This window comes from Caballeronia arationis, assembly GCF_001544975.2.
Lineage (GTDB): Bacteria > Pseudomonadota > Gammaproteobacteria > Burkholderiales > Burkholderiaceae > Caballeronia > Caballeronia arationis.
Map to the genome: position 1 here is coordinate 1 of NZ_FCOG02000020.1, position 112500 is coordinate 112500.

The following is a 112500-nucleotide window of genomic DNA, read 5'->3' on the forward strand; positions in this document are numbered from 1 at the left end:
CGACGGGCGGCCGCGACGCGTCGAGCGTGACGCGCGACGTGCGCGCGAACGCCGCATGCTTCACGCCGGCGACGGCGGCGAGTTGCGCCTGCTGGCCCGGCGCGAGGCCGCCGGTGTCGCCGCTTGCTGCGACACGCACGTAGAGATCGGCGGCGAGCAGATGCGCGAGCCAGTCCTCGACCGAGATGCGAAAGCTCGACACCATGATCGCCATCGCGACGATCAGCGTGAAGCTCGACAGCACGCCGCCCATCGCGATCGATGCCTGTCCCGGCGCGTTGGCGAGGCGCGCGAGCGCGAGCGTCGCGACGGCGCCCGTCCGGCTTTCGGCGCGGCGCCGTCCGAGCGCGCGGAACACAAGCGCGGTGAGGCGCGGCATCAGCGCGATTCCGCCGAAGAGCAGGAGCGCGACGGCCGCATAGCCGGCGATGGGCGCATCGAAGACGGGCGGCGCCTGCGTCAGCACCGCGCCGGCCGCGAGGCAGACGAGCGCGGGCCACGGCGTCGCGAGCGGCGTGAGCGCGGCCTCTTCGCTGCCGGCTTTCAGCGCTGGCGCGGGGCGCGCGCGCGCCGCTTCGAGCGCGGGAATCAGCGTGCCGAAGAGCGCCACGCCGATCCCGAGCGCGAGAAACACGAGGCTCGCGACCGGTTCGAACTCGACGCGCGGCTCCACGCCCGGAAAATAGCCGCCGCCGAGATCGCTGCCGAAGAAGCGCAGCGCGAGCGCCGCGACCGCGTAACCCAGCGCGAGCCCGAGCACCGCGCCCGACACGCCGAGGATCGCGCCTTCGAGCATGATCTGCCGCACGAGCAGCGCACGCGTCATGCCGAGCACGCGCAGCATCGCGAACTGCGCGCGGCGTCGCACGACACCGGCGGCCTGCGTCGAGAACACGAGGAACGCCCCGGTGAAGAGCGCGACCAGCGCGAGCACGTTCATGTTGATGCGATACGCGCGCGAGAGCCGGTCGGTGCGGCTTTCGACGTCGCGCGTCTCGCCGACGACGAAGTCCGCGCCCAGTTCGTCCTGCAGCGCGCGCCGGAACGCTTCCCGGTCGACGCCGCGCGCGAGCTGCACATCGACGCGCGACAGCCGGCCGACCATCCCGAAGCGCCATTGCGCGGCGGCGATGTCCATCACCGCGATGCGCTGGCCGGGCCGCGCCCGCGCGATGCCGCCCGCGACGCGCAATCGCATGTCCGACGTGCCGCTGCGCAGCGCGACGTCCCCGCCGACGCCAGCGCCGAGCCACTGCTGCGCGGCGGGCGAGAGAAAGAGGGCGTCGTCGGCGAGGGCGTCGAACGGTGCCTGCGACGACGGCACGCCCGTCAGGTCCGGCGCGATGCGCTTCGCCTTGAACACGTCGATGCCGAGCACCTTGAGCGGCGCGTTCTGCTGCGGCACGGCGACATCGAGTTCAAGGACAGGACTCGCGATCGCCACGCCAGCACGCGTGGCGAGCCGCGCATAGAGGCTTTCGTCGAAGAATGGCTGCGCGCCGCGTATCTGCAGGTCCGCTTGTCCCGAGAGACTGCGCGCCGCAGCGGAGAACTCGTTGAACGCGGCACCGTTGATCAGTTGCACCGCGTAGCCGAGACCGACGCCGAGCGCGATCGTCGCAATGGCGACGAGCGCGCGTCCGCGATGACTGTGCCATTGCGCGGCAAGCAGCCAGCGAGTGAGCGTGCGGTGAGCGCGGGCGAGCGGCGCGGCGTGGCTGGTCGGCGCGCTCATGCGCGGCGCGGCTCGTGCGCGTGCATGTCCGTGAGCGCGGGCAGTGCGCGTGCATGCAGCGCGCCGTCGGCGAGGATCAGCACGCGGTCCGCGAATGCCGCCGCCGCTTCGGAATGCGTGACCATCATGGTCGCGGCGCCGGTCGCCTTCGTTTCGGCGACGAGCAGCGCGAGCACTTCGTGCGCGGTTTGCGGATCGAGGTTGCCGGTAGGTTCGTCGGCGAGAATCAGGCGCGGGCGGTGCACGAGCGCACGCGCAATCGCGACGCGCTGCAGCTCGCCGCCCGACAACTGGCGCGGCAGGTCTTCGCCGCGGCCTTCGAGTCCGACCGCCGCGAGCATGTCGAGCGCGGGCGCGGGCGACATGCCGTTCAGGAGCAGCGGCACCGCGACGTTCTGCGCGAGCGTCAGATGCGGCAGCACATGGAACGCCTGGAACACGAAGCCGAGTTTCTGCCGGCGCAGGCGCGTGGCGGCGTCGTCGTTCAGGCGCGAGATGGAGGCGCCGTCGATCAGCACTTCGCCGCTGTCGGCGCTGTCGAGCCCGGCGATCAGGTTGAGGAGCGTCGACTTGCCGACGCCCGAGTCGCCCATGATCGCGACGAACTCGCCCGCGCCGAGCGCGAAGTCGAGATTCGCGAGCACGACGCGCCCGCCGCCGTAGGCCTTGCAGACGGCGCGGCATTCGAGGGCGGGGGAAACGTCGAGGTCGGCAGGGCGCATGGTTCGGGTGTTCGGGACAGGCCGCGCGTGAGACTGGATGCGGTAGCCGCAATGAGGACGCGGGTGAGGGACGCAACCATTGTGCCCAAGCGCTGCGCGGGTGGGAAGCGCGCGGGCCGCCGCGCCCGCTGCGCTTGCCCGCTCCGGCGGCGCTCGCTATGCTCGGCCAGTGCCTGTCGCCGAAATCCGCGGCGGGCCGTCTTCCGACCATCAGGACGTGCAATGCCGCTTCGCCTTCCACCGCTTTCGTCGCTGCGATTTTTCGAGGCGGCCGGCCGTCACTGCAGTTTCAAGCTCGCCGCCGCCGAACTCTCCGTGACGCCGAGCGCGGTCAGCCACGGGATCGTCGGGCTGGAGCAGGCGCTCGGCGTCGAACTGTTCGTGCGCGAGCCGGGCCGGCTCGCGCTTACCCCCGCCGGCGCCGACTATCTCGTCTACGTGTCCGAGGCGTTTTCGCTGATCGCGATCGGCACCCAGCGGCTGCCCGACAAGCGCGCCCGCCGCCCGATCGCTGTGAGCTGCGCGCCGACGCTTGCCTCGCGCTGGCTCCTGCCGCGCCTCGCCGGATTCCGCGAGTGCTGGCCCGCCATCGACGTGACCGTCGATACTTCGCGCCGGCAAGTCGGCTTTCCCGTCGACGGTTTCGATTTCGCGATCCGTCTCTCTCGCGCGCCGGTCGCGGGCGAAGGCTGGGCGCGGCTTTTCGGCGAGCGGCATGTGCCCGTGTGCAGCGCCGCGTACCGCGAGCGACTGCTGGACGAACAGGGCCGCCCCGACCTGCGCCGCGCGACGCTGATCCACGTCGATACCGCGAGCGAGGACTGGCAGGCCTGGCTCGATGCGACAGGCATCGCGGGCGTCCCGACGACGGGCGGCCTGCGTTTCGACACGATCCAGCTTGCGTTCGAAGCGGCTGCGGCGGGACTCGGCGTGGTGCTCGGACGGCGGCCGCTGGTGGATCGCGAGATCGAATCGGGCGCGCTGGTCGAGGCCGGTGCGCCTTCGATCGATTCGCACGGCGCCTATTGGCTCGTGAGTTCGGAAGGCGTCGATCAGCGGCCCGACCTCGCCAGCTTCCGGAACTGGCTGCTGGAAGAAGCGGAGCAACCCGCGCGCGAGCACGCCGGCAGTTGAAAATCCTTCATCCGGCGTCGAAGACTTTTCGTTTGCCGCGCGCTTTGCCCGCTGCGAGGATGTCCGCAAGGAGGACATCTCGATGTCGACAGCCAGCCGCAGCAGCTTCGTTTTTTCACAGCGCCATGTCACGCTGGCGATCGTCGCGGGCGCGCTCGTCCTGAGCGCCGCGATGGGCGTGAGGCAGACATTCGGCCTGTTCATCAACCCGTTTTCGTTCGACCGCGGATTGCCCGTCACGCTGATCGCCTTCGCGATCGCGCTGCACAACCTCGTCTGGGGTTTCACGCAGCCGTTTGCGGGCGCGGCGGCGGACCGCTACGGCGCGGCGCCCGTCGTCGCGTTCGGTGGCGCGACCTACGCGGCGGGACTCGCGCTCACGGCGTTCGCGCCGGCCGGCTGGGTGATGGTGCTTGGGCTCGGCGTGTTCGTCGGCGTCGGCATCAGTTGCACGACCTTCGGCGTGGTGCTGACGGCGGTGTCGCGTGCGGTGTCGGAGGAGCGGCGCAGCATGGCGATGGGCCTCGTGAGCGCGGGCGGATCGCTCGGGCAGGTGCTCATGATTCCGCTCGCGCAGACGATCCGCGAATCGTCCGGCGTTTCCGCCTCGCTCCTGGCGCTCGCGCTCGTGCTGCTGGCGGTGGCGCCGCTCGGGATCGTGCTCGACCGCCAGCGCGCCGTCGCGCCGACGGCGCACGATCCGGCGATGTCGCTCGCGGACACGCTCGGGCAGGCGCGGCGGCATCGCGGCTACCGGCTCCTGACGATCGGCTTTTTCACCTGCGGCTTCCAGCTCGCGTTCATCGCGACGCATCTGCCGGGCTACCTGCTGCTCTGCCACATGCCGGCAGGGCTCGGCGCCACGGCGCTCGCGCTGATCGGCCTCTTCAACATGGCGGGAAGCTGGGGCTGCGGCTGGCTCGGCGGGCGCTTCCGGCAGCAGCACGTGCTCGGCTGGCTCTATCTGATCAGAAGCGCGGCGATCGGCGCGTTCTTCGTGCTGCCGAAAACCACGGCTTCCGTGACGATCTTCGCAGCGGTGATGGGACTGACCTGGCTCGGGACGGTGCCGCTGACGAGCGGGCTTGTCGCGAAGGTGTTCGGCACGCGGCATCTCGGCACGCTGTTCGGCGTGTGTTTCATGAGCCACCAGGTCGGCTCGTTTCTCGGCGCGTGGCTCGGCGGCTTCGTCTTCGATGTCACCGGTTCCTACTCGCTGATCTGGGAAGCAACGGTCGTCGCGGGCGTGGCGGCGGCGCTCCTGCACTTCCCGATCGACGATACGTCGGTCAGCATGCCGCTGCGCGTCGCGGCGCCGGGCGAAGCGTGATCCTGCTTACGCGGGCGCGGCCCGCGCGGCGCGCTCGACGAGATGCTCGACCATCCGCTGCGCGGCGGGCTGCAGCGCGTCGAAGTCCCGGAAGCACACGACGAAGCGCCGTTCCGCCCAGGCATCGGTGAGCGGCACGACGCGGATTCCCAGCACCGGCCGATACGTCTCGGCCACCTCCACCGGCACGACGCTGATCCCGAGCCCTGCCGCGACGACGCGAAACGCAGCGTCGAAACTCGACACGATCACGCGATACGACACCGTCTTGCCGACCCGCGCGGCGGCGCGCTGGAGCATCGTGTGGACGGCGGTCGCGGGCGGCAGGCCGACGTGCTCGTGCGCGAGCGCCTGCTCGAACGAAACCGAGGCCTCCGCCGCGAGCGGATGATCCGCGTGCACGGCGAGCGCGAGCCGGTCCTGGCGATACGGCCGGTGCGCGAGACCCTGCAGGTCCACGTTGTCCCAGCACACGCCGACGCTCGCCGCGCCCTCGCGCAACTGACGCACGAGTTCGAGCGAGAGCCGCTCCTCGACGTCCACGCGGATGTTCTGATGCGCCGGCGCGCGCATGAACGAAGCGATGTCGTCGAGCAGCGCCTCCGCAATCGCCGATGCCGATGCGCACACACTCACACGCCCCTTCAGCCCGCCGCCGAACGCGGCGACGTCGCTCGCGATGCGCTCCATCGTAAACAGGACGTTGCGCGCGTGTTCCAGCAGCGCGATGCCCGCCGCCGTGGGCTCGACGCCGCGCCGCGAGCGCGACAGGAGCGGCACGCCCAGATCGCTTTCGAGCTGCGCAATGCGCTTGCTGATAGCGGAAGGCTCGATGTGAGCCTCCTCCGCCGCGCGAGCGATATTGCGGTGATCGCAGACCGCGACGAGCAATCGCAGCGTTTTCAGATCGATGTCGCGCATGGCCGTTTCCTGTCGGCCCGAGTTAGCGCTTTAGCGCTTACTCGGGTCCCATGCAACATGGTTACGGGCGGATTTAGACATTCCGGTTCGGAATCTTAGCGGTTCCAAAATACCGCTTTAAGGTTTGGATGGAATGTCTAAAGTTAGCACAACGCCGGCACCAATGACCGGCAACCGTAACGGAGACAGCGCATGCCCCCATTTCCCCAGCGCGTTGCGATTCGCGAAGTCGGCTTGCGTGACGGCCTGCAGAGTATCCAGAGCGTCCTGCCGACCGAGCGCAAGATCGAATGGATCGCCGATGCCTACGCCGCCGGCCAGCGCGAGATCGAAGTCGGCTCGTTGGTGCCGGCGCGCCTCCTGCCGCAACTCGCCGACACCGCCGAACTCGTCGCCTACGCCAAAACGCTGCCGGGACTCGTCGTTTCGGTGCTCGTGCCGAACCTGAAGGGCGCCGAGCGCGCGATCGAAACCAAAGCCGATTTGATGCTCGTACCGCTCTCGGCGAGTCATGAACACAGCCTCGCCAACCTGCGCAAGACGCCGGACGAAGTCGTCGCCGAAGTGGCGCGCATCCGTGCCGCGCGCGACGCGGCCGGGTCGAAGACGCTGATAGAGGGCGGTATCGGCACGGCGTTCGGCTGCACGATCCAGGGCCGCGTCGAACAGGACGAAGTGCTGCGCTGCATGCAGGCGCTGCTCGATGCGGGCGCGGACCGCGTGAGCATCGCCGATACCGTCGGCTACGCGGGCCCCGCCGCCGTGCGTGATCTCTTCGAGAAGGCCCGCGCGATCGCTGGCACGCGCTTCTGGTGCGGCCACTTCCACGACACGCGCGGCCTCGCCCTTGCCAATGTCTACGCCGCGCTCGAAACCGGTGTCGCGCGCTTCGACGCGACGCTCGCCGGCATTGGCGGGTGCCCGCACGCGCCGGGCGCGAGCGGCAATGCGTCGAGCGAAGACCTCGCGTTCATGCTCGCCGACATGGGCATCGAAACTGGCATCGACATTCCCGCCTTGCTGGCGCTGCGCGCGAAGGTCGCGCAGTGGCTCGAAGGCGAAACGCTTCACGGCGCGCTATGGCTTGCCGGGCTGCCCAGAACATACGCTTGCGCTGCACTGACCGCCTGAGGACACCATGAGCACCAACGATACGAAGCTTCCCCTCGACGGCGTACGCGTCATCGAATTCACGCACATGGTCATGGGGCCGACGTGCGGGATGATCCTCGCCGACCTCGGCGCCGAAGTGATCAAGATCGAGCCGCCCGGCGGCGACAAGACGCGCAAGCTGCCGGGCCTCGGCATAGGCTTCTTTCGCTCGTTCAACCGCAACAAGAAGAGCGTCGTGCTCGACATCACCACGGCCGAAGGCCGCGAAGCCGCGGTCGAACTGATCGGCACCTGCGACGTGATGCTCGAAAACTTCCGCCCCGGGCTGATGACGAAGCTAGGCCTCGACTACGACACGCTCTCGCAGCAGTATCCCGGCCTCATCTACGTGTCGCACAAGGGTTTTCTGCCCGGACCCTACGAGAAGCGCCTCGCACTCGACGAAGTCGTGCAGATGATGGGCGGCCTCTCCTACATGACGGGACCGGTCGGCCGGCCGCTGCGCGCGGGGACGTCGGTGAACGACATCATGGGTGGCATGTTCGGCGCGATCGGCGTGCTGGCCGCGCTGCGCGAGCGCGAGCGCACCGGCCGCGGTCAGGAAGTGCAGAGCGCGCTCTTCGAGAACTGCGTGTTCCTCTCGTCGCAGCACATGCAGCAGTACGCGATGACGAAGGAACCACCGCCGCCGATGCCCGCGCGCGTGTCGGCGTGGAGCGTCTACGACGTGTTCACGCTGGCGGACGGCGAGCAGCTGTTCATCGGCGCGGTGAGCGACAAGCAGTTCATCACGCTGTGCGATGTGCTGCAGCGCGCCGATCTCCCGGCCGAGCCGCGCTTCGCGAACAATGCGCTGCGCGTCGCGGTCCGCCCCGAGCTGCTCCACGTGCTCGGCGCGATCCTGAAGGACCATCGCGTGGAGGAACTCGCACCGAAGCTGGAAGCGGCGGGCATTCCGTACGCGCCGATCGTACGCCCGGAGCAACTGCTCGACGACCCCCATCTGAAAGCGAGCGGCGGCCTCGTGCCGATGGAAACCGACGACGGCACCATGACCGAGGTCGTGCTTCTGCCGCTCACGATGGGCGGGCGACGTCCCGGCGTGCGGCAGGCGCTGGCGAAGGTCGGCGAGCATACGCAGGAAGTGCTGTCGCGGCTGAAGAGCAGGATTGCCGCTTGAGTGCATAACGCGCGTCCGTCAGATCATTCAGTACCATCACGTCGGCAGGCACGTATCGATAAAACTGCCGCCGACATAAAAGGAGACAAACATGCAGCCTTCCGTCGTCGCGGGCAATGCCCCGCTTGCAACGCCGAACGTGCGCGTCGGCATCAACCCGGGTGCGGAAATCTCCGCGCGGATGGACCGCCTGCCGATCACGCGGCACCTGTGGGTGCTCGTGTTCCTCATCTCGCTCGGCGGCTTCTTCGAAATCTACGACCTGATCTTCACCGGCTATATCGCGCCGGGCATGGCGAAGAGCGGCATGCTCGCGACCACGACGACGTCGTTCTTCGGCTTCACCGGCATCGCGGGATTCATCGCGGCGACGTTCGCCGGCCTGTTCGTCGGCACGCTCGGTTTCGGCTGGCTGCCGGACCGCTTCGGCCGTCGCGCGGTCTTTACGTATTCGCTGCTGTGGTATTCGGTCGGCTCGGCGATCATGGCCTTCCAGACGACGCCTGAAGGCGTGATCCTGTGGCGCTTCATCACGGGCATCGGCGTGGGCGTCGAAATCATCACGATCGACAGCTATGTGACGGAACTCGTGCCGCAGCACATGCGCGGCCGCGCGATGGCGTTCAACCAGTTCGTGATGTTCGCGGCGGCGCCGGTTGCCGCGATCCTCTCGTACTGGCTCGTGCCGACGACGCTGTTCGGCATCGATGGCTGGCGCATCGTCGTGCTGGCGGGATCGGCGGGCGCGGTGATCGTTTGGTTCATCCGCCGCGCCGTGCCGGAGAGTCCGCGCTGGCTCGCGACGCATGATCACGTCGCGAAGGGCGAAGCGGTCGTGCAGCGGATCGAGGAAATCGTCGCGCGCCAGTCGGGCAAGCCGCTGCCGCCGCCGCTGCCCGCGATCGAACAGCCGATGCACCGGCGCGCCTCGTTCGCCGAACTGCTGCAGCCGCCGTACCGCTCGCGCTTCATCATGCTGATCGTCTTCAACTTCTGCCAGGCGATCGGCTATTACGGCTTCGCGAACTGGGTGCCGACGCTCCTGATCGGGCAGGGCATCACCGTGACGAAGAGCCTGCTGTATTCGTTCATCATCGCGTTCGCGCTGCCAGTCGGACCGCTCCTCGCGATGCTCTACGCCGACAGGATCCAGCGCAAGTGGCTGATCGTGGGCGCGGCGCTCGCGGTGATCGTGTTCGGGATTGCGTTCGGGCAGATGAGGTCGGTGGGGCCGCTGATCGTCTTCGGCGTGCTCATCAGCCTTGCCGGACAGACGATCTCGGTGTGCTATCACGCCTACCAGTCCGAGCTTTTTCCGACCTCGGTGCGTTGCCGTGCGAACGGCATCGTGTATTCGGCGAGCCGCATGGGCGCGATGATGTCGGGATTCATCATTGCGGCGCTGTTGCGCGATTTCGGCGTGGAGGGCGTGTTCGTCGGCATTACGGTCTGCATGCTGGTGGTGGTGGTGTCGATCGGCGGGTTCGGTCCGAAAACCAACGGCAAGCGGCTCGAGGAGTTGTGTCACTGAAGCGAGGGGTCCGCGAGGACCGGCGCCGCCGCCGTCATCGCCGTCCCGGCAGTCCGGTGCGCGCCTGACGTCTCGCTTCCGCCGCGTTGCTCACTTCCCAGAACGACAGGATCTGCACGGCGAGCCGGCAGCGGTGCCAGTACATGCCGTGCAGCCGGCGGCGGATGTTGTTCATCATCGTCCAGTTGCCGTCCTTGATCTCGACCAGCGCCGCCGGATGATGGTCGCCTTCGCCGATCATCTGGATGCCCCGGCATGCTGCGTGCGAATAGCGGAACACGAGCGCGCAGGTCGTCGAGAGTCGTCTGGGGTGGCAGTCCGCTGATCAGCAGTTTCATGTGCGCGACACGGCCGGGGCTATTCAGCCATTCATGATGCTGACGCCGCCATCGACGAAGATCGTGTTGCCCGTCATGCGCCGGGCGTACGGCGTCGCGAGAAACGCGCAGGTGTAGCCGACGTCCATGATGTCCACGAGTTCGCCGATCGGCGCACGTGCGGCCGCTTCGTTGAGCAGCAGGTCGAAGTCCTTGAGCCCCGACGCGGCGCGCGTCTTCAACGGCCCCGGCGAGATCGGGTGCACGCGGATGCGCTTCGGTCCGAGTTCATGCGCGAGATAGCGGCACGACGCTTCGAGCGCCGCCTTCACCGGCCCCATCAGATCGTAATTGGGCACGACGCGCGAGGCGCCCAGATAGCTCATTGCGAACATCGAACCGCCGTCGTCCATCAGCGGAGCGGCGAGCCGCGCCATGCGGATGAACGAATGGCACGAGATGTCCATCGCCAGCGAGAAGCCTTCGGCGGAACTGTTGAGAAGGCCGCCTTGCAGGTCGATTTTCGGCGCGAAGGCGATCGAATGCACGGCGACGTCGAGCCTCCCCCAGCGCTCGCGAATCGTATCGAACACCGCTTCGAGTTCGCCGGGCTTCGAGACGTCGAGCGGCAGCAGCATCGATGCGCCGAGTTCTTCCGCGAGCGGTTCGACGTAGCTTTTTGCCTTGTCGTTGAGATAGGTCACGGCGAGTTCCGCGCCGAGTTCGCGGAATGCGCGCGCGCAGCCGTAGGCGATCGAATACTCGTTGGCGATGCCGACGATCAGTACCTTGCGTTGCGAGAACGGCTGCGCGGTAAGCGGGTCCATGCTCATGCCTCCAGTCGGTCGAGCGTGTGGCGGGCGATCATCAGTTCCTCGTTGGTCGGAATGACCCAGGCTTCGACGGCGCTTTCGGCTGTGCTGATGAGCGGTCCGTGTTTCGCGTTCGCGTCCGCGTCTAGCGATACGCCGAGCCACGCCGCCGCGCGGCACACGCGCTCGCGCACCGGCGCCGCATATTCGCCGATGCCCGCCGTGAACACGATTGCATCGAGCCCGCCGAGCGCGGCCGTCAGGGAACCGAGTTCGCGCGAGATCCGGTAGCAGAACAGGTCGACGGCTTCTGCCGCGGCGGCTTCGTCGCTCGCGAGCAGCGCGCGCATGTCGCTCGATATCCCGGAGACGCCGAGCAGGCCCGAGCGCTTGTACAGCAGCGTCTCGATTGCATGGGCATCCATGTGCGCCTGCTGCATCATCCACAGCACGACGCCGGGATCGAGGGTGCCCGAGCGCGTGCCCATGACGAGCCCTTCGACGGCGGTGAAACCCATCGTGCTCGCGATGCTCTTGCTGCTGTCGAGCGCCGTCATGCTCGCGCCGTTGCCGAGATGCAGCACGACCGTCTTGCCGCGTGCGGCGCGCTCGCTGTATTGCGGCAACGCGCTCGCGATGAACTCGTAAGAGAGTCCGTGAAAGCCGTAGCGCCGCACACCCTGGCTGGTGATGTCGGGTGGCAGCGCATAGCGTGTCGCGACGGCCGGCTGCGTGTGGTGGAACGCGGTATCGAAGCAGGCGATCTGCGGCACATCCGGTTTGCGCGCCTCGATCGAGCGGATCGCCGCGAGGTTGTGCGGCTGATGCAGCGGCGCAAGCGGAATGAACGCTTCGAGTTCGCTCATCACCTTCGCATCGATGCGAACCGGCGCGGAATAGCGGTCACCGCCATGCACCACGCGATGTCCGACGGCAAGCAGCTTCGCTTCGCCCGCATGCGCGCGCAGCCAGTCGAGCAGGAACGCGATCGCGTTGTCGTGGCCGAGATTTTCATCGGCTGGCCAGCCCCTGTCTTCGATGACTTCGCCGTTCTGCCGCTTCGCCTGAAAGTGCGGCTTCGTGTACAGCTCTTCGAGCTTGCCGCCCGCGATCGGATCGAGCGTGCCGCCGCTCACCGAGAACGCATGAAACTTGATGCTGGACGAGCCGGAGTTGATGACCATGATGACGTCCATGCGATTCTCCCTACACGATGCCGGCGGCAGTTTTCTCGCGCCGCGCGAGCGCGACGAGCGAAGCGACCGCGCACGATGCGAGCCGCGCGAGCACCGAATCGGCGCGGCTCGTCAGGATGATCGGCACTTTCGCGCCGAGCACGATGCCTGCGGCGTCCGCGTGCGCGAGGAACGACAGGCTCTTCGCGAGCAGATTGCCGGCTTCGAGGTCCGGCACCACGAGCACGTTCGCGTGTCCCGCGACCGGCGACGAAATGCCCTTGATCTTGGCGGCTTCCTCGCTGATCGCGTTGTCGAGGGCGAGCGGGCCGTCCAGAATGCCGCCCGTGATCTGCCGCCGGTCGGCCATCTTGCAGAGCGCCGCGGCGTCGAGCGTCGAAGGGACTTTCGAATTGACCGTTTCCATCGCCGAGAGGATCGCGACCCGCGCTTCGGGGAAACGCAATGCGTGCGCGAGGTCGATGGCGTTCTGCACGATGTCGCGCTTCTCGTCGAGCGTCGGCGAGATGTTGACGGCCGCGTCGGTGATGATGAGCGCGTCCTCGCGGCCGGGCACGTCCATCACGAAGCAGTGGCTCACGCGGCGCTCGGTGCGCAGGCCCGTGGACCGCGAGACGACTGCGCCCATCAGTTCGTCGGTATGCAGCGAGCCTTTCATCAGCGCCTCGGCACGTCCTTCGTGCACGAGTTGCACGGCGGCGGCCGCGGCCGCGTGACTGTGCGGTGCGTCGACGATGACAAGGTCGCCGAGATCGAGGTTGCCTTCCCTTGCGGCCGCTTCGATCTTCTCGCGCGGCCCGACGAGGATCGGCGCGATCAGCCCGAGGCGCGCCGCCTCGATCACCGCAGACAGCGAATCGTGATCGCATGGATGCGCGACGGCGGTCGGCGTCGGCGGCAGTGTCGCGGCGAACGCGACGAGGCGCTCGTACTTCTCACGCTTGTGTTCCATGTATGTGCCCTCGATTTACAGTGTTGCCCGCGCGGGGCGGGGCACGTCACTCGACCTGCTGACGGGTCTCGGAACGCCGCGTCGGCTTCGTCTTCGCTTTCGATGCCGACTCGAAAATCGACAGCACGCGCGCAAGGTCAGCGCGTTCTTGGTCATCGAGCGGGAGTGTCGTGGTGAGCTCGTCGATGCGGCGCGCGGCGTTGCGGATGTCGGCCGGCGCGGCGTTCGCCAGCATGCCGGGCAGCGCGTCGATGGCGGCGTCGGTGTCGAGCCGCAGCAGCGCCACCTGTTCGCGCACGACATCCTTGAACGCCAGGATGCCGCGATCGGAGAGCGTGCCGAGCATCTCGCGCGCGAGATTGAAACGGCGCTCGTCCGCCTCGCCATGCGTGCGCCGCATGAACAGCAACGCGCGCACGCTCGCTTCGAGGAGGCCGCCCTTCGTCATGTCCTCGCGCAGGTGTTCGTGCACGGCGGCGATCGATGCGCTGCGTTCTTCCGAATCGCCCGGCTCGGTCAATGGGGCGGCGGCTTCGTCGTCGCCTCGCGGAGGAAGACCCGCCATCGCCTGCAGCCACGGCATGCCGTAGACCGCTTCGAACATCTGTTCGACGGCTGTATCGCGCGTATCGCGGTAGAAGTCGAGCGACGCTTCGATCGCGTCCGACATCGCTTTCTGCATCTGCCAGAACGGATTGTCCGTGGCGACGCTCGTGCGCGCTTGCTTCACGTCCTCGGCGAGACGCGCGACGCTCGATGCGAACGGATTGCGGTCCGACCACGATTCATAGGGCACGCGCAGCGAATGAAAACGGCTCGCGAGGTCGGCGGCCCACGGCGTCACGGACGCATGCACCCACGGCTGCATGAAGCTGCGGTACAGCCCGAGATTGAAGTTGGACACGTAAGCCGCTGTCGCGAAGCGGCGGTCGCTTTCCGGGTCGGGCTGCACGATCGCGCGTACGTCGTCGATACTGCGCCGCGAAATCGACAGCACGTGCTCGCCCTCGACCAGTTCGGCGTGCGGCGTGGCGTCGGTCCGCTTTCCCATATGCGCTTCATACAGGCCCGAGGGCAGCAGGTCGATGAGGTCGACGTTGCTCACGAACTCGCGATGCTCCTTCTTGCCCGTGCTGCTCGACACGAAGATGCCGAGATGCCCGATGCTGTCGTGCGTCGCATAGACGATGGTCTGGTCGTGGCCGAAGAGATCGGCGTCGTCGCGATACAGGTCGGTGATCCAGCCGAGCGCCTGTGGCGGCGGCGTAATGTTGTCGCCATAGGAACAGAACACGACGATCGGCGAGCGGATATTGCGCAGATCCAGGCGGATACCGTCCGACGTGACGATCTCGCCCTTGACGAGCCGGTTGCCGACGAACAGGTTGTCGACGATGAACTGCATTTCGGCCGCGTTGAGGAACACGTGGCCGCCCCAGTACTTTTCGAAGCCGAGATAGCGCGATGCCTCGGTGTCGACGTTCGCGTAGAGGTTGTATTGCTTCTGCCAGAGCGTGTTGGCCGGGTTCAGGTTCTCGAAGTTCTGCACGAGCCAGGCGCCGTCAAAGCGGCCGTCGCCGAGATCGCCCGTGAGCGCGGTGAGCCACGAGCCGCCGAGCGTGCCGCCGGAGTAGCGCATCGGATTCTTGCCGCGCCAGCCCGCCCAGTACGACACCGGCGCACCCGCGACGATGATCGGCCCGAACAGCTCGGGGCGCATCGCGGCCGTCATCAGCACCTGCCAGCCGGCCTGGCAGTTGCCGATCACGGCGGGCTTGCCGGGGCTGTCCGGATGCAGCTCGATCACTTTTTCGAGGAAGGTGGCTTCGGCGCGCATCACGTCTTCGACGGTCTGGCCGGGCATGGGATCGGGCAGGAAGCCGACGAAGTAGCACGGATGGCCCGCCCGCAAGGCGGCGCCGATTTCGCTGTCGCGCTTGAAGCCGCCGATGCCCGGGCCGTGCCCGGCGCGCGGGTCGAAGACGATGAACGGACGCAGGCGGCCCGGATCGTGCGCGCCGGTGGCCTCGTGGTCGGGCTTGAGGTCGTCGGGGGCGGCGATGCGCACGAGGCCGTAGTTGACGGGGCGCGGCAGCGTGCGCCCGTCGACGACCAGCTCGGTGCCGAAATCGAGCACGTTCGGTGCGCGTTCCAGCAAGTGGGCCTGATACTGGTTGCCGCGCTCGCGCATCACGTCGGAGAAGAGGATGCCTCGCTGCCAGGCGTCGACGATGTAATCGATGGCGGCCTGCGCCGGGGCGAATCCGCTGGGCACGGGCGTCGCGGGAGGATTGACGGGAACGGATGCCGGACTGGACTGATTCATGGTCGCTTCGAACTCCATCGGAGAGTCGGCGCCGCCGTCGGTATCGCACGGTTTCGTGCGGAAGGACAGTCGGCGTGAAACCAGGGCGAGGCGCATCGCGCCTTGCGAGAGACGCGGTGTCGATCAAGATCAGCGATAAATATGGCAATAGCGTGACGCGGCGTGTGGGGCGCGGCGAACTCGCCAACAATATCGCGAAAGCGACCCGGCGTGGTTCTTGTTGCATTGCATCAGCCGAACCAGTGTAGACGGAGTCGATTGCCGAGGCAAATCGAAAAGGCCTAATGATCGCTGACGTGGAGTGAATCGCCGCGGAACAAGGTCGTCAGGACGCGGCGCGGCAAGCTTCTTGCTGATGGTCGCGGCCGTCCACCGGACCGCTTTCACTTACTTCAAGAACGGCGCACGCATGACGCGCAGACTTCGCGCGCCCACGCTTCAGGATCTCGCAGTGACGTCGATATTTCTCTGCTGGGGCATCGCGGCCACGGCGACGGCCGGCCTGATCGCGCGGCGTTCAAATGGGATTCTGCTGGCGGGATGAGCGGGGCGTTGCGCGCGCGGTCATCAAGTCAGCAATTGGTGAGCGCTCGGGGCCGCCGCTGCCTCGTGAGCCTGGAACGTGGCCGCTTCGCGCTGCACGAAGCGCGAGGCCGGAGCGACGCCCGCAAGCGCGGCGGCAAGAACGATGGCTAGGAGGGAAATGGTGATCGCGTTCATGATGCTTCTCCGTTCAGGTCGATTCGATGCGTGCATGATCTGCGCAAAAAATGAGGCGGGAATGAGCGTGGCGTTTCTGGGCGCTGCCCTCAGGTCCCGTTGCTGCCCGTAGCCGGCGCGTCGTGTCCGGTCAAAGCGGAATAGCTCGACACGACAGGCTCGGCGAACGCGGTCGGCGGCGCTTCGGGCGGCAGCGGCGCGGGACCGGCATCGGTCGACGCTGCGAAGACGGGCAGCGGCGGCGCAACCTGCGCGGACGATCCGACCGGAAACACCGGGCCGCCCACGATTCCCACGCCAACGAACATATGCGCCTGCGCTGCCGTCACGAGACCGGCGCTCAATGCGGCGGCAACGATGATTTTCCTGATCGCTTTCATGATGTTCTCCTGATGTGTCCTGTCCGGCTCTGGTCGATGCGGGCGTCCTGCCTCGCTGACCGACTGAAGTGTGCTTGCCGAAAGTGAGGGAAGAATGAGGACGGCCGGCGTGATCGCGCCGATCCGGCATCGCGCTTCAGTGGTCCCGGCGATGCCCGTGCTGGAATCCTTCGCTTGCCGGCCAGCTATCGAAGGGGTCGGTTTCGAGGCGGCGCATGCGGTGCTCGAGCTCGGCGAGATCGCTCGATGCCGCCAGATAGTCGTCGCGCTGACGATTGCGGGCATGGAGCATGGAGTCGTGAAGAACATGGTAGAGACGCGCAAACATGATGACCTCCGTCGTGGTTTGCGACGAACGCGGTGCTCGTTGTTGGCACTGCGCGTTGCGTCGACGGAAGTAAAGGTAGGCGCCGAGAATGAGCGGCAAATGAGGGCGCTCGGGCGCGAGCTTTGGAAACGCGCGGACCACGGACCGACGTGTCAAGTCAAAACGCTTGACACGCGTCAACATCGCACGGAATATTGTCCATAATACGGTTCATTATCCACAATATGGACAAGGAGACGCGATGACCGCGCCAAATCCCACGGCGGAAGCACTCACGCCTTATCAACTTCCTTTTCCCGCCGAGGCGTCGAAGGAAATCGTAGTCGAATCGGCGATTCCGAAGGACGAGCGGCTCTGGGTGCCGCAAGCCGAGAATGTCTGGTTCCGGCCGCTGTGCCTCAACGCGTCGACGGGCTACTGGATGAACCTGCTGCGCGTGCGCAAGTCCGGCGTCCTGTCGCGTCACCGGCATCCGCAAGCCGTGCACGGCATGGTGCTCAAGGGCAGGTGGCGCTATCTGGAGCACGACTGGGTCGCAACGGAAGGCAGCTACGTATTCGAGCCGCCCGGCGAGACGCACACGCTCTACGTGCCCGAAGACGTCGAGGAAATGATCACGTACTTCCAGGTGAACGGCGTCATGTACTACTGCGATCCGTACGGCAATCACACCGGCTACGAAGACGTCTTCACCAAGATCGACATGTGCCGCAAGCACTTCACCGAGGTCGGCCTCGGCGCGGACTACGTCGACCAGTTCATCCGCTGACATCCTGCCGGCCGGCCGCGCCGCGCGCGGTCATCGCAGACAACACAAATCGAACTCGAAAGAGCGCCCGTCAGAGCGCCAAAGGAGACATCATGCAGGCAAAGTCACCGCGCTTGAAGCGCATCCAGTGGGTCGCACTCACGTTTCTCACGCTGGCGGGAATCGTCAATTATCTCGATCGCAGCACGCTGTCGATCGCCAATCATTCGGTGAGCCAGGAACTGGGGCTGTCGGCCTCGCAGATGGGCTTGCTGCTGTCGGCGTTCTCGTTTGCGTACGCGTTCTCGCAATTGCCGATCGGCGTGATGCTCGACCGTTTCGGCGCGCGCATCATGCTCGGCCTCGGGATGTTCGTGTGGTCGGTCGCGCAGCTGTTCGGCGGCCTCGTGACGAGCCTGCAGCAGTTCCTGTTTGCGCGCATCGCGCTCGGCATCGGCGAGGCGCCGCAGTTTCCGGCCGGCGCGAAGGTCGTGAGCGAATGGTTCGCGCTGCGCGAGCGCGGCAAGCCGACGGGCATCTTCGTGACCTCGTCGACCATCGGCCCGGCGCTCGCGCCGCCGATCCTGACGGCGCTCCTGCTCGTGTTCGGCTGGCGCTACATGTTCGTGATCACGGGTGTGCTGGGGATCGCGGTGGCGATCGGCTGGTACATCGTCTATCGCAACCGCCGCGACGTCGCGCTCGAACCGCAGGAGATCGCGCATCTGACCGAAGGCGAGGCGCAGCAGCGCGCGGAACGCAGCATGAGCTTCGCGGAATGGCGCGGCCTGTTCGGCAAGGCGACGACCTGGGGCATGATCTTCGGCTTCATGGGCGTGATCTACATGGTGTGGCTGTACCTCACGTGGCTGCCCGCGTACCTCGAACACGAGCGCCATCTGACCATCGCGAAGACCGGCTGGATCGTGTCGATTCCCTATCTCTTCGGCACGCTCGGCATGCTGTCCAGCGGCTTCGTCGCCGATGGTTTGATGGCACGCGGCGTCGCGCCGATCCGCAGCCGCAAATGGCCGATCTGCACGGGGCTCATCGGCGCGGCGCTCTTTACGGTGCCCGCCGCGTTCACGCCGAACCTGACGCTCGCGATCGTGTACCTGTCGGCGGCGATGTTCTTCGTCAACATGGCGAGCGGTGCGGCCTGGGCGCTCGTCAGCGTGGCGGCGCCGCGTCACATGGTGGCGTCGCTCGGCAGTATCCAGAACTTCGGCGGCTACTTCGGCGGATCGTTTGCGCCGTTCATCACCGGACTTGTCGTCGACAAGACGCATTCGTTCGTGAACGCGTTCCTGATCAGCGCGGGCGTGGCGTTCGCGGCGGCGCTCGTCTACATGTTCGTCGTCCGAGTGCCGATCCAGGATTCGGAACAGGACGCGCAGGCCGTGGCCGCGGTTTAAAACTTCACATTCGATATGACTTTCCAAAGAGATCTGTTCAAGGGCAAGACCGTCGTCGTGAGCGGCGGCACGCAAGGCATCGGCGCGGGCATTGCGGAAGAGTTCGCGATGCTCGGGGCACGCGTGATCGCGGCGGGCATCGCGCCCACGGCGGAGCAGCGCGAAGCGCTCGAACCGCGCATCGAGGTCGCGCCGCTCGATGTTGCCGACGACGCGAGCGTCGCCGCTCTCTTCGAACGCCTCGATACGCTCGACGTGCTCGTGAACTGCGCCGGCATGATCCGGCGTGGCGACGAACATGACATCGGCGTGTTCGAGCGTGTGATCGCGGTGAACCTTGGCGGCACGATGCGCATGTGCGCCGCCGCGCGCGAGCGCCTGAAGGCGAGCGGCGGATCGATCGTGAACACGGCGTCGATGCTGAGCTTCTTCGGTGGCGGCCTCGTGCCTGCGTATAGCGCGAGCAAGGGCGGCGTCGCGCAACTGACGAAGTCGCTCGCGATCGCTTACGCCGCCGACGGCATCCGCGTGAACGCCGTGGCGCCTGGCTGGATCGCGACGCCGCTCACGCAGGCCTTGCAGGACGACGACGGCCGCTCGCAGGGCATACTCGACCGCACGCCGATGAAGCGCTGGGGACAGCCCGAGGATGTGGCGCGCGTGGTCGCGTTCTTGTGCTCGCCGGCGGCGTCCTTCATGACCGGCACGATCGTTCCCGTCGATGGCGGGTACATGGTCGCGTAGCGAGCAGGCGGCGCCGGACCGCTCGCTATAATCGAGCATCCTCCGCGCCGCTCTCTCGACGTTCATGCCAGCACCCTCCGAATCCGCTTCGCTCGACGCGGGAAAAGCCACCGGCACCGCCGCCTTCTCGAAGTTCATGGCGGTCCTGCAACTGATCGCCGACGCCAGCGAGGCGCCGGGCGTCGCCGAACTCGCCGCGCTGACGGGCTATCCGCGGCCGACGGTGTATCGGATCGTCGGTGCGCTCCTGGCAGAAGGGCTCGTGGTCGAGTCGCGGCGGGGCGCGTGCTTCGAACTCGGTCCGCGATTGATTTCGCTTGCGAGCCGCAGCTGGGACCGCTCCGATTTGCGCATCGCGGCCGCCGAGGCCCTGCAGACGCTGCGCGACGTCACGCACGAGACCGTGCATCTCGCCGTGCGCAGCGGCTCGGAAATGGTCTACATCGAGAAGCTGGAGAGCCCGCACGCAGTGCGCATGGCGTCGCGCATTGGCACGCGTGTCACGCTGTATTCGAGTTCGGTCGGCAAGGCTTATCTCTCGGCGCTCGCGCCAGCGGAGCGGGATGCGCTTCTGCGCGGCCTGTCGTTCGAGCGCTTCACGCCCAATACGATCGTCGAGCGGGCCGCGCTCGATGCCGAACTCGATGCCACGCGCGCGCGCGGCTACGCGGAAGACCGCGAGGAAAACGAAGCGCAGATCTTCTGCTATGGCTGCGCGATCCTCGACTCGAACGGACGCCCGATGGCATGCGTCAGTATCAGCATTCCGCTGTTCAGGAAGTGCACGACGCCGCTCGAAACCTATGTCGGGCCGCTCAGGGGAGCCTGCCGGGCGATTTCGCAACAGGCTGGGCCGGGGGCACGGTGAGCGGTTGGGGCATCATCCCCGCTTCTTGCAGGCCGCGATGTCCTCGCTCTTTCGCGTGCCCCTTTCCCCATATCTGGGGATAATCGACCCAGAGGCGCTGCCTCGCGCCCCCGACAATCCCCATCCATCGCCAATCGCCATGACCGACACTCCCGACCAACCGTCCCCGTCCGACGACGCTCCCACGGGCCTGCGCAAATCGCTCACGAGTTACGGCGACAACGGCTTCTCGCTCTTCCTGCGCAAGGCGTTCATCAAGGGCGCGGGCTACACCGACAGCGCGCTCGACCGCCCGGTGATCGGCATCGTCGATACCGGCAGCGCGTACAACCCGTGCCACGGCAACTCGCCTCAACTGATTGAAGCCGTGAAGCGCGGCGTGATGCTCGCCGGCGGACTGCCGATGGAATTCCCGACCATCTCCATCGCCGAATCGTTCTCGCAGCCGACGAGCATGTACCTGCGCAACCTCATGTCGATGGACACCGAGGAAATGCTGCGCGCCCAGCCGATGGACGCCGTCGTGCTCATCGGCGGCTGCGACAAGACCGTCCCCGCTCAACTGATGGGCGCGGCGTCGGCGGGCATTCCCGCGATCCAGCTCATCACCGGTTCGATGCTGACGGGCTCGCATCGCTCGGAGCGCGTCGGCGCGTGCACGGACTGTCGCCGTTACTGGGCGCGCTTTCGCGCCGAGGAGATCGACGAGGCGGAGATTGCGGCGGTCAACGACCAGCTCGTCGCAAGCGTGGGCACCTGCTCCGTGATGGGGACGGCGAGCACGATGGCGTGCATCGCGGAGGCCCTCGGCATGACGGTGCCGGGCGGCGCGTCGCCGCCCGCCGTCACGGCGCAGCGCATGCGCATCGCGGAGCTGACCGGCAAGGAGGCCGTGCAGATGGCCCGAGACGGCCTCACGATCGACAAGATTCTCACAGCAGAGGCCTTCGAGAACGCGATGCGCGTGCTGCTCGCGATCGGCGGCTCGACCAACGGCATCGTGCACCTGACGGCGATCGCGGGACGCATGGGTTTCGACGTCGACCTGAAGGCGCTCGACCGCATGGGCCGCGAAACGCCGGTGCTGCTCGACCTGAAGCCGTCCGGGCAGCACTACATGGAGGACTTCGACAAGGCGGGCGGCATGGCGACGCTCCTGCGCGAACTCAAGCCGCTGCTGCATCTGGATGCGCTGACGGTGACCGGCCGCACGCTCGGCGAAGAGATCGACGCAGCCGGGCCCGCGTTCGCGCAAAAAGTCGTGCGTCCGTTCGCCGATCCGATCTATCCGCAGGGCGGCATTGCGGTGCTGCAGGGGAATCTCGCGCCGGGCGGGGCGATCATCAAGCAGTCGGCCGCCGATGCGCGCCTGATGGAGCACGAAGGCCGCGCGGTCGTGTTCGAGAACGCGGCGGACGTCGCAGGGCGCATCGACTCAGACGACCTCGACGTGAACGCCGACGACATCCTCGTGCTCAGGAACATCGGTCCGAAAGGCGCGCCCGGCATGCCCGAAGCGGGCTACATCCCGATTCCGAAGAAGCTCGCGATGGCAGGCGTCAAGGACATGGTGCGCATCTCCGATGGCCGCATGAGCGGCACGGCATTCGGGACCATCGTGCTGCACGTGACGCCCGAGTCCGCGATCGGCGGGCCGCTCGCGCATGTGCGAAGCGGTGACCGCATCCGGCTTTCCGTATCGAGGCGGGGGATCGATCTGCTCGTTTCAGATGAAGAGTTGGCGCGCCGCGCGAAGGAGAAGCCGGTGGTCGAGCCGAGCGGCGACCGCGGCTATCGGAAGCTCTTTTTGCAGAGCGTGACGCAAGCCGACAAGGGTGTCGATTTCGACTTCCTGCGTGCTGTGGAGACGCGGGGAACGACACCGCGGGCATGAACGAAATAGAGGGCGTGGCCCGCGCCACGCCCGATGCAGCTTACTGCGGCTGGATGTTCGCAGCCTGCAGGCCCTTAGGTCCTTGTCTTACTTCGAACGACACCTTCTGATTCTCCTGAAGGCTCTTGAAGCCGTTCGCCTGGATTTCCGAAAAGTGCGCGAAAACGTCAGGGCTGCCGTCGTCCGGCGTGATGAAGCCGAAGCCCTTTGCATCGTTGAACCACTTCACTGTTCCTGTTGCCATCGTTTCCTCGTTGCAGCATTGAGCGAGCCCTTGCTCGCGGATAAAAAAATCGTCGCGATGTTCAGGCCATCGCGGGCGCCGGCTGGCTTTCGAGCATTTCATCGAGGCGCGATTCGACGCCGCTGCCTTCGTCGGCGCGCTGACTGAACTCGCGCAGCGTCGCCAGCAGGATTCGCCATGAAGCCGGCCACCGGACTTCGCGCAGACACACGCCAGCGGCGTTGCAGATGCGCAGGAGATGCGTGTCGGGGAAAAAAGTCAGGATGACGGGCGCGCCATCGAGGACGCATGTAGCGGTGCAAGGTTTGGTCGTGAACATGATTAATGTTGTCGTGTTGGGCGGCCTGGGTCTGTCGGTTGCCTAACAGATGGACACAAGCGGGCGAAAGCGTAGAGCAAGGGCCATGCCCGGGTCCGCGCGACGGTGACAGCCATTACACGTGCGGCATATGGCAATTGCGTGAAATGGAGCCCTCCGGCGGCATGGGGTATCCACGGATGGCCAACCACCTGCCGGCCTGCGCGACCGCTTCCGTACGAACTTTTCGGGAACTTCGACGGATCGTGTGCTGTCCACGGACCTCGCGGCCTTTTAGCGGGCCAGCGGGCAACACGAACCGCGAGGAGGAGTATCGATGGAGAAAGGACGCGTTGCCGCGCTCGACGCAGGTCGGGCGCTCGCGATCGTCGGAGTTGTCGCCGTACACCTGTCGTTTCAGTTTCCCAATCTGCCGGACGGCGTGACGCTGCTTGCGCGCATGGGCCAATACGGCGTGCAGCTGTTCTTCGTGATCAGCGCGATCACGATCTTCATGACGCTCGAAGTGGACCACGCGCGCTGCGCCGACGCTCGTCATGTCACGTTGCGTTTCTATATCAAGCGCTTCTTCCGCATCGCCCCGATGTACTACGCGGCGATCGCCGTCTACGGCCTCATCAGCTACGGTGCGACGCGTTCGGGCTACGAGCGCGCGTGGGTGCTCGGCGCGCACGGACCGATCGATATCCTGCTCAACGTGCTGTTCCTGCATGCGTTGTCGCCGACGGCCATCAACAACGTCGTGCCGGGAGGATGGTCGATTGGCGTCGAGATGCTGTTCTATCTGATTGCGCCGCTCCTGTTCTTCGTTGCGATGAACCGCACGCGCCTGCTCGTGGCGACGGTATTGCTGCTTGCGTCGTCCGTCATTGCCGTTTGGGTCGGCGAGTGCAGCGGGGTGCTGGAGTGTCACGTCAGCAACAACTCGTTCGCTTATTTCTGGCCGCCGGTGCAGGGGCCGTGTTTCATCGTCGGGATGTGGGCGTGGTACGTGTTCCGCTCCCGTCTCCTGGGTGACTCCGCCGCGACGCGGCAAGCGACATGGCTCTATTTCTCCCTCGCGCTGGTCCTGACGTTCGCGACCGGAGCGCTCGGCGTGTGGTTCGCGAAGGCGCATGAGCTTGCGCCACTGGTCGCGGCGTGCGGCGCGGTCGCCTTCCTGTTGTTCGTGAGTTCGCGCAGGGCTGCCGCCCGACGCAGAGCGCCGAGCAACACGTTCGTCCGACGTTGCGCCGATGCGCTCGGTCGCGAAAGCTACGGCATCTATCTCTGGCACTTCATCTGCGTCTACGCGACGTTTCACTTCTTCGAGCGTGACTTCAGGCAAACGGACAGCGATGTCTCGCTCGCGCTATTCAGTGCGACGCTGCTCGCGGTGCTTTGCACGTCGTATGCGCTCTCGCGCGCGTCGGAGTGGCTGATTCAGGGACGCGCGACGCGTCTGTCACGCAGCCTGCTCGCGCGCGTCGACCGGCGCTTTCATCCGGGTCGCCGCACGTGACGGCGATGTCTCGACGCAATGATCGTCACTGAGTCTCGAGTTGCCAGCGCAAAACCGGATGCTGCTCGCCCGCGGGAATGACCCACGTGCCGGTCGGGCCGAAGTCCCAGCTGGAGTCGAAGCTCGATGCCGTGCGCATCTGCACGGTGCTCAGTCCGTTCGCGGCAGGCAACGGCGTGCCGCCGTAGACCGAGTTGGTCGCCCCGGTCATCCCCACATCCCAGTACACGTTGTTCGCGATCGTCCCGGCATTGGAGAACGCCACGCCGCCCTTCAGTGCGGGATCGAATTGCGGAACGATGTGGGTGGTCGCGAACGACTCGCTGATCGTGCCGGTGCGGGTGTTGTCGAGGACCAGGCCACCGTTGTAATACATCTGCGCAGAGCCGGACGCATACGATTGCGTGATCGATCCGTTGTTCTGCGAGACCAGACCGCCGCCCTCCGCATGCGATCCGCCATAGACCGCTCCGGTCGCGAACGACTGGATGATCTTGCCGTTGTTCACGCCGACAAGGCCGCTATAGTCTCCCTGGCCGCCGACGGTCGCGCTGCTCCACGAGCGCTCGATGGTGCCTTCGTTGCGTGCGACGAGGCCGCCGCCACCGCGCCCGGTCACTTCGGGCGAACCGGTCGAGCCGGTGGTATATACGTTCGAGATCAGCCCGCTGTTGACCGCGGTTAGGATGCCAGCCGGCGTGTTGTAAGAGCCGGAAGCGCTCGAATCGATCACGCCCAGATTGCGCACGACACCGCCCGTGTAGATCGCGCCGAAGAGGCCGACGAAAGTCGGCTCGGTCCCGACCTGATATCCGTTGAAATGGCTGATGGTGTGGCCCATGCCGTCGAACTGGCCGGAGAGCGCGATGCCCCCGCCGATGACGTTGATCTTGCCTACGTCCGGCGCCAGATCGAGATCGCGGCCAAGCGCATAGTTGGCGGCGAGGTTGTCTCCCATCTTCGCCAGATCCGCGTTCGAATTGACGAGCTGATAAACGGTGTACTGCGTCTTGAGGCCGCTGTATGGCGCCGGGTTCCACGATTCATTCTGCCGCACCGTTGCGCGCGTATAGGTGCCGTTCATGTCGTAAAACGCCGAGATGATGCCCGTTCCCTGCGACCAGTCGAGGGTGCCGCTGCTCAGGATGCTGCCGCCATTGTCGCTGGCGTGCGAATCGGCGCGCAGCGTCAGGTTGCCAGCGCCGGTGTTCGCGAGCGTCACCAGCGGGCCGAGCGTCACGTTATGGACCGCGCTCAGCGTGAGCGACGCATCGCCGGTCCATCGCACGGCCGCGCCGAGGTTGATGTCGCCGCTTCCATTGGTGCCGCCGGTCGCGTTCACCGTGACCGACGTGCCGCTCGACAGGTTGCGCGCGAGTGTCGCCGAGTTCAGCGGGCCGGCGTTGAACTCGGGCGCGCTGATGTCCCATAACGCTGCATCGATCGCGGCGTCGTCGAGATGCAGCGTGTTGCCGGTCGTGATCACCGTGCCGCCGGTGCCGTCCGTATTCGATGCCTCGACCTTCGAATGCACGTGCGCCGTGCCGCGGTCGGCGACGAGCCACACCTTGCCTTCGCGCGTCGCGGTGCCGGTCGCACGCAGGTCGTCGTGTTGACCCGCGAGCGCAAACACGTTGCCGTCCGCTGCACGCAGGTCGATCTGCGCTGCCTCGATCGTGCCCTTGTTCACGACGTCGCCGTGCGTGCCTGCCTGAACGAAGACCTGCGGACCGGTCGACGAGTCCTTGAGCAACACCTGCCTACCAGTGGCGAGTTCCGCCGATCCGTTCGGCGCGCTGATGCTGCCATCGTTCTCGACGAGCTTGCGGGAGATGAGAAAGACATCGCCGCCGGTCGAACTGATCTTGCCGAGATTGACGACGACGCCATCGCTCGAACCGGTAAGGTTGAGCGGGCCGCCGCTCATGAAGTTGTTATTGCCGATGTCGAGTGTCGATGCAACGAAGCGCCCGCCCGTGGTGACGACACCGTTCGGTCCGACCACGATGCCTTGTGGATTGATAAGGTAAAAGCTACCCGAGGCCGCAAGCTTGCCGTCGATCACCGAGTGATCGATACCGGTCACGCGGCTCAGCGTGGCACCCGTGCCGTTGTACACGTTGACGGTATTGCCGTTGCCGATGGAGAAGCTGCGCCAGTCGATCACGGCGCGCGGCGTGTTCTGCGCGATGTTCACGGCGGTGCTGCTCGTCGTTATCGATCCCGCGCCGGCGACGAACTGCCCGCCTTGCGGAAGCGGTCCCGCCGCGAGCGCGCTGGCGCTCATCGCGCAGAGGATGAAGGCCAGCACGGCATCGCCCCGGACATGCAACACAGACATCCGGCGTTGCGAATGATCGATGTCCGCATGATGAAAAGAACGCTGCATGACGTGCTCCTCCGGATTGCTTATGGAACAGTTCGGTGACCGCCTGGCTTTAGCGTGTGTTTTTAGTGTTGTCTTTAGCCTCTTAGTTTTAGAACAAACTTGACCGCATGCTAAGAAAATCTATGCTGCATCTGCGTAGAGCGAATAGCGTGCCGTACCGGACACACGCGTGTCACTTCAAGCGGGGCGGTATCAGGAACCGATCAACACATAAAGCATCCCTAAGGGCGCCTTGGATCCGTTGGGCACGGCCGCGCGCAGCGGAAACCCATAGGTCCCGCGCACGTTGACATAGCGTCGAAGCTGAAAGCGGAATCCCGCGCCCACACTGACGAGCGATCCATTGTTCGGCTCGGTCGGCTGGTCGATTCGATTCCAGACACGGCCCGCATCGACGAAGACGAACGGTTGCAGCGCTACGCCGCTTGCGCCCATGATCCACGCTGGCGTGCGCAGTTCGGTCTGGACGTTCCAGCCGCGATCGCCCTGCACGACATAGGGGTCATAGCCGCGCACACTGCTCTCGCCGCCGAGGCCCATCTCCTCGCTCGGCAACAGCGTATCGGGCGTCCACTGGAACATGCCGCGTCCCCATAGCGCGAAACCGGGCCCCATCGTCACGTCGCGCTGTGCCGAAAGTTGCAGATACGCATAGCGCGGCGTCGCGCCGTGGCGTGCGGTGTCGAAGGCTGCATCCTGGTTGTCGCTATCGAGGCGGCCCGGGCTCAGTACGAGCGTCGCGTTGGCGCGCGCCTGACCGAGCGCATCGAGCCGGTTCACGTCGTAGGCGAACACGAACTGGTGAATGTGGGTGTTCGAATTGAAGACCTGAAATCCGCCAAACTCCAGGTCGTTGTTCGAACGCTTGAAGTCGTAGCCGAACTGGATCTGCTGCTGCCACCCGTCAAGCGGCGCAAGCCGCCAGTCATAGCGAAAGCTTATCTGCGCGGAAATGCCGGTCTGGCCGTAGCTGTCCGGAAGCCGCGGCGTGCTCTGCGCATAGACGCCGAACAACTCGATGCGGTCCTGCCACGGCAAGGGCGCCGTATAGTTGAGCGCATGTGCGACGAAGCGCGGCCGGTTGGTGCGCCCCTCGATGTACGGGTTGCCGCCGAACAGGTCATTGCTCGCGGTCGCCTGATATGCAATCTGCTGATCGAGCCCGAAGAGGTTGCCGTAGTCGATGCCCGCAAAGAAACGGTCGCGGCCCAGTTGCGGAACGCCCGCATTGTCATAGCCACCCGAAACCCGCAGCGGAAAGCGGTCTTCGGTTTGCAGTACGACGTTGGTGGTGTTCTCGGCCTCGCCGGGCGCATACACGACATCGACGGTGCGATACGGATTTGCGTTCAGGATGGAAAGGCCCGAAGCGACATCAGACTCGCGGATCGTGGCGCCGCTTTCAATCGGCATTTCCCGCGCAAGCAGCTCGCTCGAGAAATGACGATTGCCGCGCACGACCACCTGTCCGAGCCGGTAGCTCGCAACCCTGATGTGCACGACGCCGTTCGATACGTCCTGCTCGGGTGCATAGACGTCAACGAGCGGCAGGCCCGCGTCGCGGTATCGCTGGATGATGGCCCGGCGAATCTCGGCGAGGCGTCCGAAGCTCAGGGGCCGTCCGATGTCCGGCGCGAACCCGGCGAGGAATGCTTCGTCGAGTAGCGGAAGGCCGGACGCCGAAATGCGCCCGTTCGATGCGCTCGATCGGGCAATCGAGGCAAGGGGCGCCGCGTTGCCGGCTGCATCGAAGACGAGCCCGTTCAGGGTCCCGACGGCGATCTGCGGCGAATCGGTCGCGGGCTGCGGCGGCACTGGTGGCGCGACAGGGCGTGGCGGCGTGGGCGGCGCCGCGGGCGTGACATCGCGATAAGACTGCGCAAGCGCCGCAGGCGTCAGCAGCATGAGTGCGACCGCGCAAGGCACGGTCAGGCGTGCCGGCCTCGTGCGGCGGCGTTCCTTCGTGTGCGGTCGAGTCAATGTTCAGGCTGCCGTCGGGGGATCGCGCCTGCGGGTGTTGCGGCAAGGCATCCGCCGTAACAGCGACGCGGCATGCGGCGCATGTGATTCGCGGAGCCCATCGTCGATCGGGCGTGAGGCATGCGTTTCTCCGACGGAGGCAGGCGGCGTGTCCTGCAATGGGTTTGTATGCTGTCGTTCGAATCCCGTTAAGTTATAGCAGACCACCCGTTACCGATACCCATGCACATCCGGCCAAATCGGACAATATGAACGGCGGTTATAGCCGGCAGTTTCGGCCGGCCTGTCGTGGATGCGGGAGTGTCCCTGGCGCTATCAGCCGAGCGCCGTCACCGATATCTCGACCAGCAGATCCGGCGCCGCAAGCTGCGATTGAACCGTCGCGCGCGTCGGCGCGCAGCCAGCCGGCACCCAGGCGTCCCACACTTCGTTCATGCCCGCGAAGTCGCGCGCAATGTCCGAGAGCCAGACCTGCGCCGAGACGAGCCGCGTCTTGTCGATGCCGGCCTTCTCCAGAAATCCGTCGATCTTGTCCAGCACTTGCGTGGTCTGCGCCTTGACATCGGGCGTGCGCTCGTTGGCCGTCTGGCCGCCGATGAACACGAGTCCAGCCGCCTTGACGACGCGGCTCATGCGCTGATTGGTTTCGATTCTGACGATATCGGTCATGCGTGAATGCACTCCTTGGGTAACGATGCCGCGCACCGGACGATGCGCGGAAAAATCAATGAGCCATCGCGCCGAAACGGTCGATCGCGAAGGCATCCAGCGGCAGGGACGCGCGCCCGTCGAGCACCAGTTCGGAAACGAGCTTGCCGCAGCCCGGCCCGAGCTGAAAGCCGCTGCCGCAATAGCCGAACGAGTAGGTGAGATTCGACGCGCGACGGCTCGCCGAGATGACGGGCAGCGAGTCATCGGTGAACGCTTCCACGCCCGCCCATGCGCGATTGATGCCGAGATGCCGCAGGTGCGGAAAGAGATCGACCACCGTGTTGGCGCTGCGAACGAGCCGCGCGAAGTCCACTTCGCCGTGACGCGCGGGCAGGTCCGCGATGCCGATCAGCTTGCCGCCGATCACGACCGTGCCGTTGTCGAACTGCTTGAACGACAGCGGTCGCCCGGTCGCGCCAAGCGTCGAGCGGCAAAACGGCGCGACGCGATGCGTGACCATCAGCATCAGTCCTTCCGGGTGCACGGGCACCGGCTCGCCCACTTGCCGCGCGAGTTCACCGGCCCACGCGCCCGCCGTCACGACGAGCTTCTGCGTCGCATGCGTGCCCGATGCCGTGTGCGCGAGCCAGCGCTCCCCCCGTTGCTCGATGCGCGTGACGGGCGTGCCTTCATGGAACATCGCGCCATGCTTCTGCGCGGCGAGCCGGAAGGACGCCGTGGTACGGAAGGGCAGCGCGTAGCCGTCGCGCTTGACCCAGATTCCGCCCGTCACGTGTGGCGCGATGTTCGGCTCCAGTTCCAGCAGCGTTTCGCGGTCGATGACCTTCTCGTGCGTGAAGCCGTGCGATTCGAGCAGCGCGACGCGTTCGCGGCAATCGTCCAGTTCGGCTTCGGTCTCGGCGATCTTCATCTGGCCGGACGGCACGAAGCCGCCATCGTCGCCGATCGTTTCGGCGAGCGTGTGCCAGATTTCACGCGACATCAGCGAGAGCGGGATTTCGGGCAGCGGCCGCCCGAGCGTGCGCACGCCGCCCGCGTTCACGCCCGACGAATGCCGTCCGACGTAATCGGCTTCGAGCACGGTCACGCGCGCGCCGCGACGCGCCATGTGAAACGCGCTGCTCGATCCGTGCAGGCCGCCGCCGACGACGAGCACATCGGATTCGGAGACTGGCTTATTCACCGGCGAGTTCTCCGAGCGTGAGCGGCTTGATCGGCGGCCTGATGCGGTAATAACCGACGGTTTCGGGTTCCACGTTGCGCGCGCTCGCGATCACTTCGGTGACCGTCAGCCCGCACATGCGTCCCTGGCACGGTCCCATGCCGCAGCGGCCGAACGACTTCGCCTGATTCGGTCCGAGGCAGCCGAGCGCGACGAAGCCGCGCACGTCGCCGGCCGTGACTTCCTCGCAGCGGCACACGATCACGTCGTCGGCGGGAATGCGGTTCGCGTCGCGCGGACGATAGAGGCTGTCGAGGAACGGACGGATGCGCATGACATCGGCGAGCTTCCGGCGATGCGGCGCGGCAAGCCGGTCGCGCGCCGCGATGTCGATCGCGCCGAGTTGCGCCGCGACCGCGAGCGCGCTCAGTTCACCCTGCTCGGCCGCGGCCTGCGCGCCGCCGATGCCCGAGCCGTCGCCGGCCACGAAGATGCCTGGCACGTCGAGTTCGCCCCAGGCGTCCGTCACCGGTGCGAAGCAAAGCTGCGCGGCATCCCATCGATGCTTCGCGCGCAGCGCGAGCGTGAACTGCGTATTCGGCACGACGCCCTGATGCAAGAGAATCAGATTCGCATCGATGCGATGCGCCTTGCCCTGTGTCGTGAAATGCAGGGCGGCGACACGCTCGACGCCGTCGGCGCTGCGCGTGGCTTCGATGCGCAGGTCGTCGGCGGCTTCGTGCATCGGCACGCCTGCTTCGCGCAGCGTGCGCATCAGCTGCAGACCCTTGCTCAGGAACGGCCACGCACGCAGCGCCGAAAGCAGATGACGCTTCGCGCGCCAGCGGTCTTCGTGGCGGGTGGTATCGACGAGCGCGCGAATCGGCACGCCTGCACGCACGTATTGCCAGCCGAGCAGATAGAGAAGCGGGCCGCAACCCACCAGCACCGGCGGCTCGGCGGGCACTTCACCCGCGCTTTTCAAGAGGATCTGCGCGGCGCCCGCAGTCAGCACACCGGGCAGCGTCCAGCCGGGAATCGGGAACGGACGCTCCATCGCGCCGGTTGCGAGGACCACGCGCTTCGCCTCGAAGCTGCCGACCTTGCCGTCCTTGAGGTAATGGACGCTGCGCTCGCGCGTCACCTGCCACACCGAGGCATTCGCGACATGCCGCGCGCCCGAGCGGGCGAACGCAACGGCGATGGTCGCGCCGGCCGCGTAGTCGGGACCGAGAATCTCGCGGCGACGCGCATCCGTGCGCTCGATCGCCCGGTAGATCTGCCCGCCGACCGCGTCCTGCTCGTCGAGCAAGACCACGGAGAGTCCCGTCGCAGCCACGCGCGTCGCAGCGCTCAAACCGGCCGGACCCGCGCCGATCACCACCACATCGACCTGTTCAGCGACCATGAGCGTTCTCCACGGGTTCGGACTCGACGGGCGGCAGATCGCGCGCGCCTTCCTGCGAATGGATGCGCATGCCTTCGCGCACCGTCACCATGCAGCTCTGGCGGCTCGGCACGCCGTCGATTTCGACGAGGCATTCGAAGCACGCGCCCATCATGCAATAGGGCGCGCGCGGTGCGCCCGAGACGGGCGTCGCACGAAAGCGGTCGATGCCGGCGGCGAGCAGCGCCGCAGCCACCGAGCGTCCGCCTAGGACGCGCAAAGGCCGGTCGTTGAACCAGATGTCGATGGGCGCGTCGGCGCCGGGCAAGGCCCTGAAAAGCGGTGTCGAAGTCATGATTGGATTCAATGTGCGGGTGTCAGTTCGGCGCGGGCACCGGCGAAGCGACTGCCGGTGAAGGCCGGGATTTCTTCGGGCATCGCGCCGCCCGCGATCCACGACGCAATGCGCATCGCGTGCGCCGCCGCGAGCGTGACGCCGCTGTGGCAGGTCACGACGAACGCGCCCGGATGCCGCGCCGATTCGTCGTAGATGGGGAAGCCGTCCGGGCTGTAGACGCGCAACGCGGCCCAGGTCCGCACGAGCCGCACGTTCTTCAGAAGGGGAAATGCACGCACGCCGCGTTGCGCGATGTTCGAGAGCACATGGGTGGTGGTGAAGTCGTTGTAGCCGACTTCTTCCATCGAATCGCCGAATTGCACGGTACCTTCGTCAGTCTGGCGCACGTTGATGGTCGGATGGTGCAGGAACGGCGCGACGCGTTCGCTCACGAGCACCTGTCCGCGATTCGGCGCGACGGGCGCATGCAGTCCCACTTGCGGCGCGAGCGCGCGATTGCCGAGGCCGGCACACAGCACGACGCGCGGCGCACGCCACACGCCGCGCTTGCCATGCACGACGAATCCACCGGCCTCCGGCACGATGCGCTCGGCGCCGTCGCCGCTCGCGAGCCGCACGCCGCGGCGCTGCATGCCCGCGTGCAGCGCACGCAGCAGCTTGAGCGGATTGACGTGGCCGTCCATCGGCGTGTAGCTCGCGCCGACCACTTCCGGCCCGATTGCCGGCAGCAGGTCGCGCAGTTCGCGCGCGTCGAGCAGTTGATACGGATAGTCGCCGCCCAGTTCGGCCTGCAATGTCGAGAGGCGCTTCTCGCGCTCGGCCAGTTCGTCGTCGGAGAAGCAAAGGTGAAAGCCGCCCGGCTGTCGCAGCGCGACATCGACGCCGGTTTCGTCCAGAAGCGTTGACGCGAGCGCGGGCCAGCGCGTCGCGGAACTGCGCGACCAGCGCGCGTAAGGCGTGAGTCCGTAGCCCTTGCCCTGAATCCAGACGAGCCCGAAGTTGCCGCGCGACGCGCGAAAGCCGCCGTCGTCCTGATCGACCACCGTCACCGACGCGCCTTCGCGGGCGAGGCCATACGCAACTGCCGATCCGACCAGTCCGCCCCCGAGCACGAGCACGTCCGGGCTTGCGGATGTATTGCCTTTCATCGAGCTTCTCCGATAAGAATGCGGTCGAGTCCGACCATCCGGTCGAGCAGCACCATCAGCACGACCGTGCCCACGATCATCACCGCCGACACCGAAGCGACGAGCGGATCGATCGTCTGCGCGATCTGGTTGTACATGGCGACGGGCAGCGTGGTCGTGCCGGGCGTCGCGACGAAGATGGTCATCGTCAGCTCGTCGAAACTCTGGATGAACGAGAGCACCCAGCCACCCGCCACACCCGTGCGGATCATCGGCAGCACCACGCGCCGAAACGCCGTGAAGCGGCTCGCTCCGCAGGAGAGCGCGGCACGCTCGGCATCGCGATCCAGCCCGACCGCCGACGACAGCGCGAGCCGCAGCGCATACGGCAGCACGACGATCACGTGCGTCGCCGTTAGCGCCCAGAACGAGCCGCTCAGATGCAGGAGCGACAGAAAACGCAGGAACGCGATGCCGAGCACGACTGCGGGAATCATCATCGGCGAGAGGAAGAAGCTCATCAGCGCGGCGCGTCCGGGGAAGCGATAGCGCGCGATGGCGAGCGCCGCGGGCACGGCGAGCACGACGCCGATCGTCGCGGCCGCGAACGCGAGCCGCACCGACAACCAGAACGCCGCGGCGATGTCGCCGTTCTCGACGATCGCCCTGAACCAGCGTAGCGACGCGCCGTCGAACGGCATCGAGATAAAGCCCTTGTCCGTGAACGCGACCAGCATCACGACGACGAGCGGCGCGAGGATGAACGCGAGAAAGAACGCGTTGAAGAGCAGGCCCCAGAATCCGTTTTGCTTCATGTGCGCCTCGGCTCCGTCAGTCGAAAATATGCTTGAACCGCCGCTCGGCGAGCTTGCTGCAGCCCGTCACGATCGCGACGTTGGCGATCAGCAGCAGCACCGCGATGCTCGCCCCGAGCGGCCAGTTGAGCGTGCCGAGGAACTCGTCGTAGGCGGCAGTCGCGACCACCTTCAGACGCCGTCCGCCGATCAGCGCGGGCGTCGCAAAGGCGGAAGCCGAGAGCGCGAACACGATAATCGAACCCGACAGCACGCCTGGCATGATCTGCGGCAGCACCACGCGCCGGAACACCGTGAACGACGACCCGCCAAGCGAGAGACCGGCCCACTCGACCTGCGGGTCGAGCTTTTGCAGCGTCGCCCAGACCGACATCACCATGAACGGCACGAGCACGTGCGTGAGCGCGATGACCATGCCCGTCATCGTGAAGACGAGGCGCACCGGTTCGGAGGTGATGTGCAGCGCCTGCAGTGCGTTATTGAGCACGCCGTTGTTGCCGAGCAGGATCTGCCAGCCGAGCGTGCGCACCACGACCGAGATCAGCAGCGGCCCGAGCACCACGAGCAGGCACAGCGACTGCCAGGGCCGCTTCATCCGCGCGAGCACGATCGTTTCCGGCACGCCGAGGAGAACGGAGAGCAGCGTCACCGAAACGGCGAGCATCGCCGTGCGCAGGAAGATCGTCCCGTAGTAGGGATCGGTCACGACTTCGACGTAGTTCTTCAGCGTGTACGCTACCTGCACGCCGCCCACGCCGCCCACGCCGCCCACGTCGCTGAAGACGCGGAACGAAAGCACGAGGGTCAGCACGAGCGGAACCAGGAGCAGGGTGCCGAACAGCAGGAGCGCGGGCGCGGAGAGCAGCCACGGCGCTGCGCCCGGTCGGGTGTCGTCAAGCGTTGCCATGGGCGCTCTCCCGTTCGAGCATGCGCAGGTCGTCGTCGGTCCAGAACACGCCGACTTCGTCGCCTTCCGAAGGCGGCGGCGCGCCCAGATTCGGCTGCGCGACGCGCAGTGTGCCGAGGCCGGTCTCGATTTCGAGCAGCCACTGGTTGCCGACGAACACGCGCGTCGCAATGCGCCCGCGCATGCGCTCATCGCCGTTGGCAAGCCGCACTTTCTCCGGACGGATGTAGACGTGCACGGCGCCATCGACCGCGCGGCCTTCGTGCGGCACCTTCAGCGTGGTCCCGGCGACGTCGACTTCGGCGCAGCGCGGATTGCGCCGCATGACTTCACCCGCGAACGTGTTGGTCTTGCCGAGGAAACTTGAGGCAAAAGGCGTCTCCGGACGCTCGTAGGCCTCGAACGGCGTGGAAAGCTGCGCGATCCGGCCGCGATACATCACGGCGATGCGGTCGCTCATCGTCATCGCCTCGACCTGGTCGTGCGTGACGAGAATCGTCGTGATGCCGAGCCGCCGCTGGATTGCGCGCAGTTCGATGTGCATTTCCTCGCGCAGCTTGGCATCGAGATTCGACATGGGTTCGTCGAGCAGCAGCAGTTCGGGGCGCATGGCGATCGCGCGGGCAATTGCCACGCGCTGGCGCTGGCCGCCCGACAGCTCTTTGGGATAGCGCGCATCGAGCCCTTTCAGCCGCACGAGATCGAGCGCTTCGGCGACGCGCTCCGCGCGGTCGGCACGCTTCACCTTGCGCATCTCGAGACCGAAGCCGACATTGCCCGCCACCGTCATGTGCGGAAAGAGGGCGTAGCTCTGGAACACGACGCCCATGCCGCGCTTTTCGGGGCGCTCGTTCGTGATGTCGCGGCCGTCGAGCATCACGCTGCCTGCGCTCGGTGCGACGAAGCCGGCGATCATCTGCAGGGTCGTGGTCTTGCCGCAGCCGGAAGGTCCCAGCAGCGACAGGAACTCGCCGCGCTCGACCGTAAGGTCGATGTGCTCGATGGCGGTGTAGTCGCCGTAGCGCTTCGAGATGCCTTTGAGTGTGAGGAAGGTCATGGGCGTCGGGTCCGTGGGGGCATGGAATCCGGCGGATCGGTGCGAGGCGCGCCGTCCGCCGTGTCGCTTATCGTTCGACGGAACGGTTCCAGCGCTCCGTCCACTCCGTGCGATGCTGGTTGACCGTCGTCCAGTCCATCGCCGTCAGCTTGCCGATTTGTTCCGGACCGTACGGCACGCGCGCGGCGATTTCGGGCGCGAGCTTGACCGTCTTGTTGACCGGGCCGAGGCCGATGGCCTGTGCCTGCATCGCCTGCACTTCCGGACTCAGCAAATACTGTACGAACTGCTGCGACAGTTGCGGCTGCGCGTTTTCCGCCACCGCGCACGCGGCGACCTGCAGCGCGACGCCGCCTTCCTTCGGATAGACGAACTTGAGCGGGAAGCCGGTGTTCTGCAACGCGACCGCGCGGCCGCTGCCGTACGGCGCGAGGATCACGTCGCCGCTTTGCATCAGGCCGTCCATTTCGCCGGGCGTCGGGGCCCACGAGAGCACGTCGGGCGCGACCTGCTTGGTCATCGCCGTGAAGCCCGGATCGATGTTCTTTTCGCCGCCGCCGTTCATGCGCGCCAGCATGACGAGCGTGTGCAGGCCATAGGTGTTCGTGATCGGCGGCACGCCGAGCTTGCCCTTCAGGCGCTTGTCGGTGAGCACCTGCCACGAATCCGGCGCGGGCAGGCCGAGCTTCTTGAACGCCTCCTCGTTGTAGCCGATGCCGGTCGCCACCATCCCCACGCCGACCGACGTCGCGCCGAGCCGCGCGAGCGGATACAGGTCCTTCATGACCGGCGCTTCGTCGACCTTCGCGCACAGGCCGAGCTGCATCGCCTGATACATGGGGCCGTCGTCCATCACCGCGACGTTGATCTGCTGATGGCCTTTCTGCGCCTGGAGCTTGGCGAGCGTGTCGCTGGAGTTGCCGGCGACATAGACGATCTTGACGTCATGGGTCTTTTCGAACGGCGGGATGATTTTCTGGCGGTAGAGCTGTTCGTTGGAGCCCCCCACGTTGGCGACGTAGAGCGTGGTTTCGGCGTGGGCGAGAGCCGGCCCGAAGAGCGCGCCGGCGAGGCCGAGCGCGGCGGTCAACGTTCGCGCAGAAAAGCGGCGGCGGTGCTGCACTTTATTCATGAACACTTCTCCATTCGATGTGGGGTTCGCGAACGTGGCGTGGGGTTACCGTCCGTAAGGCAATATTGGCGCGATCGACCCATATCGTCCAATACGAATAAAATAACTATCCATACTTGGTTGATATGGGTTGAACGCGATGAACCTGAAGCATATAGAGGCGTTTCGCGCCGTCATGGTGGCCGGTTCGATGACCGCGGCCGCCAAGGAGCTCTTCACGTCGCAGCCGAACGTGAGCCGGCTCATCTCTCAGCTCGAACGCGAAACGGGCTTGCGGCTCTTTCAGCGCAGCGGCGTGCGGCTCATACCGACGAGCGAGGGCAATGCGTTCTTCCGCGAAGTCGAGCGCGCCTATGTGGGCCTGCAAGGGCTCGCCAACGCGGCCGCACAGATTCGCAATCTGGGTAGCGGGCGGCTGCGAATCGCGGCGATGCCCTCGGCGGGCATGACGCTCGTGCCGCATGCGATCAACCGCTTTCAGGCGCTCTATCCGGAGGTGACGGTATCGCTGCACGTGAACACGTCGGGCACCGTGAATCACTGGACGGCTTCCCAGTTCTGCGATCTGGGCGTCGCGGTGTACATCAGCGAGGCGTCCAATTGCGAGGTGGAACTGCTCTCGAAGGTGCCGGCGGTCGCAGTGATGCCGGCCGATCACCGGCTCGCGAAGAAGGCGACGCTCAAGCCCGCCGACTTCGCCGGCGAGCCGTTCATCTCGCTGTGCCACGGCGACGGCACGCGCATGCAGATGGACGAAGTGTTCGAGCGCGCCGGCGTGCAGCGCGTGCTCGCCATCGAGGCGCAGTACGCGGCCATCTGCTGCGAGATGGTGCGTTGCGGCATGGGACTGACGCTTGCGCATCCTGTCGTCGCGCGGGATTTCGCGGGACCGGAAATCGCAATCCGGCCGTTTTCGCCGAACGTGCTGTTTTCGACCTACTTGCTGTTTCCGCCGCACCGTCCGCGTGAACGGCTGGCGATGGCGTTCGTCGATGTGCTTCGCAAGGAACACGAGGAAGTGCTCGCCGGGACGACCAAGCCGAGAGGACCGCGTGCGCGTCGATGAACGCTTGTGAGGAGCGTGTCGTTCTGAAGAAGTGCGATGCTAAGATCGATGCCTCATTTCGCTGACTGCGGCATCTGTTCCGCAGCCTTCACCTGCCCGAGGGATCACATGACCGACGCTTCGATGCATCTTCGATTTCTGGCGGCTTGCGCCATCGCGCGGGAAGCGGGGCGTGTCGCACGCGACCGCTTTCTGGCGCGCGACGAGGCGTTGACGCTCAGGTTCAAGGGCCCGCAGGACTACCTGACCGAGACCGATGGCGAAGTCGAGCGGCTGATCGCCGGACGTCTGTCCGAAGCGTTCCCCGACGACGCGTTCTTCGGCGAGGAAAGCGGCGGCTCGTTTGGACGCGACGTATGGATCGTCGACCCGATCGACGGCACCGCGGACTTCGCGCGGGGCGTGCCTTACTTTTGCGTATCGATTGCATTCGTGCGGGACGGCCGCGCCGAGATCGGCGTGCTGTACGACCCGATGCTCGACGAACTCTTCGTCGCGCAACGAGGGAAGGGCGCAACGCTGAACGGGCAGGCCATCAAGGTGAGCCCGATCGACGACATCCGGCAGTCGGTCGTCGAACTGGGCTGGTCGACGCGCGTGCCGTTCGAGCGCTACGCGGCGCTCATGCAGCGTGTCAACGACCTCGGAGCGGGAATCAAGCGGCGCGGCTCGGGCGCGTTGGGACTCGCGTATGTCGCGATGGGACGGCAGGACGCGTATTGCGAGCTGCATATCAATTCCTGGGATGCAGCAGCGGCGGTTCTGATCGTCGAGGAAGCGGGCGGATGGGTCAACGACTTCCTGACTGAGGAATGCCTCGCGAAAGGCAATCGCGTGATTGCCTGCACGCCGAAACTTCGCGCGGTGCTGGAAAAAGCGATGGAGGAATGATCAGGCGCGCATGCGCGGTTCGAGGGCTCGCCTGACTGGCGGCGCGCATGCCGTACGGAAAACGCTCGCATCACATGTCACATATCCGACACACGGGTCACTGAAGATCGCTGCTGGTCCGCCTGCCGAGGGAGCAGGCACCCGGCTCGTCGCATTGCGCGAGCCGCCAGACGCGCTTTCCATTCGTCGATCCAAAAGGAGATGTCCGTGGTCCTGAGCCGAGTATTCGCCCCGTCTGTCGCATTGTCGCTTGCGTTGGGCGCCGCAGCCGTATCCACGCCCGCCTTTGCCAAAGTCGATCTGATCGCGATCGGTCAACTGAGCGGCATGTCGTTCGATCGATCACGCTCGACCGCAGGTCCCCTCGAAAACGGCGCGCCCGGCAACCTGCTGGGCGGCCTGGGTTCCGGCCTCGCGTACGCGGGCTGCGACACATTCCTGGCCGTTCCCGATCGCGGCCCGAATGCCATCCCGTACAACAGCGCCATCGACGACACCGCCTCGTACATCAATCGCTTCCAGACGCTGAGCCTGCGCCTCGCGCCTGCCAAGGGTGCGTCGCTGCCGTACACGCTCACGCCGAAGCTCGTCGACACCACACTGCTTCATGCGCGCGAGCCGCTCGCCTACGGCGGCGGCGCGGCCGAGAACGTCGCGAATGGCGCGCCCGCGCTCAACGCTTTGCATCACACACATTACTTCACCGGGCGCTCGGACAACTTCGATCCGGCGCGCCTGTCGACGTACGCTCGCGACGGGCGATTCGATCCGGAAAGCATCCGCGTGAGCAGCGACGGCGCTAGCGTCTTCATCTCGGACGAGTACGGCCCGTACGTGTACCGATTTGACCGGAAGAGCGGTGAGCGTACTGGCGTCTATGCCGTGCCGCAGTCCTTCGCCGTGTCGACGCTCTCGCCCATGGGCGAGAGCGAGATCAGCGTGAATACATCGGGCAGGGTGGCGAACAAGGGCATGGAAGGCCTCGCGATCTCGCCCGACGGCAACACGCTCTTCGGCGCGATGCAAAGCCCGTTGATTCAGGATGGCGGCACGGACGGCGCCTATACGCGCATCGTGCGGATCGATGTGCGCAGCGGCAAGGCGACGCAATACGTATCCGCTCACGAACATTGGCACGATCGGCAAGCCGAAGTATCCGACCATCAGCGATGTCGTCGCCGTCAACGACCACGAACTGCTGATGGACGAGCGCGACGGCAAAGGCCTCGGCGACAATTCCACCGCTGCGTTCAAGCAGGTCTTTCACATCGATCTGTCGGGCGCAGCGGACGTAAGTCAGGCGAGCGGTGCGGCCGGGCTTGCGCCCTATGCGGTGAAAAAGACGCTCTTCCTCGATGTGGTCGCGGCGCTCACGGCGTACGGCGTCAAGCCGACGGACATTCCCGCGAAGCTCGAAAGCCTTGCGTTCGGTCCCGACATTGACATCGGCGGGACGCTCAAGCACACGCTCTTCATCGCGAACGACAATGACTTCCTCGGCACGGTGACGGACAGCAATCACGCGAGCGGCATCGACAATCCAAACCAGTTCTTCGTGTTCGCCGTCGATGCGGCGGACTTGCCGGCGTACGTGGCGCAGCGCCTTCCGGGCAGTCGACGCGATCGCCTGCATGGCGGGGACGTCTGCGGACCGGATAACGACGATCACGACCATGATCACGGCAAGTAAGCGTTCCGCGTTGCAACGGCGCTGACTGACGCATGCGCGAAGGCTTGTCACGCGTGATCGCGCGTACAAGCCTTCGGGTATTCACGGACTCGAGCGCGCGACTGTTTCCCTGCCTCGCTCTCGAAACTGTATATACTCTTTTCTTCCAAAAAGGAGATCAGGAGAAACGGATGGCTGCACCTGCAAAGAAAGCGCCGAAGAATACATCCCAGACGCCCCGCCGGGCGGCACGGAAATCAGCGACCAAACCCGAGCCGGCGGCGACGGCAAAGGCCAAATCGCCCGAGGTCGTAGTGGTTTCGCCATCGAAGGTCGCGGAGAAAAGCGAGACCGCCGCAACGCCCGCGCCGGCCGAAGCAAAAGCCAAGCGTGCCAGGAAGGAAAAAGTGGTGCGCGACAGCTTCACGATGCCGAAGTCCGAGTATGCAAGGATCGCTTCATTAAAGCAGAAGTGCCTCGATGGTGGCGTTCGCGTGAAGAAGAGCGAACTGCTTCGTGCCGCGCTGGCCATGCTGGACGCGGTGCCCGCCAAGCGGCTGATCGCGGCCGTCGGCGCGCTCGAAGCGGTCAAGACAGGACGGCCGTCGAATACCTGAGCACGAGCGGCTTGCAAAGTCGCCGAGCCGTCACATTTCTGACATCGAACATGGTTATGGTCACAGGCAGCAAAACGGGGAAGCTCTGACTTCATGCACGACGGCATCACAACACAATACGAGCCGTCGTGCGACACCGCGCAATTCTGAGGCGATGCCATTGAACCTTGCACCAGCCACCGCGACGGCAGCAATGCCGCACACGCCCGCTGCCCAGGCGACATCCCGCCAAGCCGCGCGCAGTCGCCGTTCGATATCGCTCCGGCTTGGCGAGCAGCCCGTCGCCGATGCGTTCGTGATGCTCACGGCGCCACTCGCGAGCGACGCGCTGCAACAGACTGAATCGCTTAATGCGCACTCCGATGCGGACGCCCTGCACCGGCTGTGCACGACGCTGCGCCGCCTACATGCGATCTGGTGGGCCTTCGATCCGCTGCTCGACGAGAAGCACGCGCGTCTCATCCGGAAGCGATTCAGGCGGCTCGCCGACATCGCCGGCGAACCCTACGAACTGGACGCGGCGTGCGGACTGCTGTTCCGCGCGCGCAAAGGCGGCGCGCGCTTCGCTCCCGTCGTACGGACGATCGACGACGAGCGGCGGGACGCTTCGATCTCGAGTTGCCGCGCGATCCGCAAGGCGGCGATCGACGTGGTGTTGCGGCGCGCACTCGCCGATGCGCGTCGATGCCTCGAAACCCGCGAGGTCGATCAGACGCTCGAAGAATTTGCGCTCGCACGCGTCTGTCAGGCCGACGATGCGCTCACCAGGAAGGAAGCGCGTCTCGCGAGAATGAAGCGCGTCGATGCCAAGACACTGCGCGGCATCGGCGAGGCGGCCGGCAGGCTGCAATGTCTGATCGAACTGTTTTCGCCGGTTCTCGTGCAAAGACACCGGCACACCATGGAACGGCTGCTCGCCGCACGCGCGACGCTCGGCAAGCTCGACGACGTGGTCGCCAGCGAAGCCGTGGTCCGGCGCATGGCCGCGCGCGCAGCCGACAAACACGCCGTGGACGAAGCCGTGCGCTGGCTGCACAAGGGACGAAAAGACGAGGTGCGGGCGGCCTTCAAGATGCTGCGCAATGCACGTCTGAAGCCGTCAATTTAGAGCGCCGAAGGCCAGACCGACCGGTCGTGCTCCCGCCTTTCGTCGCCGGGAAATGGGGCCGTAATAAGAAGCGATTCGATATGGACGCGGCAAGACGAGCGCGTATGCGTCATTGCGCTGACGAAACATTGCGAAGAAGCGTATCGGCGGCCGTTTTTTGCAATGAAATCCCCTCTGATCCAGTTTGACGCGGCGCATCCGTCTGGATAATCTTCGCCTTCCGAAGATTGCAGGACCCGTGATGAGCGAGCATCGAGAAGTATCGGCGCTGGACAGTTCCGCGTTGGAGATTCCGGTCCCGCCGAGGGACTTCGGCGCCACGCGCCGCATCCTGATAGTCGTCCTGCTGGCCTCGATCGTTACGCCCCTCTTTTTCATCATCGGCTATGGATATGTCGGCTACGAGAGCCGGCTCTCCGATTCGTCGGAGGTTATCGACCGCCTGGCGCGCGTCGCCGAAGAACATGCTGTCAAGGTGCTCGACCTGAACCGGGAGATGTCGTCGCGAATCGAGCAACTGCTGGGTTCCGATAACGACCAGCAGGTGCTCTCGCGCCAGGAAGAGGTTCATCAGATCCTGGGCGAGATGGCGGCGCGTCTGCCGCAGATCGCAGGCATCTTCGTCTTCGGCGAGAACGGCGACCTGCTCGTGAGCAGCAACTATTTCCCGGCCCCGCGTGTGAATGTGCGCGGGCGGGTCGACTTCGAGGCGGTGCTCAAGCGCGATTCCGAAACGGAAGTGTCGATGCCGTTGCGCGACGCGATAAGCGGCACTGATGTCTTCACGACGAACACGGCCCGGCGCGCAGCCGACGGCCGCTTTCTCGGGCTCGTGACCATCTCCCTGCGCCGGGACTATTTTCTGTCCTTCTATAAGGAACTGGCGGCACGGGACAGCGCGTTGACGCTCGGCCTGTTTCGCCGCGACGGAGCCATCCTCGCCCGGTCGCCGCCTCCCCGGGTGAAACCGGCACCGGCACGCAATCTTCCTTTGGCGAGGGCCATCGAAGGAAGAGGCGCATTCGACCGCATCCGGATCGATTCGACGCTCGACGGCGTCGACAAGCTGCTGGCATACCGGCAGGTCGGCACGTATCCGCTCTACGTGACGGCTGGCATCGCGGTGTCGGCGGTGACGAGCCGATGGCTGCAGCATGACGGCCTCATCGCGCTCGCGACGCTGATTCCCTGCACGGGCATCTGGCTGCTCGTCGTCTTCTCGCTGCGCAGACTCAAGGAGGAACAGGCCGCGTGGGAGCGATGGCGGACCGAAGTCGGCATGCGGCTGACGGCGGAAGCGACGAGCCGTCAGATGCGGCGAATGGGCGCCCTCGGCAATCTCGTGGCGAACGTCGCGCACGACTTCAACAATCTGCTCATGGTCGTCAAGGCGAACATGGAACTCGCGCGGCGCAAGGGCTTTAACGGCCTGGAGAAGGAAGTGACGGCCGTCGAGCGCGCGTCGGTCGGGGCCGAGGTGCTCGCGCGCAGGCTGCTGAGCGTGGCGCGCAAGCAGCCGTTGCGCGAGGACGCCACGCAACTGAGCGGCTGGCTTGGCGATGCCGCGTCGCTCATCGAGACATCGCTCGGCGCAAAGGTCGAGCTGACGCTCCATGCGCCCGAGACCGTATGGCCCGTCTATGTCGATGCGACTGAACTCGAGTCCGCGCTGATCAACATCGCGGTCAACGCAAAGGACGCGATGCCCGAAGGCGGCGAGTTCGTCATCCGCTGCGAGAACGTTCATTTGCTCCAGGCGTCGAGCGGACTGAAGCCGGGTGACTATGTCGTGATCGCCTGCTCGGATAACGGATCCGGCATGCCCCCCGCGGTCGCGCAGCGCGCATTCGAGCCGCTCTTCACGACCAAGGCGACGAGCGCGGGCACGGGCCTCGGTCTCGCGCAGGTGTTCGCGATGTGCGAGCAGGCGGGCGGCACCGCGCGAGTCGACAGCGTCGTCGACCGTGGCACGACGATTCGCCTCTTTCTTCCCCGCTGGACGGGCGAGGCGAGGCGGGAAGCGGTCGATCTGTCGAAGCCCGAGAATGTGGCCGAGGTCGCGAATCAGGGATCGGTGCTGCTCGTGGAAGACAACGTCGAGGTCGCGGCGGGTCTCGCTGCCGTGCTCGAAGTGTTCGGCTGGCGCGCGCGCCACGAATTGACCGGCGACGCTGCGCTTCAGTTGCTCGAAGACGGCGAGCGATTCGACCTGATTCTCTCGGACATTCAGATGCCCGGCCTGAACAACGGGATCGACGTCGCGGAGAAAGTGCGGCGCGCGTGGCCGCATCAGGCGATTGCCCTGATGACTGGCTATGCAGAGGAATTCGAGCGCGCGAAGCATGCAGGCGTGACCATCCTGTCCAAGCCCTTCAACATCGACGACCTGCAAGCGTTGCTTCAGCGCGTCCATGTCTCGACGCGGACGGCTGGCCCGGGAACGGAACTCCGGTTCAGCTAGCGAGCGCTTGCGGCCGTGCCGGCCATGCGCCGCGGCGGCAGCGCGAGCGAGATGATGTCGCTGCGCCTGAACGCTTGCATCCCCTCAGAGCAGTCCTTTGAGTTTCACGCTCGAATCTGTGAGCGACTCCGGCGCCGGCGACGCACCACGTTCGACGAGCATCCGCGCCAGCTTCATTTCCTTCGCAAGCATGCTGACCGGCCCGAAACCGCTCGCACCGACCAGCCTGTCGTCCGCGTCGAAATAGAAATGGATTTCGGCATGGTCGGAGAGAATACGGGTGACGGAATGGTCGGCGAGCGCCGGTTCGCCCGCCACCTGCAGTTGATGATCGTATTGATCGGACCAGAACCACGGCACGCCGTCGTACTTTTCGCGAGCGCCGAGCATGTTGTGCGCGGCGATGCGCGCCTGCGTTTCCGCGTTATGCCACGTTTCTTGACGGATCGGCTGATCCGAGATCCGGCTGGGAAAAATGGCGACGTCGCCCGCCGCGAAAATGCCGGGCGCCGACGTCTCCAGTTCCGCATTGACGACGACGCCGCGCCGCACGTCGAGGCCCGCGGCACGCGCCAGTTCGTCCGCGGGATCGATGCCGATGCCGACTACGACCGTCTCCGCGATCAGCGTGTCACCGTTGGCGAGCATCACGGCGAGCGTGCCGTCGGAGATCTGTTCGATGGCTGCCGGCGCGGTGCTCACGCGAAGGTCGACGCCATTGCGCTCGTGCAACGCCTGAACGCGCGCGGCGATGGACTCAGGCACTGCACGTCCCAGCAGGCGCGGGGCTCCTTCCAGAACGCATACCCGGCAGCCGCGCATTCGTGCGGACGCGGCTACTTCCAGGCCGATAAAGCCACCTCCGATGATGACGACCCGTGCATCAGGAACGAGTCGCTGCGCGATCGCGGCGGAGTCGTCGAGCGTGCGCAGACTGATGACGCCACGAAGTCCGGCGCCGGGAATCGTGAGACGCCGCGCGTGTCCTCCTGTCGCGAGAAGCAAGGCCTCGTAGCAAACCACGCGGCCGTCTTCGAGCAGCACCTCGCGCGCGGACGCATCGATCGTCTTCACTCTCGCGACGACGTGTTCGATACTGTCCTCCTGCCACGCATCGGGCGGGCGCAACTGACACTGGGCTACCTCGCGCTCTCCGGTCAGGAGACCCTTCGACAGCGGCGGTCGTTCATAGGGCAAGTGCTGCTCCGCGCCGATCAGCGCAATGCCGCCTTGCCAGCCGTATTCGCGCAGCGCCTGCGCGGCCCGGCCGCCGACGTGACCTGCACCCACCACCGCCATCACGCGATCGTTCGTCATGGCATCACACTTCGATCAGAATGCGTCCGCCTTCGACCCGCGCGGGATAGGTCCTGAGCTTCTCGCAGACGGGCGCACAAAGCGGGCGGCCATCGCGGATATCGAAGCGGCCGTTGTGCTTCGGGCATTCGATCACATGATCCATCACGAGTCCGTCGCTCAGATGGACGTGTTCGTGCGTACACAGTCCATCGCTTGCGTAGACCTCGTCGTCCACGCGGTAGATCGCGAACGTCTGGCCTGCGTGGTCGAATCGCATGACGTCTTCGTCTTCGATGTCGTCGAGCGCGGCAGCATCGATCCATTGGGGCATGGCGGGGTGTCTCCTGTCTTGTGTATGTTGTCTTCAGGCCTGGCTTGCCGATGGCACCGGACGCACCACATGGAACGACGGATCGTGCGTCTGTTTCATCAGGGCCGGAATGATTTCGGCGTAAGCGGCGAGGGTGCTTCGATACGGCGGCGGCATGTCGGCCTTCACCGCTTCGTGCAGTTGAGGCAAAGCATGAAATGGAACCATCGGGAACATGTGGTGTTCGACGTGATAGTTCATGTTCCAGTAAAGAAAGCGGAACACCGGATTCATCATCACCGTGCGGCAGTTCCTGCGATGGTCGAGCACATTCTCGGGCATGCCCGCGTGCTGCGTGAGACCGAAGTACAGATAGAGCCACGCGCCGTACAGGCTCGGCAGGCCGATGAAGAGCACAGGCAGGATCGTGCGGAAATACACGCTCGCCCCGATCACGACGACGTAGATCGCGAGGCTGATACGCGCTTCGCGAAACACCTTCGGCCATTCCGAAGCCGGTACGAAAGTGCGGTCGTCGGCGTTCATTCTTCCGAACGCGGCGGTGAACATCTTCGGCAGCTCGTTCGAAACCTGCTTCAGCGCGACGATGCTCGATGCAAGTGCCAGCCAGTCGGTTGGCCGCGGCGCGGCGATTTCCGGATCGCGCCCGACCACCAGCGTATCCGTGTGATGACGCGCGTGACTCCAGCGCCACACGGTCGCGCGACGGAACACCTGGAATGAAGCGACCTGATACAGCGCGTCGTTCATCCAGCGGGTCTTGAATGCCGTGCCGTGTCCGGCCTCGTGCCAGCGCGAATCGGCGGGACTGCAGTAGAGCGTTCCGTAGAGGAAGAACGCCGGAACCGCCCACCAGGAATGCAGGAACCACGCGAATCCGGCGAGCGCGCCGCTCGCAACGATCGCGGTGTACCAGAGCGCCGTGTCGCGGATCGCGCGGGCGTCGTTGCGCTGCATCAACTGCTTCATCACAGGGCGCGGCACTGCGCACGTGTACCAGTCGGCATTGACGAGCCCCGCCGCCTGCGCGCGCTCGCCCGCGCCACCTATCAGCCGGTAGTCCTGATGCCGCTGCGATGTATTCGACACTTGCGTCTCCTTGGTCGACCAGAGTTGGCGCTTCTCAGGTCCCATCCGGGATGGTTGCTGATCTGACGGGAAGGGTCCCGGCGCATCGCGGAGAGTCCATGGATCAAAAATAAGCGCTCCCCGAGCGCTGCTCAACGAGAAGATTGACGATTTATCGTCAATCTTCTAGCTTTGTGAAAAACCGCGCTCAACGAGCCGCGAATTACCTGGAGACCGCCGTGACGAATCCGTCCGCTTCCCCACGACGCAAGCGAACCGCGCGTTTCGTGGAGATCGCAGAACTGGCGGGCGTCAGCCCTTCGACGGTCGACCGCGTCCTGAACGAGCGCGGCAGCGTGTCCGCCGCTGCGCGCGAACGCGTCGTCGCGGCGGCTCGGGAACTCGCGTTGCCGCGTCTCCTGCCCGAAACCCGGCACGGTCTCGTTCACGTCGACGTGCTCCTGCCGGACAGCGACGCGCCGTTCTTCAGACGACTCGATCAGGCGCTGCAACGCGCCATGCAGATGCTCGACCGGCGGGTGATCGTCCATCGCGTGGCGCTGCCGCCCGCGGACGACACCACGATCACCGCGGCCATCGCACAGCCGCGCTACCGGCGCGCGGCGCTCATCGTGACGACGCACGACACAGCGCGCGTGCGTGCCGCGCTGGCATCGGCCATCGACCGGAACGAAGCGGTCGTGACGATGGTGACGGACATCGCGGACATTGCGCGGCTGCACTACGCGGGCATCGACAACCTGCGCGCGGGCCGTACCGCAGGCTATTACATCGGCCGGCTCTCGACCCGACCCGGGCGCGTTCTGCTGCTCGGCGGACGCATGGATTACCGGGCGCACGTCGATCGCATGGGCGGGTGTCGTGCACAGATAGGCGAAGCGTTTGGTCACCTCACATGCGAGCACGAGACGTTCGAGACATTCGACGATGACGACCGCTGTTATCACGCGGTGACGGCCGCGCTCAGGAAGGGCGACGTTAGCGCGATTTACAACAGCGGCTATGGCTCGGCGGGCGTCGAAGCAGCGTTGCGCAAGTCCGGTGCGGCGCGCGATGTCGTGTGGGTCGGACATGAAATGCTCGATCTGCATCGCGACTACATCGAAGCAGGCATCATGGATATCGTGATCGATCAGGACCCGGACGGACAGGTCATCGCGGCGCTTCAGCACGTGCTGCATGCGTGCGGTGTCGTCGATGCGGCGCCGCGCGAGGAGCCCGTCGAGTTTCGTGTGTTCTGCTCGGCCAACGTGCGGCATAGCGCCTACCTGAGCGATTGAGATCGACCCACATGCGATGCGGCTCGAACGAAAGCTCGATCTGCGCCTGCGCGAGATCGGATTCCGGTCCCTGCTGAGACAGCGCTGACGCAGGATCTCCGGCTGCTGCTGCGCACGGCGGTCGAGCATCTGAAGGTGGCGCGGGGGGCGAACCATCGTGCCGGTTCGGGCTAAAATCCGCTGTCGGTGCTCTCTGTTGTCCGCTTGCAGGCCATACACTTCGCAACCGGTTCAGGTCGAACGTTTGCGCTTTGGAGTGCGGGCTGCTTGAGTCCGTACCAACACGCCGCCACAAACATCAAGGCGTCACATGGACAGGAAGTCCGACCGCGCCTTTGCTGTTCGAATCGCTTCGTCGAAAGACGCGGCGGTCGCCACATGGCGATGATTCACCGAGACGAGCCATCCGGTGTCCCGCAGGCACCAGCGGATCCTCCCGCTCTCCAGCAAGGCAGAGAACCATCGCCAGACGGAGGCGTCCTCGGCATTGGCCGATGCGGCGGCGAGTGCGCGAGCCTCTTGAAGTCCGTGGAGGTCGATCGTATGCATTTTCATCATGGAGACGTTAGCGGATCGCATGCGACAGGATCTGGCCGATGACGAGCTGGTTGCCGAGCGAATTTTCAAGCGAGAATGCGATCGCCTTGCTTCGTCCGTTCAGCACCGAGCCGAAATTCTCCACCATCAACTGATACTGATCGCCTCCGTCGAAATGGAACGTCTCAACTCTGCCGCCGGCATCGGAGCGAAGACTGATTTTCGCGTCGGCATACACGCCTGGGTTGAATGGCGCCTCCAGCGAAAGCCAACCCTTGGAACCATGGAAAACCATGTGCTGCCGCCGCGCGAGCTGGGTTCCGCAGTAGAAGTTCAGCCGAAAGCCCGCGAAGTCCAACTTGCAGATTGCAAGTTTGTCGGTGCCATAGCGCGGGTCGATGGTAATGTCAGCGCCTACCGAGAGCGGTTCGAGGCCGGTCGCGATGCGCGTCGTCACGACCGGGTAGACACCGATGTCCCGCACGCCACCGCCTCCAAGCGCGAGGTCGTTCTTGAGGGCCGCAGGGTCGTCATTGAAATAGGTGAAAGAGCCTTCAACGAGTTCGAGATTGCCGAGCGTGCCATCAGCGATCCGTTCACGCGCGAAGGCCCATTGCGGATGATGCGCCACCATGAACGCTTCGCCGCACAAAAGCCCGGTCGCGTCGCGAAGTGCAATGAGTTCCCGAACCTGAGAGGCGTTCATCGCGATTGGCTTCTCGCACAACACGTGCTTGCCTGCGAGAAGCGCCTTCCTGCACCACTCGAAATGACTGGCAGTCGGCAATGGAATGTACACGGCGTCGACCCCATCGCTCGCGATCACTTCATCGTAATTCGCCCGCCAGACGGGTATGCCGTGCTTCGCAGCGAAACGCGCGGCGCGCTCGCCATCGCGGGCCGCTACAGAGACTACTCGACCGTTGCTCGATCGCTGGATGGCCGGCACCACGAAATTGTCGGCGATTCTGGCCGCGCCGAGCACGCCCCAACAAATCATGTCGCGCATGGACGTTTCCTCGTGATGTTCAACAGGTTCATCAACATACCGTCTGGAGCCGTTCCGAGCAGATGCAAAGCACCTCATCCGGATCGCGACGCCACCAATTCTCTTTCGAAAATATCTCGACCTCGATCAACCCTTCATATCCGGCGCGCTCGATGTTTTCGCGCACCGCGGCCAGATCGACGACACCATCGCCCATCATGCCGCGATCAAGCAGCATGTCGCGGGTTTCGCGCAGCCAGTCGCACACGTGGTAGGCAAGAATCCTGTCGTTAAGACCAGCCGCCGAGATCGACGCCTGCAACGCAGGATCCCACCAGCAGTGATAGACGTCGACAGCGACCCCGAGAAAGCCGGAGCGTTCTGGATCGAGTGCATCGCAGATATCCAGTGCCCGCGCCAGCGTGTTGAGCACGGCGCGATCGGCGGCGTACATCGGATGCAGCGGTTCGAGCGCGAGCGGAACGCCGTATTCGCGCGCTGTTTCGAGCAATTGCGCGATGCCATCGGCGACTTGTTCTCGTGCGCCGTTCAAATCGCGGCTGCCTTCCGGCAAACCGCCGACCACCATCACGAAGCACCGTGCGCCGAGTGTCGCGGCATCGCGTAGCGCGGCCTTGCTCTCATCGACGTTCGCGACGAATTGAGCATGCGTTGCGGCCGGCAAATACGTCGAACGACAATAGCCGGTGACGGTGAGATCGAGCGCTTTGACTTGCCTTGCGATCTCCGCCACGTTCGCCTTCTCCACTTCGTGACGCCAAGGCGCAATGCCGCCGAACCCCGCGCTGGCGATCCGGTCAATCGTGCGGCTGAGCGGTTCGCGGTGACCGAGCGTCGCGGTGTTGATGGAGCACAGGTCGAGTCTTTCCTTCAGGTTTCTCATGATTGTCCAGATTGATATCGAAGACGAGCAGTCCGTGAACGCCGCCTTCCAGCGCTTCGATGAGTCGCGCACCGATTGCGCGATGGGTCGGATGCGCGAGGTAGGTAATGCACTCGTCGCGGCTCGCGAAATCCATCATGAAGCCATCGGCGAAGCTCAGACCGTATCCCTCCGGCGAGATATTGGGCCCGCACTCGAAGTTCGTGAACGCGATGCCCGGAATTTCCGCGAGCCGTCTGATCTGCTCGAAGAAGGCGAGGCGACTCGAAGCCGCCACTTCGCTGCGGAATCGGCATAACACGATGTGCCGCACGGGCCCCTTTGAGCTGTTCATGGTCAGTCTCCACAGCCGAGCGATGCCATGACCTTGCGCACGCGCACGCTGGCATCTTCAGGGTCGCGCAGGAGGCCCGCCTGATCGGCAAGGCGGAACACGTCCGCGAGATAGGCGGGCGGGCGCATCCCATGGTGACCGCCAAGCATGAAGAAGTGGTCCTGGAATCCGTTCAGGTATGCGAGGAACACGACGCCGGTCTTGTAGTACTGCGTCGGCGCCCGGAAGATGTGGCGCGACAACGGCACCGTCGGCGTCAGCAGCGTGTGGAAAGCGTCGAGGTCGTCGGCGGCGAGCGCGTCAAGAGCCTGCGACGCGGCCGGAGCGATCGCATCGAAGATGCCGAGCAACGCGTGCGAATATCCCGCGTCATCGCCCGCAATCAGGTTGGGGTAGTTGAAATCGTCGCCGGTGTACATCTTTACCGCGGGCGGCAGTTGTCGCCGGAAAGCGATTTCCTTTGCGTCGTCGAGTAGCGATATCTTGATGCCGTCGACGCGATCGACGCTGTCGCCGATCACATCAAGGCAGACTCGCGCTGCGCTCTCGTAGTCCGGCACGCCCCAGTAGCCGGCGAGTTCAGGGTCGAACATCTCGCCGAGCCAGTGCAGAATCACTGGCTTGTCGCACATAGCCAGCACTTCGCGATAGACGCGCCGATAGTCGTCCGGCGAGCGAGCCACGCGGGCCAGTGCGCGGCTCGCCATCAGGATGATGCGGCCGCCGACGCGCTGGACGGCTTCGAGTTGCTCCGCATATGCACGGATCACCTGGTCGCAGCTGGTGATCGAATGCAGTGCAACGTGGTCTGTGCCGCAGCCTGAAGCGATCAACGCACCGGGGATATCGCGCGTGCCTTCAACCGTGCGGGTGATCAACTCGATCGCGCTGTTCCAGGGCAGACCCATGCCGCGTTGTGCGGTGTCCATCGCTTCGGCAATGCCGAGCCCTTGCTTGAGCAGATAGCGGCGATATTCGAGCGTGCGCTCCCAGTCGATTGCGGGCGTCCCGTTCAGCTCGCCCGCGCGCAGCGGATCGGCCACTACGTGGGCGGCCGAGTAGGCGATGCGGTTGAACGCCCGAGCGGGAGTGCGAACGTCGAGCGGCGAGCCATGCAGGCGATAGCTGTCCATCGTGCCGAGCGCCGTCGGAAGTTTGAGTGTCAGGTTCATATGCGTGTCAGTATTTGGTCACGAGGAGGCCGCCGTCGACGCGGATGGCTTGTCCAACGCTGTAAGGCAGGCCGCCCGTCGCGAGCGTGCGGACAGTCGTCGCCACTTCCTGAGGGGTGCCCCAGCGCTTGATGGCCGTGAGGCCTTGCTCCATCTGCACGTCGTAGCGCGCGCGGGAGGGTGCGGTCATCTCTGTCTCGATCAGGCCGGGCTGGACCTCATAGACGCCGACGCCGTGCTCGGCGAGCCGCAACGAAAAGAGTGTGGTCGCCATCGACAAGCCGGCCTTCGACACGCAGTATTCGCTACGCAAAGGCGAAGCGGCGACCGCGTTCGACGACGTGATCGTGATGACGCTCGGGTGAGGCGCGACGCTGGTTCGCGCGCGGGCGAGGAAGTGCTTGGCGAATGCCTGGGTCAGGAAGAACGTGCCGCGCGTATTGACGGCGATACAGCGGTCGAAGCTCTCGGGCGTCACATCGAGCAGGTCGCCGCGGGACATCACCGATACGCCCGCGTTGTTCACAAGACAATCGATTGGGCCGCCGAGACGCTCTTCGATATCGAGCAGCGTGGTCCGATGCGAGTCGATGTCGGCGAGGTCGGACACGACTGCGATCGCATTGACGCCAGTCTGCTCGACTTCGGCGACGGCCCGGTCGAGTTCATCGGATGCAACTGCATCGGTGAGCGCCACGTCGAACCCGGCGCGGCCGAGTTCGACCGCAATCGCCCGGCCGATGCCGCGCCGGCTACCAGTGACAAGTGCAACGGGGCGGCCGCTCATAACGACGCTCCATTGGCGATGAGCTCGCGGGCGATGATCGTGCGCTGGATCTGATTCGTGCCTTCATAGATCTGCGTGATCTTCGCATCGCGATAGAGCCGCTCGACTTCATAGCCGCGAATGTAGCCACTGCCGCCGAAAATCTGCACGGCATTGGCGCTGTGCTTGACCGCCGTGTCGCCGGCGAAGCACTTCGCCATCGAGCACGCAATGCTCGCGCGGTCGCCGGCTTCGAGACGTTCGGCCGCGTCGCGCACCAGCAGGCGCGCGGCCTGAATGTCCTTCGCCATGTCCGCGAGCATCCACTGGACTCCTTGAAATTCGGCGATGTGAGCGCCGAACTGCTTGCGCGTCTGTGCATACTCCAGCGCCGCTTCGAGACCTGCCTGCGCGATGCCGACGGCCAGCGCCGCGATGCCCACGCGGCCCTTGTCGAGCACGCTCATCATGATGTGAAAGCCGCGGCCTTCCTTTCCGAGCAGGGCGTCGTGCGGGAGCTTCACGCGATCGAAATGCAGTTCGCCAACCTGCGATGCACGCTGGCCCATCTTGTGTTCCTTCGGGCCCTTGGATACGCCCGCCGAATGACAATCGACGATGAATATGCTCATGCCGCGCTTGCCCGCCGACGGGTCGGTGCGCGCGAGCACGAAGGCCAGGTCCGCGACCGGTGCGTTATGGATCCAGAGCTTGGCGCCGCTGAGCTCCCAGCCGTCAACGGTGCGCGTAGCAGTGGTGCGAATGCCGGATACGTCGGTGCCCGCGTCCGATTCGGTGATGCAGTAAGCCGGCCGCAGTTCGGCGCGCAACAACGGCTCCATGTACTTCGCGCGCTGGTCGTCGCTGCCGTGCACGCTTAGCAGCGTGCCGACCAGTTCGAGCAGGCCGCACTGGTCCGCGACCGACGCGTAACCACGCGACAACTCTTCCATCACGAGCGCGTACGCGGTGACGTCGAGCCCGGCACCGCCGAACGCCTCCGGCACCGTGATGCCGAACAGGCCGAGTTCGCCCATCTGCTTGTAAATCTCCGCTGGAAAGCGCTCCTCGCGATCGAGCGCTTCGGCCACGGGCCGGATCACCGCATGCGCAAAACGGCGCGTTGTGTCGCGGATTTGCTCGTGCGTTTCCGAGAGTTTCATGCTGTCTCCTGTGTAATCGTCATACCTGATTTTTCCGGTACAACGCGCCGGCTCAGGTAAACCCGAGCGCCGCGTAATACCCCTTGAATTCAGAGGTTTCGTGTGCCAACATTCGCAACAAGTAACCATCTGGTGGGTTATTTAAGACCAACGAATGGCCGCTGTCAACGGGTTTTGCGGCCGATCTGAACGGAGGGTGCAGTGAACAAGTGGAAGGCGGCTGCTGATGCGGTCGAGCAGATATTCGACGGCGCGACGATCGCGCTTGCAGGTTCCGGAGGCGGTCTGCTCGAAGCGGACGCGTTGCTCGCGCAGCTTGAGCAGCGCTTTCTCGCAACCGGACATCCGCGCGACCTGACGCTCGTGCATGCGCTGGGAATCGGCGACGGAAAGGGCAGTGGACTGGGGCGCTTTGCACACCCGGGCATGGTCAGGCGCGTGATCGGCGGACACTGGAGCTGGGCACCCGCGATGCAGAAGCTGGCCAGCGAAAACGCCTTCGAGGCATATAGCTTTCCGGCTGGCGCGATCTCCACGCTGCTGCGCGAAATCGGCGCCGGCCGGCCTGGTCTTGTCACGCACGTCGGCCTGCGCACCTTCGTCGATCCGCGCATCGATGGCGGAAAGATAAACGAGCGTGCGACCGAGGATCTGGTCGAACTGATCGAACTGGATGGGAAGGAATACCTTCGCTACAAGCCGTTCCAGGTGGATTTCGCGATCTTGCGTGGCTCGTCGGCGGATGAAAGCGGCAACGTCACGCTGCGCCGCGAGCCAGCCGATCTCGACGTCTACGCCGCAGCGCTCGCGGCCCATAACTGCGGCGGCCACGTGTTCGTCCAGGTGAAAGAGCGCGAGCCGGCGGGATACGTGCCGGCGCGGCTCGTGCGCATACCCGGCATCCTGGTCGACACGCTGGTCGAGACACCGGAGCAGGTGCAATGCGTCGTGTCCGACTACGATCCGGCGTTGAGCGGCGAAGCGCTATGCGCAATCGGCGATGGCTTCTACGAAGTGCCGACGGGCATTCGCCGCATCATCGCGTCGCGGGCCGCGCACGAGTTGCATGCCGGACAGTCGGCGAATTTCGGCTTTGGGATTCCGGGCGGCATTCCGGCCTTGCTGGCGGAACAGGGGCGGGTCGGCACGTTCTGGGGATCGGTCGAGCAGGGCATCCACAACGGCGCGATGCTCGATGGCCCGATGTTCGGCACAGCGCGCAATGCGGAGGCGATCCTGCCGAGCGTCGACCAGTTCGACTTCTACAGCGGCGGAGGCGTCGATGTCACGTTTCTCGGCATGGGCGAGATGGATGGCGAAGGCAACATCAACGTGTCGAAGCTCGGCGCGACGGTGGTCGGCCCTGGCGGCTTCATCGACATCACCCAGGGCGCACGCAAGATCGTGTTTTGCGGGAGTTTCGAAGCGAAGGGGCTGGAGGTCGAACAAGTGGGGACGCGCCTGAACATCGTGTCGTCAGGGAGCGTGCCGAAGCTCGTCGAACGCGTGCAGCACATCACGTTCAGCGGCGAGCAGGCGCGCCTCAGCAAGCAGGAAGTGCTGTATGTGACGGAGCGCGCAGTGTTTCGTCTCGATGCGGACGGCGTGCGCCTGATCGAAGTTGCGGAAGGCATCGATGTCGAGCGCGATGTACTGGCGCGCATGGCATTTCGCCCGCTCGTAGATGAAACATTGCTCACGCGGACGAAGCAGGGCGCGTGCGCGACGCGGGAAAAGGCAGCATGACGCCCCGGCGCGTGGATTGTTGCGCCTCCCGCGCGCCCGGGCTGTCAGGGGCGCACGAGTCGCAGGATGGTCTCGACATTGAACTCAAGACGGTTTTTCAGGGCCGCCTTGTCCATGAAGTCGATGTCGAAGATCACGCCGCTCGTGAAACGGTTCGTCAGGTAGTAGTAGCCGATGGCGGCCATCGTGATGTGCAGTTGCCGTGCATCGACGCCGCTCCTAAATGCACCTGCTTCGACGCCGCGATCGAGTATGCGCTGCAGCATCGAGATGAAGCCGTGATGCAGTTCCTTAAACCGCTGGGACTTCTTGACGTGACGCGCCTTATGAAGGTTCTCGCTGTTCACGAGCGTCATGAACTCGGGGTTGCGGAGGTAGTAGTTCCAGGTATGCGTGGTGAGCGCGACGAGTGCGTCTTCGGGCGACAGATGGTCGAGGTCGAGCTTCAGTTCGGCGGAGCGGATATCGGCGTAGGCATCTTCGAGCACGGCGACAAAGAGTCCCTCCTTGCTGCCGAAGTAGTGATAGATCATCCGCTTGTTGGCTTTGGCGCGCGTGGCGATTGCTTCGACACGGGCACCGGCGAGCCCCAGCTTGGCGAACTCTTTCTTCGCGGCTTCGAGGATGCGGGCCCGCGTGACCTCCGGATCCCGCTGCCTGGGCTGGCGCTCGACAACTGCTTCAGCAGGCTTTGATGCGCGTCTTGGGGGTGTGGTTGCAAGAGTCATGTGGTTGTCGAAAGAAGAAGTCGGAGGACGCAACCGGCTGATGCCGTGTCGCTGACTATAAACCAAAATGGTGGTTGCTAGGAAGTAACCGGATGGTGCAGAATGATTCCGGACAACGCGGGGCGGCGTCGCTGTCCTGAAGAGACGGCGGATTTTGAGCGTCGTCGTAAAAGGCTTAATTGGAGGCAGGAATGACGGATTTGAGCGAACTGGCAGCCGCGCTGCACCTACCCACCGAGCCGGTGCGCGCGCCCATGTTCATCGACGGCAAGGACTTCGCTGGCGCAAGCGACTGGGTGACGCGCAAGAGCCCCGGCCACGGCATGCCGGTGACCGCCACGTTGCGGGCATCGAAGGGCGACCTGGACCTCGCGGTCGCAGCCGCGCGGCGCGCGTTCGATGACGGCCGCTGGTCGGGGCTGCCGGGCGAGCAACGCGCGGCGGTGCTGCTCAAGGTGGCCCAGTTGATCCGCGACAACGTCGAGACGCTGGCGTATCTCGAGACGCTCGAAAGCGGCAAGCCCATCGGCCAGTCGCGCGGCGAAGTCACCGCGGCGGCAGGCATCTGGGAATACGCGGCGGGGCTCGCCCGCGTGGTGCACGGCGACTCGCATGACACGCTCGGCCCGGACATGTTCGGACTGGTCGTGCGGCAGCCGGTCGGCGTGGTCGGCATCGTCACGCCGTGGAATTTTCCGTTCTTCATTCTTTCGGAGCGCCTGCCGTTCGCTCTGACGGCGGGATGTACGGTGGTCGTCAAGCCCGCGGAACTGACGTCGACCACGACGCTCAGGCTTGCCGCGCTGCTCACCGAAGCGGGCCTGCCCGATGGCGTGGTCAACGTGGTGACGGGACTCGGCTCGGTGGTCGGCCAGGCACTCGCGGAACACATGGACGTCGACATGATCTCGTTCACCGGTTCGACGCCGGTGGGGCGTTCGGTGCTCGCTGCCGCTGGCGGCAACATGAAAAAGGTCGGACTCGAACTGGGCGGCAAGAATCCTCAGATCGTTTTCGCCGACGCCGATCTCGACGACGCAGCCGATGCCATTGCGTTCGGGATCGCCTTCAACGCGGGCCAGTGCTGCGTGTCGGGCAGCCGGCTCGTCGTGCACCGGTCGGTCGAACAGGAGCTCGTCGAGCGCGTGCAGGCGGTGCTGGCAAAGGTGCGCGTCGGCGACCCGCTCGATGCGTCCAACCACGTCGGCGCCATTGTGGAGGCGCGTCAGTTCGACAAGATTCGCGGCTTCATCGACGCTGGTACGCGCGACGGTGCGCAACTCGTCTGCGGCGGCACCGCCAGCAGCGAAGGCGAGCGCTTCTTCATCCAGCCGACGGTGTTTCGCAACGTGCAGCCCGGCAGCGCACTCGCGCAGGAAGAGATTTTCGGGCCGGTGCTCGCGGTCACGACGTTCGACACCTTCGAGCAGGCGATCCAGCTGGCGAACGGCGTGCCGTACGGGCTCGCCGCGAGCATCTGGACCCGCGATCTGCAAGGCGCGTTCAAGAGCCTGCGCGACGTTCAGGCCGGACGCATCTGGGTGAATTGCACGATCACTGGCGGCCCTGAACTGCCCATCGGCGGTGTCAAGCAATCGGGGATCGGTCGCGAGACGGGGCGCTATGGCGTCGAGGAATACACGGAACTCAAGTCGGTGCACGTCCAGCTCGGCAACCGGCCGCGCTGGATTGCGTAAGAACAATTTATCAACATAGCGGTCGTGAAGAACCGCATGGAACACAGAATCGGAGACAGCAATGTATGACTATGTGATCGTGGGCGGCGGCCCGGCGGGCTGCGCGCTGGCAGCGCGTCTCACCGAAGATGCCGGCAACCGTGTGCTGTTGCTCGAGGCCGGTCCCGCCGACACCGACCCCTACATCCATATGCCGGTCGGCTTCTTCAAGATGACGGGCGGCCCGTTGACCTGGGGCTATCGCACGGCGGCGGCAGCGGAAACGCAACGCAGGCAGATTCCGTTTGCGCAGGCACGCGTGCTCGGCGGCGGCGGCTCGATCAATGCGATGGTCTACACCCGCGGCCAGCCCGCCGACTACGATGGCTGGGAACGCGACGGCTGTGCCGGCTGGGGCTTTCGCGATGGCGTGCTCCCCTATCTGCGGCGCATGGAGGACAACGAGCGCCTGTGCAATGAGTATCACGGCGTCGGCGGCCCGCTCGGCGTATCCGATCTCATCAGCGTCAATGAACTCACGAAGGCTTTCGTGCTGGCCGGCCAGGAAGCGGGCTTGCCGTACAACAGCGATTTCAACGGCGCGCACCAAGAGGGCGTCGGGGTTTATCAGGTGACCCAGCGCGGCGGCCGTCGTTGCAGCGCGGCGGTCGGCTACCTCAAGCAGGCCCGCTCGCGCAACAACCTGACCGTGAAGACGAATTGCCTCGTGTCGCGCATCGTGATCGAGAACGGTCGCGCGGTGGGCGTCGAATATGCCGATCAGCAGTCGCGCGCGAACGTGGTCATTGCACGGGCCGAACGCGAAGTCATCGTGACGGCGGGCGCGATCGGCTCGCCCAAGCTGCTGATGCTCTCCGGCATCGGTCGCGCAGCCGATCTCGAACGCGTGGGCGTCAAGCCGCTGCATGCGCTCGACGGCGTGGGCGCGAACCTGCAGGATCACTTCGACATCGACATCGTGTACGAACTCAACGGCCCCTATAGCCTCGACAAGTATGCGAAGAAGCACATGATGCTGCTCGCCGGCCTCGAATACAAAATCTTCAACAAGGGGCCGGTGACGTCGAACATCGCTGAGGGTGGAGCGTTCTGGTATTCCAGTAGTGATGTGCCGACGCCCGACCTGCAGTTTCACTTCCTGCCGGGCGCCGGGGTGGAAGCGGGCGTGCCTCCAGTGCCTTCCGGCTCGGGCTGCACGCTCAACTCGTACTTCCTGCGTCCGAAGAGCCGTGGCAGCGTCACGCTCAACAGCGCCGACCCCGCGGACGCACCGGTCATCGATCCCGCCTACATTCGCGATCCGTACGACCTGAAGGTGGCCGTCGAGGGCATTCGTCAGAGTCGCGAAATCATGAGCCAGCATGCGCTCTCCAGGTACATCAAGAGCGAGCACTTTCCCGGAGGCGCCGTGCGCACGCACGCGCAATACGAGGAGTACGCGAAGCAGTACGGGCGCACCGGCTATCACCCGGTCGGCACCTGCAAGATGGGTGTGGACGAGATGTCCGTGGTCGATCCGCAATTGCGCGTGCATGGCATCGAAGGGTTGCGGGTTGCAGATTCGTCGGTGATGCCGCGCATCGTCAGCTCCAACACCAATGCGCCCACGCTGATGATCGCGGAGAAAGCCTCGGACCTGATTCGCGGGCGAGCGGGGGCGCAGGCGCCTGTGGCCGGTCAGCTGGCCGGTTACGCCGGCCGGCCGATGCGAGACGCGCCAGCGACGGTGGCGTAACAAGAAGAGATCCGTCAGGGTCCGGTAGTCCAGCACTCTGTTCAGCAAGTAAATATCCGTATATTTATTCGTCTTACTAGCGATTCATTCGGAGGAGACAACCATGTCCAGACAAGACCAACGCTCGGCCCTTTCGCGCCGGGACTTCATCAAGCTCGGCGCAGGGGCCGCTTTCGCCGTGGCCGGCGGCGGATTTTCGAACCTGTCGCTCGGAGCGGGACAGCCCACGCTGGCCTGTTCCTTCCGCTCGCTCACCAATCCGTATCACGCGGCTTTCAACAAGGGTGCGCAGAGTTTCGCGGCGAGCGCGGGCTTGCCGTATGTCCCGTTGACGACCGAAGGAAGTTCCGAGAAGGGTCTCGCCGACATTCGCGCTCTGCTGCAAAGGACCGGCGGCAATCTCGTGCTCAACGTCGATCCGAACGATTCGGCCGATGCACGCGTGATCGTCGAAGCGTGCTCGAAGGCGGGCGCCTTCGTCACGACCATCTGGAACAAGCCTAAGGATCTGCATCCGTGGGATGCAAATCCGAACTACGTCGCGCATCTCTCGTACGACGGCGTCGCGTACGGCGAGGAAGCCGCCACGCAACTGTTCAAGGCGATGGGCGGCAAGGGCGGGGTCGTCGCGCTCGGCGGCATTTTCAGCAACGTGCCGGCGATCGAACGTAAAGCCGGTCTCGACGCGGCGCTGAAGAAGTTCCCCGACATCCAGTTGCTCGACTTCCAGGTCGCAGACTGGAACTCGCAAAAGGCGTTTCCGATCATGCAGGCCTGGATGACGCGTTTCAACGCGAAGATCAAGGGCGTGTGGGCCGCGAACGACGATATGGCGCTTGGCGCGATCGAGGCACTTCGCGCGGAAGGCCTGGCCGGCCAGATGCCGGTCACCGGCATGGACGGCACGCCGCCCGGACTCAGCGCGATCAAGGCGGGTGAACTGATCGCGTCGGTCGACTGGGATCCGTACTGGCTGGGCGGCATCGGCCTGTCGATGGGGCTGCAGGCGAAGGAGAAAAAGGTCGATGTGGCAACCCTGCCCAAGGACCGTCGCGAGTCCTATTGCAAGGCAACTTTCGTGACCAAGGCGAACGTCCAGGACGTCATGAAGCGTGCGAGTGCGCCAGGTGTCGATTGGAACAATCTCTATGCCCGCGTCGCGGGTCCCGTGGTGTATCGATGAACAAGCTGACCATAGCGCCCACCCGGCAGGCCATGTCCACAAGAACAACCGGAATTCCGATCGTATCGAAGCAGGCACTCGTGCGACGATTTGCACCGCTCCTGGTGCTGGTGGCGCTCGGTCTTTGCATCGGCGCGCTGAACCACGACTTCTTCGATCCGATGAACCTGTCGCGGATCGCGGTGGGTTCCGCGATACCCCTCACCATCGCACTCGGCGCCGCGTTCGTGATTCAGCTGGGCAGCATCGATCTGTCGGCCGAAGGCATTGTCGCGGTCGCGGCGATTGCGGTATCGATGCTGGTCGAGAACTCGTACAACGAGAACCACTTCGGGCTATGGGTGCTGGCCGTGGCGATCGCCGCAGGAATCGCGCTGGGTCTAGCCAATGGCGTGCTGCACGTGTTCCTGCGCATTCCCTCGTTCATCACGACGTTGGCGATCGGCTTCGTTGCAACGGGGATCGGTACCGCGTGGCTGTCGGGGAACACGATCCGCGTGAGCGACCCGTCGCTGCGCGCCATCGCGATCACGCGCTATCTGGGCGTGCCACTGTCCGTCTGGATCGCGGTGCTGATGCTCGGGGTCGCATGGTTCATCCACAAGCACACGCTGCTCGGTCGTCACACCCTTGCGATCGGTGGCGGCGAGGATCTGGCGCGGCTGAGCGGGGTGCGCGTATCACGCGTGCGCATCGCAGTGTTCGCGCTGGCCGGGGCCTTCTATGGCGTCGCGGGCATCCTCGCCGTCGCGCAGTACGGGCAGGGCCATGCGCGCATCGCCGACGGCCAGCTGTTCGTCGCAATCACGGCGATCGTGGTGGGCGGGACCTCGCTTGCAGGCGGCAACGGCAGCCCGATGAACACGCTGATCGGCACGTTGATCGTGATCGTACTGAGCAACGGCATGGTGCTGCTGGGTGTCCCGCCCTATGTGCAACAGGGCATCCAGGGTGTGTTGATCATCGCTGCCGTGACGCTCGCGCTGAATCGCTCGCGCCGGCGCATCGTCAAGTGAGTGTGAGGAGAACAGACATGCTTTCACTCAAGAACGTCACCAAGCGCTTTCCGGGTGTACTCGCCCTGGACGACGTGTCGATCGAAGTCCGGCCGAATGAAATCGTCGGTCTGATCGGCGAGAACGGTGCGGGCAAGTCCACGCTGATGAAGCTGCTGACTGGTGCGTACCGCCAGGACACTGGCGAGATCGAGCTGGGCGGCAAGCCGCTCGTGATCCGTAACCCGCGCGATGCTACGTCCAAGGGCATCGCGATGGTCTATCAGGAGCAGTCGATTTTGCCCAACCTGACGGTCGCTGAAAATCTGTTCCTCGGCCGTGAAGAAGAGTTTGTCACGTTCGGCCGTGTGAACTGGACCAAGCTCAAGCGCGCAGCCAGGAAGGAACTTGCCACGGTGCATCTGGACGTCGATCCGCTGACGCCGTGCGAGGACCTCTCGTTCGGCCAGCGACAGATGGTGGAACTCGCGAGAGCCTTGTCGCTCGCGAGCCGCACCGGCGGCACGCCGATCATCCTGCTAGACGAGCCGACCTCCGTGCTCGAAGCCGGGGAGATCGAGATCCTGTTCGGCCTTGTGCGCGAACTCAAGTCGCGCGCGTCGTTCGTGTTCGTTTCGCATCGCCTGGATGAACTGCTGTCGCTCAGCGACCGGGTGTATGTGATGAAGGACGGCAAGGTGGTGTCGGAAATGGCTTCAGCTACTGCGTCGGTGGCGAAGCTCCACGAACTGATGGTCGGCCGGTCCCTGCACAGCGAGTACTACCGGGAGAACCTGCAAAAGCCTTGCCGCGCGGAAGTGGCCCTGTCGGTGCGCAATGCATCGCTGGGTCATGTGCTCGATGATGTGTCCTTCGAGGTTCGCTGCGGCGAAGTATTTGGCGTGGCAGGCGTGGTCGGGTCCGGGCGCGAGGAACTGTGCCGGGTCATCGCCGGGCTGGAAAAGCTCGATGCGGGGGAAGTAATGGTAGGCGCGACCCGCCTCAAGCCGCAGGCGAATCACGCGGTAGCGCTGGGCATCGGATACGTTCCGCGCGAGCGGAAGGTGGAGGGGCTCGTGACCCAGATGAGCGTTGCGCAAAACCTCACCCTGCCTCGCCTTGGCGCAGTCAGCCGTGCTGGCGTCGTGCGCAAGTCAAGCGAACGCGCGCTTGCCAACGAGTGGATCAAACGTCTGCACATCAAGACGCCGGGGCCCGACGCATCGTGCCGCAATCTCTCGGGCGGCAATCAGCAGAAGGTGGTGCTCGCGAAGTGGCGTTTCGCAGGCAGCCAGTTCCTGGTACTCGATCATCCGACGCGCGGCCTCGATGTCGGTGCGAAGGAGGAGGTTTATCAGCTGATCCGTGAACTGACGGCGGAAGGTGTCGCTGTCGTACTCACCGGCGATACGCTCGAAGAGATCCTGGGGCTCAGCCATCGCGTGATGGTCATGCGTGACGGCCGCGCGGAAAAGGTCCTGCCGTGCGAGGTGGGCTGTAAGCCCTCGCAAGTCGAAATCGTCGAACACATGGTCTGAGGTCAACATGCCACAACTGAACGCTTCACTCGCGGCCAAGCTGCGCGACAACGCGCCCTTTCTCGCTCTCATCGTGCTGTACGTGCTGATCGAGATCGCGCAGCCGAGCTTCCTGGCACCTTCGACGCAACTCGGCTTGCTCGCCGACAGTTCGACGCTCTTCATCATGGCGGCTGGCACGACCTTTGTCGTGTTGCTCGGGAGCATCGACCTTTCGCTGCAGGCGGTCGCGTCATTATCGAGCGTGATCGTCGCGATGCTGCTGCCGCGTTACGGGGCGCTGGCCGCGGTCGTCGCGCTCGCTGCATCGTTCGGCATCGGCCTGTTTAGCGGCGTGATCCAGACCGTCCTGCGGATTCCGTCTTTCATCGCGACGCTTGCGGTGGGCGGGATTGCGTCGGCGGCTGCGCTGACGCTCTCCGGTACCCGCTCCATCGGTATCAGCGACGAGATGCGCAACGCATCGCTCGGCTGGACCACCGGCTCCTCGTTCGGTGTGCCGCACGAAATCCTGCTTGGCATTGCAGTGTTCGCATTCTGTGTGTTCCTGCATCGCTCGACGGTGTTCGGTCGGCGTACGGATGCGATCGGCGCGGGCGAGCCAGCGGCAATCGCGTCGGGCGTGCGCGTGTCGGTGACCAAATGCCTCGTGTTCGGGACATCGTCGTTCTTTGCCGGGCTCGCGGGTGTCGTGATGGCAGGGCGCCTCGGAAGCGGATCGCCCACTTTGGCGGACCAGTTCCTGCTTCCCGCGATTGCTGCGGTGATTGTCGGCGGCACGGCGCTGACGGGTGGGGCAGGCGGCATCGGCCGGACACTGGTCGGTGCGCTCCTCGTGTCAGTGGCGCGCGTGGGCATGACGTTCGTCGGCATCAGCGTGTTCGCGCAGCAGATCGTGTTCGGGCTGATCTTGATCGTCGCGGTGACGGTCGCTTTCGATCGTTCGAAGGTGCTGGTCATCAAGTAAATTTCGATGCGGCCTGCTTCGCTCGGGCTATTGTTGAAGGAAGGGTTTGAACATGAAAATTCTGGTGACGGTTAAGAGAGTGGTCGACTACAACGTCAAGGTTCGCGTGAAGTCGGATGGAAGCGGTGTCGATATCGCGAACGTGAAGATGTCGATGAATCCGTTCGATGAGATTGCGGTCGAAGAAGCGGTGCGTTTGCGCGAGGCGGGCATTGCGACTGAAGTCGTAGCCGTGTCGTGCGGCGTGACGCAATGTCAGGAGACGCTGCGTACGGCGATGGCGATCGGCGCGGATCGCGGGATTCTCGTCGAATCGGCTGATGAATTGCAGCCGCTGGCCGTCGCGAAGATTCTGAAGGCGCTTGTGGACAAGGAACAGCCTCAACTGGTGATCCTCGGCAAGCAAGCCATCGACGACGATTCGAATCAGACCGGTCAGATGCTGGCTGCGCTGACGGGATTGCCGCAGGCGACGTTTGCATCGAAAGTGGTTGTCGCAGACGGCAAAGCGACCGTTGCGCGCGAAGTCGATGGTGGATCGGAAACGCTCTCGCTGAAGTTGCCCGCAGTCATCACCACCGACCTGCGCCTGAACGAACCGCGCTACGTCACGCTGCCCAACATCATGAAGGCGAAGAAGAAGCCTTTGGAAACGCTGAAGCCCGCGGACCTCGGCGTCGATGTCGCGCCGCGTCTGAAGACCCTGAAAGTCGCCGAGCCGCCCAAGCGCTCCGCCGGCGTGATGGTGCCGGACGTGAAGACGCTGGTCGAGAAGCTCAAGACCGAAGCCAAAGTGCTGTAAAGGGAAAGGACATGACCATTCTGGTAATCGCAGAACATGAGAACGCATCGATCAAGGCAGCGACGCTGAATACGGTTGCAGCTGCTTCGAAGATCGGTGGCGACGTTCATGTGCTTGTGGCAGGTTCGAACGCGCAGGCTGCAGCCGATGCTGCCGCGAGGATCGCGGGTGTTTCCAAAGTGCTGCTCGCCGATGCGCCGCAACTCGCCGACGGGCTGGCCGAGAACATCGACGGCACGGTGCTGAATATTGCGAAGGATTATTCGCACATCCTCGCGCCCGCTACGGCCTACGGTAAAAACATCGCGCCGCGTATCGCCGCGCATCTGGACGTCGCCCAGATCAGCGACATCACGGCAGTACACAGCGCCGACACCTTCGAGCGCCCCATCTACGCCGGCAACGCCATCGCAACGGTGCAATCGAGCGATCCGATCAAGGTGATCACGGTGCGTTCGACCGGCTTCGATCCGGTGGCAGCCGAAGGCGGCAGCGCATCGGTCGAGAAGATCGAAGCGGCGGCGGACGCAGGCATTTCGCAGTTCGTCAGTCGTAAACTGACTAAACTCGATCGCCCGGAACTGACGAGCGCGACCATCATCGTGTCGGGTGGCCGCGGTCTCGGCAACGGCGAGAACTACACGAAAGTGCTCGAACCGCTCGCCGATAAACTCGGCGCGGCACTCGGCGCATCGCGTGCCGCAGTCGATGCGGGCTTCGTCCCGAACGATTATCAGGTCGGCCAAACCGGCAAGATCGTCGCGCCGCAGTTGTATGTGGCAGTCGGCATCTCGGGCGCCATTCAACATTTGGACGGCATGAAGGACAGCAAGGTCATCGTCGCGATCAACAAGGACGCAGAAGCCCCGATCTTCGGTGTCGCCGACTATGGCCTCGTCGGCGATCTGTTCAATGTCGTGCCGGAACTTGCCGCCACGCTCTGATCGAGGAGAGGCAGATGGGACTCGCCACCGTCGAGCGCGAACTGCTTCACACGCGACGCGTTGAATTGCGCGGCTACAAGCGAAAGGATGGCCTGTACGACATCGAAGGCCATCTCGTCGATACGAAGACCTATGACCGCGTGTCGCACGGCGTCACGCGCAGCGCAGGCGATCCGATTCACGAAATGTCCCTCTGTCTGACGGTCAGCACCGCTTTCCTGATCGTCGGCGCTCGCGCCGAATCCACCGTCGTTCCGTACGCAGGATTTTGTGAGCGCGTCGCGCCCGACTACCGGAAGCTGATCGGCATGACGATTTCAGCGGGATTCATGCGCGAGGTGCGCGGACTGTTCGGCGGCGCGAACGGCTGCTCGCACCTGACCGAACTGATCGGCGCGGTAGCGACGGCGGCCTTTCAGACCATGAGCGAAGAGATCAACGCGTCGACCGACCGCCAGCCGTTTCAGCTCGACGGCTGCCACGCGCTGCGCACCGAGGGCGACGCGGTCCGCCTGTTTTATCCGAAGTGGTATCGCGGTCCTCACTTGCAAACGGCCGGCTGAGCATCGCAAATCGTCGCAAGCGCGCAGCCTCCCGAAGCCCAACCCACCGAACACGTATCGATGAACGACCGGCAGACCGCACCGCTACAGCAAGCAAGCCTCGGCGCCCAGGTCGTGACGCTCGCCTGCACGCTTGCGATACAGGCCGTCGCCACCGCCGCCACGCTCGCGTTTCCGATCCTCGCGCCGGTGATTCCGGGCGTTCAGCCGGCCGCGGTCGGTGTGTTTCTCGCGGTGGTCTACTTCGGCGCGATGATCGGCAGCGTGATCGGCAGCGCGGTCGTGACAGGGCTCGGTCCCGTGAGGGCGTCGCAGGCGGCGCTCCTTCTGCAAGCGCTCGCGCTCGGGCTGCTGACCGTCGACAACCCCGGTCTGCGGCTCGTCGCAGCGCTCCTTTGCGGACTCGGCTACGGGCCGATCACTCCGGCAAGCTCGCAGATCCTCGCGCGCACCACGCCTGCTGCGCGCATGGGCATCGCCTTCTCGCTCAAGCAGACGGGCGTGCCGCTCGGCGGATTGCTCACCGGCGTAGCCTTGCCGCTGATCGCGACATTCTTTTCATGGAAGACCGGGCTGGCAGGGCTCGCCGTGCTCGCGGCGACGGTCTCGCTCATCAGCAGCCCGCTTCGGACCCTCGACGCCGAAGCGACCGGACGCCTCGTCATCTCGAAGACCTGGTACCGGCCGATCGCCGAGGTCCTCGCCCATCCGCAACTGCGCTCGATGGCCGTCGTCTCGTTGCTGTTCTCCGCGTGCCAGTTGTCGGTGAGCGGCTACCTGATGGCGTTCCTGCATCGCGAGGCCGGCATGGGGCTCGCGCAAGCGGGTGTGATCTACGCTGTCGCGCAGGGCGCGGGCATCGCCGGACGCTTGCTGTGGGGTCATCTCGCCGATCGCATCGGCTCGTCGCGACGGGTTCTGATGGCCGTATGCGTGCTCATGGCGCTGAGTTGCGTGGCGACGGGATCTTTCTCGTCGCACTGGGGCATCGCAGCGCTGTGCATCGTGTCCGCGGTTTTCGGCGCGACGGCAATCGGATGGAATGGCGTGTTCCTTGGCGAACTGGCACGGCTGGCGCCGCGCGGCGCGGTCGCCTCGGTCACCGGTGGCGCGCTGTTCTTCACGTATTTCGGCGTGGTCGCGGGTCCGCCCGCCTTCGGCTATCTCGCCGACCGCACCAGCAGCCTCGGGTTCGCCTATGTCGCGCTCGGCGTCGTGCCGTGCATTGCGCTCGCGCTGCTGTTTCTCCCGGATCGTGCGATGCGGCAGCGTGCGGTCGAAAAGCCGGGGTGCAGCAGCCAGTGAAATGGCCGGGCGACGGTCACCGTCTGTCGACCGAATACCGGCCCGCGCCCGTGACGCACAGCAGTAGCAGGCCGCCCATGATGCTCACGTTCTTGTAGAAGTTGATCATGTTCGCCATGCGTTCGCCGTCTGCCATCGTCCAGAACGGATGGCCGATCAGCGCAGTGCCGAGCGTGTACAGCGCGAAGATCAGCGCCAGCGGCCGCGTATAGAACCCGACCACGATCGAAATGCCGGCAAAGAACTCCATCACGATCGCGACAGCCGCAGAAAGCGCGGGGATCGGCGCGCCCTCCTTCGCCATGTAGGCGACGGTGCCCGAGTAAGCGGTCAGCTTGCTCCAGCCGAAGATCAAGAACAGGACCATCAGCAGGATGCGGGCGATCAGGATCAGCTCGTCCTTGCGGTTCTCGAAGAGGGTGTATCGCATGATGGATCGCTCCCTGATGTTCCCGGCGGCGCCGGAACTTCGTTAGAGACTTTGCTGCCGCTCGCACCGAGGCTACAGCATCGACTATCGCGATGCCTCGGCCGAAGCAGCCTCGCCCGACCCCACCGACGCGCGCGTGCGATCCAGCACGGACATGACTTCGCGCGCCGTGTTCTCGGAATGCGTGCGCAGAATCTGCGGAAGGCCTTCGTGCGCGGGGTCGACGAGCGCGGCGAGAATCGCCTCGTGCTCCGCGAGCGATTCCGCCCAGCGCAGCGTATCGGCGTTTGCCGCGCCGCGCGCGCGATGCACCTTCGACATCAGCGACCCATAGATACCCGAGAGCACCGGATTGCCGCCGGCATCGACAATCATCTGGTGAATCTGCTGATTCAGACGGAAGTATTCCACCCGCTTGCCCGCTTCGTGACACTCGATCATCCGCCGATGCTTCGCGGTGATCGCCGCGACCTCGGACGCATCGACGCGCTGCCGCACCAGCTCGCCCGCCATCGCTTCGAGGCCGTGCAGCAGTTCGAAGGTGGCGGCGAGGTCGTCGAGATCGATTGGCGCCACGCGATAGCCGATGTACTGGCGATGCGTCACCGCGCCTTCCGCGACGAGCACCTTCAGCGCTTCGCGCAGCGGCGTCTTCGAAACGTCGAAGGCGATGCTCAGTTCCTTTTCGTCGATGCGCGCGCCGGGCGGCAATTCGCCCTCGTCGATCATCACGCGCAGGCGCGCGGCGATCTCCGCGGCCATGCCGCGGGTACGCACAAGCAACGGAGTCCGGGTGGTGGGGTTCATGATGGTGCCAAGCTTATCACGATATCGGTGCTTACCCTGCACCACGTTAGCGCACATATAAATTCAATAAAACCAAGTGTTTACACTGTTTGTAATTATAAATTTCTAATCTTATACTCTGTCCAACGTTGCGCGACGTCACGAAAACATCCGTCCATCCTGGAGTCCGTTCATGTCATCAACATCCGGTGTTGCCTCAATGACGGTGGGCAAGTCCGCCGTTCGCTGGAAGATATTCGTCGTCATGCTGAGCCTGATCGCGATCAACTACATCGACCGCGCGTCGCTCTCGGTCGCCATGCCGCTCATTTCGAAGGAGTTCAACATCGGTCCGGCGATGGAAGGCCTGATCCTCAGTTCGTTCTTCTGGACCTACGCGCTGATGCAGATTCCCGGCGGCATGCTTGCCGACCGCTACAAGCCGCGCATCGTGATCGCCACTGCGACCGTGTTCTGGGGCTTTTTCCAGGCGATCGCGGCGTTCTGCACGAGCGCGCCGGGCCTCCTGCTCACGCGCCTCGGGCTGGGCGCGTCGGAAGCGCCGATCTACCCGGCGGGCGGCAAGCTCAACGCCATCTGGATGACGCAGACCGAACGCGGCCGCGGCGCAACGCTCCTCGACGGCGGCGCTCCGCTCGGCGCGGCGCTCGGCGCGATCCTGATCACCGGCCTGATCGCGATGCTCGGCTCGTGGCGGCTCGCGTTCGCGGTGGCGGGTGTCGGCACGGTGCTGGCGGGCATTCTCGCGTGGTTCTACGTGCGCAACACGCCGCGCGAGCACCCCGGCGTGAATGAACTGGAAGCCGAATACATCGAGGAATCGCATGCACGCGATCTCGCGATGGAACCGGCGTCGCTCTCCGGCCGCTCGCGCGATTTCTTCAAGTACCGCTCCGTGTGGTGCATGTTCTTCGGCTGGATGTGTTTCAACACGGTGTTCTACGGCCTGCTCACGTGGATGCCGAACTACCTGCACATGGTGCACGGCTTCGACATCAAGCAGATGGGCGGCTCGAGCTTCATCATCTTTTTCAGCGGCTTCATCGGCGAGCTGATCGGCGGCTGGGTCGCCGACAAGTGGAAGGCCGCAGGCGGTAGGCCCAACGTCGTGATGCGCACGCTCTTTTGCATCGCCGCACTCGTCGCGACGGCGTCGATCTTCTCGGTCGCGTACGTGACAAACCCGGTGGCCGTGGTAGCGCTCCTTTCCTGCACGCTCTTCTTCCTGCGCTGGTGCGGCCTTTACTGGTGCATTCCGTCTTCGCTCGGCACGCGCAACAAGATCGGCTTTCTCGGCGGCTTCATGAATCTCGGCGGCAATATCGGCGGCATCGCGGTGCCGATCATCGTCGGCGCGATCGTGCAGTTCACCGGTTCCTACTTCCTCGCCCTGATGTTCTTCGCGGCCGCCGGCATTGGCCTCCTCGTCTGTTCGAGCTCCATCGACTACGAAACGAAGATCCCGGTTTGACCCTCACAACATATACAGACAGGCACTACGATGAAAAAACGCACTCTCCTCGGCATGCTGACGCCCTCGTCGAACACGTCGCTCGAACCGCTCACGAGCGCAATGGTCGCGGGACTCCCGGGCGTGTCGGCGCACTTCGCGCGCTTCCCGGTCACCGAGATCTCGCTCTCGGACAAGGCGCTCGGCCAGTTCGACGACTCCAAGATCATCCAGGCCGCCGAGCTGCTCGCGGATGCGAAGGTCGACGTGATCGCCTGGAACGGCACGTCCTCCGGCTGGCTCGGCTTCGAGGCTGACGAACGCCTGTGCCGCCGCATCACCGAGGCGACCGGCATTCCGGCGACGACCTCCGTGCTCGCGCTCAACGAGATCCTGAAGAAGACGAACGCGCGCGAGTTCGGCCTCGTCACGCCGTATCTCGACGACGTGCAGGAGAAGATCATCGCCAACTACCGCAGCGAGGGACTGAACTGCATCGCCGAGCGGCATCTGAATCTCAAGGTGAATTTCTCGTTCTCCGAAGTCCAGCCCGATGAAATCCGCCGCATGGTGCGCGAAGTGGCAAAGGACAAGCCGCGCGCCATCTCGATCTTCTGCACGAATCTGAACGCGGCGCATCTCGTGCCGGAACTCGAAGAAGAAACGGGCATCCCGATCTACGACACGATCTCGACCGTCGTCTGGAAGTCGCTGCAGCTCGCGGACTACGACACGCGCCGAGTCGAAGGCTGGGGCCGCCTCTTCAGCGAAGTGATCTAAGGAACAAGGCCATGCCCAACGATCTGGATTTTGTGATCCGTCATGCCGATGTCGTCACCGCGTCGGACCGCTTTTCATGCGACATCGGCATTCGCGACGGCCGCGTGGCGATGCTCGGGCAAGGCTTGCCCGAAGCGCCGCGCGAACTGGATGCGAGCGGCATGCTGGTGCTGCCGGGCGGCGTCGACGGCCACTGCCATCTCCATCAGCCGATGCCCGACGGCTTGCGCATGGCCGACGACTTTTTCACCGGGACGCGCTCGGCGCTCTGCGGCGGCACGACCACGGTGATTCCGTTCGCCGCGCAGGCGAAGGGGCAATCGCTGCAGGCGGCAGTGGACGATTACCATCGCCGCGCGGAAGGACGCGCGCTGATCGACTACGGCTTTCACCTGATCGTCGCCGATCCGACGCCGCACGTGCTCGCCGAAGAACTGCCGCGCCTGATCGCGAACGGCTACACGTCGTTCAAGGTGTACATGACATATGACGACCTGAAGCTGAACGATCGCCAGATGCTCGACGTGCTCTCCGTCGCGCGCGAGCACGGCGCGCTCGTGATGGTCCATGCGGAGAATTCGGACTGCATCGGCTGGCTCACGGAGCGTCTCCTCGGCAAAGGCATTCAGGCGCCGCACGCACACGCGCTCGCGCGACCGGCCGTGGTGGAGCGCGAGGCGACGCATCGCGCGATCGCGTTCGCGGAACTGGTCGACGTGCCGATTCTCATCGTGCACGTATCGGGCGCGGAGGCCATCGAGCAGATCCGCTGGGGTCAGTCGCGCGGCTTGCCGATTCTCGCGGAAACGTGTCCGCAATACCTGTATCTGACCGCCGACGATCTCGGCTGCGGCGAATACGAAGGCGCGAAATGCGTGTGCAGCCCGCCGCCGCGCGATCCCGCCAATCAGGGCGCGGTGTGGAAGGCGCTGCGCCAGGGCGTGTTCTCGCTCGTCTCGTCGGACCACGCGCCCTTCAACTACGACGACAGCCAAGGCAAGAAGCCGGGCGGCAAGGAAGTGTCGTTCGATCACATCCCGAACGGCATTCCCGGGCTCGAAACGCGTTTGCCATTGCTTTTCAAAGGCGTGAAGGAAGGGCGCCTTTCGCTGCATCAGTTCGTCGAACTGACCTCGCTCAAGCCCGCGAAGCTCTATGGTCTCTATCCAAGGAAAGGCACGATCGCGGTCGGCGCGGATGCGGACATCGTCGTGTGGGATCCGGAAAAGCGCGTGACGATCGCCAATGCGTCGCTGCATCACGCGGTCGATTACACGCCTTATGAAGGCATCGAAGTGAGCGGATGGCCGCGTCACTGTTTCTCGCGCGGCGAACTGCTCGTCGAAGACGGCAGGCTCCTGAGCGCGCAAGCGGGACGCGGGCAGTTTCTCGCCGCCGGCAAACCGAATCTCGATTGAGGGTGCACGAAATGAAACGGGTCTCGACCTCATTGGCAGCGGCGTTTTTCTGCATCGCCGCGCATGCCGCCGCCGATTCATCGAAGGACATGCCCACGGCCGTGCCCGAATCGGTCGGCGTGGATTCGGTGCCGCTCGTGCGCATGTCCGAGTGGCTGCGCAGCGGCAAGATGGACGTGCGCAGTCTCGTCGTCGTGAAGGACGGCAAGATCGTGTTCGAGCGCTACGGCGACGGCCTCACGCGCGACAACAACTACGAGCTGTATTCGGTCACGAAGACGATCACGTCGCTGCTCGTCGGGGTGCTGGAAGGTCAAGGCAAGCTGAACCCGACGACCCGAGTCGCGCCGCTCATCGCGAAGGCGCGGCCCGATCTCGCCTCGCAACTCGCGGACAAGCAGGACATCGAACTGCGCCATCTGATGTCGATGTCGAGCGGCCTCAGTTATCAGACACGCGAAGGCACCGATCCGCTCTATTACGGCGCGCCGGATCGCTTGCGCGTCGCAGTGACGGCCCGCGCCGCGAAGGCGCCCGGCACCGATTTCGACTACATCGACGTGAATCCGGTGCTGGTTGGCACGGCGGTCAGCGTGGCCGCGCACGAACGCGAGGACCGCTTCGCGGAAGAGAAGCTCTTCAAGCCGCTCGGGATGTCGCATTACCGATGGACCGGCGTCGATGAGACCGGCGCGGTCGCGGGCGGCTGGGGTCTGAGGCTGCGCCCGGTCGACATGGCGAAGATCGGCATGCTGATGCTCGACGGCGGCCGCTGGCAAGGAAGGCAGGTCGTGCCGCAGGCGTGGATCAAACAGATGACGACGCCCTCGCCCGCCGCCGCCGATTATGGCTATTACTGCTGGATCCAGCACGTCGTCGAAAAGGGTCAGCCGGAATTCGGCGCGATGGGCTTCAAGGGGCAATTCATCACGGTGCTGCCGGCCCAGCATGCGGTCGTCGTGATGACGAGCCTTCTGCCAACCGAAGGCGGCCTGCGCGATGCGACTTACCTGAACCTGTACCGGCGCATGGTCAACGACTACATCCTGCCTGCGTTGACGCCTTCGCAGAAGCCCGTGGTGTCGGCCGCGCGGACCCGCGCGCTGCGCGACGAACTCGCTCGCAGCCATGAGACGCAGGGCGTGCCGGGCACGGCCGTCGCCTTCAACGATGCGCCGGAGAAATGAAGGGCGACGCGCTGCTCCTGATTCGTTGCATGTAGAAAGCACGGTCACATCATGGTTTGCGCATGGCATTGAGGCGGCTCACCGCCGCCAATGCCATCTCGCGAGAAGCATTTTCCAGTGCGCACGGCCGGCAGCGCGCGCCTCCCGATGCAGCGAACCATTCAGACGCGCGGCAATGCTCGCCAGAATGGCGAGCGAGCCGATCGTCGGGAGCAATGCTGACATCATGGCTTCCTCACTCCTCTGATGAACCCGGCGCACGAACAACGGACCATCGTTCATCGGCCCGGCAACGCCGGTGCATAAGTCCGAACGAAAAAAGCGAGCGTCATGCAAAACGTCAGCACGAGCGTGCACGCGCGCACGATGCCCGGCGACGCGCGCCGCCCGACTTGCGCGCCTCCATAGCCGCCGATGACCGCCGCGACCAGCATCGCAAGCGTCTCCGGCCAGTGGACCGCCTTCGCGATCACGAAGGTGAGCACGGCCACCGCGTTCGCCGCGCTGACGAGCAGCGTGCGCGGCGCGTTCAGGCTCTTGATGTCGCGCGTGTCGAGGAGGCCCCACATCGCGATCATCATGATGCCGACCGCGCCGCCGAAGTAGCCGCCGTACACGCCGAGCGCGAACTGAATCGCGAGCACCGCCGAGCCTCGGATGCGAAAGCGCGCTCGCAGCGCGTCGCCGACGCGCTGCCCGAATGCAAGCGCGAGGCTCGCGATCAAGAGCAGCCACGGCAGCACGATGGAGAACGCCGCCGACGAAGTCCGCAGCAGCAGGATCGCGCCGGCAAAACCGCCGATCAGGGTGGCGACGAGCAACGAGCGCATCGTCACCGAGCCGACCGGACCGAGTCCGTCGCGATACGCCCACGCGCTGGCGACGCCACCCGGGAACAGCGCGACCGTACTCGATGAATTCGCCTGAACCGGTGGCACACCCGCGGCGATCAGCGCGGGCAGGCTGACGAACGAGCCGCCGCCCGCCAGCGCGTTCATCGCGCCGGCCAATAATCCCGCGCCGAAGACAAGAAAAAGGGAGTGCATGAGAGGCATCGTAGCGACGAAGCGCTCGGGCGGCAATCTGGCTTTTCCAATGCTAGACTTCGGCAAAACCGAAGGGAACCACGATGCGTTTCGATCTCACCGACATGCGGCTCTTCTTGACTGTCGTCGAGCGCGGCAGCTTCACGCGTGGCGCCGAGGCGATGCATCTCGCGCTTGCTTCCGTGAGCGAGCGCATCGCCGGGATGGAGGCTGCGCTCGGCGCGCCGCTGCTCGAACGCAATCGCCGCGGCGTGCGCGTGACGGCGGCGGGCGCCGCGCTCGTTCGCCATGCCCGCTCGATCCTGGGTCAGGTCGAACAGATGCGCGGCGAGTTGCGAACCTATGCGACCGGTCTCAAGGGGCGCATTCGCCTTCTCTCCAACACGGCCGCGCTGGCCGCCTTTCTTCCGCCGCGCCTCGAACGCTTTCTGTCGACGTATCCGGATCTTTCCTATGCGCGCGCAACTTCGCTGGACTCACGCCGAATGCCGAACTGCTCGCGCAGCATCTGATCGATGGTCCAATGGAGATACTGCTACCCGCACAGCCCTAGTTGCGCGAGCATGTTTGTGCGCAAGACCACACATGTGCGGCTTCGTGCAAACTGCAAGGTCGCATAGTTAAGCGAACGAACCAATCATACGAGACCATACGTAAGCGCCCACATGGAGCCGAACGCGGCAACTTTTCCCGCTTCACGCGGGCATCGCTGACGCATTTACCCGATGCGCTGCTTCATCGCTTGTCGATGAACCGGAGAAGACCGCCGGCGATGTGTTTAGGTAACGCAAGCGATTGCGCTCGAGCGCAAGACAAGACATTCTTTAGCTCGACTGGTTCTTCATTCAATCGATCTTGCGGAGTACAGACATGTCGCGTGACTTGCTTGTGCGGTTTTGTGTCATCAGCAGCCTTGTTTGGCTAGCTAGCTGCGGAGGCGGCGGTGGCGGAGGCACCTCCACGGGAAGCGGATCCACCCAGGGCGCGACCCCGGCAAGCGGCGCGAGCGAGACCACTGCGCAGCCATCCACCGGCGCAAGCGATGTCCCTGCAACCCCGTCCACCGGCGCAAGCGATGTCGCTGCGCAGCCGCCTGCGGGGGCCAGCCAGCCCGCCGTCACCGCACCGACCCTCGCCGCGGCCACCCCCGTGATCGACGGCACCGCGCTCGGCACGTCGAAATGGAGCGCAGGCTCGACATCGACGGGCGGACTCGGGCAAGCCGTCGGCGGCCTCAACTGCGCCGTTGCGAGCAACGCATACACGTACTCGCACTTGTCGATCTACCAGAACGGGCAGCTTCTCGCGCTGCCGGCGAACATCGGCACGGTCGCTCCGACGATGACCGCGCAAACCGGCTGCGTCTATCCCGTTCACACAGTCGATTCGTCTGGCAAGATCCGCATGGACGCCAGCACGAACGCGTCCTACACGCTCGGCCAGTTCTTCGCGATCTGGGGTGAGCCGCTCTCGTCGGCGAACATTGCCGGCCTGACGGACACGCCCATCACGGCCTATGTCACGAGCGGCGGCGTGCTCACGCAATACACCGGCGATCTCGCGAGCCTCGTGCTGCCGACTCACGGCGAAGTGACGATCGTGCTCGGCACGCCGCTCACGCAGATCCCGACGTATACGTGGACCGACCCCCCGCCGTTTGCCACCTCGCCCATCACGCTCACTTACGGCGGCGTGGTCGGCAGTGCGTTCTGGGCGAACGGCTCCACCGCGACGGGCGGCAAGGGCGCCACGGTCGACGACATCGTCTGTGCGTCGGGCATGAGCGAGCTCTATCACGTTCATACGCACCTCGCGATCTTCAAGGACGGACAATCGCTGGCGCTGCCCATGAACATCGGCCTTCCGGGACAGTGCAACTACGAGATGCACACGCACGACCAGACCGGCATCATCCACATCGAGACGCCGAACCTCAAGTCGTTCACGCTCGGCAAGTTCTTCGATGTCTGGGGACAACCGCTGACCGCCACGAACGTTGCGGGCATCACGGGCACCGTGGTCGCCTATATCAACGACAACGGCGACGTGCGACGCTACATGGGCGACATGCGCGCGATCGAACTGACCTCGCATCGTTCGATCACGCTGCAGATCGGCACGCCGGTCAGCACGCTGCCGACCTATACGTGGGCGAGTGAGGCACAGTAAGGGCGAGGTTGCCGTAAAGGCAGGAGAAAGACGACCGGGGGGCCTAGTGGCCCTCGGTCAGCGACTTGCTGGTGTTATCGAGTGCGCGTTCGATGTCGCGCAGGAAGTCGAGTGCGACGGCGTCCGCTTCGGGCGAGCCCTCCGCGAAGTCGCTCGGAACGGCCTGCCCCTGCGCGCGGCGCATGGCGCTCACGCGGGCGGCGACAAGGCGCGCGTCGGCGAGGAGCACCGCGTCGACGCCAAAGGGGAATAGCTCGCCCTGGTCCATGAATGCGGAACTGCGTTCGGGCTCAGGCGAACTGGGCTGCCGGCAGGCCGGCCATGATGATCGCGGCGTGCGTCGGTGCGACGGTGGAGTTCTTCGGAGCCTGCGTGAGCGCCGTGAGCATCGCCTGATCGTTGAAGCGGAAGAAGCACAGCAACTGATCCGACGCGGCCAGCTTCACGACCTGCGCGAGCGTCAGGTTCGCCAGGATGTCGGCGATCTCCCGCGACAGTCCGAGGCGGAACATGCCGATCGCGCGGTCTTCGCGCAACAGGCGCTGGGCCAGCATGATGTACGAAAGGTTGATCTCGCGAATCGCTTCTGAAGTCTCGGCGGTTTGCATGACGTTCTCCGGTCTGACTTGGCGGACGGTCTGAACCGTCTCCGGTTACATTCGTTACATTTCGTAACAGGATGGATCGGAGTCTAAGGTCGCCGCAAACGATTAGCAATGGGTTTTCGGACGTTTTTTTCGGATGGAAAGAATTTCCGGGTAAGTATTGCGCAAACCATTGCGCGTTCGATCCGCAGGCGCGGTGCCGTTTGTAACAGGCCTGCTTATGGCAGCGGCTCGTCGTCCTCGTCGTCCTCGTCGTTCATGCCGAGCGCCCAGCGGATGTCGCGTGCGAAATCGAGGCTTGCCTCCTCCCACTGCGCCGAGCCGAGCGCGAAATCGCGCGGATTGCTCCGGCCGCGCGCGCGCCGAATAGTCTCGATGCTGAGCGCGAGAGCAAATGCTTCGCCACGGAGCGGATGCATGCGGCCGAGCGGGAGGTCTTCGTCTTGTTCCATGGCCCAGTTTTCGGCCCGCGCGGAACAAACTTGAGGACGGTCGTGCGCCGCCTGGCGCGGCCTCAGGCTTCACGACGAACGCGAACGTTTGCGGGCAGGCGGCTTCGCTGTCAGCCGAAAAGACTTGCCAACAATATTCGCGGACGTTACCGTGCACATGTTCTCGACATGCAGCGCGGGAGAGATCGTCAAGGCAAGATGACGACGCCGACGGAGCAACCGCCCCGGAAACTCTCAGGCACAAGGACCGCGCCGCAGGAACGATCTGGAGAGAGGCGTTTCGCGCCCACCGAAGGGGATCTTCCGCCGCATCATCGCTTCACTGGCGCAAGAGAAACTCTCAGGTACATGGACAGATGGGGCATCGGCGCCGGAAGCCGACTCGCGCAGTGAGCGCGGTCGAAGGCATCCGGCGATGCTCAATTCGATCTGGACCATGTCATGTCACGAATCGCCATCATCGGCGCCGGGATTACCGGCGTCACGACCGCTTACGCCCTCGCCCGCCGCGGCTTCCAGGTTACCGTCTACGAACGTCATCGCTATGCGGCGATGGAAACATCGTTCGCGAACGGCGGCCAGCTCTCCGTCAGCAACGCCGAAGTCTGGAACCGCACGGCCACCGTGCTGAAAGGCCTGCGCTGGATGCTCACGCGCGACGCCCCGCTCCTCATGAATCCGTCGCCCTCGTGGCACAAGTATTCGTGGATGGGCGAATTCCTGCGCCAGATCCCGAACTACCGCGCGAACACCGTCGAGACCGTGCGCCTCGCGCTCGCCGCGCGCGAACATCTCTTTTCGATTGCCGAGCGCGAGGGCATCGAGTTCGATCTGGAACGGCGCGGCATCCTGCACATCTACAAGCACCGCAAGGACTACGACGCCGCCGCGAAGGTCAACGAGCTGCTTCGCGAAGGCGGGCTCGACCGCCATGCGGTCGGCGCGAACGAAATCGGCCGCATCGAGCCCGCGTTGCAGAGCGAGTTTCATGGCGGCTTCTTCACGCCGTCGGATTCGACCGGCGACATCCACAAGTTCACTCGCGGTCTCGCCGAGGCCTGCGCACGCCACGGCGTCGAATTCCGCTACGACACCCAGATCGAGTCGATCCGGCAAGGTGGCGACGCGCGCTTCTCCATCGACGCCAGCCACGATGGAGAACGACGCGCCGATGTTTTCGAGCAGGTCGTCGTGTGCGCGGGCGTGCAAAGCCGCGCGTTCGCCGGCATGCTGGGCGATCACGTCAACGTCTATCCGGTGAAGGGCTATTCGATCACCGTCTGTCTCGACGACGAACAGAGCCAGAACGCGGCCCCCTGGGTCAGCCTCCTCGACGACAACGCGAAAATCGTCACGAGCCGGCTCGGTGTCGATCGCTTTCGCGTGGCGGGCACGGCCGAGATCAACGGCTTCAATCGCGACATTCGCGCGGACCGCGTCGCGCCGCTCGTCGACTGGACGCGGCGCCTCTTTCCGCAAGTCTCGACCGCGCGCGTGATTCCGTGGGCCGGCCTGCGCCCGATGCTGCCGAGCATGTTGCCGCGTGTGGGCGCCGGCAAACTCCCGGGCGTGTTCTACAACACCGGGCACGGGCATCTCGGCTGGACCCTGTCGGCGGCGACGGCCGAGACGATCGCCGACACGATCCAGCACGGCACGGGGCGCCGCAAGCCGGCCGGCGCCGGCGCGCCGCGGCCCGCGCCGCTGCGCTCGTAAGGCGCACGACCGCTCAGTCGCGGCGGCCGGCGAGGACTTCGTCGATCAGTCCGTAGTCTCGCGCCTCGATCGCGGACATGAAGTTGTCGCGGTCGGTATCGCGGGCGATCTCTTCGACCGTCTTGCCGGTGCGCTCCGCCGTGATCGCGTTCAGGCGCTGGCGCAGGTACAGCACCTCCCGCGCCTGGATCGCGACATCGGCGGCGGTGCCCTGCGAGCCGCCCGACGGCTGGTGGATCATGATGCGCGCGTTGGGCAGCGCGAAGCGCTTGCCCTTCGCACCCGCGTTCAGCAGGAACGTGCCCATGCTCGCCGCGAAGCCGGTGCAAAGCGTCGAGACATCGGGGCGGACGAACTGCATCGTGTCGTAGATCGCCATGCCGTCGTAGACCGAGCCGCCCGGCGAGTTGATGTAAAGGGAGATATCCTTGTCGGGATTCTCCGCCTCCAGAAAAAGCAGTTGCGCCACGACGAGACTCGCCGTCTGGTCGTCGACCGGTCCGACGAGAAACACGATGCGCTCGCGCAAAAGGCGCGAATAGACGTCGTAGGCACGCTCGCCGCGTCCCGATTGCTCGATGACGGTCGGCACGAGATTGAGGCTGGTCGGATTGCGCTTGTGCAGGTTCATCGATGCTCCGTTTCGTATGAAGTGGCTGGATCGCGGAGTTGCGATCTCATCCACTTGACGACTGGCCGAGCCTTGCCGTGACGCGCACAAAAAAATTCCGCGGCGCTGTCACATTCGCCGTGCGCCGCGCGTCATGCCTTGAAGCGCCAAACCATCGAGCAGAGAGGAGCCATGCGCATGACAACCGATCCGGACGACGCCATTACCTCGCGGACCGCGGTCTTCGAAGCGCTGCGAGCGCGCATTCATTCGATCGCGCAGCGCATCGTCGGCAACCGGGCGGACGCCGAGGACATCGTCCAGGACACCTTCGTCAGGTGGTACACGTCGTCCGCGGAAGACGTCCGCGTGCCCGCCGCATGGTTCACGACGGTCGCCACGCGTCTGGCGATCGACCACGTCCGCCGTGCGCGGCGCGAGCGCGAGAAACTCGACGAAGCCCTGCCCGCGCCGGGCGAAGAGGCATCGATTACGTCGGCGGAAGAACGGATCGAGCGGGCGTCGCAGGTCGCGCATGGCGTGCGCCTGCTGTTCGAACGGCTGGGTCCCGAGGAACGCGCGGCGCTCCTGCTGCACGAAGCGTTCGATGCGGACTACGCGAGCATCGCGGCGGCGCTCGGGCGGACGCCCGCGCATTGCCGTCAGATGGTTCATCGCGCGAAGGCGCGCATCCTTGACGACAACGCGCGGACGACCGGACGCGACCGTGCGGAAGACGAGGCCGTCGCCGCGCTCGTCGATGCCATCGCCCGGCAGGACCGCGACGCCGTTCTCGGATCGACCCGCACGCAGGCAGCGACCGCGGCGGCCGCACGGGCGCACGCCGCTACGCTCGCGACGCTGGAAACGGCGGCACTCATCGTGCGCTTGCGGCGCGGTTGTGCGTGGACGGTGACAGCCGCATTGGACTGACGGATCGCGTGACTACTCGCGGCACGGCTTCGGCGTAACATAGGCAGCGCTTCCCGCGAGGCCAGGCCCCGCGCCACTTCCCGCCGATCAAGGAGACCGTCTCATGCAAAAGACTGCAGGATCCATGGTGACTTTTCGCCGCCCCGACGGACAGGACGTAGCGGGCTATCTCGCGCAGCCGGACAAGGCCGAAGGCGCGCCCGCCATCGTCGTGATCCAGGAATGGTGGGGGCTGAACGACCAGATCCGCGGCGTCGCGGACCGCTTCGCGCGCTGCGGCTATCGGGCGCTCGTGCCCGACCTCTTCCGCGGCAAGTCGACGGTCGAAGAAGAAGAGGCGAGCCATCTGCTCGGCGCGCTCGACTTCGGCGATGCCACCTCGCAGGACATTCGCGGCGCCGTCCAGTATCTGAAGGAAGGATCGGGCCGCGTCGGCGTGACGGGCTACTGCATGGGCGGCGCACTCACGCTGCTGGCGCTGTGCCAGGTTCCCGACGTGTCCGCGGGCGTCGTATGGTACGGCTTCCCGCCGCTCGAATACATCGATGCATCCGCGATCAAGGTGCCCGTGCAAGGCCACTGGGCCGCGCAGGACGCATTTTTCCCGGCCGAGACGGTCGATGAGCTCGAAGCGAAGTTGCGCGAGGCGAACGTCGATGTCGAGTTCCATCGCTATCTCGCCCATCATGCGTTCGCGAATGAAACGGCCGCCGGGCCGGGCCGCATCGCCCGCACCCAGTTCGATCCGGTCTGGTCGCAGATGGCGTGGGACCGGACAATGACGTTTTTCGGGCGCACGCTGTGGGGCTGAAGCCGTCGCGCGCCCGGCGCGCGACGTGATCCGCCCGGTTCAGCGGCTCTCGAGCGCCGAGCGGATCGCCTTGCCGAGGGCGTCCGACGTATAGGGCTTGTTCAGCAGCCTCACGTTGGGACATGATCACGCCCTTCTGCGCGATCATGTCCCGCGTGTAGCCGGACACGTAGACCACCGGCACGTAGCGGCGCTGCGCAAACGCCCATTCCGCGAGATCCGAGCTTTTCACGGCCCCGGGCATCACGACGTCGGTCAGGATCAGGTCGACGTGGACGCCGCCGTCCAGAATGCTGAGCGCGGCGTCGCCGCTTGCGGCCTTGAGCACACTGTAGTTCATCGCTTCAAGCATCGCCGCCGTGGCGGCGAGAAGCGCCGGATCGTCCTCGACCGCGAGAATCGTCTCGCCTCCGCCGCTCGTGGGCGCGGCCGTCGGTTCAGGCTGCAGCAGTTCCTCTTCGAAGCAGCGCGGAAAGAATATCTCGACCGTCGTGCCGACCCCGACGCTGCTCGACAGGCCGAGATGCCCGCCCGACTGATTGACGAAACCGAACACCATGCTGAGGCCGAGCCCCGTGCCATGCCCGTCGGGCTTGGTGGTGAAGAACGGTTCGATCGCGTGGCCGAGGACCTCGGGCGTCATGCCGCAGCCGTCGTCGGATACCGCGAAACGCACGTACTCGCCCGGCACCACGTCCTTGCCCTCGCAGAAGGGCGCGTCCAGCACCTCGTTCGAACACGAGACCGCGACCCGTCCGTGGCCGCGCACCGCGTCGCGCGCATTGATCGCGAGATTGAGCAGCGCGTTCTCCAGTTGATTGCGGTCGACGCGCACGTTCCATTGACGCTCCGGCAGGCGCAGCTCCATCGCGACGCCGTCGCCGGTCGCCTGGCGCAGCATTTCCTCGATCTCGCCGAAAAGTCGTCGTGGCCCGATGATCATGGGCAACAGAGGCTGGCGACGCGCGAACGACAGCAGTTGCGAGGTGAGCTTGGCGCCACGTTCGACGCCGGCCAGAATCGCTCCGATGCGCTGGTGCAGGCGGCTGTCGGCGGGCGGCAGGAGCGTGAGCAGTTGCACGTTGGCGGCGATGATCTGCAGCACGTTGTTGAAGTCGTGCGCGACGCCGCCCGTCATGCTGCCGAGCGCTTCCATCTTCTGCGACTGACGCAACTGCTCCTCGGCGGACAGGCGCGCCGCCACCGCCTGATCGACCTTCCGTTCGAGATCGCGCGTGAGGTCGAGCAACTCCTCTTCGGCGACCTTGCGATCGTGGATATCGACGATCACGCCCGGGAAGCGCAACGGCTTTCCGTCCGCCAGATAATCGCAGCGGCCGCTCGCCATGATCCACGTATAGCTTCCGCCGGGACGGCGGATGCGGTATTCCGCGCGAAACGGCGCGCCTTTCTCGACGGTGCGCTTGATGAGTTCGTACACGCGGTCCAGGTCGGACGGATGGATGACTTCGGTCGCCACTTCGATCGGCAGGCCTTCCTCGGCCTGATCCACCGGGTAAGAGAACGTGCGCGCGAACCGCTCGTCCCCTTTCACGCGATTCTCGGGAATCTCCCAGACGAAGGAACCGAGCACGGCGCCCGAGTTCAACGCGAGCTGCATGCGCTCGTTGGTCGCGCGATAGGCCGCTTCCGCAGTGGCCCGCTTGCGCTCGGAGACGATCCGGTCGGTCGTGTCGATCACGATGGCGAGCGCGCCCGCGTGCTGCCCGTCGTGCAGATCGACGGGGCTGTAGTGCAGGTCCAGCCAGTCTCTTCGGGGCATCCGTTGCGCGCAAGCTCGAATACGATGTCGCGATACGAAAGCGACTCGCCGCGCAGGCAGGAATCGACGACGTTCCGGTTGAAGGACGCGGCTTCGGGCCACGCTTCCTCGATCCGCGCGCCGAGGATGCGAGGATGCTTTTCGCCGGAGAACGCCGCGTAGTGCTCGTTGTAGAGCAGGATGCCGTCCTCGCCCCACAGGACCGCCATCGGCAGCGGATTGGCAAGCATGACCTGCACGGTCGAACGCAGGCTGAGCGGCCAGCAGTCGATCGGACCGAGCGTGGTCGATGCCCAGTCGAAGTCGCGCAGCAATTGCGCCATCGGGCCTTTCCAGCCATCGGCGCCGTATTCGTTAGTCACGGACGACATCGTCCTTGCACTCCGGAAAATGTTCGCGCGGGGCTTGAAGCGGTGCATTCATGGCAGGCGGATCGAACACGCGCGCCGCTCTCTAGCCCAGCCCTGCCAGCCGCGCGTACAGATCGTCGATCGGCATCGGCTTCGCGAAGTAATGGTCGAATCCCGCTTCGTCGGCGCTCTGGCGGAAGTCGGGTGTCGTATAACCGCTCAGCGCCACCAGACAGAGCGGCCGGCCCCGCGCCTTCTCGCGCAGCCCGCGCGCGACCTCGAAGCCCGTCATGTCGGGCAGCCCGATGTCGATCACCGCCACGGAAGGCATGAAGGTCTCCGCCACGTCGAACGCCGACGCGCCGTCGAAAGCCACCTCGCACTGGTGTCCGCTCATCGTGAGCAGCGCTTCGAGCGCCTCGGCGGCGTCGCGGTTGTCGTCGACGATCAGGATGCGCTGCGCGCGCTGATGCGGCGTTGCAGCGAGCTGGTCCACTTCGTCGGGCAGCGGCTCGTACACGCGCGGCAGCCTGACGACGAACGCCGTTCCGCAGCCGATGCCCGCGCTTTCCACGCACACCGAGCCGCCATGATCCTGCACGAGCCGCTTCACGACCGTGAGCCCGATGCCGAGTCCCGCGTCCTGCCGCCCGATTGCAGTCGAAGCCTGCGCGAACAGGTCGAATACGCGTGGCAGCATCGCAGGCTCGATGCCGATGCCGCGATCGCATACTTCGACCGTCACTTCGGTTTCCGTTGCGCCGACCGTCACGACGATCTCGTCGGGCTCGGACGTGTAGCGCGCCGCGTTGTGCAGGATATTGCTGAACACCTGCTTCAGGCGCGCGACATCGCCCCGCACGAGCGCAACTTCGTGCGGATAGATTGTCGTCACGCGATGGCCGCGGCGCTCGAGTTCGGCCGCGGTCATCTCGAGCGCGCCGACGATCAGCTCGTCGATGCGCGTCACTTCGGTAAGCAGGTCCACCTTGCCGCGCGTGAGCCGCGACACGTCGAGCAGATCGTTCACCATGCGCGAGAGCTGCGCGGTCTGCCGCCCGATCAGCGCGAGCGTCTCGCCGTGCTCGCTGCGCGCCGCGCCGCCGCGTTCGGCCAGTTCCAGCGCCAGGCTGACCGCCGCGAGCGGATTTCTCAGCTCGTGCGCGAGCATCGCGAGGAACTCGTTTTTGCGCACATCGGCTTCTTCCAGCTCGGTCTGCTTGCGGCGCAGCTCGCCGAGCGTGATCAGCATCTCGCGGTTCTGCTGTTCGAGTTCCTCGACGGGCGTCTGCGCCTTGCGCCGCGTCAACTGGTCGACCAGCACGCTCAGCTTGTCGAGTGTCAGGCGCGGCTTGTCGCGCGGCAGGAACATCTCCAGCGTGACGGTCGTGCCCCGGCCGAGTTCGGTGCTGACGGAAAAGCCGTCCGCCATGCGCCGGCTGCCGGGCAGGCCGATGCCGGGCCGGCCCTCGGGATGCACGCCGCTCAGGATCTGATCCAGTTTCGCGATGCCCGGCCCCTTGTCGGCGACCTGCGCGACGATGCACTGCACGTTGGCCGCCTCGCTCGAATCGCCGACCAGGAACGTCAGCGTGCCGCCGCCCGCGAACTGAACCGCATTGCGCGCTATTTCCGATACCGCCGTGACGAAGCGCGTGCGTTGCAGGTCGTCGAGTCCGAACAGCTCGCCGATCTGCCGCGCCCGGTCGCGGATCGCAACGAGGCTCAGGTTGCTCGCGATGGGCGTGGACAGGATTCGGTGCTGCATGTCAGGCCGCCTTGACGACGACGATCGACGCGTCGTCGTTGTCGCGAGCGAAGTCGCGGTGAAGCACGTGAGCGATCACGACCGGATGATGCGCAAGCAGGTCGGGATGGCGGCTCAGGTTCCAGCGCGTGGACAGCCCGTCGGTCGTTGCGATGAACACGCTGCGCGCGTTCCAGTTCACCGCGCTCTCGCGCACGAGCCGCATGTTGTAGCCGACGGTTCCGTCGGTCGACACGAGATGCTGGTTGACCTCGCCCGTGTTCACGATCGCCACGATGTTGCCGACGCCCGCATACGTCAGCGATTTCTTCGCGGGCTCTAACCTCGCCACCGCCATTACCGCGCCGCGTGTCGAACGCAGCCCCGCGTGCGCGGCGCGCAGGACGTCGCCGGGCGAATCGTCGCGGGCGCGGCTGCTGAAGACGCCGACCGCGCGGTGCGACGCCTCGGACGCGAGCGGGCCGTGGCCGAGGCCGTCGAGCAGCGTGATCCAGAGCGTCTCGCCCGTGTCCGACATGCTCCACGCGTCGCCGCAGATCTGCTGGCCGAGCTTCGGCGTCGATCTCGCGCCGACCGTCCACAGACGCTTGCCGGCGTCGCTTGCAGCCTTGCTGGCGACCCGCGCGAGCAGCACCGTCCCGCTACCGGGGAGCGAATAGAAGTCGAACAGCGCCGAATGCCGCTCCATGGTGCCGAGTCCCGCGCCGAGGCTGCCGCCTGTCGAAAAGCCGTCCTTTCTGGCGGCCTCGACGTTGACGATGCCGGGCCCGCGATCCACCGCGACGATCTCGATGCCGCTAACCGAATGGTCCGCGTGATTCGAGTATGGCGCGAGATGGATCTCGCCGCTTCTCGCGTACTTGAGAATGTTGGTGGCCGCCTCGCTGACGACGAGCGCAACATCGGCCTGCACGCGCTCGGAGAAACCGAGCGACTGCGCGAGCGCGACAGCGGACCGGCGGGCGTGCGCGACGCCGCTCTGGTCCGAAAGAATTACCGTCGCTTCCATTGCACGATGCTCACGCGTGTACCGCTTCCGACCGTCGATGCGATCTCGAACTCGTTGACGAGCCGCCGTGCGCCGCCGAGGCCGAGCCCCATGCTGTTCGCCGTGCTGTAACCGTCTTCCAGTGCCTTCTCGATGTTGGGAATGCCTGGACCCTTGTCTTCGAAAATCAGTTGAATGCCCTGACGCCCGTCCTTCTCGACTTCGACGAGCGTGATCGTGCCCCCCTGCCCGTGCACGAGCGTATTGCGGGCGAGTTCGCTCGCGGCCGTGACGAACTTGGTGCGCTCGAGCGTGCCGAAGGAAAGGCGCGTTGCCCAGTCCTGCACGACCTTGCGCGCGAGGTTCACCTCGCCTGGCGTGCGGATCTCCAGGACGACCTGATTTAGCGTGACGATGAAGATTCTCCCGAGCCGGCCGAGGACCGCAGCATCGCCATACCCTTGTCGACATCGAGAGCAGTTCGAATTCCCTTGAGCGTCATGCCGAGCTCCACAAGCGTGATCGCAACAGCGGGCCGCATGCCGACCAGAACGGTCTCTGCGTCCAGCACCCGCGCCATCGCCGCGATGTGGCCGAGCGTGCGGCCGATGAACGAGTCGACGATTTCCAGCGCCGAGATATCGATCAGCACGCCGCGGGCCCGGGTCGATTCGATGCGCGAGGTCAGGTCTTCCTGCAGCGAGAGAACGAGCTCGTCATGCAGCTCGACCTGGATCGACACCAGCAGGAATTCGCCAAGCTTGAGAACCGGAATCTGCTCCATCTTCAATCACCCGCTCGGACGGCGCCCAGCTTGCTGACGGTGAGATTGACACGGCGCAGTGCGATCTTGAGCGCCTCGGCGAGCGTCGCCTTCGTCACCACGTCGCCCAGATCGACGCCGAGATGGACAATGGTCTGCGCGATCTGCGGGCGAATGCCGCTGATGATGCACTCCGCGCCCATCAGGCGGGCGGCCGCGACGGTCTTGAGCAAATGCTGCGCGACGAGCGTATCGACGGTCGGCACGCCGGTGATGTCGATGATCGCGATGGCCGCTTCGTTCTCGACGATTGCGTTGAGGAGCCCTTCCATCACGACTTGCGTGCGCTCGCTGTCAAGCGTGCCGATGAGCGGCAGCGCCACGATCGAATCCCACAGCTTCACGACGGGCGTGGTTAGGTCGAGCAGTTCCTGCTGCTGCCGCTCGATGACCTGCTGGCGCTCGCGCTGATACGAATCGACGGTCACGAGTCCGAGGCGGTCAAGCACCTGGCTCAGCTTCCAGAATTCTTCGCGCAGGCTCTCGGCGTCCGCGCCGGCGGCGGTCTGCAATGCGTTGAAGAGCGGCTTTTTCAGCGAGAAGATGAAGCCCGCCGTTTCGGACGCGGAAAAGCCCTGTATCACGCGCTCGCGCGAAAGCGCATCGAGATGCACGCGCACGCTGTCCCAGGCCGGGCCTTCGAGCTGCTCGGTATAGTCACTCGACACCGCCCGGGAGAACTGCGTGAGAAACGCGCGCGAAGCTTCTTTGAGCTCGACTTCGGAGATGACGCCTTGGCGCGCGGTTGCGAGTTGTTCGTTGATCCAACCCGTCAAAATATTCGATTCCTGCTTGCCGATGATGTCGGCCAAACCGTGCGGTTCGCTCAAGTGCTTCTCCAGTCCAGTTATGTTCTTGGCTTGCTAAACCGGCAACATGATATAGCGGTTAAGGAAGGCGGGAAATCAAATCGGAGACGCAAAACGTTTGCGCTTCGTCGTAACGGAATAATGTGCGCGTATTAACGAAACTGCCTGAAGAGGCGGGTAATTGTTACCCGCAGAAAATGCCGGTTTTGCCGATGCACCGCGCTCGAGGCCTGAGCTTTAGCGATGGGTGTTGACCGCGTCGGTCATGTGTTCACGCGTGCCGCGACGAGCCGCGCTTCGATACGCTTGAACATGCGCTCGCACCACGCGCGGAGCATGGCGTCCGACAACGCCATCGGCAACGACAGCGCGATGATGCGATACACATCGCCGCGACGGACCTTGGACACGCTCGCGGGATCGAGCCATCTGTCGTTGCAGACGAGCAGCGACATCGTCTCCAGTCCGATCATGATCGGCCACAGGCACGCGAGCCGCAGCCGCAGCGAAAGCGCCGGAATTGCGAGCGTGTAGTCCATCGCATCGCGAAAGTAAGCGAGCGTCGTGCGGGTGAGTTCGAGCAGGACCGGCGCCGCCCGCTGCGATGCGTCGGGCGCGGCCAGTTCCTCTGCGCGCAATCCCTGTCGTCTGAGCAGCACCGCCGGCAGATAGCAGCGCCCGATGCGCAAGTCCTTGCCGCAATCGCGCAGGATATTCGTCATCTGCAGCGCCTTGCCGAAGCGGATGCCGCGTGCCGTCATCATCTCCGGGCTCGCCTTCAGCACGCCCGGCATGTGCGCGAGGGTCATCGCGGTCCAGAATTCGCCGACGCAGCCCGCCACCAGATACGTGTAACGATCCAGTTCGTCCCATTCGGTCAACGCGGCAACCTGTCCCGAGGTTTCGTCGGGGAACGTGCGCAGATCGAATTCCATGCCTTCGGTGAGCGTCGTCACGATGCCGCGCACGGCGCGCCGGTCGGCATCGCCGAAACGGGACAGCAGCGCGAGCGCCGCCGGCACCGATTCGAGCAGCACCTTTTCGTCCGCCTGCGTCTGCTGGCTCGCGACATCGATCATCGCGGCATCGAGGGCGCCGCCGCCCGGTTCGCCGTTGACCTGCGCGCGCAGCCCGAGCAGCAATTCGAGGCGTCGGCCGGGCGGGATCAGTGTCGTATCGGCGATCGTGTCGGCGGCACGGGCGAGCAGATAGGCGAGCCCGACCGGATCTCGCATCCCGGCGGGCAGGATGCGCAGCGTCAGATAGAACGAGCGCGAGACGCTCTTCAATAGCGGGCCGAGAAGGAAATGCCCGGCTGGGACGGTCATGATTGAGGTCAAATGAGGATCGGTGGAAAGCGGTGCCGCGGCATTGTAGCGCGCGCATGGGCGCGTCCGTGGCGCTTCGCCGCGCTGGTTCGCCGTTGGTTTCGGACGCGTTCGTCATCGCCAGGCCGTCTTTACTTCAGACAATTTGCCGTAAAACATTCCGTTGAAAATCTTATTGTTGAGAGTTAGAGTTCATGTACCGCATGAAGTCGAACGCTGCGCTCAGCCTCCTGATCTGCTTCGGATTTATCGCGCCCGCCAGTTCCTTTTGACCCGGAATTCGCGCGGACCCGCGAACCACCGCAGAGCGGCTCACCTGCCCGCCCGTCGCGATGGTCGCCGTCTCTTCCCGCAAGGAATCACGTACGACCGGTCGTCGTCCTGACTCGTGCCCGGCATCGCACTCGACACGCAGCACCGAAGCGCGGAGCAAATATCTTGCATGGGACCAGAGTAGGCGCTAAAGCGCTAACTCTGATCGACCGCAAATGAATTGCATGGGACCAGAGTAAGCGCTAAAGCGCTAACTCTGGTCGACAGGAGACAAGCATGATGCGTGAAGTGACCGGGGCCTTTCGCGGCGCCCGCAAGCTGGCCGAAGCACTCGACGACCTAAGCGCGCTCGGCATCGGCGGCGATCGCATCCGGGTAGACGGCACCGCAGGTCTCGCCGTCGATCCGTGCGCTGACGCGACCCGGAACGCGATCATCGCGATGCACTGGATGAACGCCGAATATGCAGGACACGGCGAACACCTCGGCGTCGTCGACTGGCACGACAGCCTGTTCGAAAACGACTACGCCGAACCGGCGTCATCGCGCTTCGAAGCTGAAGACGCCGACGACCTTCAATGCATGCGCGTGATCGTCAGTATCGCGGACGACACCGAGATGTCTGCGGTCTGCGACATCTTCTGCCGCCTCGGCACCGCGGACGTCGATGCGCAAGGCGTCATGGCGTGATCCCGCGCGCCTTCCATTACCCAACCGACTAGCGTTTTCATCCGACACCGCAATGAACGACATCGAATCGCAAAGCCTCGAAACGCAAATCCGCGTGCGCGCGTATCACCTCTGGGAAGCCGACGGCCGCCCCGACGGACGCGCCGAAGAATTCTGGCGCCTCGCGCAAGCCGAGGTAAGTGTGCCGAAGAAGGCCGTCAAGCGTCGCACCAAATCTGCCGAACAACCCGCCGGCGCGAGCGTTTCGGCAAAAACCGTCAGGCCGCGCAAGGCTGCCGAGCCGAAGGCCGCGCCCTCGGCGGCGAAAAAGCCGTCACGGCCTAAGGCGAAGCTCGAAGCGCAGGGTTGATTACCCCGCATCGCCCGCGCTGAACAGATGCCGCATGCCGCGCAGATGGTCGGCGACACGCTGCAGCAGCGCGACCGCATCGCCGATGCACATCAGTCCGTTGGCTTCGTCGTCTTCGCAAAAGAGCGGCCGGCCGGCGTCGGATGCGCGGATCGTCAGATCGCCCAGATGGGTCTCCGGCACCGATTCGCCCGGGCGCAGCGTCAGCACGTTGCCGTTTCTGATCGCATCGCGGACGCGGCTCAGGAACTGGATCTCGGGCGCGCGCGAATTGGCAATGTCGTGATCGAAGAGAAAGCCGCCCACCGCAAGCAGCGCGTTCGTCACGAGCACGCGCTGCACCGTCGCGCGCGAGGGCGGCTCGCTTGCAGCGCCGGCCGGCGCCTGCGCGCCAAGGACGAACGCCGGCGCTTGCTTGCGCGCCAGCTCGACCCCTTCGGCCGGTAGCACCACACCCGCGCCGCCGAGCGAGATCGTCAACACGCGAAGTTGCTCGTCGATCAGCCTGATTGCCTCGGCGCCGGAATGCTTCGATCCGCCCTTTTCCATGTGATGCTCCTTGTCGTACGTATTCGTATGAATGCGAGTGTGACTTGCCACAGGGATCAGCAAGGGACGTTCCGCAACGGGCAATGGCGCAATCACGCCATCGCGCGATGCCATTAGACTCCGAAAGAGCGCACAAAGGAGCGAACTGCGCCGACGGAGCAACAAACATGAGCCATCGAATGACAGAGATCCGCGCCGCGCAGTTCCCCGAAGACGCCGAACGCGTTCGAGAGATCTTCCGCGAATATGCGGATGGGCTGGGCGTCGACTTGTGCTTTCAGGACTTCGATACGGAACTCGCGACGCTGCCCGGCAAATATGCCGCGCCAGGTGGCCGCGTTCTGCTTGCATGGGACGGTGAACGATTGACGGGCTGCGTGGCGTTGCGCCCGCTCGACGCCGGCATCTGCGAGATGAAACGCCTGTACGTGCGCGAGGCGGGCCGCGGACAGCAACTCGGCAAACGGCTTGCGCAGGCCATCATCGAAATGGCGCGCGAGTCGGGCTATGAGCGCATGCGTCTCGACACGCTGCCGGTCATGAAGACGGCGCAGCGCCTCTACGCGTCGCTCGGCTTCGGGCCAATTGGAGCTTATGTGTTCAACCCGGTCGAAGACACGCTCTATCTGGAACTCGACCTGCGTGCGCAGCAGGCGTCGCAACTGCAAACCTGAGTGCAAAGAAAGGGACCCGTCACCGGCGAGATGCCGCACTCGCATCGACATCTCGCCGGACGACCGCTGGCCTTGCTTCGGATCAGAGCGGATGCAGCTTCCCATCGAGATCCATCGACCACTTCGAGCCATCGCCGAACGTGAGGACACCGTTAAGGGCGTCGATGTGAGTCGGCTTGCCGGCTGGCTCCTTCGGCGAGCCACCGACGATACGGACCATATCGGAGGAAGCGAGTTCTTCGGTGCGCTGCAGATCGTCGATCTTCATGTTCGTCATGACGGTTCTCCTGATGAAACGGTTATCGAGCTAGGGTTGGACTTCGTAGTGAGCATGTATTGACGTGCTCGTCAGGCTTATTGCATCGGGTATGCCAGGCGCTTTGCGACACCCGCCAATCCTTGGTAAGCCATTGATAACAAAGACCTGTCCTGCACGATCAACCGTCAGCCAGGCTGCCCGGAACGTTCCTCCAGACGCGTGCGGCCCAACAGCCGGACACGAGGCTGTTGGCCCACATGCGACACTCCCCGAAAGCTCGAATCACCGGGCGCCTCGACCGTCACGGCGATGTGAACGCGGCGGCTCGCGACCCTCGCCTGCCGGTTGCCGCCGCACAACGCTTTTTTGACATGCACCCGTCAGTTTCATGACATCTCGAATATCATTCTCCCTCGACGGCGGGTTTTCGTTGGAGACGACATTTTGAAGCCCAAACATCTCGTCTTGATGGTGCTGCTCGGAGGTCTAGTCTCACTCAAGCCGGTGGCCGCGCTGCCCGTCGCGGTGCTCGTCGCCATCGGTATCTGCGATTTCCAGCGCAGTCGCCAGTTCGACGCGCGCAGTTGGCGCCGCTATTTCCTCGGCAACGGACTCCTGACGTGGGCGCTCGCGCCGCTGAATCTCCTCGTCGACGCCCTGTGCCGGCGCAACTTGCGCATCTACCGGCTTGCCGATCTGCCCGCCGGCCATCGGGAAGAAATCGCGTATGTGATCGACGCGTTCCGGCAAAACCTGCCGCTCGTCGAACAGCTCGCTCCGCAAATGACGAGCAAGCGCCGCGGCATGTGCTTCGCGCGCTGGTACGGCAAGCCGCTCGACGGATCGCTCGCCATGCCGGCGTTCCAGCGCGACTTCCGCTACGTGCAGACAATCGGCTGCTCAATCTTCAACCGCCGCCAGCGCACCTCCGTTCACTACGGACCGTTGCGGCTGACGCTGCGCTGCCTTTACAACCTCGATCCCGCAAGCGGCGACGACGTGTTCATCGAAGTGGCGGGCAGGCGCCACTACTGGCGCGACGACCCGCTCTTCATCTTCGACGACACCCTGGTGCATCAGTCCGTCAACGACTCGGACCGACTGCGCTACTGCATCTTCCTCGACGTGCTGCGCCCGAGCCCGTTCCCCGCGGTGCTGTGCCTGCTCGTGAGGTGCGTGCGCACGACGGTCGTTTCGGCGCGGCGCGTGTTCTATGCGAACTGGGACATGATCCGCTAGGGAGATGATGGACGCTCGGGCGGCTGCGGGTTGTTCGCAGGATTGGTGTCGAAGCGCGCGATGCGCTCGATCCCTGCGCCCGCGCCCAGCGCCCGCAGTTCGCTCTCGAGCGCGTCGGTAACTCCCCTCCCGTAGACCTCTTCGCCGTCGACATACACGGTAAACACACGCAGATACTTCGCCTTCTTCGCGGGATCCTCGACGGTCGCCTTCGTCCATGCGTACAGCGGATAGCCGTCCGTGCCCCGAGCTTGCGCTTCGTCGACGTAATCCATGAAGGCATAGAACTGGCACTTGAGCGTTGCGCCGTGTTTGCGCAGCACGTCGAAGAGCGGTTCGTGCTCCGGCCGTGCGAGACCCTCGCGCAGCGCAGCGGCCAGTTCCGCCGATGCATCGAGTCTCAGTTGAAACTGCCATCTGTCGTCCATCGTGTCTCTCCTCTCGCCCGCCGGCACTAGCGTCCGCGGCGCGTTGCTGGCCTCGAAACCGCGCCGGGTGCGGCTCCCTCCGTCGTCGAAGCGCAAAAAACGGGTTTCTGCTACAAAGACTTAATTCGTCTCCAGCATGACCGAAAACGGCGTCGCGCGCTGCAAGGCGGCCGTCGCCGAGCAGGATCTGCAACGCACAAAAAACAACCCCACAACGGAGCTGAACATGGCAATCACGCTGAACGTCAATGGCGAGAGCCACGACATTGACGCGCCTCCCGACATGCCCCTGCTTTGGGCGATCCGCGATCTGGTCGGGCTGACCGGCACGAAGTTCGGCTGCGGCATCGCGCAATGCGGCGCGTGCACGGTCCATCTCGACGGCGCCGCCGTGCGCTCGTGCGTGCTGCCCGTCGCGGCAGTGGGCGGCCGCAAGATCACGACGATCGAAGCCGTCAGCGGCACGCCCGCCGGCAAGAAAGTGCAGGACGCCTGGAAGGCACTCGACGTCGTCCAGTGCGGCTACTGCCAGTCCGGGCAGGTGATGTCGGCGGCGGCATTGATCGCGGCAAACCCGAATCCGAGCGACGCGGACATCGACGCCGCGATGGACGGCAACGTCTGCCGCTGCGGCACGTACAACCGCATCCGCGCGGCGATCAAGCACGCCGCGAAGGGGGCGTGACATGTCGCAAGGACTGATCGATGCGCAAAACGGCCGCGCACCTGACGCGCCCAAATCCGGCCTGACGCGCCGAACGTTCCTGAAGTTCGGCGTATCAGTCGGCGCCACGGCGGGCGGCGGCCTGCTGCTCGGCTTCAGCTTCTCCGCCGTGGGCCAGCCCGCGCCCGGCGTCAAGTCGGTCGTCAGCGGCGACGGCAACGAAGCACCGCAGGACGGCGTGTTCCAGCCGAACGCGTTCGTGCAGATCGACCGTGCGGGCAAGGTCACGCTCGTGATACCGAAGGTCGAGATGGGACAAGGCGTCTACACGTCGATCCCGATGCTGATCGCCGAGGAACTCGAAGTGCCGCTCGACAGCGTGGCGGTCGCGCACGCGCCGCCGAACGATGCGCTGTTCACGGACCCGCTGCTCGGCGGCCAGCTGACGGGCGGATCGACGTCGATCCGCTACGCGTGGGAACCGATGCGCCGCGCCGGCGCGACTGCCCGCGTGTTACTGGTCACGGCGGCGGCACAGCAGTGGCAGGTCGACCCGGCCACCTGTCACGCGGAAAGCGGTCAGGTGAAGCACGCCGCGAGCAGCCGGTCGATCGCATACGGCGATCTCGTCGAGGCCGCCGCGAAGCTGCCGGCTCCGCAGAACGTCGCGCTCAAGGACCCGAAGGATTTCAAGCTCGTCGGCACGCAGGCGAAGCGCATCGACTCGCCGGAGAAAGTCGACGGCACCGCCGTGTTCGGACTCGACGTGCGCCTGCCCGGCATGAAGTACGCGGCCATCGTGAACTGCCCGGTGTTCGGCGGCACGCTCGCGAGCGTCGACGACACGGTCGCGAAGAAGGTTCCGGGCGTCACGCAGGTCGTGAAGCTAGACAACGCGGTGGCCGTGGTCGGCGACCACACGTGGGCCGCGAAACGCGGCGCGTCGGCGCTCGTCATCGCGTGGAACGAGGGCAAGGGTGCGAACCTGCAGATGCAGCACCTGATCGACGACCTTGCGAACGCCGCGAAGCGCGACGGCGCGGTGGCGCGCAAGGAAGGCGACATCGACGGCGCGTTCAAGGATGCCAAGACGCGCGTCGATTCGGTCTATCAGCAGCCGTTCCTCGCGCACGCGACGATGGAGCCGGTCAACTGCACGGTCCACGTGCGCGCCGATGCGTGCGACGTCTGGGTCGGCACGCAGGTACCGACGCGCGCCGTCGATACCGCGAAGAGCGTCACGGGCCTGCCCGCCGAGAAGATCACGATCCACAATCACCTGCTTGGCGGCGGCTTCGGGCGGCGGCTGGAGACCGACTTCATCGCGAATGCGCTCAAGATCGGCAAGCAGGTCGATGCGCCGGTGAAGGTCACCTACTCGCGCGAGGAAGACATCCAGCACGACATGTACCGGCCGTACTACTACGACGTCATCTCGGCCGGGCTCGACGCGAACGGGAAGCCGGTGGCGTGGAAGCATCGCATTGTCGGCTCGTCGGTGATGGCGCGCTTCGCGCCGCCCGCCTTCAAGAACGGGCTCGATCCCGATGCCGTTGAAGTCGCATCCGACCTGCCCTACGACCTGCCGAACCAGCTGGTCGATTATGTGCGGCAGGAGCCACGCGACATTCCCACGGCGTTCTGGCGCGGCGTCGGACCGACGCGCGGCACGTTCGTCGTGGAGAGCTTCATCGACGAACTCGCGGTTCAGGCGAAGATCGATCCCGCCACGTACCGTCGCAACCTGCTCGGCAAGACGCCGCGTGCACGGGGCGTGCTCGACGTCGCGACGAAGGCGGCGAACTGGGGCAACACGCCGCCGCAAGGACAGGGGCGCGGCATATCGGTGATGCATGCGTTCGGCAGCTTCTTCTCGATCGTCGCGGACGTGAGCGTCGACAACGGCGAGGTCGCCGTGAACCGCATCGTGTGCGCGGTCGATTGCGGAATGGTCGTGAACCCGAACACGGTCGAGGCGCAGATCCAGGGCGGCATCATCTTCGCGATCACGGCGGCGCTTTACGGCGAAGTCACGATCAAGGATGGCCGCGTCGAGCAGAGCAACTTCACCGACTACCGCATGCTGCGCCTCTCGCAGACGCCGCCGATCGAAGTGCATATCGTGAAGAGCACGGAGGCGCCCGGCGGGATCGGCGAACCGGGCACGGCGGCGCTCGCGCCCGCGCTCACCAACGCGATCTACGCCGCGACGGGCAAGCGCCTGAAGCAGTTGCCGGTCGGCCGTCAACTGCACACCGCGTGAGGGGAACCGACATGCCAAGAAAAATCCTTGCAGGCATCGGCCTTGCCTTCTCTCTTGCGGCTTCGTCGAGCGCCAGCGCGGCCACCGCCGACGATGCGCTCGTCGCACGCGGCGCGTATCTCGCGAAGGCCGGCGATTGCATTGCGTGTCACTCGGCGCCACGCGGCAAGCCGTTCGCCGGCGGCCTGCCGATGAACACGCCGATGGGACGCATCTATACGACCAACATCACGCCCGATCCGGAGACGGGCATCGGCAACTGGAGCGAAGAGGAGTTCGACGGCGCGCTGCGACGCGGCGTCGCGAAGGACGGCCACAACCTCTATCCGGCGATGCCTTACCCGTCCTACGCGAAGGTCCGCGACGACGACGTGAAGGCGCTCTATACGTACTTCATGAAAGGCGTGGCGCCCGTCAAGCAGGCAAATCGCGAGTCGGACATTCCGTTCCCGCTCAACATGCGCTGGCCGCTCAAGCTCTGGAACGTCGTCTTTCTCGGGAAGGCCGTGTATCAGGACAAGAGCGGCAAGGACGTCGCCTGCAATCGCGGTGCGTATCTCATTCAGGGACTCGGTCATTGCGGCTCGTGCCACACTGCGCGCGGCATCGCGTTCCAGGAGAAGGCGCTCGACGAGAGCGGCAGCGCGTTCCTGACGGGCGGCCTGCTCGACGGCTGGTTCGCGTCGAACCTGACCGGCGAATACAACGTCGGGCTTGGCCGCTGGTCGGAAGGCGATGTCTCGCAGTTCCTGAAGACCGGTGCGAACAAGCATGCATCCGCATTCGGCTCGATGACGGACGTGATCAACCACAGCACGCAGGGCATGAGCGACGAGGACATCACGGCGATGTCGCGCTATCTGAAGTCGCTGCCCGCGTCCGGCGGCACGAATGCGCCACGCTATGCGTACGATCCGAACGTGACGAAGGTGTCGCTCGCGCATCCTGCGGTCGATGCGGGCGCCAGGGTTTATACCGCGTACTGCATGCATTGCCACGGCGTCGACGGGATGGGCTTTGCGCCGATGCTAGCGCCCCTTGCGGGCAATCCGAACGTGATGGAGAAGGACGCGTCGTCGCTCATCAACGTGACGCTGAATGGCACGCAGGATCTGGTGATTCAGGGATTGCCGTCGGCGTATCCGATGCCGAAGTACGCACCGACGCTCTCGGACAAGCAGATCGCCGATGTGCTCACGTTCATTCGTGGGGGGTGGAATAACGGCGCGGCTGCGGTGTCGGTCGAGGATGTCGCGAAGTTGCGCAAGTCGACGCAAGCCGCGAAGTGAAAATCGCTGGCGCTCGGCGGTGGTCGTCTAACACCGCCCGATGCGCCAGCGAAGCACGTCGCACAAGCCGGCGCGTACTTCGACCGGCTCACGCCTCGGCTGGGACGTCAACGGCGGCCGCTTCATGCGTCAAGTGCGCGCCGCTCAGCGCTGCGGCGTTTCCGATTGCGCATTCTCGTCCCACACGGCCATCACGTCGCGCACCAGCGCGGCGATGGACGACGCGCCAAGCTTCTCCTTGATGCTCGCGCGATGGACGTCCACGGTCTTCACGCTGATCGAGAGATCGGCGGCAATGCGCTTGCTGCCTTTTCCATCGACCACACCGCGCAGCACCTCCCGCTCGCGTGCCGTCAGCGAGGCGATCCGCTTCTTTAATTCACGCCGCTTCTGACCGGCTGCATGACGCTGTGCCGCGAGCTTCAACGCCCGCTGCACGCGGTCGAGCATCTGCTGCGAGTTGTAGGGCTTCTCCACGAAATCGATCGCGCCGTTCTGCAATGCGCGCACCGACATCGGTATGTCGCCATGACCGCTCACGAAGATGATCGGCAAGGTCGCGCCCTGTTCGTTCAACGCGCCCTGCACGTCGAAGCCACTCGCCTGCGGCATGCGCACGTCTAGCACAAGACACGCTGCAATCGCGGGATCGAACGCGGCAAGAAACTCGGCGGCGCTCGCGAAGCAGAGTGACTTGATTCCCACCGAGTCCAGCAGCCACGACAGCGAGGTGCGCATGCCCGCATCGTCGTCGACGATATAGACGAGGGAGGGGGTCGAAGGTGATGAAGTCATCGGCGACTCGGCAATGCAGGGATTCGTGGCGAACGGCGCGCTTCCCGCAAGGCGCTTTTCGCCCCACGGTGCGTCATCTTGAAATTGCATCATAACCAGACGAGATCGAACTGCAAAGCATGAATACCCGAGTACGGGAGACGGCGCGTTGAACCGATCCGCCCTCATACCTGCGTATGACCCGATAAACCGTACGGCTCACCCGCTCATCCCAAGGGCCGAGTTTCTTCACGCAGACGAACATCCCACCCTCGCCCGGGCTCATCCGGATGTATCCGCGCATACCACGATCGTTCGCTCTCGACGGCCCTTTGTAGGTCTAGGTTCGGGCCGGAAGCCGGACTACATTACGTCCATGGCAGAACCTGCAATCGATCCAACGTTCAGCCAGCAAAAAAATAACTTCGGGACAGTGGATTAATTCGCCGCTAACCGTGTTCACGTAAGTATGACTGCCGCAAGGCAAGTCTTTTCAATGTTGGGATAGGCAAAGGCGATGTCAAGCGTCTATTCCAACTTACATCAATACGGATGACTAACCATAATCCTAAATCTGCATGACCGTTTTCATGCATTGCCAGAACGTTCCAATCACATCTTTCCAAGGAGTATCACGTCATGAAAAAGCTTCTCGTCAGTCTCGCCTTCGCTGCCGGCGCATTCGCTCTTCCCGCTCTGAGCTTTGCTCAATCAAATGGCCCGGTGACACGCGCCGAAGTTCGCGCCGACCTCGTGCAACTGGAGAAGGCCGGATACAACCCGGCGGTCGCCAGCGACGCGGACTATCCCGCGGACATCCAGGCGGCCGAAGCGAAGGTCGCCGCCCAACATGATCAGACCCAGGCGAAGCTTGGCTATGGCGGCGTCGCGCAAAACGGCACGTCCAGTTCCGGCAAGGCGTCGCACACCGCGATGAATTCGGCGTGCGTCGGCCCGGCAAGCTTCTGCAAGCTCTACTTCGGCAGCTGAGCACCCCGGACGGGATGTCGTGCCGACGGCCGCAGGCACGCCATCCCGCAGTTCCAAAGGTCGGTCGGCCATCCCTGCATGTCTTATCTCTGCAATCGATCCATGGAGTTCCCAGTGAATACTTTGTCGCGCGCGGCTTCGGTCCTCGCCTTGTCTGCTTCCATTTTTTCATCGGCGGGTGCGATGGCGCAGGACGCCCAGCACAACGCCACGACAGTCAGGAATATCGTTTTGGTCCATGGCGCATGGGTAGATGGTTCCGGCTGGAAGCCCGTCTATGACATCCTCACGCGCGATGGCTTCCATGTCAGCATCGTGCAGGAACCTTTGACCTCGCTTGAAGACGACGTCGCGGCGACAAAGCGTGTCCTCGACCTGCAATCCGGTCCGACGATCCTCGTAGGCCATAGCTATGGCGGCTCCGTCATCACGGAAGCCGGGGTTCATTCGAACGTCGTGGGCCTGGTCTATGTCGCCGCTCATGCGCCGAATGTCGGCGAAGACGAGGCCGCGCTCGGCAAGGGCAAACCTAGCTATACATCCACGCAGACAGGCGCAGTCGAAAAGACCAATGACGGCTTTACATACCTGAATCCCGCCGTTTTTCCGAAGGACTTCGCCGCCGACCTGCCGCTCAAGCAAGCCCAGTTCGAATCGCGCGCGCAGATCCTGACCGCCGCGAAGGTCTTCTCGGCGCCGCTGACCGCGGCTGCCTGGACCTCGAAGCCGAGTTGGGGCATCGTCGCGGCCGACGACAAGATCATCAGCCCGGACCTGGAGCGCTGGTACTACGCGCGCGCGCACAGCCACACCACCGTCATTCCCGGCGCGAGTCATTCGGTGTACGAGTCGCGCCCGAAGCAGGTTGCCGCCGTCATCGAAGACGCAGCGAGACACGCGGAGCAATAAAGCCGGGCACTGCGGCGCGGCCCCCCGGCTGCGTCGCGTCGTGTTTCGTGCGCTCACAAATCGAACTGAAAGCGATCGCCGCCGTCGTTTCCGGCCGGGAAGCAATTCCATTTGTTCTCGCGACTCAAAACTGTTTGTCCGTGGCGGGTGTACGCAACACGCCTCAATAAGCCTAGATTGGCATCCATCGGCGCCGTTGGCCCGATCGGCAACACAGCCAAACTACTTATTCGAGGTTACGCATCATGAGCAACTCACAGAAAGTCGTCGTCGTCACGGGCGCATCGCAAGGTATCGGCGCCGAACTGGTCAAGGCTTTCCGCGAACGCGGCTATCGCGTGGTCGCCACAGCGCGTTCGATCAAGCCGTCCACGGATCCGAATGTCCTGGCGATTGCCGGCGACATCGGCGATCGCCAGGTCGCACAGCGCGTCATCGACGAGGCCATCGAACGCTTCGGCCGCATCGACACGCTCGTCAACAACGCGGGCATCTTCATCGCGAAGCCGTTCACGCAATACACGGCGGAAGACTACGCCGCCATTCTCAACGTCAACGTGAACGGGTTCTTCCATGTGACGCAACTGGCCATCGCCGAGATGGAAAAGCGTGCCAGCGGCCATGTCGTCCAGATCACGACGAGTCTTGTCGACCACGCGGTCAGCGGCGTACCCTCGGTGCTCGCATCGCTCACCAAGGGTGGCCTCAACTCGGCGACGAAATCGATCGCTATCGAATATGCCAAGGCCGGAATTCGGGCTAACGCAGTGTCGCCCGGCATCATCAAATCGCCGATGCATGCGCCCGACACGCACGAGGCTCTGGGTGCGCTCCATCCCGTAGGCCATATGGGCGAGATGAGCGACATCGTGAACGCGGTCCTGTATCTCGACTCCGCACCGTTCGTCACCGGAGAAATCCTGCACGTCGACGGCGGTCAAAGCGCTGGCCATTAAATCCAGTCGGGGCATCCGTGCGGGTGCCCCTCTTTCGAAGGAGCGCAACATGCCTATCGTCACAATCCAGGTTACCCGCGAAGGGAACAAGCCCGGCACCGATGCCGTCACGGCGGATGAAAAAGCGCAGCTCATCAAGGGCGTCAGCGAGTTGCTGCGCGATGTGCTGAACAAGCCACTCGAAGCCACCTTCGTTGTAATACAGGAAGTCGAGAAGGAAAACTGGGGCTGGGGCGGATTGCCCGTCGATGCTTATCGTGCGCAGAAGGCGTCAAAGACAAGGCAATCGTGATTGCACGCCTAAATATCGTCATATCCAGCCAGCCCCCCCTTCGACCATGCGGTGCACGGCGCTTGCACTTTAGCAGCGCCGTCGCAAGCCGCGTCGGCCACCCGTTACGCCGACTTATCGTCTCGCCAAGTCCGCTAAGCGTGCCACGTGCGTGCCCTCCTTTTCCCCTCTGGAAATTCGAATTTGCTCTGCTACACTGCGTTCGACGGTGATGGATAACAACTTAAAGAATAGTCAACGGGGACATCCGCGCACTGGAGGAGTACATGCGGCATTCCAATTACCGTCCTGAGAGCGCCAAGGCGCTCGGCTTCGTCGTGGGTCGCACGCGGCCTTTGAGGCTTCGACCCTTAACGGCCCTCGTGGCCCTGAGCATGGGCATCGGCATCGATGTTGCAGATGTGTTCGCCGCTCCGCCCTTGCCGCAGAACGGCCAGTTCGTCGGCGACACGGGCACGATCGCGCGCAATGGCGCGAATCTCGACATCACACAGTCAGGCGCACGCGGCATCATCGACTGGAAGAGTTTCTCGATCGGTGCGGGACGCACGGTGTCGATCGACAACGGCTCGGGCGCGACGCTCAATCGCGTCACCGGCAATGCGATGTCGACGATCGACGGCACACTCAAGGCCACCGGCAGCGTCTATCTCATCAACCCGCATGGCGTGCTCATCGGCCGCAGCGGCGTGATCACGACCGGCGGACGCTTCGTCGCCTCGACGCTGGACGCCGACAACAACGCCTTCATGAGCGGCTTCGACTATCTGTCGCTGCAGGGCACTTCCAATAGCGCAGTCGTCAATCTCGGCAAGATCAGTTCGAGCGGCGGCGATGTGTTCCTCGTTGCGCGTCGCGGTGTCGTGAACGCAGGCACCATCGATGCACCCAACGGCACCGCCGAACTCGTCACCGGCAGCCAGGTGCTTCTGTCCGACTACGTCTACGGACCACAGGTGTCGGTGGAGATGCCAAGCCACCACGGTCGGGTCATCAACGTCGGCGCGGTGCAGGCCGCGCAGATCAACCTGCAGGCCGCCGACGGCAACATCTATGCGCTCGCGGGCAAGAACAGCGCGCTGCGCGCGACCGGAACCGAGACGCGCGAAGGCCACGTGTGGCTGGTCGCCGATGGCGGCACCGTCGATGCACGCGGTGCGAACATCGCCGCACGGAACGCGGACGGCAGCGGCGGCACGGTCGACATGAACGCCGATACGTTAAAGGTGGCCGGTGCGAAAGTCAGCGCGGCGCAGTGGAACCTCACGTCGCCCGAGTTCACGATCGACAAGCCGACTGCAGACACGCTCGCAGCCAGCCTGTCGCACGGAACGTCGGTTGCGATCGACGCGACAGGCGCCAACGACGCAAGCGGCGATATCGGCGTGGGATCGTCTATCAGATGGCAAGGCGCATCGTCGCTCACGCTCAATGCCTATCGCTCGGTGAGCGTCGCGCCGAACACGACGATCGCCAACACCGGCGCCGGCAGCCTGACGGTGCGCGCCGACGCAAACTCGATCGACAACCGCGGCAGCGTAACGAACAACGGCACGTTCGACTGGTCGCGCAGCACCGGAATCGTGACGGCGCTTTACGACATGAACGGCAGCTACAAGCCGGGCACCATCGTCACGAATGCGTCATGGACCCCGGCGCCCTTCAGCGGACTCGTCACGCAGGTCACCGGCTATCGGCTCGTCAACTCGGCCGCGGACCTGAACGCGGTCAACAACAACCTGGGCGGCAACTATGCGCTCGGCACGAGCTTCGATCTCGGCTACGCGCCGAACGCGGTACCGGCGATCGGCAGTGCGGCGAGACCGTTCACCGGACAGTTCGATGGCATGGGACATCTGCTCAGCAGCCTGAACGTGTCCGACACGTCGTCACAACCCACGACCGCCGGAACGGGGCTGTTCGCGGTCATCGGCAAGACAGGTGTCGTGCGCAAATTCGTGATTGCAGGCAGTACCGCATCGTCCTCGCAAGGGCCGGTCGGGCTGCTCGCAGGTGTGAACGACGGGCGTGTGGTCAACGTCGGCACCACGGGCTCCGTGACGACGAGCGCCGCAACGGGCGCGGCAACCGGCGGGCTCGTCGGCGTCAACCGCGGGTCAATCGAACGCGCGTGGAGCGGCGCGGCGACTTCCGGTCAGGGCGAGATGGGCGGCCTGGTCGGCGAGAACGACGGGATCATCGCGCAGTCGTATTCGCTCGGCTACGCGAGCGGCGATGCGCGCAGCCAGGTCGGCGGACTGGTGGGCGCCAATCGCGGCACGATCAGACAGTCGTATTCGAGCGGCTCCGTCGATGGGGGCAACTATCTTGGCGGGCTGGTGGGTAATAACGGCGGCACGATCGAGCAGTCGTACACCACGTCATCGGTGACGCCTGTCGGCGCGGGAACGCAGCGGCCGGGCGGCATCGCCGGCAATAACACCGGCACGATCGCCCGCGATGTCTACTGGAACGCCGACACGTCCGGCGCGCTTGTCGGCGCCGGAGCCGGCACGGCCGCCCCTGCCTCCAGCCGGATGACGACCGCGCAGATGAGCGACCCGGCAAGCTACGGTCCGAGATGGGACTTCAGCCCCACCGGCACCTGGGCCTTGCCGCCGGGTTATAACGAGCCGGTCCTTCGTTGGTTGGTCGGTCCCTGAACGCGATCGCGTCGCGGGTGCGGTGAGGGGCCGAAATCGATCCGTGCGGTACGCCCGCCTGCTACAAGAGGCGCGGCGTCACCGGCACGGCAGACGGTTTTCCGTGAAGCGATCAATCAGGAAACCGGGTTTGCAGCGACGAAGTTCTTGAACGCGGCGTAGGCCGGGTTCTTCGTCGCGCCGTCTGCCTGAATCAATCCATAGCTTGAATCGATCATGCAGTACATCATCACCGACTGCAGGTTGTACTTGTCCTTGATCGAGCGATATTCGGTGAGCGTCTTCGTGACATAGTCAGCGGCCGTCTGGCCCTGATCGACGCCACCGGTCCAGCCCCATTCCGTCAACCAGATCGGCTTGCCGAACGAGTCCTTGAGCACCTGCAGAACGTCCTGGCACGCGTTGTTGTTCCAGCCGCACAGGATGTCGCCCGAGCTGTGATACCAGTGGTACGTCGTGAAGTCCCAGCGAATGGCTGCCGCGTTCGAGAGGCCTGCCGTCGTGCCGTTCGGGGTGACGCCACGCCATAGCATCTGCAACGCGCCATACGCCATCGGGATGCCGACGTTCACGCCGCAGTTGATGGTGGGATCGATTGCCTTCACGCCGTCGATCATGCCGCGGATCACGCCACGGAACGAGCCCCACATCGTCGGGCTCCAGTGGTTGTACTCGCTGCCGTTGCCGCTGATCTTGAGCGCGACGTCGAGTTCGTTGCCGCACTCGATGTACTTGACAAGTCCCTTCAGCACCTTCGTGCTACCGACAGCAAGGTTGTAGCCGAGCGTATAGGACGTGGATTCGGAAGCATTGGGACTCCAGCCGCACGAGAGCGGATTGAGAACCGGAAGGATCGACACGCCGCTGTTCGCGAACGGACCACGCAGCGCGTCGGCGATCACTTGCGCCATGCCATCGCTTGCGACGTCCGCACGATAGTTGGTGACGCCGAGGTCCTTGAGCATCGCGAGCTGGGCGGCCGGGCCCAGCGTCTTGTAGATGCCGGTGCCGTACGCCATGTGACCGTTCATGCCGTAGAAAAGCGGCGCCGCTGCGGCAGGAGCCGCTGCCGCCGTCGTGCGCGGGTCGACCGTTCCGATCGAGGTCCACGTACTGCCGTTCTTGTACCACGTGCCCGCCGAGTTCTTCGCGTAGATCACGCCGCCGTACCAGAGGATCAGGGAAAGCGGGCTGGACGAACCCGTTGCGACTCCCGCACCGTTCTTCGTTACGCGGCTGCTGACCAGCGTCCACGTATTTCCGGAAGCGTCGACGATCGAAGTTGCCGAGGGAATGACCGTTCCGTCCGGCGATGCCGAAGTGGTAGCGGCCTTTGCAACACCTGTGACGTCCGCGCCGGATTCGGCAATATCGCCTCCACCACCGCAAGCGGCGAGCGCGGCGCTGCCCGCACCGGCCATCAACATGGACAGGAAATTTCGACGTGATACGGAAGACGTATTGAGTTCGAAACGATTCGAATCGGCAGTTTCGACTTTAGCGGCGGGAGAAATGGCGTGTCGCATCGGTAGTATGTGCGTTAGTACTCAGGAGGCTTGAGTATATTTGGCAAAAAACTACCGCACTCGTAACACAATGTAACTCTTTGAAGATAGAAAGAAATGTCCTTAACTAATATCGTATGAAGGAAAATACACCCATCGATGTTTAAAATATTCGGTACATATTCCTAATCATATTAATGAACCCGTACTAAGAATGTATAAATGACACGGTAAAAAACACCATTTTCGCGTCTTTGGAAGTTGTGTCGGAAATATGTTCTTGAAATGGGGCGTTCGAAACGCGAGCAGATGCCATTCCCGGCATTGCAGAGGGCGTCGTTTAAATTAAGTCAGATGAATAGCAATGATGGCGTTCTCGGCACGGTCGTTCATTCAGGCCGAAAACGCACAATGTCCGCAAATCCGCCGACGCCAATGATTATTCGGGCCGTCGAGGGGAACGCTGCTTGTGCGGTGAAAGGACTATTTACTGCAGGGACGTTGAACCCACGTCTGCCACTTGAAAGACGGGAACGGTCAAAACCAATGTGATCGATGCCACACCGCAACCTGTCTGCCGCTGCTCGTCAAGGACGCTCGCGCATCTGAAGCGCGGCGGCCATCGCATCGGGCACGTTTACCCTGAAGCGCGCCGCCGGCAAATGAAAATAGCGCTCGCCGTCCTGCCCGATCAGCACCCAGCGCGCGGACGAAAAAATCGGCATCGCAACCAACCTCACGTGCCAAAGCGTCGCAGTCCTTTCACGCATTCGTCGAACTCCGCTTCCAGCTGCGTCATCAGTTCGGCGGCTGGCAAGTGGCGTGCAAGCGCAGCGGCCTGCCCCGCCCATTGCGCGCCATAGCCGAAGTCACCTTGCGCCTTGGCGGCCGCGTGCAGCGCCTTTCCCGCATCGTAGGCAACGGGATAATCCGGCGTTTTCGGCGAGCCCGCCGAGCGCCCCAGTTCGGTGAAACGGTTCACCATGCTGCGTGCAAGGCGGCCCGAGATGGCCGACGTGAGAATGGTATGACGCGCCGCGTCGCTCAGAAGCGCGCGCCGGTATCCGTCGTCGATCGACGTCTCCGGACACGCGACAAACGCGGTTCCGAGCTGCGCAGCCTGCGCGCCGAGTGCGAGCGCCGCCGCGATACCCGCGCCATCCATGATGCCGCCGGCGGCGATTACCGGCAGATCGAAACTGCGCGCGAGCAATCGCGTCAGGGCAAACGTGCCCAGTCCGTCATCGAATGCCTCAAGATCGAACATGCCCCGATGGCCGCCCGCTTCGATGCCTTGAGCGACGATCGCATCGACTCCCGCTTTTGCCAGCTGGCCGGCTTCGGCAACGTTCGTCGCCGACGCAAGCAGCTTGATTCCCGCCTCCTTCAGCGACGAAATCACTTGCGTCGAAGGCAGCCCGAAGTGAAAGCTGACGATGGGCGGCTTCTCTTCGAGAAACACCTTCACCATCGCCTCGTCGCGCCTGAAGCTCGTATAGATCTCGCTCAGCGTCTCGGGCGGGGCAACGCCGAAGCGGTCGAAATGCGGCCTGAGCCAGTTCAGCCATTCGCGCTCGGTCGCCTCGTCGAGGACCGCCGGTTCGTGGCAGAAGACATTGATGTTGAAGGGCTTGTGCGTGAGCGCGCGCGTGTCGCGAATCACCTTGCGCGCGCCTTCGGCGTTCATCGCGCCCACGCCGAGCGAGCCTAGTCCGCCCGCATTCGAAACCGCCGCGGCAAGCGCAGGCGTGCTCACGCCCGCCATCGGCGCCTGGATGATCGGCTTGTCGATGCCGAGCAGTTGCAACAGCGGAGTGTGTCCAGTACGACTGTTCATGTAACGTCTCTTCATTGGGGTTTGTCGAGCATGCGCGAATCGCGCGCTGCGTTCATGCATGCAGTTCTTCGATGAGGAAATCCACAAACGTTCTCACTCTCGAGGACAAGTGTCGCGCGTGCGGATACAACAGGATGAACGGTCGCGTGCAGCCACCGAACTCCCGCAGGACCTCGACCAGCGTTCCGTTCTTAAGATCCTCCGCGGCGGTGAAACGGTAGGTCTGAAAAAGCCCGGCGCCGTGGCGAGCCAGCGTCACGCCCCCCAGCACGTCCCCCGAGGAGCCATAGCCGCCACCCGTCATCACCTCGACGCTCTCGCCGTCCATCATGAATTCCCACGCGATATTCCGGCCGTTGCTCGGCAATTCGTACTGGACGCAATCGTGCCTGACGAGATCGTCGGGCGTCGCGGGCGTACCGGCTTTCTTCAGATACGCGGGCGACGCGACGACGACAAGTTCCGCGTCCTCCAGCTTGCGGGCGATCAGGCCTGAGTCCCGGGGCGCGCGGCCGCGAATCGCCAGATCGAAGCCTTCCTCGGCGAAATCGATATTCCGGTTGCTCAGATGTACTTCGACAGTCACGTCCGGGTATCGCGTCCGGTACTCGGCCATCAGGGGCAGCACGCGACCGTGGCCGTACGGCGTCGGCATGCTGATGCGCAAGACGCCGGCCGGTGTCGTCTGCTGGCCCGTCGCCTCCCGTTCGGCGTCCGCGAGCTGAGTTAGTGCCTGGCGGCAATGTTCGAAGTAGCTGCGTCCGGCATCGGTTAGGCGAATCTGGCGTGTCGTTCGCACGAAGAGCCTTACGCCCAGCCGCTCCTCGAGTCGCGCGACCGCACGGCTCACCGCGGCCGGCGTGACGCTCGCCGATGTTGCGGCAAGCGTGAAGCTCCCCAGTTCGGCTGCAAGGCAAAACAGTTCGATGCTGCCTAGAACCAGGTCGTCGAATTGTCGCTGCATGCTGGCGTTCCTGAAATGCGTCGTTGGCAGCGCTCGCCGGATGACGCACTGCCGCATGCGACGTGTCCGGCGATGGCCGATCCATTCCATCCCCGCGGTCGATTCTCGCTCAAAAATGAATACACCGAAGCATATTCAATTTCAACGATCGGCGGGTCAAGCCGTCGACGGGAACAACATTCTTTACACATGGGAACAGAACACCCAGGCCGCAATGCAAAAAAGGCGCCGCGCGATTCCTCGCACGACGCCCTTCATCGACCTGAAACTGCGGCAGCTTTACTTCGACGTCGGCATCGCGAATTCTGCGCCCTTCTCCGTGCTTTCCGGCCAGCGCTGCATGATCGACTTCTGCTTCGTGTAGAAGCGCACGCCTTCCTCGCCATAGGCGTGCGTATCGCCGAACAGGCTGCGCTTCCAGCCGCCGAAGCCGTGCCACGCCATCGGAACCGGAATCGGCACGTTGATGCCGACCATGCCCACTTCGATGCGGCGGCCGAATTCGCGCGCTACGTGACCGTCGCGCGTATAGCAGGCCACGCCATTGCCGAATTCATGTGCATTCACGAGATCGACCGCTTCGGTGAAGTCCTTCACGCGCACGCAGGCCAGCACCGGCCCGAAAATCTCTTCCTTGTAGATGCGCATCTCCGGCGTCACATGATCGAACAGCGTGCCGCCCGTGAAGAAGCCATCCTCATGACCCGTCACCTTCAAACCGCGACCGTCCACGACCAGCGACGCCCCTTCGTCGACGCCCATCGCGATGTAGCCTTCAATGCGCTCCAGCGCCTGCCGCGTGACGATCGGGCCCATCTCCGCAGCGGCTTCCATGCCGTTCCCGATGACCAGGCTGCGCGCGCGCTCTGCGAGGCGGGGAACGATCTTGTCCGCGACATCGCCAACCAGCACGGCCACCGAGATCGCCATGCAGCGCTCGCCCGCCGAGCCGTAGCCCGCACCGATCAGCGCATCGACCGCCTGATCGAGGTCCGCATCCGGCATCACGACCATGTGGTTCTTCGCGCCGCCGAGCGCCTGCACGCGCTTGCCGTGCTTCGCGCCGGTTTCGTAGATGTAGTTGGCAATCGGCGTCGAACCCACGAAACTCACCGCCTTGATGACGGGATGCGTGAGGATTGCATCGACGACGGTCTTGTCGCCCTGCACCACGTTGAACACGCCGTCCGGGACTCCGGCTTCCTTCAGAAGGCGCGCCATGAAGAGCGACGCCGACGGGTCCCGCTCGCTTGGCTTGAGGATGAACGTGTTGCCCGCCGCGATCGCTACCGGGAACATCCAGCACGGCACCATGCACGGGAAGTTGAACGGCGTGATGCCAGCCACGACGCCCAGCGCCTGCCGCACCGTCCAGT

General features: G+C 64.7%; 108 protein-coding genes, 3 pseudogenes and 2 riboswitches (1 of these 113 only partly in view). Of the genes and pseudogenes, 51 read left to right on the plus strand and 60 right to left on the minus strand.

What is annotated here, in order from left to right; translation table 11 throughout:
• Positions 1 to 1735 (minus strand): ABC transporter permease (locus tag AWB81_RS14365; RefSeq protein WP_062636404.1); only part of this gene is annotated, 1735 nt, incomplete at its 3' end.
• A complete protein-coding gene (locus AWB81_RS14370) occupies positions 1732 to 2457 on the minus strand; it encodes an ABC transporter ATP-binding protein (RefSeq protein WP_062636406.1) in 726 nt (241 codons plus the stop codon). The genes AWB81_RS14370 and AWB81_RS14365, both read right to left, overlap by 4 nt.
• A gap of 222 nt (positions 2458 to 2679) precedes the next feature.
• On the opposite strand from AWB81_RS14370, the gene AWB81_RS14375 reads away from it, so the two are divergent.
• Together AWB81_RS14375 and AWB81_RS14380 are read left to right on the plus strand one after the other, a co-directional pair.
• A complete protein-coding gene (locus AWB81_RS14375; RefSeq protein WP_062636407.1) occupies positions 2680 to 3591 on the plus strand; it encodes a LysR substrate-binding domain-containing protein in 912 nt (303 codons plus the stop codon).
• 82 nt (positions 3592 to 3673) lie between these two features.
• Entirely contained in the window at positions 3674 to 4921 is a 1248-nt protein-coding gene (locus AWB81_RS14380; RefSeq protein WP_062636408.1) for an MFS transporter, read from the plus strand.
• 6 nt (positions 4922 to 4927) lie between these two features.
• Here the strand turns inward: AWB81_RS14380 and AWB81_RS14385 are convergent, their stop codons facing one another.
• The gene (locus tag AWB81_RS14385; RefSeq protein WP_062636409.1) at positions 4928 to 5842 is read right to left on the minus strand and encodes a LysR family transcriptional regulator; all 915 of its coding nucleotides are present in this window, start codon (positions 5840 to 5842) and stop codon (positions 4928 to 4930) included.
• Positions 5843 to 6034: 192 nt separating this feature from the next.
• On the opposite strand from AWB81_RS14385, the gene AWB81_RS14390 reads away from it, so the two are divergent.
• The 3 genes from AWB81_RS14390 (at position 6035) to AWB81_RS14400 (ending at position 9666) form a co-directional block, all read left to right on the plus strand.
• The gene (locus AWB81_RS14390; RefSeq protein WP_062636410.1) at positions 6035 to 6973 is read left to right on the plus strand and encodes a hydroxymethylglutaryl-CoA lyase; all 939 of its coding nucleotides are present in this window, start codon (positions 6035 to 6037) and stop codon (positions 6971 to 6973) included.
• Positions 6974 to 6980: 7 nt separating this feature from the next.
• Positions 6981 to 8135, plus strand: coding sequence for a CaiB/BaiF CoA transferase family protein (locus AWB81_RS14395; RefSeq protein WP_062636411.1), 1155 nt, complete (start codon positions 6981 to 6983; stop codon positions 8133 to 8135).
• A gap of 91 nt (positions 8136 to 8226) precedes the next feature.
• Entirely contained in the window at positions 8227 to 9666 is a 1440-nt protein-coding gene (locus tag AWB81_RS14400; RefSeq protein WP_062636412.1) for an MFS transporter, read from the plus strand.
• A 34-nt stretch (positions 9667 to 9700) separates the two neighbouring features.
• On the opposite strand, the gene AWB81_RS14405 is transcribed toward AWB81_RS14400, so the two are convergent.
• The 5 genes from AWB81_RS14405 to AWB81_RS14425 all read right to left on the minus strand — a co-directional run bounded on the left by AWB81_RS14405 (position 9701) and on the right by AWB81_RS14425 (position 15269).
• The gene (locus AWB81_RS14405; RefSeq protein WP_235025799.1) at positions 9701 to 9946 is read right to left on the minus strand and encodes an RNA-binding protein; all 246 of its coding nucleotides are present in this window, start codon (positions 9944 to 9946) and stop codon (positions 9701 to 9703) included.
• A gap of 81 nt (positions 9947 to 10027) precedes the next feature.
• A complete protein-coding gene (gene fabI, locus AWB81_RS14410) occupies positions 10028 to 10810 on the minus strand; it encodes an enoyl-ACP reductase FabI (RefSeq protein ID WP_062636413.1) in 783 nt (260 codons plus the stop codon).
• Positions 10811 to 10812: 2 nt separating this feature from the next.
• Positions 10813 to 11991 carry an acetate/propionate family kinase gene (locus AWB81_RS14415; protein WP_062636415.1) on the minus strand — a complete coding sequence of 393 codons (1179 nt, stop codon included), beginning with the start codon at positions 11989 to 11991 and terminating at the stop codon, positions 10813 to 10815.
• A 10-nt stretch (positions 11992 to 12001) separates the two neighbouring features.
• Positions 12002 to 12943: a phosphate acetyltransferase gene (locus AWB81_RS14420; protein ID WP_062636416.1), complete on the minus strand. Its 942-nt coding sequence runs from the start codon at positions 12941 to 12943 to the stop codon at positions 12002 to 12004.
• A 46-nt stretch (positions 12944 to 12989) separates the two neighbouring features.
• Positions 12990 to 15269: a DUF3141 domain-containing protein gene (locus AWB81_RS14425; protein ID WP_087134991.1), complete on the minus strand. Its 2280-nt coding sequence runs from the start codon at positions 15267 to 15269 to the stop codon at positions 12990 to 12992.
• A 409-nt stretch (positions 15270 to 15678) separates the two neighbouring features.
• On the opposite strand from AWB81_RS14425, the gene AWB81_RS48275 reads away from it, so the two are divergent.
• Positions 15679 to 15813 carry a hypothetical protein gene (locus AWB81_RS48275; protein ID WP_268811741.1) on the plus strand — a complete coding sequence of 45 codons (135 nt, stop codon included), beginning with the start codon at positions 15679 to 15681 and terminating at the stop codon, positions 15811 to 15813.
• Between the two features lie 23 nt (positions 15814 to 15836).
• Here AWB81_RS48275 and AWB81_RS45700 read toward each other — a convergent pair whose 3' ends face one another.
• The 3 genes from AWB81_RS45700 to AWB81_RS44695 form a co-directional block, all read right to left on the minus strand.
• A complete protein-coding gene (locus AWB81_RS45700) occupies positions 15837 to 15989 on the minus strand; it encodes a hypothetical protein (protein ID WP_159938896.1) in 153 nt (50 codons plus the stop codon).
• A gap of 89 nt (positions 15990 to 16078) precedes the next feature.
• The gene (locus AWB81_RS14435) at positions 16079 to 16369 is read right to left on the minus strand and encodes a hypothetical protein (protein WP_062636418.1); all 291 of its coding nucleotides are present in this window, start codon (positions 16367 to 16369) and stop codon (positions 16079 to 16081) included.
• 136 nt (positions 16370 to 16505) lie between these two features.
• Positions 16506 to 16697 (minus strand): DUF3563 family protein, encoded by a 192-nt coding sequence (locus tag AWB81_RS44695; RefSeq protein WP_143753690.1) that lies wholly within the window; start codon positions 16695 to 16697, stop codon positions 16506 to 16508.
• A 241-nt stretch (positions 16698 to 16938) separates the two neighbouring features.
• Here AWB81_RS44695 and AWB81_RS14445 point away from each other — a divergent pair, with 241 nt between their 5' ends.
• The 5 genes from AWB81_RS14445 (at position 16939) to AWB81_RS14465 (ending at position 22366) form a co-directional block, all read left to right on the plus strand.
• Positions 16939 to 17466 (plus strand): 2,4'-dihydroxyacetophenone dioxygenase family protein, encoded by a 528-nt coding sequence (locus AWB81_RS14445; RefSeq protein ID WP_062636420.1) that lies wholly within the window; start codon positions 16939 to 16941, stop codon positions 17464 to 17466.
• Between the two features lie 92 nt (positions 17467 to 17558).
• Positions 17559 to 18860 (plus strand): MFS transporter, encoded by a 1302-nt coding sequence (locus AWB81_RS14450; protein WP_062636421.1) that lies wholly within the window; start codon positions 17559 to 17561, stop codon positions 18858 to 18860.
• Between the two features lie 15 nt (positions 18861 to 18875).
• Positions 18876 to 19604 (plus strand): SDR family NAD(P)-dependent oxidoreductase, encoded by a 729-nt coding sequence (locus AWB81_RS14455; RefSeq protein ID WP_062636422.1) that lies wholly within the window; start codon positions 18876 to 18878, stop codon positions 19602 to 19604.
• Positions 19605 to 19668: 64 nt separating this feature from the next.
• Positions 19669 to 20472: an IclR family transcriptional regulator gene (locus tag AWB81_RS14460; protein WP_062636427.1), complete on the plus strand. Its 804-nt coding sequence runs from the start codon at positions 19669 to 19671 to the stop codon at positions 20470 to 20472.
• 139 nt (positions 20473 to 20611) lie between these two features.
• Positions 20612 to 22366, plus strand: a complete 1755-nt coding sequence (locus AWB81_RS14465) for an IlvD/Edd family dehydratase (RefSeq protein WP_062636428.1) — start codon at positions 20612 to 20614, stop codon at positions 22364 to 22366.
• A gap of 40 nt (positions 22367 to 22406) precedes the next feature.
• Here AWB81_RS14465 and AWB81_RS14470 read toward each other — a convergent pair whose 3' ends face one another.
• Together AWB81_RS14470 and AWB81_RS14475 are read right to left on the minus strand one after the other, a co-directional pair.
• Positions 22407 to 22610 (minus strand): cold-shock protein, encoded by a 204-nt coding sequence (locus tag AWB81_RS14470; protein ID WP_062636429.1) that lies wholly within the window; start codon positions 22608 to 22610, stop codon positions 22407 to 22409.
• Between the two features lie 61 nt (positions 22611 to 22671).
• Positions 22672 to 22929 (minus strand): hypothetical protein, encoded by a 258-nt coding sequence (locus tag AWB81_RS14475; RefSeq protein ID WP_062636430.1) that lies wholly within the window; start codon positions 22927 to 22929, stop codon positions 22672 to 22674.
• A gap of 316 nt (positions 22930 to 23245) precedes the next feature.
• Here AWB81_RS14475 and AWB81_RS14480 point away from each other — a divergent pair, with 316 nt between their 5' ends.
• The gene (locus AWB81_RS14480) at positions 23246 to 24430 is read left to right on the plus strand and encodes an acyltransferase family protein (protein ID WP_062636431.1); all 1185 of its coding nucleotides are present in this window, start codon (positions 23246 to 23248) and stop codon (positions 24428 to 24430) included.
• A gap of 25 nt (positions 24431 to 24455) precedes the next feature.
• Here the strand turns inward: AWB81_RS14480 and AWB81_RS14485 are convergent, their stop codons facing one another.
• The 11 genes from AWB81_RS14485 to AWB81_RS14535 form a co-directional block, all read right to left on the minus strand.
• Positions 24456 to 26819, minus strand: a complete 2364-nt coding sequence (locus AWB81_RS14485; protein WP_235025800.1) for a two-partner secretion domain-containing protein — start codon at positions 26817 to 26819, stop codon at positions 24456 to 24458.
• A gap of 192 nt (positions 26820 to 27011) precedes the next feature.
• Entirely contained in the window at positions 27012 to 28724 is a 1713-nt protein-coding gene (locus tag AWB81_RS14490; protein WP_062636432.1) for a ShlB/FhaC/HecB family hemolysin secretion/activation protein, read from the minus strand.
• Positions 28725 to 29114: 390 nt separating this feature from the next.
• Positions 29115 to 29468 carry a RidA family protein gene (locus AWB81_RS14495; protein WP_062636433.1) on the minus strand — a complete coding sequence of 118 codons (354 nt, stop codon included), beginning with the start codon at positions 29466 to 29468 and terminating at the stop codon, positions 29115 to 29117.
• A gap of 55 nt (positions 29469 to 29523) precedes the next feature.
• Positions 29524 to 30654 (minus strand): NAD(P)/FAD-dependent oxidoreductase, encoded by a 1131-nt coding sequence (locus AWB81_RS14500; RefSeq protein ID WP_062636435.1) that lies wholly within the window; start codon positions 30652 to 30654, stop codon positions 29524 to 29526.
• Positions 30647 to 32041 (minus strand): NAD(P)/FAD-dependent oxidoreductase, encoded by a 1395-nt coding sequence (locus AWB81_RS14505; RefSeq protein ID WP_062636436.1) that lies wholly within the window; start codon positions 32039 to 32041, stop codon positions 30647 to 30649. Before AWB81_RS14505 ends, AWB81_RS14500 begins: the two co-directional genes overlap by 8 nt.
• A complete protein-coding gene (locus AWB81_RS14510) occupies positions 32031 to 32375 on the minus strand; it encodes a (2Fe-2S)-binding protein (protein ID WP_062636437.1) in 345 nt (114 codons plus the stop codon). The genes AWB81_RS14505 and AWB81_RS14510 overlap by 11 nt, the downstream gene beginning before the upstream one ends.
• Positions 32376 to 32383: 8 nt before the next feature.
• Positions 32384 to 33526 carry an NAD(P)/FAD-dependent oxidoreductase gene (locus AWB81_RS14515; protein WP_062636439.1) on the minus strand — a complete coding sequence of 381 codons (1143 nt, stop codon included), beginning with the start codon at positions 33524 to 33526 and terminating at the stop codon, positions 32384 to 32386.
• A complete protein-coding gene (locus AWB81_RS14520) occupies positions 33523 to 34320 on the minus strand; it encodes an ABC transporter permease (protein WP_062636440.1) in 798 nt (265 codons plus the stop codon). Before AWB81_RS14520 ends, AWB81_RS14515 begins: the two co-directional genes overlap by 4 nt.
• 16 nt (positions 34321 to 34336) lie before the next feature.
• Entirely contained in the window at positions 34337 to 35227 is an 891-nt protein-coding gene (locus AWB81_RS14525; protein ID WP_062636441.1) for an ABC transporter permease, read from the minus strand.
• Positions 35214 to 36284, minus strand: a complete 1071-nt coding sequence (locus AWB81_RS14530) for an ABC transporter ATP-binding protein (RefSeq protein WP_062636442.1) — start codon at positions 36282 to 36284, stop codon at positions 35214 to 35216. Before AWB81_RS14530 ends, AWB81_RS14525 begins: the two co-directional genes overlap by 14 nt.
• Positions 36285 to 36351: 67 nt before the next feature.
• A complete protein-coding gene (locus AWB81_RS14535) occupies positions 36352 to 37416 on the minus strand; it encodes an ABC transporter substrate-binding protein (protein ID WP_062636443.1) in 1065 nt (354 codons plus the stop codon).
• A gap of 139 nt (positions 37417 to 37555) precedes the next feature.
• Between AWB81_RS14535 and AWB81_RS14540 the strand changes: the two genes are divergently transcribed.
• From AWB81_RS14540 to AWB81_RS14565, 6 genes and pseudogenes are all read left to right on the plus strand, one after another.
• On the plus strand, positions 37556 to 38482 hold the full coding sequence (locus tag AWB81_RS14540) for a LysR substrate-binding domain-containing protein (RefSeq protein ID WP_062636598.1): 927 nt from the start codon (positions 37556 to 37558) through the stop codon (positions 38480 to 38482).
• Positions 38483 to 38590: 108 nt separating this feature from the next.
• Positions 38591 to 39373 (plus strand): inositol monophosphatase family protein, encoded by a 783-nt coding sequence (locus AWB81_RS14545; protein ID WP_062636445.1) that lies wholly within the window; start codon positions 38591 to 38593, stop codon positions 39371 to 39373.
• 327 nt (positions 39374 to 39700) lie between these two features.
• A pseudogene (locus AWB81_RS14550) lies at positions 39701 to 41063 on the plus strand (esterase-like activity of phytase family protein).
• 32 nt (positions 41064 to 41095) lie between these two features.
• Positions 41096 to 41659, plus strand: coding sequence for a hypothetical protein (locus tag AWB81_RS14555; RefSeq protein ID WP_327372196.1), 564 nt, complete (start codon positions 41096 to 41098; stop codon positions 41657 to 41659).
• 154 nt (positions 41660 to 41813) lie between these two features.
• Positions 41814 to 42767 (plus strand): CHAD domain-containing protein, encoded by a 954-nt coding sequence (locus AWB81_RS14560; protein WP_235025801.1) that lies wholly within the window; start codon positions 41814 to 41816, stop codon positions 42765 to 42767.
• A 241-nt stretch (positions 42768 to 43008) separates the two neighbouring features.
• Positions 43009 to 45228, plus strand: a complete 2220-nt coding sequence (locus AWB81_RS14565) for a hybrid sensor histidine kinase/response regulator family protein (protein WP_062636449.1) — start codon at positions 43009 to 43011, stop codon at positions 45226 to 45228.
• An 84-nt stretch (positions 45229 to 45312) separates the two neighbouring features.
• Here AWB81_RS14565 and AWB81_RS14570 read toward each other — a convergent pair whose 3' ends face one another.
• Genes AWB81_RS14570 through AWB81_RS14580 form a run of 3 tightly spaced genes read right to left on the minus strand, consistent with a single transcriptional unit; the run spans position 45313 to position 47947 of the window.
• On the minus strand, positions 45313 to 46545 hold the full coding sequence (locus AWB81_RS14570) for an NAD(P)/FAD-dependent oxidoreductase (RefSeq protein ID WP_062636451.1): 1233 nt from the start codon (positions 46543 to 46545) through the stop codon (positions 45313 to 45315).
• Positions 46546 to 46549: 4 nt separating this feature from the next.
• A complete protein-coding gene (locus AWB81_RS14575; RefSeq protein ID WP_062636453.1) occupies positions 46550 to 46858 on the minus strand; it encodes a non-heme iron oxygenase ferredoxin subunit in 309 nt (102 codons plus the stop codon).
• A gap of 33 nt (positions 46859 to 46891) precedes the next feature.
• Positions 46892 to 47947, minus strand: a complete 1056-nt coding sequence (locus tag AWB81_RS14580) for a fatty acid desaturase family protein (RefSeq protein ID WP_235025802.1) — start codon at positions 47945 to 47947, stop codon at positions 46892 to 46894.
• Positions 47948 to 48165: 218 nt separating this feature from the next.
• Here AWB81_RS14580 and AWB81_RS14585 point away from each other — a divergent pair, with 218 nt between their 5' ends.
• On the plus strand, positions 48166 to 49227 hold the full coding sequence (locus tag AWB81_RS14585; protein ID WP_062636457.1) for a LacI family DNA-binding transcriptional regulator: 1062 nt from the start codon (positions 48166 to 48168) through the stop codon (positions 49225 to 49227).
• Positions 49228 to 49533: 306 nt separating this feature from the next.
• Here AWB81_RS14585 and AWB81_RS14590 read toward each other — a convergent pair whose 3' ends face one another.
• From AWB81_RS14590 to AWB81_RS14620, 7 genes are read right to left on the minus strand one after another with little or no spacing between them, the layout of a single operon-like run.
• The gene (locus AWB81_RS14590; protein WP_235025803.1) at positions 49534 to 49776 is read right to left on the minus strand and encodes a hypothetical protein; all 243 of its coding nucleotides are present in this window, start codon (positions 49774 to 49776) and stop codon (positions 49534 to 49536) included.
• Between the two features lie 16 nt (positions 49777 to 49792).
• Entirely contained in the window at positions 49793 to 50773 is a 981-nt protein-coding gene (locus tag AWB81_RS14595) for a Gfo/Idh/MocA family protein (RefSeq protein WP_062636459.1), read from the minus strand.
• Positions 50774 to 50804: 31 nt separating this feature from the next.
• A complete protein-coding gene (locus tag AWB81_RS14600) occupies positions 50805 to 51656 on the minus strand; it encodes a sugar phosphate isomerase/epimerase family protein (protein WP_062636461.1) in 852 nt (283 codons plus the stop codon).
• Positions 51571 to 51990: a Dabb family protein gene (locus tag AWB81_RS48760; RefSeq protein WP_062636463.1), complete on the minus strand. Its 420-nt coding sequence runs from the start codon at positions 51988 to 51990 to the stop codon at positions 51571 to 51573. Before AWB81_RS48760 ends, AWB81_RS14600 begins: the two co-directional genes overlap by 86 nt.
• A 2-nt stretch (positions 51991 to 51992) precedes the next feature.
• Positions 51993 to 53162 carry a dihydrodipicolinate synthase family protein gene (locus AWB81_RS14610; protein WP_062636465.1) on the minus strand — a complete coding sequence of 390 codons (1170 nt, stop codon included), beginning with the start codon at positions 53160 to 53162 and terminating at the stop codon, positions 51993 to 51995.
• 7 nt (positions 53163 to 53169) lie between these two features.
• Positions 53170 to 53949 carry a 3-ketoacyl-ACP reductase gene (locus tag AWB81_RS14615; RefSeq protein ID WP_062636468.1) on the minus strand — a complete coding sequence of 260 codons (780 nt, stop codon included), beginning with the start codon at positions 53947 to 53949 and terminating at the stop codon, positions 53170 to 53172.
• Entirely contained in the window at positions 53946 to 55091 is a 1146-nt protein-coding gene (locus AWB81_RS14620; protein WP_062636471.1) for an acyl-CoA dehydrogenase family protein, read from the minus strand. The genes AWB81_RS14615 and AWB81_RS14620 overlap by 4 nt, the downstream gene beginning before the upstream one ends.
• Positions 55092 to 55292: 201 nt before the next feature.
• Here AWB81_RS14620 and AWB81_RS14625 point away from each other — a divergent pair, with 201 nt between their 5' ends.
• Positions 55293 to 56837 carry an acyl CoA:acetate/3-ketoacid CoA transferase gene (locus tag AWB81_RS14625; RefSeq protein ID WP_062636473.1) on the plus strand — a complete coding sequence of 515 codons (1545 nt, stop codon included), beginning with the start codon at positions 55293 to 55295 and terminating at the stop codon, positions 56835 to 56837.
• Positions 56838 to 56881: 44 nt separating this feature from the next.
• Here the strand turns inward: AWB81_RS14625 and AWB81_RS14630 are convergent, their stop codons facing one another.
• Positions 56882 to 57565 (minus strand): TetR/AcrR family transcriptional regulator, encoded by a 684-nt coding sequence (locus AWB81_RS14630; protein WP_062636475.1) that lies wholly within the window; start codon positions 57563 to 57565, stop codon positions 56882 to 56884.
• Between the two features lie 191 nt (positions 57566 to 57756).
• On the opposite strand from AWB81_RS14630, the gene AWB81_RS14635 reads away from it, so the two are divergent.
• The 10 genes from AWB81_RS14635 (at position 57757) to AWB81_RS14680 (ending at position 69294) form a co-directional block, all read left to right on the plus strand.
• On the plus strand, positions 57757 to 59262 hold the full coding sequence (locus AWB81_RS14635; protein WP_087134985.1) for an aldehyde dehydrogenase family protein: 1506 nt from the start codon (positions 57757 to 57759) through the stop codon (positions 59260 to 59262).
• 61 nt (positions 59263 to 59323) lie between these two features.
• Positions 59324 to 60997 (plus strand): GMC family oxidoreductase, encoded by a 1674-nt coding sequence (locus AWB81_RS14640; protein ID WP_062636477.1) that lies wholly within the window; start codon positions 59324 to 59326, stop codon positions 60995 to 60997.
• A gap of 103 nt (positions 60998 to 61100) precedes the next feature.
• On the plus strand, positions 61101 to 62180 hold the full coding sequence (locus AWB81_RS14645; protein ID WP_062636479.1) for a sugar ABC transporter substrate-binding protein: 1080 nt from the start codon (positions 61101 to 61103) through the stop codon (positions 62178 to 62180).
• A gap of 32 nt (positions 62181 to 62212) precedes the next feature.
• Entirely contained in the window at positions 62213 to 63196 is a 984-nt protein-coding gene (locus AWB81_RS14650) for an ABC transporter permease (protein ID WP_062636481.1), read from the plus strand.
• A gap of 17 nt (positions 63197 to 63213) precedes the next feature.
• Complete coding sequence (locus AWB81_RS14655; RefSeq protein ID WP_062636483.1) at positions 63214 to 64713, plus strand: sugar ABC transporter ATP-binding protein; 1500 nt, start codon at positions 63214 to 63216, stop codon at positions 64711 to 64713.
• 7 nt (positions 64714 to 64720) lie between these two features.
• Positions 64721 to 65680, plus strand: a complete 960-nt coding sequence (locus tag AWB81_RS14660; protein WP_062636485.1) for an ABC transporter permease — start codon at positions 64721 to 64723, stop codon at positions 65678 to 65680.
• 52 nt (positions 65681 to 65732) lie between these two features.
• Positions 65733 to 66482, plus strand: coding sequence for an electron transfer flavoprotein subunit beta/FixA family protein (locus AWB81_RS14665; RefSeq protein WP_062636488.1), 750 nt, complete (start codon positions 65733 to 65735; stop codon positions 66480 to 66482).
• A gap of 11 nt (positions 66483 to 66493) precedes the next feature.
• Positions 66494 to 67426 (plus strand): electron transfer flavoprotein subunit alpha/FixB family protein, encoded by a 933-nt coding sequence (locus tag AWB81_RS14670; protein ID WP_062636490.1) that lies wholly within the window; start codon positions 66494 to 66496, stop codon positions 67424 to 67426.
• Positions 67427 to 67440: 14 nt separating this feature from the next.
• Positions 67441 to 67989 (plus strand): DUF2889 domain-containing protein, encoded by a 549-nt coding sequence (locus AWB81_RS14675; protein WP_062636492.1) that lies wholly within the window; start codon positions 67441 to 67443, stop codon positions 67987 to 67989.
• Positions 67990 to 68049: 60 nt separating this feature from the next.
• Positions 68050 to 69294: an MFS transporter gene (locus tag AWB81_RS14680; protein ID WP_062636494.1), complete on the plus strand. Its 1245-nt coding sequence runs from the start codon at positions 68050 to 68052 to the stop codon at positions 69292 to 69294.
• 16 nt (positions 69295 to 69310) lie between these two features.
• Here AWB81_RS14680 and AWB81_RS14685 read toward each other — a convergent pair whose 3' ends face one another.
• Both AWB81_RS14685 and AWB81_RS14690 read right to left on the minus strand, forming a co-directional pair.
• The gene (locus AWB81_RS14685) at positions 69311 to 69724 is read right to left on the minus strand and encodes a DoxX family protein (RefSeq protein ID WP_062636496.1); all 414 of its coding nucleotides are present in this window, start codon (positions 69722 to 69724) and stop codon (positions 69311 to 69313) included.
• A gap of 84 nt (positions 69725 to 69808) precedes the next feature.
• Positions 69809 to 70531: a GntR family transcriptional regulator gene (locus AWB81_RS14690; protein WP_062636498.1), complete on the minus strand. Its 723-nt coding sequence runs from the start codon at positions 70529 to 70531 to the stop codon at positions 69809 to 69811.
• Positions 70532 to 70703: 172 nt separating this feature from the next.
• On the opposite strand from AWB81_RS14690, the gene AWB81_RS14695 reads away from it, so the two are divergent.
• The 4 genes from AWB81_RS14695 to AWB81_RS14710 are packed head-to-tail and all read left to right on the plus strand — an operon-like array spanning position 70704 to position 75366.
• Entirely contained in the window at positions 70704 to 72002 is a 1299-nt protein-coding gene (locus tag AWB81_RS14695; protein WP_062636500.1) for an MFS transporter, read from the plus strand.
• Positions 72003 to 72032: 30 nt separating this feature from the next.
• The gene (locus AWB81_RS14700; RefSeq protein WP_062636502.1) at positions 72033 to 72761 is read left to right on the plus strand and encodes a maleate cis-trans isomerase family protein; all 729 of its coding nucleotides are present in this window, start codon (positions 72033 to 72035) and stop codon (positions 72759 to 72761) included.
• An 11-nt stretch (positions 72762 to 72772) separates the two neighbouring features.
• A complete protein-coding gene (gene hydA, locus AWB81_RS14705; protein ID WP_062636505.1) occupies positions 72773 to 74179 on the plus strand; it encodes a dihydropyrimidinase in 1407 nt (468 codons plus the stop codon).
• A gap of 11 nt (positions 74180 to 74190) precedes the next feature.
• Positions 74191 to 75366 carry a serine hydrolase domain-containing protein gene (locus AWB81_RS14710; RefSeq protein ID WP_062636606.1) on the plus strand — a complete coding sequence of 392 codons (1176 nt, stop codon included), beginning with the start codon at positions 74191 to 74193 and terminating at the stop codon, positions 75364 to 75366.
• Between the two features lie 78 nt (positions 75367 to 75444).
• Here AWB81_RS14710 and AWB81_RS44700 read toward each other — a convergent pair whose 3' ends face one another.
• Both AWB81_RS44700 and AWB81_RS14715 read right to left on the minus strand, forming a co-directional pair.
• Positions 75445 to 75648 (minus strand): hypothetical protein, encoded by a 204-nt coding sequence (locus AWB81_RS44700; protein ID WP_097189876.1) that lies wholly within the window; start codon positions 75646 to 75648, stop codon positions 75445 to 75447.
• Positions 75645 to 76412, minus strand: coding sequence for a sulfite exporter TauE/SafE family protein (locus AWB81_RS14715; protein ID WP_062636608.1), 768 nt, complete (start codon positions 76410 to 76412; stop codon positions 75645 to 75647). Before AWB81_RS14715 ends, AWB81_RS44700 begins: the two co-directional genes overlap by 4 nt.
• 83 nt (positions 76413 to 76495) lie before the next feature.
• Here AWB81_RS14715 and AWB81_RS14720 point away from each other — a divergent pair.
• Together AWB81_RS14720 and AWB81_RS14725 are read left to right on the plus strand one after the other, a co-directional pair.
• Positions 76496 to 76861 (plus strand): annotated as a pseudogene (locus AWB81_RS14720) (LysR family transcriptional regulator); the annotation flags it as partial.
• A gap of 421 nt (positions 76862 to 77282) precedes the next feature.
• On the plus strand, positions 77283 to 78581 hold the full coding sequence (locus AWB81_RS14725) for a ribosomal eL19 family protein (protein WP_200822502.1): 1299 nt from the start codon (positions 77283 to 77285) through the stop codon (positions 78579 to 78581).
• A 43-nt stretch (positions 78582 to 78624) separates the two neighbouring features.
• Here the strand turns inward: AWB81_RS14725 and AWB81_RS14730 are convergent, their stop codons facing one another.
• The 3 genes from AWB81_RS14730 to AWB81_RS14740 form a co-directional block, all read right to left on the minus strand.
• Entirely contained in the window at positions 78625 to 78849 is a 225-nt protein-coding gene (locus tag AWB81_RS14730; RefSeq protein ID WP_062636506.1) for a hypothetical protein, read from the minus strand.
• A gap of 22 nt (positions 78850 to 78871) precedes the next feature.
• Positions 78872 to 79189: a flagellar transcriptional regulator FlhD gene (gene flhD, locus AWB81_RS14735; RefSeq protein ID WP_062636508.1), complete on the minus strand. Its 318-nt coding sequence runs from the start codon at positions 79187 to 79189 to the stop codon at positions 78872 to 78874.
• A 215-nt stretch (positions 79190 to 79404) separates the two neighbouring features.
• Positions 79405 to 79638, minus strand: a complete 234-nt coding sequence (locus AWB81_RS14740; RefSeq protein WP_062636510.1) for a hypothetical protein — start codon at positions 79636 to 79638, stop codon at positions 79405 to 79407.
• Positions 79639 to 79804: 166 nt separating this feature from the next.
• A riboswitch (glycine riboswitch) is annotated at positions 79805 to 79898 on the plus strand.
• Between the two features lie 3 nt (positions 79899 to 79901).
• Positions 79902 to 79996: riboswitch (glycine riboswitch) on the plus strand.
• A gap of 83 nt (positions 79997 to 80079) precedes the next feature.
• Between AWB81_RS14740 and AWB81_RS14745 the strand changes: the two genes are divergently transcribed.
• The gene (locus AWB81_RS14745) at positions 80080 to 81354 is read left to right on the plus strand and encodes a D-amino acid dehydrogenase (RefSeq protein ID WP_062636512.1); all 1275 of its coding nucleotides are present in this window, start codon (positions 80080 to 80082) and stop codon (positions 81352 to 81354) included.
• Between the two features lie 13 nt (positions 81355 to 81367).
• On the opposite strand, the gene clpP is transcribed toward AWB81_RS14745, so the two are convergent.
• Positions 81368 to 81985 carry an ATP-dependent Clp endopeptidase proteolytic subunit ClpP gene (clpP, locus tag AWB81_RS14750; RefSeq protein WP_062636514.1) on the minus strand — a complete coding sequence of 206 codons (618 nt, stop codon included), beginning with the start codon at positions 81983 to 81985 and terminating at the stop codon, positions 81368 to 81370.
• Between the two features lie 177 nt (positions 81986 to 82162).
• Here clpP and AWB81_RS14755 point away from each other — a divergent pair, with 177 nt between their 5' ends.
• The gene (locus AWB81_RS14755; protein ID WP_159938900.1) at positions 82163 to 82897 is read left to right on the plus strand and encodes a sigma-70 family RNA polymerase sigma factor; all 735 of its coding nucleotides are present in this window, start codon (positions 82163 to 82165) and stop codon (positions 82895 to 82897) included.
• A gap of 103 nt (positions 82898 to 83000) precedes the next feature.
• On the plus strand, positions 83001 to 83708 hold the full coding sequence (locus AWB81_RS46865; protein ID WP_087134987.1) for a dienelactone hydrolase family protein: 708 nt from the start codon (positions 83001 to 83003) through the stop codon (positions 83706 to 83708).
• Positions 83709 to 83850: 142 nt separating this feature from the next.
• On the opposite strand, the pseudogene AWB81_RS14765 reads toward AWB81_RS46865, so the two are convergent.
• From AWB81_RS14765 to AWB81_RS14795, 8 genes and pseudogenes are all read right to left on the minus strand, one after another.
• Positions 83851 to 85491: pseudogene (locus AWB81_RS14765) on the minus strand (hybrid sensor histidine kinase/response regulator); the annotation flags it as partial.
• Positions 85407 to 85862, minus strand: coding sequence for a hypothetical protein (locus AWB81_RS46430; RefSeq protein WP_200822504.1), 456 nt, complete (start codon positions 85860 to 85862; stop codon positions 85407 to 85409). The gene AWB81_RS46430 and the pseudogene AWB81_RS14765, both read right to left, overlap by 85 nt.
• 82 nt (positions 85863 to 85944) lie before the next feature.
• Positions 85945 to 87609: an ATP-binding response regulator gene (locus AWB81_RS14770; protein ID WP_062636520.1), complete on the minus strand. Its 1665-nt coding sequence runs from the start codon at positions 87607 to 87609 to the stop codon at positions 85945 to 85947.
• Position 87610: 1 nt separating this feature from the next.
• Entirely contained in the window at positions 87611 to 88618 is a 1008-nt protein-coding gene (locus AWB81_RS14775; RefSeq protein ID WP_062636522.1) for an ATP-binding SpoIIE family protein phosphatase, read from the minus strand.
• A complete protein-coding gene (locus tag AWB81_RS14780) occupies positions 88603 to 88965 on the minus strand; it encodes an anti-sigma regulatory factor (protein ID WP_087134988.1) in 363 nt (120 codons plus the stop codon). The genes AWB81_RS14775 and AWB81_RS14780 overlap by 16 nt, the downstream gene beginning before the upstream one ends.
• A 35-nt stretch (positions 88966 to 89000) precedes the next feature.
• A complete protein-coding gene (locus AWB81_RS14785) occupies positions 89001 to 89381 on the minus strand; it encodes an STAS domain-containing protein (protein ID WP_062636526.1) in 381 nt (126 codons plus the stop codon).
• A gap of 2 nt (positions 89382 to 89383) precedes the next feature.
• On the minus strand, positions 89384 to 90250 hold the full coding sequence (locus tag AWB81_RS14790) for an STAS domain-containing protein (RefSeq protein ID WP_062636528.1): 867 nt from the start codon (positions 90248 to 90250) through the stop codon (positions 89384 to 89386).
• A gap of 242 nt (positions 90251 to 90492) precedes the next feature.
• Positions 90493 to 91557 (minus strand): phytoene/squalene synthase family protein, encoded by a 1065-nt coding sequence (locus AWB81_RS14795; RefSeq protein ID WP_062636530.1) that lies wholly within the window; start codon positions 91555 to 91557, stop codon positions 90493 to 90495.
• A 549-nt stretch (positions 91558 to 92106) separates the two neighbouring features.
• Between AWB81_RS14795 and AWB81_RS14805 the strand changes: the two genes are divergently transcribed.
• Both AWB81_RS14805 and AWB81_RS14810 read left to right on the plus strand, forming a co-directional pair.
• On the plus strand, positions 92107 to 92520 hold the full coding sequence (locus AWB81_RS14805; protein ID WP_062636533.1) for a hypothetical protein: 414 nt from the start codon (positions 92107 to 92109) through the stop codon (positions 92518 to 92520).
• Positions 92521 to 92572: 52 nt separating this feature from the next.
• Positions 92573 to 92869 carry a DUF2934 domain-containing protein gene (locus tag AWB81_RS14810; protein ID WP_062636535.1) on the plus strand — a complete coding sequence of 99 codons (297 nt, stop codon included), beginning with the start codon at positions 92573 to 92575 and terminating at the stop codon, positions 92867 to 92869.
• Here AWB81_RS14810 and AWB81_RS14815 read toward each other — a convergent pair whose 3' ends face one another.
• Positions 92870 to 93418 carry a hypothetical protein gene (locus tag AWB81_RS14815; RefSeq protein WP_143753573.1) on the minus strand — a complete coding sequence of 183 codons (549 nt, stop codon included), beginning with the start codon at positions 93416 to 93418 and terminating at the stop codon, positions 92870 to 92872.
• 167 nt (positions 93419 to 93585) lie between these two features.
• On the opposite strand from AWB81_RS14815, the gene AWB81_RS14820 reads away from it, so the two are divergent.
• Positions 93586 to 94092, plus strand: coding sequence for a GNAT family N-acetyltransferase (locus tag AWB81_RS14820; protein WP_374730490.1), 507 nt, complete (start codon positions 93586 to 93588; stop codon positions 94090 to 94092).
• An 82-nt stretch (positions 94093 to 94174) separates the two neighbouring features.
• Here the strand turns inward: AWB81_RS14820 and AWB81_RS14825 are convergent, their stop codons facing one another.
• On the minus strand, positions 94175 to 94369 hold the full coding sequence (locus AWB81_RS14825; protein WP_062636542.1) for a hypothetical protein: 195 nt from the start codon (positions 94367 to 94369) through the stop codon (positions 94175 to 94177).
• Between the two features lie 426 nt (positions 94370 to 94795).
• Here AWB81_RS14825 and AWB81_RS14830 point away from each other — a divergent pair, with 426 nt between their 5' ends.
• On the plus strand, positions 94796 to 95590 hold the full coding sequence (locus tag AWB81_RS14830) for an aspartyl/asparaginyl beta-hydroxylase domain-containing protein (RefSeq protein ID WP_143753572.1): 795 nt from the start codon (positions 94796 to 94798) through the stop codon (positions 95588 to 95590).
• Here AWB81_RS14830 and AWB81_RS14835 read toward each other — a convergent pair.
• Entirely contained in the window at positions 95587 to 96018 is a 432-nt protein-coding gene (locus tag AWB81_RS14835; protein ID WP_062636546.1) for a hypothetical protein, read from the minus strand. The genes AWB81_RS14830 and AWB81_RS14835 overlap by 4 nt on opposite strands.
• A 226-nt stretch (positions 96019 to 96244) precedes the next feature.
• Here AWB81_RS14835 and AWB81_RS14840 point away from each other — a divergent pair, with 226 nt between their 5' ends.
• From AWB81_RS14840 to AWB81_RS14850, 3 genes are read left to right on the plus strand one after another with little or no spacing between them, the layout of a single operon-like run.
• Positions 96245 to 96703 carry a (2Fe-2S)-binding protein gene (locus tag AWB81_RS14840; RefSeq protein ID WP_062636611.1) on the plus strand — a complete coding sequence of 153 codons (459 nt, stop codon included), beginning with the start codon at positions 96245 to 96247 and terminating at the stop codon, positions 96701 to 96703.
• A gap of 1 nt (position 96704) precedes the next feature.
• Positions 96705 to 98945, plus strand: coding sequence for a xanthine dehydrogenase family protein molybdopterin-binding subunit (locus AWB81_RS14845; protein WP_062636547.1), 2241 nt, complete (start codon positions 96705 to 96707; stop codon positions 98943 to 98945).
• An 11-nt stretch (positions 98946 to 98956) separates the two neighbouring features.
• Entirely contained in the window at positions 98957 to 100234 is a 1278-nt protein-coding gene (locus tag AWB81_RS14850) for a c-type cytochrome (RefSeq protein ID WP_062636549.1), read from the plus strand.
• A gap of 144 nt (positions 100235 to 100378) precedes the next feature.
• On the opposite strand, the gene AWB81_RS14855 is transcribed toward AWB81_RS14850, so the two are convergent.
• Positions 100379 to 101029, minus strand: coding sequence for a response regulator transcription factor (locus AWB81_RS14855; protein WP_062636614.1), 651 nt, complete (start codon positions 101027 to 101029; stop codon positions 100379 to 100381).
• 618 nt (positions 101030 to 101647) lie between these two features.
• Between AWB81_RS14855 and AWB81_RS14860 the strand changes: the two genes are divergently transcribed.
• From AWB81_RS14860 to AWB81_RS14880, 5 genes are all read left to right on the plus strand, one after another.
• The gene (locus tag AWB81_RS14860; protein ID WP_062636552.1) at positions 101648 to 101998 is read left to right on the plus strand and encodes a DUF4148 domain-containing protein; all 351 of its coding nucleotides are present in this window, start codon (positions 101648 to 101650) and stop codon (positions 101996 to 101998) included.
• Between the two features lie 102 nt (positions 101999 to 102100).
• Entirely contained in the window at positions 102101 to 102907 is an 807-nt protein-coding gene (locus AWB81_RS14865; protein ID WP_062636554.1) for an alpha/beta hydrolase, read from the plus strand.
• A gap of 245 nt (positions 102908 to 103152) precedes the next feature.
• A complete protein-coding gene (locus AWB81_RS14870) occupies positions 103153 to 103863 on the plus strand; it encodes an SDR family NAD(P)-dependent oxidoreductase (RefSeq protein WP_062636556.1) in 711 nt (236 codons plus the stop codon).
• 49 nt (positions 103864 to 103912) lie between these two features.
• Positions 103913 to 104155 carry a tautomerase family protein gene (locus tag AWB81_RS14875; protein ID WP_062636558.1) on the plus strand — a complete coding sequence of 81 codons (243 nt, stop codon included), beginning with the start codon at positions 103913 to 103915 and terminating at the stop codon, positions 104153 to 104155.
• Positions 104156 to 104421: 266 nt separating this feature from the next.
• The gene (locus AWB81_RS14880) at positions 104422 to 106818 is read left to right on the plus strand and encodes a two-partner secretion domain-containing protein (protein WP_087134990.1); all 2397 of its coding nucleotides are present in this window, start codon (positions 104422 to 104424) and stop codon (positions 106816 to 106818) included.
• A gap of 116 nt (positions 106819 to 106934) precedes the next feature.
• Here AWB81_RS14880 and AWB81_RS14885 read toward each other — a convergent pair whose 3' ends face one another.
• The 5 genes from AWB81_RS14885 to AWB81_RS14900 form a co-directional block, all read right to left on the minus strand.
• A complete protein-coding gene (locus AWB81_RS14885; RefSeq protein ID WP_062636562.1) occupies positions 106935 to 108245 on the minus strand; it encodes a glycosyl hydrolase in 1311 nt (436 codons plus the stop codon).
• Between the two features lie 665 nt (positions 108246 to 108910).
• Positions 108911 to 109048: a hypothetical protein gene (locus AWB81_RS45705; RefSeq protein ID WP_159938901.1), complete on the minus strand. Its 138-nt coding sequence runs from the start codon at positions 109046 to 109048 to the stop codon at positions 108911 to 108913.
• A gap of 11 nt (positions 109049 to 109059) precedes the next feature.
• Positions 109060 to 110160 carry an NAD(P)H-dependent flavin oxidoreductase gene (locus AWB81_RS14890; RefSeq protein ID WP_062636564.1) on the minus strand — a complete coding sequence of 367 codons (1101 nt, stop codon included), beginning with the start codon at positions 110158 to 110160 and terminating at the stop codon, positions 109060 to 109062.
• A 52-nt stretch (positions 110161 to 110212) separates the two neighbouring features.
• Entirely contained in the window at positions 110213 to 111124 is a 912-nt protein-coding gene (locus tag AWB81_RS14895) for a LysR family transcriptional regulator (RefSeq protein ID WP_062636566.1), read from the minus strand.
• Between the two features lie 279 nt (positions 111125 to 111403).
• A protein-coding gene (locus AWB81_RS14900; protein ID WP_062636568.1) for a CoA-acylating methylmalonate-semialdehyde dehydrogenase crosses the window boundary here: on the minus strand, positions 111404 to 112500 show its 3' portion. It continues 415 nt past the right edge of the window; 1097 of the gene's 1512 nt are visible here — the last part of the coding sequence; the start codon falls outside the window, past its right edge — the gene reads right to left on this strand; its stop codon occupies positions 111404 to 111406.

Excerpts from the sequence above, each read along its gene's own strand:
- AWB81_RS14660 (WP_062636485.1), top strand. The coding sequence starts at position 64,721 with ATGCCACAACTGAACGCTTCACTCGCGGCCAAGCTGCGCGACAACGCG.
- AWB81_RS14485 (WP_235025800.1), bottom strand. The coding sequence starts at position 26,819 with ATGCAGCGTTCTTTTCATCATGCGGACATCGATCATTCGCAACGCCGG.
- AWB81_RS14805 (WP_062636533.1), top strand. The coding sequence starts at position 92,107 with ATGATGCGTGAAGTGACCGGGGCCTTTCGCGGCGCCCGCAAGCTGGCC.
- AWB81_RS14540 (WP_062636598.1), top strand. The coding sequence starts at position 37,556 with ATGAACCTGAAGCATATAGAGGCGTTTCGCGCCGTCATGGTGGCCGGT.
- AWB81_RS14555 (WP_327372196.1), top strand. The coding sequence starts at position 41,096 with ATGCGCGAAGGCTTGTCACGCGTGATCGCGCGTACAAGCCTTCGGGTA.
- AWB81_RS14755 (WP_159938900.1), top strand. The coding sequence starts at position 82,163 with ATGACAACCGATCCGGACGACGCCATTACCTCGCGGACCGCGGTCTTC.
- AWB81_RS14380 (WP_062636408.1), top strand. The coding sequence starts at position 3,674 with ATGTCGACAGCCAGCCGCAGCAGCTTCGTTTTTTCACAGCGCCATGTC.
- flhD (WP_062636508.1), bottom strand. The coding sequence starts at position 79,189 with ATGCAAACCGCCGAGACTTCAGAAGCGATTCGCGAGATCAACCTTTCG.
- AWB81_RS45705 (WP_159938901.1), bottom strand. The coding sequence starts at position 109,048 with ATGCCGATTTTTTCGTCCGCGCGCTGGGTGCTGATCGGGCAGGACGGC.
- AWB81_RS14715 (WP_062636608.1), bottom strand. The coding sequence starts at position 76,412 with ATGCACTCCCTTTTTCTTGTCTTCGGCGCGGGATTATTGGCCGGCGCG.
- AWB81_RS14515 (WP_062636439.1), bottom strand. The coding sequence starts at position 33,526 with ATGAAAGGCAATACATCCGCAAGCCCGGACGTGCTCGTGCTCGGGGGC.
- AWB81_RS14695 (WP_062636500.1), top strand. The coding sequence starts at position 70,704 with ATGTCATCAACATCCGGTGTTGCCTCAATGACGGTGGGCAAGTCCGCC.
- AWB81_RS14850 (WP_062636549.1), top strand. The coding sequence starts at position 98,957 with ATGCCAAGAAAAATCCTTGCAGGCATCGGCCTTGCCTTCTCTCTTGCG.
- AWB81_RS14630 (WP_062636475.1), bottom strand. The coding sequence starts at position 57,565 with ATGACTCTTGCAACCACACCCCCAAGACGCGCATCAAAGCCTGCTGAA.
- AWB81_RS14825 (WP_062636542.1), bottom strand. The coding sequence starts at position 94,369 with ATGACGAACATGAAGATCGACGATCTGCAGCGCACCGAAGAACTCGCT.
- AWB81_RS14525 (WP_062636441.1), bottom strand. The coding sequence starts at position 35,227 with ATGGCAACGCTTGACGACACCCGACCGGGCGCAGCGCCGTGGCTGCTC.
- AWB81_RS14535 (WP_062636443.1), bottom strand. The coding sequence starts at position 37,416 with ATGAATAAAGTGCAGCACCGCCGCCGCTTTTCTGCGCGAACGTTGACC.
- AWB81_RS14815 (WP_143753573.1), bottom strand. The coding sequence starts at position 93,418 with ATGGAAAAGGGCGGATCGAAGCATTCCGGCGCCGAGGCAATCAGGCTG.
- AWB81_RS14725 (WP_200822502.1), top strand. The coding sequence starts at position 77,283 with ATGTCGCGTGACTTGCTTGTGCGGTTTTGTGTCATCAGCAGCCTTGTT.
- AWB81_RS14785 (WP_062636526.1), bottom strand. The coding sequence starts at position 89,381 with ATGGAGCAGATTCCGGTTCTCAAGCTTGGCGAATTCCTGCTGGTGTCG.
- AWB81_RS14565 (WP_062636449.1), top strand. The coding sequence starts at position 43,009 with ATGAGCGAGCATCGAGAAGTATCGGCGCTGGACAGTTCCGCGTTGGAG.
- AWB81_RS14435 (WP_062636418.1), bottom strand. The coding sequence starts at position 16,369 with ATGAAAGCGATCAGGAAAATCATCGTTGCCGCCGCATTGAGCGCCGGT.
- AWB81_RS44695 (WP_143753690.1), bottom strand. The coding sequence starts at position 16,697 with ATGTTTGCGCGTCTCTACCATGTTCTTCACGACTCCATGCTCCATGCC.
- AWB81_RS46430 (WP_200822504.1), bottom strand. The coding sequence starts at position 85,862 with ATGTCGTCCGTGACTAACGAATACGGCGCCGATGGCTGGAAAGGCCCG.
- AWB81_RS14595 (WP_062636459.1), bottom strand. The coding sequence starts at position 50,773 with ATGCGCGACATGATTTGTTGGGGCGTGCTCGGCGCGGCCAGAATCGCC.
- AWB81_RS14895 (WP_062636566.1), bottom strand. The coding sequence starts at position 111,124 with ATGCAGCGACAATTCGACGACCTGGTTCTAGGCAGCATCGAACTGTTT.
- AWB81_RS14530 (WP_062636442.1), bottom strand. The coding sequence starts at position 36,284 with ATGACCTTCCTCACACTCAAAGGCATCTCGAAGCGCTACGGCGACTAC.
- AWB81_RS14520 (WP_062636440.1), bottom strand. The coding sequence starts at position 34,320 with ATGAAGCAAAACGGATTCTGGGGCCTGCTCTTCAACGCGTTCTTTCTC.
- AWB81_RS14575 (WP_062636453.1), bottom strand. The coding sequence starts at position 46,858 with ATGCCCCAATGGATCGATGCTGCCGCGCTCGACGACATCGAAGACGAA.
- AWB81_RS14620 (WP_062636471.1), bottom strand. The coding sequence starts at position 55,091 with ATGAAACTCTCGGAAACGCACGAGCAAATCCGCGACACAACGCGCCGT.
- AWB81_RS14395 (WP_062636411.1), top strand. The coding sequence starts at position 6,981 with ATGAGCACCAACGATACGAAGCTTCCCCTCGACGGCGTACGCGTCATC.
- AWB81_RS14460 (WP_062636427.1), top strand. The coding sequence starts at position 19,669 with ATGCCAGCACCCTCCGAATCCGCTTCGCTCGACGCGGGAAAAGCCACC.
- AWB81_RS14865 (WP_062636554.1), top strand. The coding sequence starts at position 102,101 with ATGGAGTTCCCAGTGAATACTTTGTCGCGCGCGGCTTCGGTCCTCGCC.
- AWB81_RS14770 (WP_062636520.1), bottom strand. The coding sequence starts at position 87,609 with ATGCAGCACCGAATCCTGTCCACGCCCATCGCGAGCAACCTGAGCCTC.
- AWB81_RS14400 (WP_062636412.1), top strand. The coding sequence starts at position 8,227 with ATGCAGCCTTCCGTCGTCGCGGGCAATGCCCCGCTTGCAACGCCGAAC.
- AWB81_RS14675 (WP_062636492.1), top strand. The coding sequence starts at position 67,441 with ATGGGACTCGCCACCGTCGAGCGCGAACTGCTTCACACGCGACGCGTT.
- AWB81_RS45700 (WP_159938896.1), bottom strand. The coding sequence starts at position 15,989 with ATGAACGCGATCACCATTTCCCTCCTAGCCATCGTTCTTGCCGCCGCG.
- AWB81_RS14570 (WP_062636451.1), bottom strand. The coding sequence starts at position 46,545 with ATGACGAACGATCGCGTGATGGCGGTGGTGGGTGCAGGTCACGTCGGC.
- AWB81_RS14455 (WP_062636422.1), top strand. The coding sequence starts at position 18,876 with ATGACTTTCCAAAGAGATCTGTTCAAGGGCAAGACCGTCGTCGTGAGC.
- AWB81_RS14505 (WP_062636436.1), bottom strand. The coding sequence starts at position 32,041 with ATGGTCGCTGAACAGGTCGATGTGGTGGTGATCGGCGCGGGTCCGGCC.
- AWB81_RS14665 (WP_062636488.1), top strand. The coding sequence starts at position 65,733 with ATGAAAATTCTGGTGACGGTTAAGAGAGTGGTCGACTACAACGTCAAG.
- AWB81_RS14845 (WP_062636547.1), top strand. The coding sequence starts at position 96,705 with ATGTCGCAAGGACTGATCGATGCGCAAAACGGCCGCGCACCTGACGCG.
- AWB81_RS14870 (WP_062636556.1), top strand. The coding sequence starts at position 103,153 with ATGAGCAACTCACAGAAAGTCGTCGTCGTCACGGGCGCATCGCAAGGT.
- AWB81_RS14590 (WP_235025803.1), bottom strand. The coding sequence starts at position 49,776 with ATGCATACGATCGACCTCCACGGACTTCAAGAGGCTCGCGCACTCGCC.
- AWB81_RS14480 (WP_062636431.1), top strand. The coding sequence starts at position 23,246 with ATGGAGAAAGGACGCGTTGCCGCGCTCGACGCAGGTCGGGCGCTCGCG.
- AWB81_RS14860 (WP_062636552.1), top strand. The coding sequence starts at position 101,648 with ATGAAAAAGCTTCTCGTCAGTCTCGCCTTCGCTGCCGGCGCATTCGCT.
- AWB81_RS14465 (WP_062636428.1), top strand. The coding sequence starts at position 20,612 with ATGACCGACACTCCCGACCAACCGTCCCCGTCCGACGACGCTCCCACG.
- AWB81_RS14600 (WP_062636461.1), bottom strand. The coding sequence starts at position 51,656 with ATGAGAAACCTGAAGGAAAGACTCGACCTGTGCTCCATCAACACCGCG.
- AWB81_RS14560 (WP_235025801.1), top strand. The coding sequence starts at position 41,814 with ATGCCATTGAACCTTGCACCAGCCACCGCGACGGCAGCAATGCCGCAC.
- AWB81_RS14690 (WP_062636498.1), bottom strand. The coding sequence starts at position 70,531 with ATGAACCCCACCACCCGGACTCCGTTGCTTGTGCGTACCCGCGGCATG.
- AWB81_RS14810 (WP_062636535.1), top strand. The coding sequence starts at position 92,573 with ATGAACGACATCGAATCGCAAAGCCTCGAAACGCAAATCCGCGTGCGC.
- AWB81_RS14795 (WP_062636530.1), bottom strand. The coding sequence starts at position 91,557 with ATGACCGTCCCAGCCGGGCATTTCCTTCTCGGCCCGCTATTGAAGAGC.
- AWB81_RS14700 (WP_062636502.1), top strand. The coding sequence starts at position 72,033 with ATGAAAAAACGCACTCTCCTCGGCATGCTGACGCCCTCGTCGAACACG.
- AWB81_RS46865 (WP_087134987.1), top strand. The coding sequence starts at position 83,001 with ATGCAAAAGACTGCAGGATCCATGGTGACTTTTCGCCGCCCCGACGGA.
- AWB81_RS14445 (WP_062636420.1), top strand. The coding sequence starts at position 16,939 with ATGACCGCGCCAAATCCCACGGCGGAAGCACTCACGCCTTATCAACTT.
- AWB81_RS14375 (WP_062636407.1), top strand. The coding sequence starts at position 2,680 with ATGCCGCTTCGCCTTCCACCGCTTTCGTCGCTGCGATTTTTCGAGGCG.
- AWB81_RS14420 (WP_062636416.1), bottom strand. The coding sequence starts at position 12,943 with ATGGAACACAAGCGTGAGAAGTACGAGCGCCTCGTCGCGTTCGCCGCG.
- AWB81_RS14885 (WP_062636562.1), bottom strand. The coding sequence starts at position 108,245 with ATGTTGATGGCCGGTGCGGGCAGCGCCGCGCTCGCCGCTTGCGGTGGT.
- AWB81_RS14615 (WP_062636468.1), bottom strand. The coding sequence starts at position 53,949 with ATGAGCGGCCGCCCCGTTGCACTTGTCACTGGTAGCCGGCGCGGCATC.
- AWB81_RS14685 (WP_062636496.1), bottom strand. The coding sequence starts at position 69,724 with ATGCGATACACCCTCTTCGAGAACCGCAAGGACGAGCTGATCCTGATC.
- AWB81_RS14370 (WP_062636406.1), bottom strand. The coding sequence starts at position 2,457 with ATGCGCCCTGCCGACCTCGACGTTTCCCCCGCCCTCGAATGCCGCGCC.
- AWB81_RS14495 (WP_062636433.1), bottom strand. The coding sequence starts at position 29,468 with ATGACCGATATCGTCAGAATCGAAACCAATCAGCGCATGAGCCGCGTC.
- AWB81_RS14775 (WP_062636522.1), bottom strand. The coding sequence starts at position 88,618 with ATGGAAGCGACGGTAATTCTTTCGGACCAGAGCGGCGTCGCGCACGCC.
- AWB81_RS14470 (WP_062636429.1), bottom strand. The coding sequence starts at position 22,610 with ATGGCAACAGGAACAGTGAAGTGGTTCAACGATGCAAAGGGCTTCGGC.
- AWB81_RS14645 (WP_062636479.1), top strand. The coding sequence starts at position 61,101 with ATGTCCAGACAAGACCAACGCTCGGCCCTTTCGCGCCGGGACTTCATC.
- clpP (WP_062636514.1), bottom strand. The coding sequence starts at position 81,985 with ATGAACCTGCACAAGCGCAATCCGACCAGCCTCAATCTCGTGCCGACC.
- AWB81_RS14650 (WP_062636481.1), top strand. The coding sequence starts at position 62,213 with ATGTCCACAAGAACAACCGGAATTCCGATCGTATCGAAGCAGGCACTC.
- fabI (WP_062636413.1), bottom strand. The coding sequence starts at position 10,810 with ATGGACCCGCTTACCGCGCAGCCGTTCTCGCAACGCAAGGTACTGATC.
- AWB81_RS48760 (WP_062636463.1), bottom strand. The coding sequence starts at position 51,990 with ATGAACAGCTCAAAGGGGCCCGTGCGGCACATCGTGTTATGCCGATTC.
- AWB81_RS14390 (WP_062636410.1), top strand. The coding sequence starts at position 6,035 with ATGCCCCCATTTCCCCAGCGCGTTGCGATTCGCGAAGTCGGCTTGCGT.
- AWB81_RS14490 (WP_062636432.1), bottom strand. The coding sequence starts at position 28,724 with ATGCTGCTGACGCCTGCGGCGCTTGCGCAGTCTTATCGCGATGTCACG.
- AWB81_RS14475 (WP_062636430.1), bottom strand. The coding sequence starts at position 22,929 with ATGTTCACGACCAAACCTTGCACCGCTACATGCGTCCTCGATGGCGCG.
- AWB81_RS44700 (WP_097189876.1), bottom strand. The coding sequence starts at position 75,648 with ATGAACGATGGTCCGTTGTTCGTGCGCCGGGTTCATCAGAGGAGTGAG.
- AWB81_RS14740 (WP_062636510.1), bottom strand. The coding sequence starts at position 79,638 with ATGGAACAAGACGAAGACCTCCCGCTCGGCCGCATGCATCCGCTCCGT.
- AWB81_RS14840 (WP_062636611.1), top strand. The coding sequence starts at position 96,245 with ATGGCAATCACGCTGAACGTCAATGGCGAGAGCCACGACATTGACGCG.
- AWB81_RS14835 (WP_062636546.1), bottom strand. The coding sequence starts at position 96,018 with ATGGACGACAGATGGCAGTTTCAACTGAGACTCGATGCATCGGCGGAA.
- AWB81_RS14875 (WP_062636558.1), top strand. The coding sequence starts at position 103,913 with ATGCCTATCGTCACAATCCAGGTTACCCGCGAAGGGAACAAGCCCGGC.
- AWB81_RS14655 (WP_062636483.1), top strand. The coding sequence starts at position 63,214 with ATGCTTTCACTCAAGAACGTCACCAAGCGCTTTCCGGGTGTACTCGCC.
- AWB81_RS14610 (WP_062636465.1), bottom strand. The coding sequence starts at position 53,162 with ATGAACCTGACACTCAAACTTCCGACGGCGCTCGGCACGATGGACAGC.
- AWB81_RS14710 (WP_062636606.1), top strand. The coding sequence starts at position 74,191 with ATGAAACGGGTCTCGACCTCATTGGCAGCGGCGTTTTTCTGCATCGCC.
- AWB81_RS14545 (WP_062636445.1), top strand. The coding sequence starts at position 38,591 with ATGACCGACGCTTCGATGCATCTTCGATTTCTGGCGGCTTGCGCCATC.
- AWB81_RS14640 (WP_062636477.1), top strand. The coding sequence starts at position 59,324 with ATGTATGACTATGTGATCGTGGGCGGCGGCCCGGCGGGCTGCGCGCTG.
- AWB81_RS14385 (WP_062636409.1), bottom strand. The coding sequence starts at position 5,842 with ATGCGCGACATCGATCTGAAAACGCTGCGATTGCTCGTCGCGGTCTGC.
- AWB81_RS14880 (WP_087134990.1), top strand. The coding sequence starts at position 104,422 with ATGCGGCATTCCAATTACCGTCCTGAGAGCGCCAAGGCGCTCGGCTTC.
- AWB81_RS14450 (WP_062636421.1), top strand. The coding sequence starts at position 17,559 with ATGCAGGCAAAGTCACCGCGCTTGAAGCGCATCCAGTGGGTCGCACTC.
- AWB81_RS48275 (WP_268811741.1), top strand. The coding sequence starts at position 15,679 with ATGACGCGCAGACTTCGCGCGCCCACGCTTCAGGATCTCGCAGTGACG.
- AWB81_RS14425 (WP_087134991.1), bottom strand. The coding sequence starts at position 15,269 with ATGAATCAGTCCAGTCCGGCATCCGTTCCCGTCAATCCTCCCGCGACG.
- AWB81_RS14415 (WP_062636415.1), bottom strand. The coding sequence starts at position 11,991 with ATGGACGTCATCATGGTCATCAACTCCGGCTCGTCCAGCATCAAGTTT.
- hydA (WP_062636505.1), top strand. The coding sequence starts at position 72,773 with ATGCCCAACGATCTGGATTTTGTGATCCGTCATGCCGATGTCGTCACC.
- AWB81_RS14890 (WP_062636564.1), bottom strand. The coding sequence starts at position 110,160 with ATGAACAGTCGTACTGGACACACTCCGCTGTTGCAACTGCTCGGCATC.
- AWB81_RS14635 (WP_087134985.1), top strand. The coding sequence starts at position 57,757 with ATGACGGATTTGAGCGAACTGGCAGCCGCGCTGCACCTACCCACCGAG.
- AWB81_RS14730 (WP_062636506.1), bottom strand. The coding sequence starts at position 78,849 with ATGGACCAGGGCGAGCTATTCCCCTTTGGCGTCGACGCGGTGCTCCTC.
- AWB81_RS14680 (WP_062636494.1), top strand. The coding sequence starts at position 68,050 with ATGAACGACCGGCAGACCGCACCGCTACAGCAAGCAAGCCTCGGCGCC.
- AWB81_RS14510 (WP_062636437.1), bottom strand. The coding sequence starts at position 32,375 with ATGACTTCGACACCGCTTTTCAGGGCCTTGCCCGGCGCCGACGCGCCC.
- AWB81_RS14855 (WP_062636614.1), bottom strand. The coding sequence starts at position 101,029 with ATGACTTCATCACCTTCGACCCCCTCCCTCGTCTATATCGTCGACGAC.
- AWB81_RS14745 (WP_062636512.1), top strand. The coding sequence starts at position 80,080 with ATGTCACGAATCGCCATCATCGGCGCCGGGATTACCGGCGTCACGACC.
- AWB81_RS14820 (WP_374730490.1), top strand. The coding sequence starts at position 93,586 with ATGAGCCATCGAATGACAGAGATCCGCGCCGCGCAGTTCCCCGAAGAC.
- AWB81_RS14670 (WP_062636490.1), top strand. The coding sequence starts at position 66,494 with ATGACCATTCTGGTAATCGCAGAACATGAGAACGCATCGATCAAGGCA.